The sequence below is a fragment of the Silvimonas terrae genome (genome assembly GCF_014202765.1).
GTDB classification, from domain to species: domain Bacteria; phylum Pseudomonadota; class Gammaproteobacteria; order Burkholderiales; family Chitinibacteraceae; genus Silvimonas; species Silvimonas terrae.
Map to the genome: position 1 here is coordinate 90,194 of NZ_JACHHN010000007.1, position 115,343 is coordinate 205,536.

Annotated in this window: 97 protein-coding genes, 4 tRNA genes and 2 pseudogenes (1 of these 103 cut by a window edge); 35 read left to right on the plus strand and 68 right to left on the minus strand. The window is 58.6% G+C overall.

Features of this window, described 5'->3' with window-relative positions:
- Nucleotides 1-571: 571 nt before the first annotated feature.
- From waaF to HNQ50_RS16255, 9 genes are all read left to right on the plus strand, one after another.
- On the plus strand, nucleotides 572-1,594 hold the full coding sequence (gene waaF, locus HNQ50_RS16215) for a lipopolysaccharide heptosyltransferase II (RefSeq protein WP_184102248.1): 1,023 nt from the start codon (nucleotides 572-574) through the stop codon (nucleotides 1,592-1,594).
- A gap of 226 nt (nucleotides 1,595-1,820) precedes the next feature.
- Complete coding sequence (gene flhF, locus HNQ50_RS16220; protein WP_184102249.1) at nucleotides 1,821-3,347, plus strand: flagellar biosynthesis GTPase FlhF; 1,527 nt, start codon at nucleotides 1,821-1,823, stop codon at nucleotides 3,345-3,347.
- Complete coding sequence (locus HNQ50_RS16225) at nucleotides 3,340-4,233, plus strand: MinD/ParA family ATP-binding protein (RefSeq protein WP_184102250.1); 894 nt, start codon at nucleotides 3,340-3,342, stop codon at nucleotides 4,231-4,233. Before flhF ends, HNQ50_RS16225 begins: the two co-directional genes overlap by 8 nt.
- A gap of 15 nt (nucleotides 4,234-4,248) precedes the next feature.
- Nucleotides 4,249-5,355, plus strand: coding sequence for an ABC transporter permease (locus HNQ50_RS16230; protein ID WP_184102251.1), 1,107 nt, complete (start codon nucleotides 4,249-4,251; stop codon nucleotides 5,353-5,355).
- The gene (locus HNQ50_RS16235) at nucleotides 5,356-6,099 is read left to right on the plus strand and encodes an ABC transporter ATP-binding protein (protein WP_184102252.1); all 744 of its coding nucleotides are present in this window, start codon (nucleotides 5,356-5,358) and stop codon (nucleotides 6,097-6,099) included.
- Nucleotides 6,096-7,148, plus strand: coding sequence for an MlaD family protein (locus tag HNQ50_RS16240; protein WP_184102253.1), 1,053 nt, complete (start codon nucleotides 6,096-6,098; stop codon nucleotides 7,146-7,148). Before HNQ50_RS16235 ends, HNQ50_RS16240 begins: the two co-directional genes overlap by 4 nt.
- On the plus strand, nucleotides 7,145-7,756 hold the full coding sequence (locus HNQ50_RS16245; RefSeq protein ID WP_184102254.1) for an ABC-type transport auxiliary lipoprotein family protein: 612 nt from the start codon (nucleotides 7,145-7,147) through the stop codon (nucleotides 7,754-7,756). Before HNQ50_RS16240 ends, HNQ50_RS16245 begins: the two co-directional genes overlap by 4 nt.
- A 173-nt stretch (nucleotides 7,757-7,929) precedes the next feature.
- Nucleotides 7,930-10,128, plus strand: coding sequence for a RelA/SpoT family protein (locus HNQ50_RS16250; protein WP_184102255.1), 2,199 nt, complete (start codon nucleotides 7,930-7,932; stop codon nucleotides 10,126-10,128).
- On the plus strand, nucleotides 10,121-10,714 hold the full coding sequence (locus tag HNQ50_RS16255) for a hypothetical protein (protein WP_184102256.1): 594 nt from the start codon (nucleotides 10,121-10,123) through the stop codon (nucleotides 10,712-10,714). Before HNQ50_RS16250 ends, HNQ50_RS16255 begins: the two co-directional genes overlap by 8 nt.
- 133 nt (nucleotides 10,715-10,847) lie before the next feature.
- Here HNQ50_RS16255 and HNQ50_RS16260 read toward each other — a convergent pair whose 3' ends face one another.
- From HNQ50_RS16260 to HNQ50_RS16275, 4 genes are all read right to left on the minus strand, one after another.
- On the minus strand, nucleotides 10,848-11,912 hold the full coding sequence (locus HNQ50_RS16260) for a nickel/cobalt transporter (RefSeq protein WP_184102257.1): 1,065 nt from the start codon (nucleotides 11,910-11,912) through the stop codon (nucleotides 10,848-10,850).
- Nucleotides 11,912-12,547: a DUF1007 family protein gene (locus tag HNQ50_RS16265; RefSeq protein ID WP_184102258.1), complete on the minus strand. Its 636-nt coding sequence runs from the start codon at nucleotides 12,545-12,547 to the stop codon at nucleotides 11,912-11,914. The genes HNQ50_RS16260 and HNQ50_RS16265 overlap by 1 nt, the downstream gene beginning before the upstream one ends.
- A 118-nt stretch (nucleotides 12,548-12,665) precedes the next feature.
- The gene (gene pyk / locus HNQ50_RS16270; protein ID WP_184102259.1) at nucleotides 12,666-14,105 is read right to left on the minus strand and encodes a pyruvate kinase; all 1,440 of its coding nucleotides are present in this window, start codon (nucleotides 14,103-14,105) and stop codon (nucleotides 12,666-12,668) included.
- A 199-nt stretch (nucleotides 14,106-14,304) separates the two neighbouring features.
- Nucleotides 14,305-14,379: transfer RNA gene (locus HNQ50_RS16275), tRNA-Arg, on the minus strand.
- A 524-nt stretch (nucleotides 14,380-14,903) separates the two neighbouring features.
- Between HNQ50_RS16275 and HNQ50_RS22600 the strand changes: the two are divergent.
- The 4 genes and pseudogenes from HNQ50_RS22600 to HNQ50_RS22380 all read left to right on the plus strand — a co-directional run.
- A pseudogene (locus tag HNQ50_RS22600) lies at nucleotides 14,904-15,620 on the plus strand (DUF4369 domain-containing protein); the annotation flags it as partial.
- Between the two features lie 894 nt (nucleotides 15,621-16,514).
- A complete protein-coding gene (locus HNQ50_RS16285; protein ID WP_184102261.1) occupies nucleotides 16,515-18,695 on the plus strand; it encodes a prolyl oligopeptidase family serine peptidase in 2,181 nt (726 codons plus the stop codon).
- A gap of 68 nt (nucleotides 18,696-18,763) precedes the next feature.
- Nucleotides 18,764-19,195, plus strand: a complete 432-nt coding sequence (gene arsC / locus HNQ50_RS16290; RefSeq protein WP_184102262.1) for an arsenate reductase (glutaredoxin) — start codon at nucleotides 18,764-18,766, stop codon at nucleotides 19,193-19,195.
- Entirely contained in the window at nucleotides 19,185-19,724 is a 540-nt protein-coding gene (locus tag HNQ50_RS22380) for a methylated-DNA--[protein]-cysteine S-methyltransferase (RefSeq protein ID WP_184102263.1), read from the plus strand. The genes arsC and HNQ50_RS22380 overlap by 11 nt, the downstream gene beginning before the upstream one ends.
- Here HNQ50_RS22380 and HNQ50_RS16300 read toward each other — a convergent pair whose 3' ends face one another.
- Nucleotides 19,725-20,585 carry a DMT family transporter gene (locus HNQ50_RS16300; RefSeq protein ID WP_184102264.1) on the minus strand — a complete coding sequence of 287 codons (861 nt, stop codon included), beginning with the start codon at nucleotides 20,583-20,585 and terminating at the stop codon, nucleotides 19,725-19,727.
- Nucleotides 20,586-21,064: 479 nt separating this feature from the next.
- Here HNQ50_RS16300 and HNQ50_RS16305 point away from each other — a divergent pair, with 479 nt between their 5' ends.
- The 6 genes from HNQ50_RS16305 (at nucleotide 21,065) to HNQ50_RS16330 (ending at nucleotide 30,803) form a co-directional block, all read left to right on the plus strand.
- Nucleotides 21,065-22,465 carry a NarK family nitrate/nitrite MFS transporter gene (locus HNQ50_RS16305; protein WP_184102265.1) on the plus strand — a complete coding sequence of 467 codons (1,401 nt, stop codon included), beginning with the start codon at nucleotides 21,065-21,067 and terminating at the stop codon, nucleotides 22,463-22,465.
- A gap of 159 nt (nucleotides 22,466-22,624) precedes the next feature.
- Nucleotides 22,625-26,377, plus strand: a complete 3,753-nt coding sequence (locus tag HNQ50_RS16310) for a nitrate reductase subunit alpha (RefSeq protein ID WP_184102266.1) — start codon at nucleotides 22,625-22,627, stop codon at nucleotides 26,375-26,377.
- A 758-nt stretch (nucleotides 26,378-27,135) separates the two neighbouring features.
- Nucleotides 27,136-28,695 carry a nitrate reductase subunit beta gene (narH, locus tag HNQ50_RS16315; protein WP_184102267.1) on the plus strand — a complete coding sequence of 520 codons (1,560 nt, stop codon included), beginning with the start codon at nucleotides 27,136-27,138 and terminating at the stop codon, nucleotides 28,693-28,695.
- Nucleotides 28,685-29,380: a nitrate reductase molybdenum cofactor assembly chaperone gene (gene narJ, locus HNQ50_RS16320; protein ID WP_246428758.1), complete on the plus strand. Its 696-nt coding sequence runs from the start codon at nucleotides 28,685-28,687 to the stop codon at nucleotides 29,378-29,380. Before narH ends, narJ begins: the two co-directional genes overlap by 11 nt.
- Nucleotides 29,377-30,081, plus strand: coding sequence for a respiratory nitrate reductase subunit gamma (narI, locus tag HNQ50_RS16325; protein ID WP_184102269.1), 705 nt, complete (start codon nucleotides 29,377-29,379; stop codon nucleotides 30,079-30,081). Before narJ ends, narI begins: the two co-directional genes overlap by 4 nt.
- Nucleotides 30,082-30,083: 2 nt before the next feature.
- Complete coding sequence (locus HNQ50_RS16330) at nucleotides 30,084-30,803, plus strand: peptidylprolyl isomerase (protein ID WP_184102270.1); 720 nt, start codon at nucleotides 30,084-30,086, stop codon at nucleotides 30,801-30,803.
- Between the two features lie 679 nt (nucleotides 30,804-31,482).
- Here the strand turns inward: HNQ50_RS16330 and HNQ50_RS16335 are convergent.
- Complete coding sequence (locus HNQ50_RS16335; RefSeq protein WP_184102271.1) at nucleotides 31,483-34,662, minus strand: bifunctional diguanylate cyclase/phosphodiesterase; 3,180 nt, start codon at nucleotides 34,660-34,662, stop codon at nucleotides 31,483-31,485.
- A 161-nt stretch (nucleotides 34,663-34,823) separates the two neighbouring features.
- On the minus strand, nucleotides 34,824-35,459 hold the full coding sequence (locus tag HNQ50_RS16340; RefSeq protein WP_184102272.1) for an MliC family protein: 636 nt from the start codon (nucleotides 35,457-35,459) through the stop codon (nucleotides 34,824-34,826).
- Nucleotides 35,460-35,611: 152 nt separating this feature from the next.
- Here HNQ50_RS16340 and HNQ50_RS16345 point away from each other — a divergent pair, with 152 nt between their 5' ends.
- Together HNQ50_RS16345 and HNQ50_RS16350 are read left to right on the plus strand one after the other, a co-directional pair.
- Nucleotides 35,612-36,208, plus strand: coding sequence for an NAD(P)H-dependent oxidoreductase (locus HNQ50_RS16345; RefSeq protein WP_184102273.1), 597 nt, complete (start codon nucleotides 35,612-35,614; stop codon nucleotides 36,206-36,208).
- A 30-nt stretch (nucleotides 36,209-36,238) separates the two neighbouring features.
- A complete protein-coding gene (locus HNQ50_RS16350) occupies nucleotides 36,239-36,547 on the plus strand; it encodes a putative quinol monooxygenase (RefSeq protein WP_184102274.1) in 309 nt (102 codons plus the stop codon).
- A 28-nt stretch (nucleotides 36,548-36,575) separates the two neighbouring features.
- Here the strand turns inward: HNQ50_RS16350 and HNQ50_RS16355 are convergent, their stop codons facing one another.
- Nucleotides 36,576-37,244, minus strand: a complete 669-nt coding sequence (locus HNQ50_RS16355) for an HAD-IA family hydrolase (protein ID WP_184102275.1) — start codon at nucleotides 37,242-37,244, stop codon at nucleotides 36,576-36,578.
- 256 nt (nucleotides 37,245-37,500) lie between these two features.
- Nucleotides 37,501-38,544, minus strand: a complete 1,044-nt coding sequence (locus tag HNQ50_RS16360; protein ID WP_184102276.1) for a BamA/TamA family outer membrane protein — start codon at nucleotides 38,542-38,544, stop codon at nucleotides 37,501-37,503.
- Between the two features lie 275 nt (nucleotides 38,545-38,819).
- On the opposite strand from HNQ50_RS16360, the gene HNQ50_RS16365 reads away from it, so the two are divergent.
- Nucleotides 38,820-39,035 carry a hypothetical protein gene (locus tag HNQ50_RS16365; RefSeq protein ID WP_184102277.1) on the plus strand — a complete coding sequence of 72 codons (216 nt, stop codon included), beginning with the start codon at nucleotides 38,820-38,822 and terminating at the stop codon, nucleotides 39,033-39,035.
- A gap of 186 nt (nucleotides 39,036-39,221) precedes the next feature.
- Nucleotides 39,222-40,820: a response regulator gene (locus HNQ50_RS16370; RefSeq protein ID WP_184102278.1), complete on the plus strand. Its 1,599-nt coding sequence runs from the start codon at nucleotides 39,222-39,224 to the stop codon at nucleotides 40,818-40,820.
- 69 nt (nucleotides 40,821-40,889) lie between these two features.
- Here the strand turns inward: HNQ50_RS16370 and HNQ50_RS16375 are convergent, their stop codons facing one another.
- The 5 genes from HNQ50_RS16375 to xylA all read right to left on the minus strand — a co-directional run bounded on the left by HNQ50_RS16375 (nucleotide 40,890) and on the right by xylA (nucleotide 48,429).
- Nucleotides 40,890-42,092 carry a sugar ABC transporter permease gene (locus tag HNQ50_RS16375; protein WP_184102279.1) on the minus strand — a complete coding sequence of 401 codons (1,203 nt, stop codon included), beginning with the start codon at nucleotides 42,090-42,092 and terminating at the stop codon, nucleotides 40,890-40,892.
- Nucleotides 42,093-42,240: 148 nt separating this feature from the next.
- Entirely contained in the window at nucleotides 42,241-43,788 is a 1,548-nt protein-coding gene (xylG, locus tag HNQ50_RS16380; protein ID WP_184102280.1) for a D-xylose ABC transporter ATP-binding protein, read from the minus strand.
- Nucleotides 43,789-44,021: 233 nt separating this feature from the next.
- Nucleotides 44,022-45,041, minus strand: coding sequence for a D-xylose ABC transporter substrate-binding protein (xylF, locus tag HNQ50_RS16385; RefSeq protein WP_184102281.1), 1,020 nt, complete (start codon nucleotides 45,039-45,041; stop codon nucleotides 44,022-44,024).
- A gap of 116 nt (nucleotides 45,042-45,157) precedes the next feature.
- Complete coding sequence (gene xylB, locus HNQ50_RS16390) at nucleotides 45,158-46,624, minus strand: xylulokinase (protein WP_184102282.1); 1,467 nt, start codon at nucleotides 46,622-46,624, stop codon at nucleotides 45,158-45,160.
- Between the two features lie 485 nt (nucleotides 46,625-47,109).
- Nucleotides 47,110-48,429 (minus strand): xylose isomerase, encoded by a 1,320-nt coding sequence (gene xylA / locus HNQ50_RS16395; protein WP_184102283.1) that lies wholly within the window; start codon nucleotides 48,427-48,429, stop codon nucleotides 47,110-47,112.
- Nucleotides 48,430-48,651: 222 nt separating this feature from the next.
- On the opposite strand from xylA, the gene HNQ50_RS16400 reads away from it, so the two are divergent.
- The 3 genes from HNQ50_RS16400 (at nucleotide 48,652) to HNQ50_RS22385 (ending at nucleotide 52,851) form a co-directional block, all read left to right on the plus strand.
- The gene (locus HNQ50_RS16400; RefSeq protein WP_184102284.1) at nucleotides 48,652-49,872 is read left to right on the plus strand and encodes a XylR family transcriptional regulator; all 1,221 of its coding nucleotides are present in this window, start codon (nucleotides 48,652-48,654) and stop codon (nucleotides 49,870-49,872) included.
- Between the two features lie 88 nt (nucleotides 49,873-49,960).
- On the plus strand, nucleotides 49,961-50,989 hold the full coding sequence (locus tag HNQ50_RS16405; protein ID WP_184102285.1) for an aldose epimerase family protein: 1,029 nt from the start codon (nucleotides 49,961-49,963) through the stop codon (nucleotides 50,987-50,989).
- Between the two features lie 539 nt (nucleotides 50,990-51,528).
- Complete coding sequence (locus HNQ50_RS22385; protein WP_184102286.1) at nucleotides 51,529-52,851, plus strand: methyl-accepting chemotaxis protein; 1,323 nt, start codon at nucleotides 51,529-51,531, stop codon at nucleotides 52,849-52,851.
- 59 nt (nucleotides 52,852-52,910) lie between these two features.
- Here HNQ50_RS22385 and HNQ50_RS16415 read toward each other — a convergent pair whose 3' ends face one another.
- The 16 genes and pseudogenes from HNQ50_RS16415 to HNQ50_RS16485 all read right to left on the minus strand — a co-directional run bounded on the left by HNQ50_RS16415 (nucleotide 52,911) and on the right by HNQ50_RS16485 (nucleotide 66,714).
- Complete coding sequence (locus tag HNQ50_RS16415) at nucleotides 52,911-54,296, minus strand: hypothetical protein (protein WP_184102287.1); 1,386 nt, start codon at nucleotides 54,294-54,296, stop codon at nucleotides 52,911-52,913.
- Nucleotides 54,297-54,389: 93 nt separating this feature from the next.
- Nucleotides 54,390-54,980: a TetR family transcriptional regulator gene (locus HNQ50_RS16420; protein ID WP_184102288.1), complete on the minus strand. Its 591-nt coding sequence runs from the start codon at nucleotides 54,978-54,980 to the stop codon at nucleotides 54,390-54,392.
- 149 nt (nucleotides 54,981-55,129) lie between these two features.
- On the minus strand, nucleotides 55,130-56,131 hold the full coding sequence (locus HNQ50_RS16425; protein WP_184102289.1) for a hypothetical protein: 1,002 nt from the start codon (nucleotides 56,129-56,131) through the stop codon (nucleotides 55,130-55,132).
- A complete protein-coding gene (locus HNQ50_RS16430; protein WP_308419175.1) occupies nucleotides 56,132-57,073 on the minus strand; it encodes an AAA family ATPase in 942 nt (313 codons plus the stop codon).
- Nucleotides 57,074-57,088: 15 nt separating this feature from the next.
- Nucleotides 57,089-57,238 (minus strand): annotated as a pseudogene (locus HNQ50_RS22560) (AAA family ATPase); the annotation flags it as partial.
- On the minus strand, nucleotides 57,235-58,434 hold the full coding sequence (locus tag HNQ50_RS16435) for a DUF262 domain-containing protein (RefSeq protein ID WP_184102291.1): 1,200 nt from the start codon (nucleotides 58,432-58,434) through the stop codon (nucleotides 57,235-57,237). The gene HNQ50_RS16435 and the pseudogene HNQ50_RS22560, both read right to left, overlap by 4 nt.
- A 329-nt stretch (nucleotides 58,435-58,763) precedes the next feature.
- Nucleotides 58,764-58,840: transfer RNA gene (locus HNQ50_RS16440), tRNA-Pro, on the minus strand.
- 49 nt (nucleotides 58,841-58,889) lie between these two features.
- On the minus strand, nucleotides 58,890-59,276 hold the full coding sequence (locus HNQ50_RS16445) for a MerR family transcriptional regulator (protein ID WP_184102292.1): 387 nt from the start codon (nucleotides 59,274-59,276) through the stop codon (nucleotides 58,890-58,892).
- Nucleotides 59,242-59,559 (minus strand): integration host factor subunit alpha, encoded by a 318-nt coding sequence (locus HNQ50_RS16450; RefSeq protein ID WP_184102293.1) that lies wholly within the window; start codon nucleotides 59,557-59,559, stop codon nucleotides 59,242-59,244. Before HNQ50_RS16450 ends, HNQ50_RS16445 begins: the two co-directional genes overlap by 35 nt.
- 63 nt (nucleotides 59,560-59,622) lie before the next feature.
- Nucleotides 59,623-61,977, minus strand: coding sequence for a phenylalanine--tRNA ligase subunit beta (gene pheT, locus HNQ50_RS16455; RefSeq protein WP_184102294.1), 2,355 nt, complete (start codon nucleotides 61,975-61,977; stop codon nucleotides 59,623-59,625).
- A 15-nt stretch (nucleotides 61,978-61,992) separates the two neighbouring features.
- Nucleotides 61,993-62,988, minus strand: a complete 996-nt coding sequence (gene pheS, locus HNQ50_RS16460) for a phenylalanine--tRNA ligase subunit alpha (protein WP_184102386.1) — start codon at nucleotides 62,986-62,988, stop codon at nucleotides 61,993-61,995.
- Between the two features lie 167 nt (nucleotides 62,989-63,155).
- A complete protein-coding gene (gene rplT, locus HNQ50_RS16465) occupies nucleotides 63,156-63,515 on the minus strand; it encodes a 50S ribosomal protein L20 (protein ID WP_184102295.1) in 360 nt (119 codons plus the stop codon).
- Between the two features lie 16 nt (nucleotides 63,516-63,531).
- Nucleotides 63,532-63,729, minus strand: coding sequence for a 50S ribosomal protein L35 (gene rpmI / locus HNQ50_RS16470; RefSeq protein WP_184102296.1), 198 nt, complete (start codon nucleotides 63,727-63,729; stop codon nucleotides 63,532-63,534).
- Between the two features lie 184 nt (nucleotides 63,730-63,913).
- Nucleotides 63,914-64,435: a translation initiation factor IF-3 gene (gene infC / locus HNQ50_RS16475; RefSeq protein ID WP_184102387.1), complete on the minus strand. Its 522-nt coding sequence runs from the start codon at nucleotides 64,433-64,435 to the stop codon at nucleotides 63,914-63,916.
- A 96-nt stretch (nucleotides 64,436-64,531) separates the two neighbouring features.
- Entirely contained in the window at nucleotides 64,532-66,430 is a 1,899-nt protein-coding gene (thrS, locus tag HNQ50_RS16480) for a threonine--tRNA ligase (RefSeq protein WP_184102297.1), read from the minus strand.
- A 207-nt stretch (nucleotides 66,431-66,637) separates the two neighbouring features.
- Nucleotides 66,638-66,714, minus strand: a tRNA-Val gene (locus HNQ50_RS16485).
- A 217-nt stretch (nucleotides 66,715-66,931) separates the two neighbouring features.
- Between HNQ50_RS16485 and HNQ50_RS16490 the strand changes: the two genes are divergently transcribed.
- The gene (locus HNQ50_RS16490) at nucleotides 66,932-67,705 is read left to right on the plus strand and encodes a hypothetical protein (RefSeq protein ID WP_184102298.1); all 774 of its coding nucleotides are present in this window, start codon (nucleotides 66,932-66,934) and stop codon (nucleotides 67,703-67,705) included.
- A 43-nt stretch (nucleotides 67,706-67,748) separates the two neighbouring features.
- Here HNQ50_RS16490 and HNQ50_RS16495 read toward each other — a convergent pair whose 3' ends face one another.
- The 18 genes from HNQ50_RS16495 to tpiA all read right to left on the minus strand — a co-directional run bounded on the left by HNQ50_RS16495 (nucleotide 67,749) and on the right by tpiA (nucleotide 84,091).
- On the minus strand, nucleotides 67,749-68,048 hold the full coding sequence (locus tag HNQ50_RS16495; RefSeq protein ID WP_184102299.1) for a DUF2818 family protein: 300 nt from the start codon (nucleotides 68,046-68,048) through the stop codon (nucleotides 67,749-67,751).
- 6 nt (nucleotides 68,049-68,054) lie between these two features.
- The gene (nuoN, locus tag HNQ50_RS16500) at nucleotides 68,055-69,509 is read right to left on the minus strand and encodes an NADH-quinone oxidoreductase subunit NuoN (protein WP_184102300.1); all 1,455 of its coding nucleotides are present in this window, start codon (nucleotides 69,507-69,509) and stop codon (nucleotides 68,055-68,057) included.
- A 44-nt stretch (nucleotides 69,510-69,553) separates the two neighbouring features.
- The gene (locus tag HNQ50_RS16505) at nucleotides 69,554-71,071 is read right to left on the minus strand and encodes an NADH-quinone oxidoreductase subunit M (RefSeq protein WP_184102301.1); all 1,518 of its coding nucleotides are present in this window, start codon (nucleotides 71,069-71,071) and stop codon (nucleotides 69,554-69,556) included.
- Between the two features lie 50 nt (nucleotides 71,072-71,121).
- Nucleotides 71,122-73,167 carry an NADH-quinone oxidoreductase subunit L gene (nuoL, locus tag HNQ50_RS16510; protein ID WP_184102302.1) on the minus strand — a complete coding sequence of 682 codons (2,046 nt, stop codon included), beginning with the start codon at nucleotides 73,165-73,167 and terminating at the stop codon, nucleotides 71,122-71,124.
- Nucleotides 73,168-73,194: 27 nt separating this feature from the next.
- Nucleotides 73,195-73,500, minus strand: a complete 306-nt coding sequence (gene nuoK / locus HNQ50_RS16515; protein WP_184102303.1) for an NADH-quinone oxidoreductase subunit NuoK — start codon at nucleotides 73,498-73,500, stop codon at nucleotides 73,195-73,197.
- A 13-nt stretch (nucleotides 73,501-73,513) separates the two neighbouring features.
- The gene (locus HNQ50_RS16520; protein WP_184102304.1) at nucleotides 73,514-74,158 is read right to left on the minus strand and encodes an NADH-quinone oxidoreductase subunit J; all 645 of its coding nucleotides are present in this window, start codon (nucleotides 74,156-74,158) and stop codon (nucleotides 73,514-73,516) included.
- A 30-nt stretch (nucleotides 74,159-74,188) separates the two neighbouring features.
- A complete protein-coding gene (nuoI, locus tag HNQ50_RS16525) occupies nucleotides 74,189-74,668 on the minus strand; it encodes an NADH-quinone oxidoreductase subunit NuoI (RefSeq protein ID WP_444544603.1) in 480 nt (159 codons plus the stop codon).
- A 24-nt stretch (nucleotides 74,669-74,692) separates the two neighbouring features.
- A complete protein-coding gene (gene nuoH, locus HNQ50_RS16530; RefSeq protein ID WP_184102306.1) occupies nucleotides 74,693-75,742 on the minus strand; it encodes an NADH-quinone oxidoreductase subunit NuoH in 1,050 nt (349 codons plus the stop codon).
- Between the two features lie 14 nt (nucleotides 75,743-75,756).
- Nucleotides 75,757-78,060 carry an NADH-quinone oxidoreductase subunit NuoG gene (gene nuoG / locus HNQ50_RS16535; RefSeq protein ID WP_184102307.1) on the minus strand — a complete coding sequence of 768 codons (2,304 nt, stop codon included), beginning with the start codon at nucleotides 78,058-78,060 and terminating at the stop codon, nucleotides 75,757-75,759.
- Nucleotides 78,061-78,121: 61 nt separating this feature from the next.
- On the minus strand, nucleotides 78,122-79,411 hold the full coding sequence (gene nuoF / locus HNQ50_RS16540; protein WP_184102308.1) for an NADH-quinone oxidoreductase subunit NuoF: 1,290 nt from the start codon (nucleotides 79,409-79,411) through the stop codon (nucleotides 78,122-78,124).
- Nucleotides 79,412-79,885, minus strand: a complete 474-nt coding sequence (gene nuoE / locus HNQ50_RS16545) for an NADH-quinone oxidoreductase subunit NuoE (protein ID WP_184102309.1) — start codon at nucleotides 79,883-79,885, stop codon at nucleotides 79,412-79,414.
- Entirely contained in the window at nucleotides 79,885-81,141 is a 1,257-nt protein-coding gene (locus HNQ50_RS16550; protein ID WP_184102310.1) for an NADH-quinone oxidoreductase subunit D, read from the minus strand. The genes nuoE and HNQ50_RS16550 overlap by 1 nt, the downstream gene beginning before the upstream one ends.
- Entirely contained in the window at nucleotides 81,131-81,730 is a 600-nt protein-coding gene (locus HNQ50_RS16555; RefSeq protein ID WP_184102311.1) for an NADH-quinone oxidoreductase subunit C, read from the minus strand. The genes HNQ50_RS16550 and HNQ50_RS16555 overlap by 11 nt, the downstream gene beginning before the upstream one ends.
- Nucleotides 81,731-81,738: 8 nt before the next feature.
- Entirely contained in the window at nucleotides 81,739-82,248 is a 510-nt protein-coding gene (locus tag HNQ50_RS16560; protein ID WP_184102312.1) for a NuoB/complex I 20 kDa subunit family protein, read from the minus strand.
- A gap of 4 nt (nucleotides 82,249-82,252) precedes the next feature.
- Nucleotides 82,253-82,621, minus strand: coding sequence for an NADH-quinone oxidoreductase subunit A (locus HNQ50_RS16565; protein WP_184102313.1), 369 nt, complete (start codon nucleotides 82,619-82,621; stop codon nucleotides 82,253-82,255).
- A gap of 206 nt (nucleotides 82,622-82,827) precedes the next feature.
- Nucleotides 82,828-82,912 (minus strand) — tRNA-Leu (locus HNQ50_RS16570).
- 34 nt (nucleotides 82,913-82,946) lie between these two features.
- Entirely contained in the window at nucleotides 82,947-83,285 is a 339-nt protein-coding gene (secG, locus tag HNQ50_RS16575) for a preprotein translocase subunit SecG (protein ID WP_184102314.1), read from the minus strand.
- A gap of 95 nt (nucleotides 83,286-83,380) precedes the next feature.
- Nucleotides 83,381-84,091, minus strand: coding sequence for a triose-phosphate isomerase (tpiA, locus tag HNQ50_RS16580; protein WP_184102315.1), 711 nt, complete (start codon nucleotides 84,089-84,091; stop codon nucleotides 83,381-83,383).
- Between the two features lie 433 nt (nucleotides 84,092-84,524).
- On the opposite strand from tpiA, the gene pstS reads away from it, so the two are divergent.
- The 4 genes from pstS (at nucleotide 84,525) to pstB (ending at nucleotide 88,363) form a co-directional block, all read left to right on the plus strand.
- Nucleotides 84,525-85,565 carry a phosphate ABC transporter substrate-binding protein PstS gene (gene pstS, locus HNQ50_RS16585; protein WP_184102316.1) on the plus strand — a complete coding sequence of 347 codons (1,041 nt, stop codon included), beginning with the start codon at nucleotides 84,525-84,527 and terminating at the stop codon, nucleotides 85,563-85,565.
- A gap of 178 nt (nucleotides 85,566-85,743) precedes the next feature.
- Nucleotides 85,744-86,694: a phosphate ABC transporter permease subunit PstC gene (gene pstC / locus HNQ50_RS16590; RefSeq protein WP_184102317.1), complete on the plus strand. Its 951-nt coding sequence runs from the start codon at nucleotides 85,744-85,746 to the stop codon at nucleotides 86,692-86,694.
- Between the two features lie 15 nt (nucleotides 86,695-86,709).
- Entirely contained in the window at nucleotides 86,710-87,549 is an 840-nt protein-coding gene (gene pstA / locus HNQ50_RS16595; protein WP_184102318.1) for a phosphate ABC transporter permease PstA, read from the plus strand.
- Between the two features lie 43 nt (nucleotides 87,550-87,592).
- Nucleotides 87,593-88,363 (plus strand): phosphate ABC transporter ATP-binding protein PstB, encoded by a 771-nt coding sequence (gene pstB / locus HNQ50_RS16600; RefSeq protein WP_184102319.1) that lies wholly within the window; start codon nucleotides 87,593-87,595, stop codon nucleotides 88,361-88,363.
- A 66-nt stretch (nucleotides 88,364-88,429) separates the two neighbouring features.
- Here the strand turns inward: pstB and glmM are convergent, their stop codons facing one another.
- The 4 genes from glmM to rlmE all read right to left on the minus strand — a co-directional run bounded on the left by glmM (nucleotide 88,430) and on the right by rlmE (nucleotide 93,391).
- Entirely contained in the window at nucleotides 88,430-89,791 is a 1,362-nt protein-coding gene (glmM, locus tag HNQ50_RS16605; RefSeq protein ID WP_184102320.1) for a phosphoglucosamine mutase, read from the minus strand.
- Nucleotides 89,792-89,835: 44 nt separating this feature from the next.
- Nucleotides 89,836-90,660, minus strand: a complete 825-nt coding sequence (gene folP / locus HNQ50_RS16610; protein WP_184102321.1) for a dihydropteroate synthase — start codon at nucleotides 90,658-90,660, stop codon at nucleotides 89,836-89,838.
- 97 nt (nucleotides 90,661-90,757) lie between these two features.
- A complete protein-coding gene (gene ftsH / locus HNQ50_RS16615) occupies nucleotides 90,758-92,668 on the minus strand; it encodes an ATP-dependent zinc metalloprotease FtsH (RefSeq protein WP_184102322.1) in 1,911 nt (636 codons plus the stop codon).
- 102 nt (nucleotides 92,669-92,770) lie between these two features.
- The gene (gene rlmE, locus HNQ50_RS16620; protein WP_184102323.1) at nucleotides 92,771-93,391 is read right to left on the minus strand and encodes a 23S rRNA (uridine(2552)-2'-O)-methyltransferase RlmE; all 621 of its coding nucleotides are present in this window, start codon (nucleotides 93,389-93,391) and stop codon (nucleotides 92,771-92,773) included.
- A 43-nt stretch (nucleotides 93,392-93,434) separates the two neighbouring features.
- Here rlmE and yhbY point away from each other — a divergent pair, with 43 nt between their 5' ends.
- Complete coding sequence (yhbY, locus tag HNQ50_RS16625; protein ID WP_184102324.1) at nucleotides 93,435-93,755, plus strand: ribosome assembly RNA-binding protein YhbY; 321 nt, start codon at nucleotides 93,435-93,437, stop codon at nucleotides 93,753-93,755.
- A gap of 87 nt (nucleotides 93,756-93,842) precedes the next feature.
- On the opposite strand, the gene HNQ50_RS16630 is transcribed toward yhbY, so the two are convergent.
- The 5 genes from HNQ50_RS16630 to HNQ50_RS16650 all read right to left on the minus strand — a co-directional run bounded on the left by HNQ50_RS16630 (nucleotide 93,843) and on the right by HNQ50_RS16650 (nucleotide 100,279).
- Nucleotides 93,843-94,286 (minus strand): DUF4149 domain-containing protein, encoded by a 444-nt coding sequence (locus HNQ50_RS16630; protein ID WP_184102325.1) that lies wholly within the window; start codon nucleotides 94,284-94,286, stop codon nucleotides 93,843-93,845.
- Nucleotides 94,287-94,383: 97 nt separating this feature from the next.
- The gene (gene greA / locus HNQ50_RS16635) at nucleotides 94,384-94,866 is read right to left on the minus strand and encodes a transcription elongation factor GreA (RefSeq protein WP_184102326.1); all 483 of its coding nucleotides are present in this window, start codon (nucleotides 94,864-94,866) and stop codon (nucleotides 94,384-94,386) included.
- Between the two features lie 161 nt (nucleotides 94,867-95,027).
- Nucleotides 95,028-98,249 carry a carbamoyl-phosphate synthase large subunit gene (gene carB, locus HNQ50_RS16640; RefSeq protein WP_184102327.1) on the minus strand — a complete coding sequence of 1,074 codons (3,222 nt, stop codon included), beginning with the start codon at nucleotides 98,247-98,249 and terminating at the stop codon, nucleotides 95,028-95,030.
- Nucleotides 98,250-98,372: 123 nt separating this feature from the next.
- A complete protein-coding gene (carA, locus tag HNQ50_RS16645; protein ID WP_184102328.1) occupies nucleotides 98,373-99,497 on the minus strand; it encodes a glutamine-hydrolyzing carbamoyl-phosphate synthase small subunit in 1,125 nt (374 codons plus the stop codon).
- Between the two features lie 299 nt (nucleotides 99,498-99,796).
- Complete coding sequence (locus tag HNQ50_RS16650) at nucleotides 99,797-100,279, minus strand: glutathione peroxidase (RefSeq protein ID WP_184102329.1); 483 nt, start codon at nucleotides 100,277-100,279, stop codon at nucleotides 99,797-99,799.
- A gap of 108 nt (nucleotides 100,280-100,387) precedes the next feature.
- On the opposite strand from HNQ50_RS16650, the gene HNQ50_RS16655 reads away from it, so the two are divergent.
- The gene (locus HNQ50_RS16655; protein WP_184102330.1) at nucleotides 100,388-100,831 is read left to right on the plus strand and encodes a DUF1841 family protein; all 444 of its coding nucleotides are present in this window, start codon (nucleotides 100,388-100,390) and stop codon (nucleotides 100,829-100,831) included.
- Between the two features lie 29 nt (nucleotides 100,832-100,860).
- On the opposite strand, the gene HNQ50_RS16660 is transcribed toward HNQ50_RS16655, so the two are convergent.
- Together HNQ50_RS16660 and cyaY are read right to left on the minus strand one after the other, a co-directional pair.
- Nucleotides 100,861-102,324, minus strand: a complete 1,464-nt coding sequence (locus HNQ50_RS16660) for a M48 family metalloprotease (protein ID WP_184102331.1) — start codon at nucleotides 102,322-102,324, stop codon at nucleotides 100,861-100,863.
- 52 nt (nucleotides 102,325-102,376) lie between these two features.
- A complete protein-coding gene (cyaY, locus tag HNQ50_RS16665; RefSeq protein WP_184102332.1) occupies nucleotides 102,377-102,694 on the minus strand; it encodes an iron donor protein CyaY in 318 nt (105 codons plus the stop codon).
- 52 nt (nucleotides 102,695-102,746) lie between these two features.
- On the opposite strand from cyaY, the gene lptM reads away from it, so the two are divergent.
- Nucleotides 102,747-102,950 carry an LPS translocon maturation chaperone LptM gene (gene lptM, locus HNQ50_RS16670; RefSeq protein ID WP_221303225.1) on the plus strand — a complete coding sequence of 68 codons (204 nt, stop codon included), beginning with the start codon at nucleotides 102,747-102,749 and terminating at the stop codon, nucleotides 102,948-102,950.
- A gap of 25 nt (nucleotides 102,951-102,975) precedes the next feature.
- Here the strand turns inward: lptM and hpnC are convergent, their stop codons facing one another.
- Nucleotides 102,976-103,809, minus strand: coding sequence for a squalene synthase HpnC (hpnC, locus tag HNQ50_RS16675; RefSeq protein WP_184102334.1), 834 nt, complete (start codon nucleotides 103,807-103,809; stop codon nucleotides 102,976-102,978).
- Between the two features lie 129 nt (nucleotides 103,810-103,938).
- On the opposite strand from hpnC, the gene HNQ50_RS22390 reads away from it, so the two are divergent.
- The gene (locus HNQ50_RS22390) at nucleotides 103,939-104,301 is read left to right on the plus strand and encodes a ComEA family DNA-binding protein (protein WP_184102335.1); all 363 of its coding nucleotides are present in this window, start codon (nucleotides 103,939-103,941) and stop codon (nucleotides 104,299-104,301) included.
- Nucleotides 104,302-104,497: 196 nt separating this feature from the next.
- Here HNQ50_RS22390 and HNQ50_RS16685 read toward each other — a convergent pair whose 3' ends face one another.
- The 8 genes from HNQ50_RS16685 to HNQ50_RS16720 all read right to left on the minus strand — a co-directional run.
- Complete coding sequence (locus tag HNQ50_RS16685) at nucleotides 104,498-105,130, minus strand: response regulator transcription factor (protein ID WP_184102336.1); 633 nt, start codon at nucleotides 105,128-105,130, stop codon at nucleotides 104,498-104,500.
- Nucleotides 105,130-107,427, minus strand: a complete 2,298-nt coding sequence (locus HNQ50_RS16690) for a PAS domain S-box protein (protein WP_184102337.1) — start codon at nucleotides 107,425-107,427, stop codon at nucleotides 105,130-105,132. The genes HNQ50_RS16685 and HNQ50_RS16690 overlap by 1 nt, the downstream gene beginning before the upstream one ends.
- Nucleotides 107,428-107,544: 117 nt before the next feature.
- Nucleotides 107,545-108,225 carry a Bax inhibitor-1/YccA family protein gene (locus tag HNQ50_RS16695; RefSeq protein ID WP_184102338.1) on the minus strand — a complete coding sequence of 227 codons (681 nt, stop codon included), beginning with the start codon at nucleotides 108,223-108,225 and terminating at the stop codon, nucleotides 107,545-107,547.
- 161 nt (nucleotides 108,226-108,386) lie between these two features.
- Complete coding sequence (locus tag HNQ50_RS16700) at nucleotides 108,387-109,457, minus strand: enoyl-CoA hydratase/isomerase family protein (RefSeq protein ID WP_184102339.1); 1,071 nt, start codon at nucleotides 109,455-109,457, stop codon at nucleotides 108,387-108,389.
- Nucleotides 109,458-109,622: 165 nt separating this feature from the next.
- Nucleotides 109,623-111,092: an amino acid permease gene (locus tag HNQ50_RS16705; RefSeq protein WP_184102340.1), complete on the minus strand. Its 1,470-nt coding sequence runs from the start codon at nucleotides 111,090-111,092 to the stop codon at nucleotides 109,623-109,625.
- Between the two features lie 133 nt (nucleotides 111,093-111,225).
- Nucleotides 111,226-112,665 carry a metalloprotease TldD gene (tldD, locus tag HNQ50_RS16710; RefSeq protein ID WP_184102341.1) on the minus strand — a complete coding sequence of 480 codons (1,440 nt, stop codon included), beginning with the start codon at nucleotides 112,663-112,665 and terminating at the stop codon, nucleotides 111,226-111,228.
- Nucleotides 112,666-112,749: 84 nt separating this feature from the next.
- Nucleotides 112,750-113,553 carry a carbon-nitrogen hydrolase family protein gene (locus HNQ50_RS16715; RefSeq protein WP_184102342.1) on the minus strand — a complete coding sequence of 268 codons (804 nt, stop codon included), beginning with the start codon at nucleotides 113,551-113,553 and terminating at the stop codon, nucleotides 112,750-112,752.
- Between the two features lie 14 nt (nucleotides 113,554-113,567).
- Nucleotides 113,568-115,343: the 3' end of a YhdP family protein gene (locus tag HNQ50_RS16720; RefSeq protein WP_184102343.1), read on the minus strand. Its footprint extends 2,079 nt past the window's final position; the window shows 1,776 of its 3,855 coding nt (coding positions 2,080-3,855); its start codon lies off the right edge, out of view — the gene reads right to left on this strand; the stop codon is at nucleotides 113,568-113,570.

Here is a 115,343-nt window from a genome sequence, read left to right on the forward strand (position 1 = left end):
AAGACCCGCGCCGCAAGGCGCTAACACCAACAACAATATGAACCAGGTCCACTACCCCGGATTCCCGGCCTGAAGGCCTCCATCCGGGCTACGTAGCTTTGGTTACTTTCTTTGGCGAAGCAAAGAAAGTAACGTGGGCCCGGCACCCCGGATATCAAACGCTTTTCAAGACCCGCGCCGCAAGGCGCTAACACCAACAACAATATGAACCAGGTCCACTACCCCGGATTCCCGGCCTGAAGGCCTCCATCCGGGCTACGTAGCTGAGGGCAGCCCGGAGAGCCGCCCGGCTGGGGTCGCCTTTCTTTGGTTACTTTCTTTGGGCCCGGCACCCCGGGCATCAAAATGCTTTTCAACCCCGCGCCCTCAGGCGCCAAGACCGACAACAATATGAACCAGGCCAGCCACCCCGGATTCCCGCTATCACTTTATCCGGGCTACGTAGTGGCCGTCACCAGCAAAGGAGAACAACTCCCTTTGCAAACCGCCCCAATGACATGCAAACTTCCGCGCCGCAAGGCGTTAACATAAACAGCATCCCGACCCAACCAGAAGCACCACCATACATCGCATGAAAAAAATCCTGATCGTGGCCCCGGCCTGGGTAGGCGACGCCATCATGGCGCAACCTCTGTACCGTCGCCTCTCCGAGCGCTGGCCTGGCGTACAGATCGACGTCCTCGCGCCACCCTGGACACGCCCCGTTCACGCCCGCATGCCGGAAATCAGCGAAACCATCGACAACCCGTTTGGTCATGGCTCGCTGCGACTGATGCAGCGCCTCAAGCTGGGCCGCCAGTTGCGCAAGCGTGGTTACGATCAGGTCATCGTACTGCCCAACTCGCTCAAGTCCGCGTTGATTCCGTGGTTTGCCAACATCCCCAAACGCACGGGTTGGGTGGGAGAGGCGCGCTTCATTTTGATGAACGACACCCGTACGCTGGACCCCATCGCCCTGCCCCAAATGGTGGAGCGCTTCGCCGCACTGGCTGATGACGCCGGCACACCGCTGGCCCGGCCGGTGCCGCATCCGCGTTTACAAATCAACGCAGCCGCGCGGGACGCCGCGCTGGCCAAGCTGGGTTTGTCGGCTGACAAACCGATTGTGGCTTGTTGTCCGGGTGCCGAATACGGCCCGGCCAAACGGTGGCCAGCCAATCATTTTGCCGATCTGGCCAACCATCGCATGGCGCTGGGTGAACAAGTCTGGTTGTTTGGCTCGAACAAGGATGAAGAGATTGCCGGCGAGATCGCCGCACTGGCACCTGGCGCAGTCAACCTGTGCGGCCGCACCAGTCTCGCGGAGGCCATCGACCTGATGTCGCTGGCACAGGTGGTGGTGGCGAATGACTCTGGCCTGATGCACGTGGCCGCCGGGCTGGATCGCCCACTGGTGGCTATTTATGGCTCCAGCTCCCCCGAGTTCACCCCGCCGCTGTCCAACCGGGCCGAGATCGTCACGCTGGATCTGGAATGCAGCCCCTGTTTTGAGCGGGTGTGTCCGCTGGGCCACATGAATTGTCTGAACCAGCTGGAGGCCGGGCGCGCCAATCGCGCCATCAACAAATTGTTGTTGCTGGGCGCACATACCTGATCGGCGTTGATAAAACCAGGTTCGACGGGGCCTGTGCGCCCTGGTCGGCCCGAAACCAGCCATGACACCACCGGCCAGACCGGCCGGATGCAAATTGTATCTGCCGCAAGCCCGGCCAACAGAATGGCATCCGTAAGGGCTGTCTGTTGCGCCGACTTGGCTGAATGACCCAGGGCCCGCATAATGAGCAACATTACAAGTCACTTTAAGAAGCACTGCCACTGCGATGGTTGTTAAAAAATTCTACGGCGCCACCACCCGGGACGCGCTCCGGCAGGTGCGGGACGAACTGGGCCCGGACGCCCTGATTTTGTCCAACCGCCAGGTGTCTGGCGGCGGCGTGGAAATCATGGCAGTGGCCGATTCTGATGTGGCCTCGCTCACTGGCGTGCCCAGCCCGAACAATTCGTCGCGCACACCTTCCCGGGCCAACGGTGCGCGCTTGATGCGCTCCATCCATGCCGAGCCGCCAAACTCCCCGGCCACCCGCGCGCTGGAACGCTCTTACGCCATTCCGGACGAAGAACACGAGGATGACGACAGCGAACCGTCGCTAGCCGATATCACGCCATCGGCACCCGCCTATGAGCCGCCCGCGCCGGCCCCCGGCTATGTCAGCTTGCTGGATGAACCCATGCCGCGTGCCCCGCAACCGGCGCCCGCACCTTCGCTGGGTCTGAAGCCGGTTGCGCCATCGCCGCGCCGTGAAGAACCGCTACATACCGCGACGCACTTCCGTTACGAAGACGACCTGGGTCAGCCACGCAAAGAAACGCCGGCCAACAAAGAAGTCATGGAAGACATCGCACGGGAAATCCGCCTGCTGCGTGGGTTGATGGAAAGCCAGATTGCCGGCATGGCCTGGGGTGAACTCTCGCGCCACAAGCCGGAAAAACTGGAAGTCTTGCGCCAGTTGCTGGCCGGCGGGTTCTCCCCGGCCCTGAGCCGCCAACTGGTCGAAAAAATGCCGGACCTGGCGCTGGATGCCGGCCTGCGCTGGATCAAGGCCGCGCTGGTGCATAACCTGCCCGCCAGCGCGGGCGACCTGATTGAGCGCGGTGGCACCTATGCGTTGATTGGTCCCACCGGCGTGGGCAAAACCACCACCGTTGCCAAGCTGGCTGCGCGTTGCGCCTTGCTGCATGGCCCGGATTCGGTGGCCTTGCTGACCACCGACAGCTACCGGATCGGCGCGCAGGATCAGTTGCGTATCTATGGCCGCATCATCGGGATTCCGGTCCATGACGTCAAAGATCAGACCGATCTGGAACTGACGCTGGCCGACCTTTCTGACCGCCATCTGGTGCTGATCGATACCGTAGGGATGGGCCAGCGTGATCAACGTATCAGTGAGCAACTGGCGCTATTTGGCCGTGACCGGGTGGAAACCATTCTGCTGCTGGCTGCCAATGCCGCACCGGCCACGCTGGACGATGTAGCCCGCCGCTACAAGAACCCGACACTGGCCGGTTGCATTCTGACCAAGCTGGATGAAGCCATGAGCCAGGGCGGCTGCCTGGATGTGGCCATTCGCCACCGGCTGGCCCTGCAGTTTGTCACCAATGGCCAGCGCGTGCCGGAAGACCTGCACCGCGCCAATGTCGACTATCTGATTGACCGCGCCTTCCGCAATGCGGTGGGCGACAACCCGGTGTACCAGTTGCGCCAGGACGAATACCCGCTTTATATGGGTTCGCAAAATACCGCGAGCGAAATCCCGCTGGATCTGTCGGTGAGAGATCGTCGTGGCTAACCACGGCCGGCTGGATCAGGCCGCCGGCTTGCGCGCCCTGCTCAGCCCCACGCCGTGCCGCAGTATCAGCCTGAATGGTGGGCGCGGCGGTACCGGCGCCACCGCACTGGCCATCAACCTTGCCGCCGCCCTGGCCGAACGGCAGCGTGAAGTGTTGCTGCTGGATGAGTTTGATGGCTTGTCCAATTCGCTGCATCGCTTGCGGCGCAACCAGACCTGGCATTTTGAAGCCGTCTTGCGCCGCGAAGTCACCCTGGCCGATGCGCTGGTGCCCACGGACGCGGGTTTTTCCATTTTGCCTGTATCCGCCCGCGCCACCATGCTGGCCAATTTGAACGAGCGGGAACAAACCTGGCTGGCGCAGGAATTTGAAACCCTGGTAGCCAGTACGGACTTCTTGCTGCTCGATACCCGCCCGACCACGCTGGCCGGCGTACCCAGCCTCTCTCTGGCGGCAGATGACGTCCTCATCATTGTGACCCACAATGCCGAGTCCATCACCGACGCCTACGCCACCATCAAGGTATTACACAACGAGTATGCCCGGCGCGAGTTCCGCATCCTGGTGAACCGCGCCGCCAGTCTGGCGGATGCCCAGCTTTTGTTTGAACGCATCCGCAGTGTGGCTGTGCAGTATCTGGGCACCCAAATCCAGTTGCGACTGGTGGGTTATGTGCCGGAAGACGATAAACTCAAGCGCGCCACCCGCCTTGGCCGTACCGTGCTTGAGGCATTTCCGGATGCAGAAGCCAGTCATGCCTTCCGCCAACTTGCGGATGCCATGCTACGCTGGAAGCGGTCCAGTCAATCTCATGAGACACCGGGCCACTTTGTCTACCGGCTGGTGGAATCCAGCCGTATCCTCACCGACCGACTGCAAAGCTGAGCCGATCCGCGACCCATGGCCCCTACCGAGCCGACCAACACTGCCATTGCACAAATCCGCCAGGATGCAGGCGGCGACTATCTGTATCTGGCTGGCCGGCTGGATGCCGAAGGCACCGCCGTCATCTGGACTCAGGCCAGGCAACTGGCGCGGCCGCAGCTGCGGGTTGAAGCCGCCGCAGTCGAATACTGCGATGGCGCCGGCCTGGCACTGATCTACGCGCTGATCCAGCAAGGCGCGCACGTCGAAAATCTGCCGCAGCGCTACGGCGCGCTGCTTAATGAACTCAACCCCAATGAGCCACTGCAAAGCACTCCGCCAGAGGCGCGTGCGCCGTTCCTGATCCGGCTGGGTGCCCGCGCCGCCACCATCTGGAACGCCTTCTACGATCTGATGGAATTTACCGGCGAGCTGACCGCTGCCTGGGGTGTCTGGCTCAGAAAACCCGGCATCATGCGCTGGGGCGATATGCTGGAGCAATGCCTCAAATCCGGCGTCAACGCGCTGCCGATTGTGTTGCTGGTGGCGTTTTTGTTCGGCGTGATCCTGGCGTTCCAGTCCGCGGTGCCCATGCGGCAGTTTGGCGCAGAACTGTTTGTTGCCAACCTGGTGGGTTTATCTTTGGTGCGGGAACTGGCGCCGCTGATGACGGCCGTGTTACTGGCCGGCCGTACCGGTGCGGCATTTGCCGCTGAAATTGGCACCATGAAGGTCAATGAGGAAATCAACGCGCTGATTACGCTGGGTCTGGAACCCGTGCGTTTTCTGGTGTTGCCACGCATTCTGGCCGTGACGCTGATGGCGCCCCTGCTGACCGTACTGGCCGAGATCATCGGCATTCTGGGCGCGGGGCTGGTGTTGCTGACGTTTAATATTCCGCTGCAAACCACGGTAGCGCAGGTGATGGATTCGGTGGGTTTTGCCGATTATGTGGGTGGTCTGGCCAAAGCAACCGTGTACGGGTTTGGCATTGCAGTCATTGGTTGCCGGCGCGGCTTGAATACCGGTGCAGGCGCCAGCGCCGTGGGGGCGAGCACCACGCAGGCCGTGGTCAGCAGCATTGTCATGCTGGTGGTGGCAGACGGGCTGTTTGCCGTCGCCTTTTACTATCTGGGGTGGTAGATGGACGTCATCCAGGTAGATAACGTGACCTGCGCCTACGGCCGCAATGTGGTGCTCAAAGATATCAATCTGACCGTCACCGAGGGCGAGATACTGACCATTCTGGGCGGCTCGGGCTGCGGTAAATCCACCTTGCTCAAGCATATGATCGGGCTGGAAACGCCGCGCAAAGGTCACGTACTGATCAAGGGCGAAAACCTGACCCGCGCTACCGGGGATGAGCGTCGGCGCATTTTGTCGCAATTTGGGGTGGCGTATCAGTCTGGCGCGCTGTTTGGCTCCATGAGCGTGCTGGAAAACGTCATGTTGCCGTTGCAGTCTTACACACATCTCACGCCGGATGCGCAAGAGCTGGTGGCCCGGCTCAAGCTACGGCAAGTGGGGCTGGAACAATTTGCCGATTACCTGCCGTCGGCCTTGTCGGGCGGCATGCAAAAGCGCGCGGCCATTGCCCGGGCCCTGGCGCTGGACCCTGCCATTCTGTTTCTGGATGAACCCTCGGCCGGGCTGGACCCGATCACCTCGGCCGAACTCGACGCCCTGATCATTCGCCTTGCGCGCGTGCTGGGGCTGACCTTTGTGGTGGTGACGCACGAGCTGGCCAGCATCTTTGCCATTGCCGATCGCGCCATCATGCTGGATAAAAAGAACAAGGGCATCATTGCCGAGGGCACGCCCGCCGATTTGCGCGACCATCATCCGGATGAACGTGTAACCCGGTTTTTCCGCCGTGGAGCCGTATGACGACTCACAACCGACATTATTTTCGCCTGGGGCTGTTTGTGGTGATCGCCGTGGTCGCCGCATCGCTCTTGTTTGTGGCCTTTGGTGCCAACCGCTGGCTGGGCAAGCGCGTCACCATGGAGACCTATTTTGACGAATCCGTGCAGGGGCTGGATGTGGGCTCCAAGGTGCGTTATCGCGGCGTGACAGTGGGCGAGGTCAGCAAGATTTCGTTTACCTACACCAAGTACCAGCAGGATGAATCGCCATCGGAGCGCTTGCAGTATGTGCTGGTCGAGATGCGTTTCCGGCCAGAGGCTTTTGGCGGGCGCACCATGCAGATTCCCAGTCAGGACAACCTGCAGCGGGAAATCGACCGGGGCCTGCGGGTACGGTTAACGCCGCAGGGCCTGACCGGCACCAGCTATCTGGAAATCGACTATTTCAACCCCTATGCCAATAAACCGCTGGTCATCAACTGGAAGCCGCAAGATCTGTACATCCCCTCGGCCCACAGTGCGGTGTCGCAATTGATGAACGCCACCCAGGATGTGATCACCCGGATGCAGAAGCTGGATATCGAAACCACGGTAGACCGCCTCAATCATCTGCTGGCAACCACCGATAACACGCTCAGTGCGCTGCCGGTGGAACGCATTGCGCGCTCCATCGATAGCCTGGCGGCCAAGCTCGATAAAATCCAGGTCGGCCGGCTGGCCGACGACACCAGTGCCATGGTGAACGAGGTTCGCGCTACCTCGGCCAGCCTGCACAGTTTGCTGAATGCACCCGGCATGGCCAGCGCCCCGGCCAATCTGGCCGCCAGTACCGAGAAACTGCGCGCCTTGCTCGATAGCCCGCAACTGGCCGATTCGCTCAAACACCTGGATCAAACCATGGCGCGGCTGGATCAAATCACGGCGGGTAACGAGGGCGAGCTTTCCGAAACGCTGTCGAACCTGCATGCGGCCAGTGACGATTTGCGTCGCCTGACCGACCGTGCCAACAACAACCCCGGTAGCCTGCTGTTTGGCAGCGAGCCTACCCCCTACCCGCTGCCCACGCCATGACCCGAGTCCGGTATCTGCTGATCGCCCCCTTGCTGGCCCTGCTGGCCGCCTGCTCGTCCACGCCGCCGGCAGAGTCCCGTTATCAACTGGACGCCACCCGACCTGAGCAGGCCAGTAGCGCACCCCGCTTTGCCGATACGCTCAAGATCATGCTGCCCAACGCGCCGGCAGAACTGGGCGGAACCCGGTTTATCTATCGCGAGACCAGCCAGCGCTATGCCCGTGATCCATATCGGGGTTATACCGCGCCGATTCCGCTGTTTGTGGCGGACCAGTTAAGCGACTGGCTGACGCGCAGCAAGCTCTTTGCCAACGTGATCCCCGGTCGCTCGCCGTGGGGTACACGTTATGTGCTGGAAAGCGATATCCGCGCGTTCTACATTGACCTGCGCCCGGATCAACCACACACCGCACAAGTGCGGTTGGGGCTGCGCCTGCGTGACACCGTCAACAACACCTTTGTTTACACCGGTGAAGTCACCGGCAGCGCGCCCGTCGCCAACCCGGCCAGCGGTGACAACTTTGCGGCGGCACAATCCCAGGCACTGTCAGCGGCACTGGCGCAACTGGAAAGCGCACTGCAAAACGCGCCCGCACCCGCGCCATAAACTGTTTCATACCTTGTTTGTTCCGGGCTGGACCGGCGTTTATGCGTCTGTCCAGTCAGCATTGCCGCCCGCAACGCACTTTCTTTTCTTAAAATAACCCTGATTTGACTTGTATCTACCAGCAAGCTTGTGCTGGATAAGGCAAAATCAGTACTGCGTATTTCGAGAAAGATATGGTCGCCGTTACCCGCCCGCTTGCCCAGTCCATTGCTGAAGCCGCCGATCCGGCGCGCTGGCTGTCTGCGCTCTCCAGCCGCTATCCGGCTGAGCATGTCCGCCGCCTGGAACAGGCGCTGGACTGGTCTGCCTCGCTCTATCAAGGCAAGACTCACCCCGACACCAACGAGCCGCTGTTTCCGCACGCGGTCGCGGCGGCCTCAATTGTGGCTGACCTGCACCTGGATGCCGACGCGGTCATTGCAACCCTGTTGTTTGCCGTGCCCGACAGTCTGGCCGATGCCACCGCCGCCATCGAAACCCATTTTGGCAAAGCCGTCGCCACGCTGGTCGAAGGCGTCTGGCGCGTTCGCAAAATCCGCTCTTTGGCCCAGGGACGTACACGGGGCGCAGACCATGCCGAGCAGATAGAAGCCCTGCGCAAGATGTTGCTGGCCATGGTTGAAGACATGCGCGTGGTGCTGATCAATCTGGCCTGGCGCACGCAAACCATGCACACGCTGGGGGGCATGCCCGACGAAGACCGTCGCCGCATCGCGCGGGAGACGCTGGATATCTACGCCCCGCTGGCCAACCGGCTGGGCGTCTGGCAGATCAAGTGGGAGCTGGAAGACCTGGGTTTCCGCTATATGGAGCCGGAAACCTACAAAAAGATTGCCAAGCTGCTGGACGAGCGCCGCGTTGACCGCGAGAGTTTCATCAACGACGTGCTCGCCACCTTGCGCACGGAACTGGCCGCCGCCGGCGTAACCCATGTCGATCTGATGGGCCGGCCCAAGCACATTTTCAGCATCTGGAAAAAGATGCAGAAAAAGAAGCTGGATTTCTCTGAACTCTACGACATCCGCGCCGTGCGCGTGCTGGTCGATGACGTCAAAGATTGCTACACCGTGCTGGGGATCATCCACAATCTGTGGCAGCCCATTCCCGGCGAGTTTGACGACTACATTGCCAACCCCAAGGGCAACTTCTACCGCAGTTTGCACACGGCCGTCATCGGCCCCAGCGATAAGGCGGTAGAGGTCCAGATCCGCACCTTTGACATGCACGAACACGCCGAATTTGGCGTGGCCGCGCACTGGCGCTACAAGGAAGGCGGCAAGGGCGACAGCAAGTATGAAGAGAAAATCGCCTGGCTGCGCCAGTTGCTGGACTGGCGCGAAGACATGGCCCAGGAAGCGCATCTGGCCGACGCCTTCAAGGCTGAACTGTTTGATGACACCATTTACGTCTTGACCCCGGCCGGCCGCGTGATCGCCTTGCCCAAGGGCTCTACGCCGGTGGATTTTGCCTATCACTTGCACAGTGATCTGGGCCACCGCTGCCGCGGCGCCAAGGTCAATGGGCAGATCGTGCCGCTGAACACCGCGCTGGAAAACGGCCAGCGCGTGGAAATCCTCGCGGCCAAAGAAGGCGGCCCCAGCCTGGACTGGCTGCATCAGGGTTATGTCAAAAGCCACCGCGCAGCGCAGAAAATCCGCTATTGGGTCCGCCAGCAAAACCTGGATGTGGTGGTGGCAGAAGGCAAATCCTTGTACGACAAGGAAGCCGCCCGCGCTGGTGCTACCCAGGCCAATCAGGATGAAGTCGCCCAGCGTCTCGGTTACAAAACGGTCAACGAGTTGTATGTGGCGCTGGGGCATGACGATGTGTCGCTGCGGCAACTGGCCGATGCTTTTGTCACCAGCCCGCCGCCTGTGGAAGAACACATTGCGCCGGAGGACGTGGTCAAGCGCGCCCGCGCTGACCAGCATGGCGAAGGCATTCTGATTGAGGGCGTGGATCAGTTGATGACCATGCTGGCCAAGTGCTGCAAGCCAGTGCCGCCGGATTCGGTAGTCGGCTTTGTGACCAAAGGCCGTGGTATCTCCATCCACCGCTCGGACTGCATTACGCTCAAGCGGCTGGCGGCGGCATCACCCGAGCGCCTGATCAAGGCCGATTGGGGCAAGCAGACTGGCAATGTCTTTGCCACCGACATCCTGGTGGAGGCCCATGACCGCCCCAGCCTGTTGCGCGACCTCTCGGACGTGATGTCGCGGGAGAAAATCAACGTCACTGGCGTCAATACGCTCTCTAAAAACACCTTGGCCCGCATGCGCTTCACGGTGGAAATCCGCGGCGTTGCCGACCTGCCGCGTATTTTTGTGCGGCTATCGGACGTGCCCGGTGTACTGAAGGTGGAACGTGTCTAAAAAACCGGGCTTCTTGCCATTGCTGGCCCTGCTCCTGCCCGCCATCGCTGGCGCGGCAGATGTGGCATCGGGGGGCAGCGCCGCCGCACCCAGCCCGGCGCAGCAGCTGGCGGCAGCCGGGGCACTGACACCAACCCGCTTTCGGGATAACTGGAACGGGATCGTCAGCAAGATTGCCGCCATGGGCACGGCCGAGCGGGGCCGCGCATTAAGCGAGAGCCTGATGCTGGGCGAAATGACACCTGTGGCAGACAGCGCCTGGCTGGCGCGTTGCGGCGATGGCGACCGCGTGACGCTTGCCGCAGCCACGCTAACATCACCACTTACCCAGGTGATGATCGAGACCCCCATCAACGCAGCGCAACTGGGCCCCGGCCGCGTCGCCCCAGCGGTGATGTGGACCATTGGTTTCTTCCACCCGGAACGCAACAGTGACGACATCCAGAACATGGCGGTGCAATTGATGCGGGGCATGGCTAGCCAGCAAGTCAGCACTCTCCAGGATGGCACCGATGAATACCGCCTGAGCGCCCTGCCCGACGGCGCACTGCGGTTTGAAGCACGCCGTTTCGCTGCTGCAAAATAATCTTGATTTTGTAACCCGGATGGAGGCGTAGCCGGGAATCCGGGGTTGCGCTATTGACCAGGGTAGAGGGTGTGCTTGCGTTCCTTCTTGCCGGCCCCCCCGGATTCTCGCTTCGCTCCATCCGGGCTACGAATCAGCCCAGCGTCGGGCTAATGATCCCGGTGATCAACAGCACCGTCTGCAACACCCCAAACAATGCAATCGCCCCCGCCCCCGCCCAGGACAAGCCGCGTTGCCAGCCACTACGCCGACCGTGCGCGGGCGTGAGCCGGTTGACACCCATCGCGCCCAGACTGATCAGCGAGACGGTGATGGCCACGCCTGCGGCCATGGCAAAGGTAGAGAGCACACCAGTCAGGAAAATCCCGTTGGCCAGGCAAAAGATCAACACCAGAATCGCCCCGGTACACGGGCGTAAACCTACCGCCGCGCCGGCCAGCGCCATTTGGCGCCAGTTACGGGCCGCACGGTCTGACCCGGCTGCACGATAAGTGATCTTGCCCGTGCCCTTGCCCGCCGTCTTACGCCGCAACGGCGCATGCATCGCCCCGGCTTTGGGCGCTTGCGCCTGGTCAGGCTCGCAACCGCAGGTATCCAGCCCGCGCGCCAACCGCCATAACATCAACACACCCATGCCGCCCAGGATGGCGTAACTGACCGTTTCCAGCGTGGCCGCGTGGTTAAGGATGCTCAGCGAGCTATTGCCCAGCAATGCCGCCAGGCCCCCCACCAGCACAATGGCGCACAAGGCTTGTACCGTCGCCGCCCAGGCACTCAAGGCCACGCCATGCAACACACGTGCGCGCTGGGTCAGAAAATAACTACCAATCACCACCTTGCCATGTCCTGGCCCGGCGGCATGCAGCACGCCATACACGAAGGACACCAGCACAATCAGCCACAGGGCTGTGGAACTGCCATTCTGCCGGCTCTGCTGCAATGCCTCGCGCAGAACGGCGTTGAGCTTGCTTTGCCACACCACCAACTGGCCAATCACCGCGCGAACCGGCGCGGGCAAAGTGGAGAGTGCCGGTTGCGCAGTGGCGGTTGGTGCAACCGCGCTGGCCGCGGGCGCAGAGGCCGTTTGTACGACAGCACGGCCAAAGTAATCCACCGCCATGGCCGGTTGCGCCACGGCGATCGCCACCAGCGCCAGCAACAGGGCGATGAACCAGCGGGGTGATGCAAGCAGCGACATCAGCAATTCACCTTCCAGACCAGCGGGTTGACCGAGCCATAAAAGATCGGATGCGCATGGTCTTCAAACGAGTTGAGTTTGCAGCTCCCGATGCCATCGCCCGTCACGGTCACGGACGTGGCGTTGGTGGGCTCGTAATCCACAAAATAAGACTCATCATAAAACCCCAGCGTCACCCGCCCCTGATGCGGATCGACCGGCCGCTCCAGCGGCAGGGTGAACTCGTACACCATTTTGTTGCCTTCCAGCTTTGCCACAAAGTCGGTAGGCGATTTGACGTTGATCTGGGTTTTTTCGATAAACACGTGCTGAAAGTAACCGTAGTTCTGCAAATTATCGAACCCGCCTTTTTTGACTTTGGCGGCCTCGGCTTTCGTCAGCGGTTTGCCTGGTTTGTGATCTTTGGCGACATCACCCAACACCGCCGTGGTGAAGTCTTCATCAAACACCCAGCGCTCTTTGAGCGCTTCAATCTTGCCCTGTTTGAACTGGACGGCCACATCGTAAGTAACCCAAACGTGCGGATGGGCCTGCGCCAGCGCAGGGAGCAACACAATGGCCAGCGGCCAGCAACGGAACACGCGCAACATGAGATCAACCAGAAGAACATCAACAAAGCCGCAAGCGGTGGGCATTTAACGGCCAGGCGCGCCGGACGATGACACGCGTGGCGCGCCAGTATGGCGCCATGCAGCGGGACCCAATAAAAAAGCGGCCAGAAGGCCGCTTTTTTGGGAATGCCGTTCGTTCGCCTTAGCGCGTACGACGCTCACCCACTTTCACGATCTTCAGGCTGTTGGTGCTGCCACCCAGGCCAACCACGTCGCCGTAAGTGAACACCACCAGATCACCCTGCTGGACCACACCGCGCTGGATCAGTTCCAGTTCGGCACGGATCAACAACGCTTCCTGATTGGCGTTTTCGTAAGACATGATGAACGGGTAGACGTCGCGGAACAGTGCCAGACGGGCGTAGGTGTCGGCTTCCGGCGTCAGGGCGTAAACCGGTACGCCACTGATAAAGCGCGACAGCCACAATGCCGAAGCACCAGACTGCGTCAGCGCAGCAATCGCCTTGACCTTCAGGTGACCGGCAGCGAACAGTGCCGCCATGGCCACAGATTGGTCGATACGGGTGAAGTCGCCTTGTTTGAGCACTTCGTCGCTGATGCGGCTGTCTTGCGACTTTTCCGCTTCCAGACAGATCCGTGCCATGGCTTCCACGGTTTCGACCGGGAACTTGCCGCTGGCAGACTCGGCCGACAACATGACGGCATCGGTACCGTCCAGCACGGCGTTGGCCACGTCGGAGACTTCCGCACGGGTCGGCACCGGGCTGGAAATCATGGACTCCATCATCTGCGTGGCAGTAATGGTCAGCTTGTTCTTGCGGCGTGCCGCCTTGATCATCTTCTTTTGCAAGGCCGGCACAGCAGCGTCGCCCACTTCAACCGCCAGATCGCCACGGGCAACCATGATGCCATCAGACGCATCCAGAATTTCTTCCAGATTGGTAATGGCTTCAGTGCGTTCGATCTTGGCGATCAGCAATGCCTTGCTGCCAGCAGCGCGCAACAGCGTGCGGGCCATGTACATATCGGCGCCACTCTTGGGGAAAGACACAGCCACATAGTCCGCCTTGATGACGGCAGCGGTCTTGATGTCTTCCATGTCTTTGGCAGTCAGCGCCGGTGCGGTCAAACCACCGCCTTGCTGATTGATACCCTTGTTGTTGGACAGCACGCCACCCACTTTGACGCGGGTATGGACTTCGCTACCCAGCACTTCGGTGACTTCCAGCACAATGCGACCGTCATCGAGCAGCAGGATGGCGCCCGGCGACACATCGTTCGGCAGCTCTTTGTAATCCAGACCCACGCGATGCACGTTACCGAGGCCATCGTACGCAGCATCCAGAATGAAGCTTTCGCCGTTGACGAGGTCAACCTTGTTGTCTTCAAACTTGCGCACGCGGATTTTGGGGCCTTGCAAGTCCACCAGGATTGCCAGCGGCTGGTTGGCCTTGGTGGCTTCCTGGCGCACCAGGTCGGCACGATCCATATGGTCTTGCGCCGTGCCGTGAGAGAAATTGAGGCGGACCATGTTCACGCCGGCGTTGACAAGACGGCCCAGTGTGGCGGCATCGTTGGAAGCCGGGCCCAGCGTGGCTACGATTTTTGTGCTGCGTTGCATGCAATTCACTCCTGTCTCTGATCGAGAGATCACTGTTGTTCTGCTGCTGTTGCAATCGGGTAGTCAGGCTAGCCGGCGCGGCAGGATTGGCACCCCTGCCCGGCACGGCTAGTCAATACGAAGCTGACGGGGTATGCAATACCCATATTGATTTATGTCGCTGGGCACGCACCGCATAGCGGCGCGATCAATGGTCAGGTGGTGTCCCCAGCAGGAATCGAACCTGCAACTAGCCCTTAGGAGGGGCTTGTTATATCCATTTAACTATGGAGACATGCCAGACAACCAAAACCCGCTATCTCCATGAAACGCTTGCAAAAAGCCGGTTTAACGGGGTTGTGCGCGCGGGCGCCTGGTGGTGTATTCCCGCTTTTATGGTCGTTTCCCTCAAGCCGGGCGCTGTAAATTGGCAGCAAAGCCACTTTGCCGCGTACCCGGCGATGTGGCCCGCATTATACCGGCTTGCCCAGCAAGACGCGCAAGTCCAGCCAGTAAAGAGCGCAGAAACTGATTTCGGGCAGATTCGGGCATGTCTATTGGCGGATTTGCGCAAAATACCAGACGGATCAGACTGGCCTGTCCCGCAATGTGCGCCACCCTCTCCCTACAGTATTGCGCAAAAGCCGCAGTTTTTTCGTGCGGCATGCGCTTTCGTAAGCAAATGATAAAATCGGATCAAAATTTGCCCGTTACAAATAAAGATCCATTACAGATTCAGACATAAAATCAACGGCATTTTCTTGAAACCCAATAAATATCGAAAACACGAAGAAATCCCAGGGAAAGGATTGACCATAAATGACGCGAAATAAAATCAGCTTGCTCGCGCTGGTATTGAGCACGGCCCTCCTGGGCGCGTGCGGCAGCAGCTCAGACAACAGCACATCGGCTCCGGTTGGCACCACACCAACGCCCACGCCAGTCACGCCAACGCCGACACCGGCAGTGGTCACCTATACGGTCAGCGGTACCCTCACCGGGTTGGCCAATGCGGCCGTCTTGACGCTGCAAAACAATGGTGGCGATACATTGACTGTGCAGGCCAATGGCACCTTCAAGTTTGCTACGCCACTGGCAGCCGCCAGCAGTTATGGCGTCACCATCAAGGGCCAACCGGCAGGCTTCCAGGCCTGTGTCGTGACCCAGGGCAGTGGCACCGTGAACGCCAATGTGGGCAGTGTGCTGGTGAACTGTGCGGCGGGTCGTGGCCAGACCAGCGTGGTTGCGGGTGTTGCCGGCATTGCCAGTTTGCATAACGGTGCGGGCACAACGGCATTCTTCCACGGCCCGGATGCGCTGGCTGAGGATAGCCAGGGCAACCTGTATGTGGCGGATCAATGGAATAACGCAATCCGCAAGGTGGTATTCAATACCGATGGCACAACCACCGTCTCCACCGTCGCCGGTGGTACGCAGGGTTCCGCAGACGGTACCGGGGCGGCTGCGCAATTCAATCTGCCTTCCGGCCTGGCGCTGGATGGCAATGGCAATCTGTATGTGGCGGACTCCAGCAACAACATGATCCGCAAGATCGTGCTGGCGACCGGGGTCGTTACCACCGTGGCTGGCAGCACCAGCGCCGGCAGTGCAGATGGCAGCAACACGGTTGCCCGCTTCAGCATCCCCTACGGCGTGGCGATTGATGCCAGTGGCGCGCTGTACGTGGCAGATGCCAGCAATAACGCCTTGCGCAAAATCGTACTGGGCGCCGGCAATACCGCAACGGTCTCCACCATTGCCAACGGGGTGTCCGGCCTGGTAGCACCCACCGCAATCGCCCCTGACAGTAGCGGCAATTTCTATATCACCGGTGGCAACCAGATCTTCAAGGTCACGGCCGGCGGTGTCGTGACCAGCATTGCCGGGTCGGCGAGCGCAGGTAGCGCCGATGGCCAGGGCGCGGCGGCCGGGTTTAACGCGCCGTTTGGATTAGCGCTGGATGCGCAGGGTAACCTGCTGGTGGCTGATGCGCAGAACAACGAAATCCGCATGGTCAAACAGGATGGTACGGTCAGCACGCTGGCGGGCACGACCACGGCCAGCAGTGTGAACGGTACGGGTAGTGCTGCCGGTTTCTACTTGCCACGCGGTCTTGTGCTTGACCCCAGCGGCACCTTGTTCGTTGCGGAATGGGGCAATCAGCTTATTCGCAAGGTCACACCGGTTCAGTAAAACGTGAATGCACCCGCCCTGTTGCCGCCGGTGCGGCGCAGCCAACAAAAGCCCGTGTTTCACGGGCTTTTGTTTTGCCAGCTGTGGGACAAAACGTTGCATAAACATCGCCAGGCTGGATATATCCGGTCCTCTGGCGCTACGCTCGTCATCCAGGCCGCGACCCGGCCGTTAATGGCATACCGCAAGTACTGCTTCATCCCCCAATACGGACACCCCGTCACACAGGAGCACAACATGGCAAGTCAAGGCTGGCAGCGTAGAGACGTTCTTAAAATTCTGGGCGCGATGCCCTTGCTGACCAGTTTGCCCTCGTGGGCGGCGATAGCGCGGCCCCCTGCAGCGCCCCTGAAGCCCGTAACCGAGACGCTGTGGGACATCAAGGTGACGGATCCGTATCGCTGGATGGAAAATACCGATTCGCCGCAGTGGCAACAGTGGCTCAAGGGCCAGGCGCAATATGCACGGCAGGTGCTGGATGCCATTCCGGGCCGGGCGGCGCTGGCCAAACGGTTGTCCGAGCTGTCTGCCGGGGCGGAATCCCCCAATGCCATCATTCCGGCACCGGGGCGGGTGTTTTATTCCAAGCGCCCCAAAAATGGCGACAATTTCAAACTGTTCATGCGCAATGATGGCGATGCCACCGAGCATTTGCTGCTTGACCCGACCGCCATCCAGATTGAAGGCTCCCATGTCGCGCTGGACTGGTGGTTGCCTTCGCCGGACGGCAAGTATGTGGTCTACGGCATGTCCAAAGCCGGCTCCGAGAACTCGGTGTTGCGCGTGCTCAATGTCGATACCAACACCAATTTGCCGGAAGAAATCGACCGCACTCCGCAAGCGGGCCCGACCTGGCTACCCGACAGCAGCGGTTTCTTCTACAACCGCTATGCACCAGGGCGCAAACCGACTGATCTGAACTACCAGCAAAACAGTGTGAACTGGCTGCACAAGCTGGGCACGCCAGTGAGTGATGACCAGCGCATGCTGGCCGCCAACCAGTGGCCGGGTGTGGTGGTAGACCCGCTGGAGTTTCCGTTTATCCAGACCGATCCGTCATCGGACTACGTGCTGGCGGTATCGATGGGTGGCGTGCGTCTGGCTAACCCGTGGTACAGCGCCAAACTGGCGGATGTACTGGCCGGCAAGCCGGACTGGCGCAAGGTGTGCGATATCACCGATGACGTCAACAACGTGATCCAGCGCGGTGATCAGTTGTATCTGCTGAGCACCCACGGCGCGGCGCAAAACGGCCAGATTCTGCGCACCAGCGCGGCGATGCCCGATCTCCAATCAGCGCAAGTGGTGCGCCCGGCCGGCGACGTGGTGATCAGTGCCATGACGCTGGCGCGGGATGGTCTGTATCTGCAATTGATGGATGGCGGCTACAACACCCTGAGTCGCATTGATGACGCCGGCAAAAATCTGGACGTCAAACTGCCCTACGAGGGTTCCATTGACGGCCTGGGCACGCTATCGACCATTGATGGCATCTGGTTTACCGGTTCCAGCTGGCTGGTGCCGTTCACCATCTTCCGCTTTGATCCGGCCACAGGCCAGGCGACCGACACCGGCCTGTGCGCACAACCGGATGTCGATCTCTCTCTTTACGAAGCCCACCGCACCTTTGCCATTGCCCGTGACGGTACGCGCGTGCCGCTGTCCATCGTCGCCAAAAAAGGCCTCAAGCGTGACGGCAAGAACCCGACGCTGGTGCAGGCGTATGGTTCATATCAGATTGTCAGTTCACCGTATTTCTCCACCCGGTTTATTTCTTTCCTGGAACAAGGCGGCGTAATGGCGACCGCACATGTCCGTGGCGGTGGCGAGTATGGCAAGCGCTGGTGGCAAGCCGGCAAAGGCCCCAACAAGCACAACACCTGGGGCGATCTGATTGATTGCTGCAAGAGCCTGATCAAGGACGGCTGGACCGATAATCACCACCTGGCCATCGAAGGTGGTTCTGCCGGTGGCATTACCGTCGGCCGCGCCATGACCGAAGCGCCGGAATTGTTTGCCGTGGTGGTGTCAGATGTCGGCGCATCCAACACCGTGCGCATGGAGTTCTCGCCCAACGGGCCGGACAATATCGACGAGTTTGGCAGCATCAAAAACAAACAGGGCTTCAAGGATTTGCTGGCGATGGATTCCACCCAGCACGTCAAGAACGGGACCCGTTATCCGGCCGTGTTGTTGACCACGGGCGTGAACGATCCGCGCGTGGCGCCGTGGGAAGTCGGCAAGATGACCGCGCGCCTGCAAAAAGCCACCACCTCGGGCAAGCCCGTCATTCTGAGTGTGGATTACGATGCCGGCCACGGCATGGGCTCATCACGCAAGCAGATTGACGAGCATCTGGCCGACGAATACGCCTTCATTTTCTGGCAGACCGGCGTCAAGGCATTTCAGCCACGCTAAGGCTTGAGGTAGCATCACCCACGCCCGCCTCGCTGGCGGGCGTTTTTCATTGTTATCGGGCCATCAGCATGACCGTCACTATTTATCACAACCCCTCCTGCGGCACTTCTCGCAACACGCTGGCGCTGATCCGCAATGCCGGTATCGAGCCGCAGGTTATCCAGTACCTGCAAACCCCGCCAGACCGCGCCCAACTGACCGCGCTGCTGGCCGCCATGAGCATGTCGCCACGTGCCCTGCTGCGCAAAAAGGGCGACGTGTATGCCTCGCTAAGGCTGGATAACCCGGCGCTGACAGACGATCAATTGATCGACGCCATGCTGGCCCACCCCATCCTGATTGAGCGCCCGATTGTGATCACGCCGTTGGGCACGCGTTTGTGCCGGCCATCTGAACTGGTGCTCGATATCCTGCCCGCACCGCAGCAAGGCCCGTTTAGCAAAGAAGACGGCGAAGTGGTGATTGACGCCAACGGCCAGCGCGTCGCCCATGAGCGATAGCGGGCCCATCGCGCGCCACGACTTTGATACGGTGCTGGGGCGCATGATTGCTTGCGCCACCGACCGTGGTCTGTGTTTGCTGGAGTTTGCCGAGCGCCCGATCCTGGAGAAGGAATTCGCTGACCTGACGCGCCTGCTGCGCGCCCCGATCGTGGACACGGCGCATGAGTACACGCAAGAAACAGAGCGCCAGATCAACGCCTGGTTTGCTGGCGAGCGACTTACGTTTGATCTGCCATTGCATATGCCCGGCACGGCGTTTCAGCAGCAGGTCTGGCAAGCACTGCTGGCCCTGCCCTATGGCGCGACAGCCAGTTACCAGCAACAGGCAGCGCGCATCGGCCGGCCCGATGCAGTGCGGGCGGTGGGTGCGGCCAACGGCCAGAACCGGCTGGCGGTGATCGTGCCTTGCCACCGGGTGTTTGCCAAAAATGGCGCTCTGACCGGTTACGGTGGCGGCATTGAGCGCAAGCGCTGGTTGCTGGCGCACGAGGCAGCATGCCTTGCGCGCCAGCAGTCTCAAGCTTGATCAGGCTGCTGGTTTTTTGACGCGGAACACCACCAGCAAGCCGGCGATGATAATGCCCATGCCCAGCATGGCCCAGCCGGTCAGCGCGTTACCCAGCACCAGATAATCCAGCAAGGCCGTGACCACCGGCACCAGATAAAACAGGCTGGTCACGTTGACCAGATTGCCGCTGGCCATCATGCGGTACAGCAGCATTTGTGCCCCCACTGACACCACCAGCCCCAGCCACAGCACCGAAACCAGCACCGTGCCGTTCCACTCCACCTGCATGGGCTGGAATGCACCCAGAATCAGGCATACCCCAAGGCTCATGGCGCATTGCAATGGCAACACGGCACCGGGAGATTGCTTGACCCGGCTTTGCACCAGCGCGCCCGTGGTCATGCAGGCCAGAGCCCCCAGCGAGAACAGCACGCCAGTGCCGCTCAGCCGGGCCACGATCAGGCTTTGCCAGACTACGAGCGCCAGCCCGCACAAGGCCAGCAGCAAGCCGGCCAGCCGCGCCGGGGCAAAGCGGCGTTCCGTCGCCAGCAGGGTTAACACCGGTTGCGTGCCCAGCACGGTCGCCAGCACGCCAGGCGTCATGCCGTGGGCCATGGCCTGGAAATAACATACCGAGTAGCAACTCATCATCAGCAAACCTGCGCCAGCTACCCGCCAGCGCGTGCCCGGCGCGGGTAGCCAGGCGCGCTCACGCCAACCCAGGATCAGCAATGCCGCCAGCGCTGCAGCAAAACGCAATGCCAGCAAGGCCATCACCGAGGCATGGTTCAGGCCCCAACGGGTAAACAGCGGTGCACTGCTCCAGAGCAGCACAAAAAACGTCATGGGCGCGGCCCAGGACAAAGTACGGATATTCATGGGAAAACTCGTCTGCAAAAGTCATGAAGGCCCTGACCACGCAGCAATCACCGCGAGAGCAAACCAGAACAGTCAGGGACTAAAGCGGGCGCGAATCAGCGCACTGCAACGACACGGGGAGGTGCCAGTGCAAGCACTGCGGCCACTGCAACAACCGCAGACGGCGGGGGCATGTTTGCGCACGCGTGCATACGCTCCGGCAGCGGGGCCGGGGTGGATGCCAGGTGATGAGCTAAGGCAAACATGGTGGATAGAAGCCTGATGGAAATGGCGTTAAATCAGCGCACTTATGCTACCAGAATACCCGCGCGCCCTGTCAATACGCGGCAAAGCGGGCGTCGGCGTATTCCCGCAATCGGTTGAGCTGGCAGCGGCTTGCAATCGCCAACACAGCATCGTTCATAAGCTTGCATTCATGGTAATGGAGGCTATTGTTAGAAACGCTTTGGGCGACATTGACACTTCTGACAGGGGGCGTTGTGGCTAACAGGATCACGAAGTGGGAACCGGATAACCAGGCCTTCTGGGCCGCCGGTGGTGAGCGGATCGCCAAGCGCAATTTATGGATTTCCATCCCCTGTCTGTTGCTGGCTTTTTCCACCTGGGTGATCTGGAGCGTGGTGGTACTGAAGATGCCGCAGGTGGGGTTTCAGTACACCAAAAACCAGCTTTTCATGCTGACCGCCTTGCCCAGCCTGTCTGGCGCCACCTTGCGGATTTTCTACAGTTTCATGCCCTCGCTGATAGGCGGGCGCAAATGGACCACCATTTCAACCGCCAGTTTGCTGATCCCCTCGCTCTGGCTGGGCTTTGCCTTGCAAGACCCCACGACACCGTTCTCCGTCATGCTGATCATTGCGCTGTTGTGCGGCTTTGGTGGCGGCAATTTCTCCAGCTCCATGGCCAACATTGCGTGGTTCTTTCCCAAAGCCCGCAAGGGCTGGGCCAACGGCATGAACGCCGGTCTGGGTAACCTGGGCGTGTCGGTCATGCAGTTTCTGGTGCCGATTGTGATCACCATGAGCGTGTTTGGCGCGCTGGGTGGGCAGCCCCAAATCTATACGCAAAATGGTGCTGAACATCAGATGTGGCTGCAAAACGCCGGCTTTATCTGGGTGCCGTTTGTCATCGCCGCCACGCTGGCGGCCTGGTTTGGCATGAACGATCTGGCCACGGCCGAGGCCACGGTGGCAGAACAGGCCGTCATCTTCAAACGGCTGGATAACTGGCTGATGTGCTGGCTCTATCTGGGCACATTCGGCAGTTTTATCGGCTTTTCTGCCGGCTTTGCCTTGCTGACCAAAACCCAGTTTCCGGATATCCAGGTCACGGATTACGCCTTTATCGGCCCGTTGATCGGAGCGATTATCCGGCCGGTGGGCGGCACCGTATCAGACAAACTGGGGGGCGGTGCGCGCGTCACCATGTGGGTGTTTGTGCTCATGACCCTGGCCATTTTTGGCGTGCTGTTTTTTCTGCCGCACACCGGTGCAGATGGCAACCCGGTCGGCGGTAGTTTCTGGGGCTTTTTCCTGATGTTCCAGGCGCTGTTTTTGCTGTCGGGCATTGGCAATGGCTCTACCTACAAAATGATCCCGGTGATTTTCCCGCGCCTGGCCAAAAAAGAGGCTGAAGGCAAAGGTGAGGCGGCGCAGCAGAAAGCCGTGCTGGATGGCGCGGTAGAAGCGGCGGCGGCAGGCGGTTTTATTAGCGCTATCGGGGCGTACGGCGGGTATTTCATTCCGCAAAGCTTTGGCATTTCGATGAATGCCACGGGCTCTGCCGAGGCGGCGCTGTATGCCTTTATCGTGTTCTACATCACCTGTGTCTTGTTGTGCTGGTGGCGTTATGCCCGCAAGGGCGCAGCCATGCCCTGCTGAGCTGCGTATTGGCCCCGCAGGCGCGATAAATAGCAATGCTCCGGTTCCGTAGGGTGGATTCGGAGTGCAGCGACAATCCACCGCAGCAACGGCGGATTGCTACGCGAATCCACCCTACGACTGGTACCAGACCTGACCATTCACTTGCCGGGGCAAGTCATGAGCCATTTTCTTGATCGACTGACCTTCTTCACCCAGAAACGCGAGCCGTTTTCCAACGGTCATGGCGAGATGCGGGCCGAAGACCGGCAATGGGAAGACGCCTACCGCCTGCGCTGGCAGCACGACAAAATCGTGCGCTCTACGCATGGCGTGAACTGTACGGGTTCCTGTTCCTGGAAAATCTACGTCAAGGGCGGCATTGTGACGTGGGAAACCCAGCAAACCGACTACCCGCGTACGCGCCCGGACATGCCCAATCACGAGCCGCGCGGATGTTCGCGCGGGGCGTCCTATAGCTGGTATCTGTACAGCGCCAACCGCATCAAATACCCCATGATCCGCGGCCGACTGGTGCGGCTGTGGCGTGAGGCCCGCAAGACGCTGGCCCCGGTTGAGGCGTGGAAATCCATCGTCGAAGACCCGGCCAAAACGCAGCAATACAAAGAGATTCGCGGCCGGGGCGGCTTTGTGCGCGCCACGTGGGAAGAAGCCAACGAGATCGTTGCCGCCGCCAATATCTACACCATCAAGACTCACGGCCCGGACCGGATCATTGGTTTCTCGCCCATTCCGGCCATGAGCATGGTCAGTTACGCCGCCGGCGGCCGTTATCTGAGTTTGCTGGGCGGCACGCTGATGTCGTTTTACGACTGGTACTGCGACTTGCCGCCTTCCAGCCCGCAAACCTGGGGCGAACAGACCGACGTGCCCGAATCAGCCGATTGGTACAACTCGGCCTTCATCATTGCCTGGGGCTCCAACGTGCCGCAGACGCGCACGCCAGACGCCCATTTCTTTGTTGAGGCCCGTTACAACGGCACCAAGATCGTGGCGGTAACGCCCGATTACTCGGAAGTCGCCAAGCTCTCTGATATCTGGCTGCATCCCAAACAAGGCACCGACGCCGCGCTAGGCATGGCTATGGGCCACGTGATCCTCAACGAGTTTCACGTCAAACGCACCGTCCCCTATTTTGATGACTACTGCCGCCGCCTGACCGATTTGCCCTTGCTGGTGCAACTGAAGAAACACGGTGAGCACTGGGTTGCTGACCGTTTTTTGCGTGCGTCCGACTTTGCCGATCACCTGAACCAGGCCAATAACCCCGAGTGGAAAACCGTCGGTTTTGACGAAACCAGCCAGCGCTTTGTAGCGCCCCAGGGTTCGATTGGCTACCGCTGGGGTCAGCAGGTAGAAGGTGATCTGGGCAAGTGGAACCTGGAACAGAAAGACGGCGCGGGTAGTGAGGTGAAACTGGCGCTCAGCCTGCTCGAAGCCAAAGAGGATGTGGTGGGCGTCGCCTTCCCCTATTTCGGGGCAGAGGAACACGAACACTTTGCCCACAACGATCAGGGCGGCGATGTGCTGGTGCGCAATGTGCCGGTGAAACATGTGGGCGAGACACTGGTGACCACCGTGTTTGACCTGATGTGCGCCAATTACGGTATCGAGCGCGGCCTGGGCGGTCAGGCGGCACAGAGTTACGACGATGACATTGCCTACACACCCAAGTGGCAAGAAAAGATCACCGGCGTGCCGCCCGACAAGGTGATTGAAATTGCCCGCCAGTTTGCGCAGTCGGCCGAGAAAACCGAAGGCCGCAGCATGGTGATCATCGGCGCTGCCATGAATCACTGGTATCACCAGGACATGAACTACCGCGCCGCCATCAACATGCTGATGTTGTGTGGTTGCATTGGCAAAAGCGGTGGTGGCTGGGCGCATTACGTGGGCCAGGAAAAACTGCGTCCGCAAACCGGCTGGACCGCACTGGCCTTTGCGCTGGACTGGTCCCGTCCGCCACGCCATATGAACAGCACGTCGTTCTTTTATGCGCATACCGATCAATGGCGTTACGAATCGCTCACCACGGCGGAAGTGCTCTCGCCCCTGGCCGACACCAGCCGTTATGGCAAAACGCTGATCGACTGCAATGTGCGCGCCGAGCGCATGGGCTGGCTGCCTTCTTCACCGCAGATCAACGTCAACCCGCTGAGCGTGGCTGGCAAAGCGGCGGCGGCGGGGGTTGAACCCAAAGACTGGCTAGTGCAGCAACTGAAATCCGGCCAGACCCGCATGGCCTGCGAAGACCCGGACGCGCCGGAGAATTTTCCGCGCAATCTGTTTGTGTGGCGCTCTAACCTGTTTGGCTCATCCGGCAAGGGGCATGAGTATTTCCTCAAGCATTTTGTCGGCGCGCAGCATGGCATTCAGCAAGGCGATATGGGCGAAACCGGCGGTGAGAAGCCGGAAGAAGTGGTGTGGCATGACAAGGCGCCGGAAGGAAAGCTGGACCTGATCACCACGCTGGATTTCCGCATGAGCACGACTTGTCTGTATTCAGACATTGTGCTGCCCACGGCCACCTGGTATGAAAAGAACGACCTTAATACCAGCGATATGCATCCGTTTATTCACCCGCTGTCTGCCGCCGTCGACCCCATCTGGCAAAGCCGCAGCGACTGGGAAATCTACAAAGGGTTTGCGAAGAAATTCTCCGAACTCGTCCCCGGCTATCTGGGCGTGGAAAAAGACATGGTGCTGGTGCCGCTGCAACACGACACCCCCGGGGAACTCTCCCAGCCATTCAATGTGGAAGACTGGAAAAAAGGCGAGTGCGAGCTGATCCCCGGCAAGACCGCGCCCAATATGGTGATGGTGGAGCGGGACTACCCCAACGTGTACAAGCGCTTTACCGCACTCGGCCCGTTGATGAAAAAACTGGGGAACGGCGGCAAGGGCATCAACTGGAACACCGAACACGAGGTGGATGGGCTAGGCAAACTGAACCGGCTGGTGACGGAAGAAGGCGTCAGCAAGGGCTTGCCGCGCATCGAAACCGACATTGATGCCGCCGAAACCATCATGCAACTGGCGCCGGAAACCAATGGCGAAGTGGCGGTGAAAGCCTGGCAAGCGCTGGAGAAATTCACCGGCCGCCAGCACAGCCATCTGGCCGATGTGCGCGAAGACGAGAAGATTCGCTATCGGGATATCCAGGCCCAGCCGCGCAAGATCATCAGTTCCCCCACCTGGTCTGGTATTGAGAGCGAGCACGTCAGCTACACCGCCGGGTATACCAATGTGCATGAACTGATCCCCTGGCGCACCATCACCGGCCGCCAGCAGTTCTACCAGGACCACCGCTGGATGATCGACTTTGGTGAAGGTCTGGTGAGCTATCGCCCGCCGATTGACACCCGCACCGTCACGCAACTGCTGGGCAAGCAAGCCAACGGCTTTCCGGAAATCACCCTCAACTTCATTACGCCACACCAGAAATGGGGCATTCACTCTACCTATACCGACAACCTGATCATGCTGACCCTGAGCCGGGGCGGCCCGATTGTGTGGCTATCTGAAGTGGACGCGCAAAAGGTGGGGATTGAAGACAACGACTGGATCGAACTCTTCAACGTCAACGGCGCCATCGCCGCCCGCGCCGTGGTCAGCCAGCGGGTGAAAGAAGGCATGTGCATGATGTACCACGCGCAGGAAAAGATTGTGAATGTGCCGGTGTCTGAGGTCACCAAACACCGTGGCGGCATTCATAACTCGGTCACCCGCGCGGTGCTTAAACCCACGCACATGATTGGCGGCTATGCCCAGCTTTCCTACGGGTTTAACTACTACGGGACGGTGGGTTCCAACCGGGATGAGTTTGTGATTGTGCGCAAGATGAACCGGGTGAACTGGGCGGATGCGGCGGAGGATCATGTGGCGGCGCTGGATGTGGATAGGGCGACGTGAGGTGTGGGGTGTGGGGTGTGGGGTGTACAGATTGTGCGTATCACTTCTGCCTGCACGCCAAGGCCTCGTCATTCCGGCCTTGAGCCGGAATCCGGCTGCGATGCAGGCATGCTCTACGGGGAAAATTCGGAGTAGTGAGGATGATCCACCGCAAGCAGCCCGCTGGGCTGCGTACTGGATTCCCGCCTCCGCGGGAATGACGAGGTGGTGGGCGAAGTGAAACATTCTTGCGGGCAGATGGTTTACGGGGTTGGGTTGCTTTTGATGTTGAAGTTGCTTTTGACGTACCTCCCCTTCGGCAGCGCCGAGCATCGCAGAAAGGTGCGGGGTTTCGGCGTAAGGGTGTTTGAGGCCAAAGGCCGAGTTCCCTGGAGCCAGCCGCGCCTTGCGAGAAGCGCAGGGAATCCGCAAAGCGGGCGCTGTCGCCGGGGTCGCCTTTCTTTTGGTTACTTTTCTTGGGGCCGCCGAGGCTGGCGACCCAAAAGAAAGTGCCTTGCTGTCGGGCAACCCCCGACATCCAAAACACCGCGCCGCAAGGCGCTAACAGCGTTTCAAGATTTTGCAGCAGTACCCAAACCGGCATTGCCGCTGGATTCCGGCTCAAGGCCGGAATGACGAGTCAGTGGGAAAGGATAGAAGTCATTAGCTAAAGCAAATATCGCCGCTGGATTCCCGCCTCCGCGGGAATGACGAAGTAGAAAAGCAGCCGCACGCAAGTGCAACCAGCGCCCCACAACGGCGCAATGGAGAACACGCAAATGAAAATCCGCGCCCAAATCGCCATGGTGTTGAACCTGGACAAATGCATCGGCTGCCACACCTGTTCGGTCACCTGTAAAAACGTGTGGACCAGCCGGTTGGGCGTGGAGTACGCCTGGTTTAACAACGTCGAGACCAAACCTGGCGTCGGTTATCCCAAAGACTGGGAAAACCAGGAGCACTGGAAAGGCGGGTGGGAGCGCAAGACCAACGGCAAGCTCAAGCTCAAACAGGGTAGCCGGCTGCAAATCCTGTTCAATCTGTTCGGCAACCCCAACCTGCCAGAGATTGACGACTACTACGAGCCGTTCACCTTCGATTACGAGTACCTGCAAACCGCGCCGGAGATGAAAACCCAGCCGGTGGCGCGGCCGATTTCCATCCTCACCGGCAAGCGGATGGAGAAGATCGAATGGGGCCCGAACTGGGAAGAAATCCTGGGCGGAGAGTTCTCCAAACGCAGCCAGGACTACAACTTTGAGTCGGTCCAGAAAGAGATTTACGGCGAGTTTGAAAACACTTTCATGATGTATTTGCCGCGCCTGTGCGAGCACTGCCTGAACCCGGCGTGCGTGGCGTCCTGTCCGTCCGGGTCGATCTACAAGCGGGAGGAAGACGGCATTGTGCTGATAGATCAGGACAAATGCCGTGGCTGGCGCATGTGCGTGTCCGGCTGCCCGTACAAGAAAATCTATTACAACTGGTCGTCCGGCAAGGCAGAGAAATGCATCTTCTGCTACCCGCGCATTGAGGCCGGCCAGCCGACGGTGTGCTCGGAAACCTGCGTGGGCCGCATCCGCTATCTGGGCGTGTTGCTGTATGACGCAGACCGCATCGAAGAAGCTGCCAGCGCAGAAAACCCGCAAACGCTGTACGAGGAACAACTGGGCATCTTCCTGGACCCGTATTCCGAAGCCGTGCGTGAGCAAGCCCGCAAGGATGGCATCCCGGAAAACTGGCTGGACGCCGCCCGGCAGTCCCCGGCCTACAAGATGGCGGTGGAATGGAAGATTGCCTTCCCGTTGCACCCGGAATACCGCACCTTGCCCATGGTCTGGTACGTGCCGCCGCTCTCCCCCATCCAGGCGCGCGCCAATGCCGGCGAAGTGGGCGTGAACGGGCATATTCCGGACGTCAACAGCCTGCGGATTCCCGTGCGCTATCTGGCCAATTTGTTGACAGCCGGGGCAGAGGCACCGGTGGTCTCCGCGCTGGAACGCATGCTGGCCATGCGCGCGTTCTTCCGCCAGCGCCAGCTTGAGGGCACAGATGACCTGGCCTTGCTCGATCAAGTGGGCATGAGCCTCAATCAGGTGGAAGACATGCACCGCTATCTGGCGATTGCCAATTACGAAGACCGTTTTGTCATCCCGTCCACGCACCGGGAGTACGCCGAAAACGCCTACCAATTGCGCGGCGAGTGCGGGTTCTCGTTTGGCAACGGGTGTTCTGATGGCACCACAGAGACCAGTCTGTTTGGCGGCAAGATGGGGACCAAGAAGGTGTTCCCGCTCAAGACCATCGCCGGGAATTCGCCGGAGAAAACCGTTGACTACTGAACCCGGCAGTCACGCTTTACCGCTGCGGGCGCTGGCCGCCTTGCTGACCTACCCCACGCCGGAGATGGTCGCCGCGCTGGCGGAAATCCACGCCGTGCTGATGGAGAGCCGCTTGCTGAACCAGCCGCTGAAAGAACGGCTCACGCCGCTGTGCACGCGGCTGGCCACCACAGAGCAGCTTGAACTGGAAGAAACCTGGGTGGGCCAGTTTGATCGGGGCCGGCGTACCTCGCTGCATCTGTTTGAGCATCTGCATGGCGAGTCACGCGATCGCGGCTCGGCCATGGTTGATCTGTTGCAAACCTATGAAACCGCCGGGCTGTATCTGAAAGATGGCGAGTTGCCCGATTACCTGCCGGCGCTGCTGGAGTTCTGCAGCTGTGTGGATGCCAAAACGGCACACACATTCATTGCCGATTGCGCCCATCTGTTACGCCCGCTTGGGGACACCCTGGTCGCCAAAGGCAGCGACTATGCCGCCGTGCTGGAAGCCATCCTGCAACTGGGCCGGCAGGCCGGGCTGGACTGGACCAACGCCGCCCCGCCGCCCGAGCCCGAAGATATCGACAAAGAGTGGCAAGAAGAACCCGCCTTCGGCCACACCCGCTGCGGGAATGAGCCCGTAACGCAAACCATCCAGTTCATGTCGCAACCGGCCTTGCGCCGTTCAGGAGCCTCATCATGACCGATCCCTGGTGGCATCAGTTTCTGTTCGGTTTCTACCCCTATATTGCGCTCGCCATGTTTTTTGTCGGCAGCCTGGTGCGCTTTGACCGCGAGCAATACACGTGGGAGAGCGATTCATCCCAACTCTTGCGCAAACGCCAGTTACGGCTGGGTTCCACACTGTTTCATCTGGGCGTGCTGGTGGTGTTCTTTGGGCATCTGGTCGGTTTTTTGATGCCCGAACCCATCGTGCTGGCGCTGATGAGCCCGCATATGCATGAAATGATGGCGATGGTGGCCGGCGGTGTGGCCGGCGTGTTTGCCCTGATCGGCATCACCGTGCTGGCTTACCGGCGTTTCACCGACCCGCGCATCTGGTCCAACACGCGCACCTCTGACGTGCTGGTGCTGGTCATTTTGTGGCTGCAACTGGCGCTGGGCCTGTTGACGGTGGTGTTCTCGCTCAACCATCTGCCCGGTTACAGCTTTGAAGTGCTGGTGCAGTACGTGCAAGGCATCGTCACCTTCCGCCCGGGTAACGCCGACCTGCTGATCGGTGTGCCGTGGGTCTATCAGGTGCATATTTTTCTGGGGCTGACCATTTTCCTGGTGTTCCCGTTTACCCGGCTGGTGCATATCTGGAGCGGATTTGCCTCTGTGCTGTATCTGATCCGGCCGTACCAGATCGTCCGCACCCGTCGCCGCAGCCTGGAGCGCTGAGCATGCCCTTTGCCACCATCAATGACACCCGGATCGAAGCCGACGATGACGCCGCGCTGCCCACTGCGGCCGTGCAAGAACTCTTGCGCCAGCGCGCGTTACACCTGGGTCTGCTGGAAGCCGAGGCTGACGAAACCCATCTGAGCGGCGCACTGGAACAACTCCTGGCGCAGGAGGTTCATGTCCCCCAGCCCGAGCCAGAGGAACTGGCGCGCTACTATCACGCGCACATCGGCCGCTACACCGCAGGCGAACTGGTCTTTGCCTCGCACATTCTGTTGCAGATGACACCGGGTATGCCGGTACAGGCGCTGCTGGGCCGGGCGGAAGCCATTTTGCACCACGTGCAATCTCACCCTGAAGACTTTGAAGCCGCCGCGCGGGAGAACTCCAACTGCCCTTCTGGCGAAGTCGGGGGCAGTTTGGGGCAACTGCAGCGCGGGGATACGGTGCCTGAATTTGAACAAACCCTGTTTGCCGATCAGTCTGTCGGGCTCTGGCCACAACTGGTCCGCACCCGTTTTGGCTTTCACATTGTGCGCATTGACCGGCGAGAACCGGGCAAGGTGTTGCCACTGGAGCTGATTACGGAGCGCGTGCAGAAAGACCTGCAACGCCAGGCGCTGGACAAGGCGCTACGGCAATACGTGAGCGTGCTGGCGGGTGCGGCGAAGATTGAAGGGGTGATGCTGGAACAGGCGACTTCGCCGTTGATGAATTGATCACTCGAAGGTGCGTGGGCAGCGCCCGCGCGATGCCTCTGGCCTTGCTGGCATAGCGACATCTGGCGTATTCAATGCGCGGAAGGCATTGCTGGATTCCCGCCTGCGCGGGAATGACGAGTCAGCGGGATGCGTGGGGTTGGGGTTGATTTTGCCGTTGCCGTTGCCGTTGCCGTTGCCGTTGCCGTTGCCGTTGCCGTTGCCGTTGCCGTTGCCGTTGCCGTTGCCGTGGATTTTGACTTTCCCTCCCCGTTAAAGCCAAGCGCCGAAGAAGGGAGAGAGACCTTAGGCTCCCGACCGACTGAGGGCAGCCCGGAGGGCCGCCAGGCTGGGGTCGCCTTTCTTTGGTTCCTTTCTTTGGCGAAGCAAAGAAAGGGACGTGCTCCGGCCACCGCCGGTATCAAATGTTTTTCAACCCCGCGCCGCGAGGCGCTAACAACGGCTCAGGTTTTAACGAAGCCAAGGTGGATTGTCGCTACCGCTCCGAATCCACCCTACGAGTTTGCCACCAGGCCACCTGCAGCAGCTAGCCCTCGGCAGCCCCCTGGATTCCGGCTCAAGGCCGGAATGACGAATCAGTGGAAAGCCAGCAAATCATGCCTGCCAATCCGGCATTAAACATCGCGCCGCAGCGCGTAAACAGGGATTCCAGGCTTTCCGGCTGCAGCCGGCAAACCACTCACTTCACCTCAAACTCCCCCGCCGGCACCGCCTTCCCCCAGTGATACCCCTGCCCCATATCGCACCCAATCGCCTTAAGCCACCCGGCCTGTTCGGCGGTCTCTACCCCTTCAGCCACCACCGTCATCCCCATGCCATGCGCCATGGCGATGATGGATTGCACCAGCACCGCGCTGGAAGGCTTGTGGATTACATCCTTGATAAAGGAGCTATCGATCTTGAGCGTGGTAATCGGGAAATGCGTCAGGTAACTGAGCGCAGAGTAGCCCGTGCCAAAATCATCCACCGCAATGTTCACGCCCATGGCGTAAATGGTTTCCAGCGTGGTGCGGGTGGCGGCGTGGTCTTTGAGCAGCAGGCTTTCGGTCATTTCCAGTTCCAGCCAGCGTGGGGCGCAGCCGGTTTCTGCCAGCACCTTGCGGACGGTCGCGCCCATATCGCTTTGCTGCACCTGACGCGGCGAAATATTCACCGCCACATGCAGATCACGCTGGTGGATGCGGTTCCATTCCAGCGCCACGCGGCAGGCATCGCGCAGCACGTATTCGCCAATTTCCACAATCAGGCCGGTGTCTTCGGCAATGCCGATAAAACTGTCTGGTGCCACCCAGCCACGCTCGGGATGATGCCAGCGTAGCAGGGCCTCCGCGCCGACCACCTCGCCATGCATGAAATCGAACTTGGGCTGGTAGTACACCATCAACTCACCGCGAATCAGACTGCGGCGCAAATCGGCCTCCAGCCCCAGCCGTTCATGGTCGCGCTGGCTGATTTCCTGCGAGTAAAACTGGAAGTTGTTGCGGCCTTTGGCTTTGGCGTCATACAGCGCCCCATCCGCGTTTTTGACCAGCGTTTCGGCCAGTGCCCCATCCTGCGGAAAGACGGAGATACCGATACTGCCGGTGACTACCAGCTCGCGGCCATCCAGCGTCATCGGCGTGGCCAGGCGGCCCAGAATATGGCTTGCCAGCGTACTTAAGCGGGTTTCTTCGCGGATGCCCGGCAAGACCAGAATGAATTCGTCGCCACCCAGCCGCGCCACGGTATCCGAGGCACGTACGCAGCTTTTGAGCCGCGTTGCGGTTTCACACAGCAAATCGTCCCCGGCGGAGTGACCCAGAGTGTCATTGATGGTCTTGAAGCGGTCCAGGTCCAGCATCATCACGCCGACCTTGTCGTTGTTACGCTGTGCGTTCACAAGGGCCTGGGCGATACGGTCATTGAAGAGTGCGCGGTTGGGCAAGCCGGTGAGGACGTCGTAAAACGCCAGCGAGTGGATTTTCTGGCGATACGCCAGCAATTCCGTGATATCCCGGCCCACCGCCAGCACAGAGACCACATTACCCTGCGGGTCGAACTCCGGGTTCAGACGCATCTGCCAGGTTTTCAGCGGTTTGCCGAACTCTACATCCACCGTATCGGCCAACCCGCTTTGCAAGACGTTTGCCAGGGCGGCATTGAAGGCAGCCGGGTTTTTCAGTACCGAGCCCTCAGTGACCGGTTTATCCAGCACATCACTGAGCAACTGGCCGGTGGCGTCGGCAAAGGCCTGGTTGGCGTAGAGCCGGCGCGTGTCGTGGTCATAGCGCACGATCAAGTCGGGCGAGTTTTCCGCCAGCGTGCGGAAATCCTGCTCGCGGGCGATCAGTTGGGTCTGGACCCGTTTGAAATCGGTGATATCGCGTCCGATGGTCAGTGCGCCACCGACCGAGCCATCGGCATCGTGTTCAGCCACCAGCAACACGTGATAGGTCCGCATGACCTCACCGGGGGGCTGGATGGTCAGTTCGACCTCGTTATCCTGCCCGGTGGCAATCACCTGGCGGAGCACCTTGAGAAACCGCCGCTGGCTTTGATCAGGGAAACGCTCCGGAGAAATGCGTTCCTTCGGGTCATTGGTGGTTTTGCCCAGGATCTGGTGCAGATGCGAATTCATGTAGAGAATTTCCGCATCCCGCCCATAACGGCATACGGCATCCGGTGAGTTCTCTGCCAGGGCCCGGAACTCTCGCTCACGGTCGGCCAGCAAGCGTTCTACCCGCATGCGCTCCGTAATGTCGGCCACCAGTTCTGCATTGGCGTGCTTGAGCGCGGCGGTGCGTTTTTCGACAAGACGGCGGACTTCCACCGCCTGCAAGGCCTGACGCAGCAACCAGGCGGAGGCCAGCACGCTGAGCAGTACGCCGCCCAGCAGAGCCATCAGCGAGCCCACGTGATTGACCAGAAACGGCACCGGCGCATATGCCACCACGTACCAGTTCTGCCCGGCCACGTTAAAGCTGCGGGTCACAATCTCCGTGTTGTGCGGGGTAAGCCAGTCCGGCCACCAGCTACGCGCCGCAGCGGCCGGCGGCTGACCGCCGGTACGGAATGCCAGGTTGTGCTCATCTTGCCGGGTGCCGGCGTAAATGCTCAGCCCGATACTGGATTTGGGATCAAATTCACCCACGCTATCGAGCAGGGTTTTAAATAGACCATCCGTACGGAACACGGCGGCTGTATCGCCAATGGCCGGGGTGCCTGGCGGGGCATTGCGCGGGTACACCGGCATCAGCATCACAAAACCACGGCGCGAGGCGTCTCCCGCATGACCCTGCGCCAGTTGCAGCAAGCCGGTGCTGGCCGGTTTGCCGGTGGCCAGGGCATTGGCCAGCGCGTCACGTTCGCCCAGATTGCGGGTGACATCCAGCCCCAACGCCGGCTCGTTGCCGGCCAGGGGTTCAAGATAATCCACCACGGTATAAATGGGCCGGCGCGGGCTGGGATACACCTTGCCGTCTTTAAGCATGGTGATGCCAAAACCGGGGTACAACGCCCGCATGCGTGCTTCATACGCCGGACGATCTTCATCCAGGATAATCCGGTGGAAATTGAACGCCTGCACGTACGGATAGCGGGCCAGCAAGGGCTGGGTAAAGATATGGAACTGCTCCCGCGTGACGGGGGTGTCTACCGTGACAAACAAGCGGTTGAGCACCACCAGCACCTGGGCGGAGTCGTCCAGACCATCACGGATGGCAAAGACGCGCTCGTCGGCCTGCTGGCGGAAATCCAGCAATACCCGATCGTACTCAAGCTGCCCTACGCCCAGAAACAACAGCGCCGTAGCAGACAGCCCGGCCAGCAGGGCAAACAAGGCTGCAAAAGGAAACGCAGACAAACCGCGGGATCTGAACAAGTCAGCCGTCCTCTCTTACCCGCATACAGGGCAAAGCCATGCCATTGCCTCCAGTTGTTTGTCATTATTCCGGTAAACGCGAATCTAGCGCATGGGCCGGTTTACGGCTACGTTCACCGCGCGGGTGATGCACAGGTGGAACAAACTGGTGCATCGATGCGTCAGGTTCTGGTGTTGATACTGCATTGGGCATCAGGTTGACCCGGTTGTTGCAGCAGTACGGTGGCGCCTTTGTCCCAGAGCGAAAACACCCCTTCGTCCGTCCCCAACTGATAATGCGCGCCAGACGCGGCCACCACTTGCGTGAGCACCCGCGCGCCCCCAGGCAAGCCGGCATAAGCATAGCCCGCCCCGACTTGCACAAACGTAGTCTGGATCGGTGTCTCTACACCCGGGCAGTGCATCACAAACGGCCCGGTGCTGGTGCTCGCCCCGCTGTTGCGGCGCGCCCCCGGGAAATCCTGGCGCAGTTCGTCGATGCGCGTGACATAGCTGGCAGTCACGCAGGCGTCCAGGTCATCGGCTTTCCAGCAATCATTGCGCCCCTTGATCCAGCCGCGCTGCAAGGCTTTGAGGTTGCTGCGGGCGGGCGCGGCAGCTGTTTTATCCGCGCTGGCCAGTTTGTACAGCCGGCTGGTTTCTCTATCCAGCGCGGCCAGATCGTCGTCGCCGCAGATGGCTTTTTCTACGGTGGTCGTGGCTTTGCTGCAATTGAATGCGGGTTTGGCGGCCAGGGCGCTGGTGCTGACAAACAAGGCAGCGCCAGCGCTGAGGAGATACATGGCGACAAATTTCATGGGTTGTCCTGAAAGAGAAGAATGACCGTTTTGTCATTCAAGCACGGTTTGTCCTTGACTGCCGGTCAAGAGTTTCTTTCGACTCAGGCGGTTTTTCCAGGCGCGCTACAGCGATAGTCTGAGGGCCTTCTCTTAAAACACAACGAACCATCATGACCCGTTTCCTGATCATTAATGGCGGCAAGGCGTTTGGCCATTCTGCTGGCGAACTCAACCGCACCCTGGCAGACTTTGCCGCCAGTACCCTCAAGGACTTCCAGTTTGAAGTTGAAACCACCTTTGTCGATGGCGGTTACGATGTGGAGGCCGAAGTTGAAAAATACCTGCGCGCCGATGTGGTGATCTACCAGATGCCCGGCTGGTGGATGGGGGCGCCATGGACACTGAAAAAATACATGGATGAAGTCTTCACCGCCGGACATGGTCGCCTGTATGCCAGCGATGGCCGTAGCCGCAGCGATTCCAACCTCAAGTATGGTTCTGGCGGGCTGATCCAGGGCAAGCAGTACATGCTCTCCTTGACCTGGAATGCGCCAATGGAGGCATTCACCGATCCGGCTCAGTTCTTTGAAGGCGTGGGCGTGGATGGCGTTTACCTGCCCTTTCACAAGGCCAACCAGTTTCTGGGCATGTCACCGTTGCCGACGTTTATCTGCAATGATGTGATCAAAGCGCCCGCTGTTGCAGCGGATATCGACCGTTACTACGCGCATCTGGCCACGCAGTTTGCCCCGGCCAGACACGCCTGAATTTCTGATGATCTCTTTGTGGAGCACCCCATGCTGACCGTTATTGCCATCATCAAGGCCCGCCCGGGCCAGCGCGACAACCTGGTGGCCCAGTTTGCCCAAATCACCCCTGCCGTGCTGCAAGAAGAAGGCTGCATGGCCTACGCGCCACTGGTCGATGCGGTGACGCAAGCCGCCTTCCAGACAACCTCGCCCGACACGGTTTTCATGTTGGAGCAATGGGCCAGCGTGGAACACCTGCAAGCGCATATGCACGCGCCGCATATGCTGACCTACCGGGAAGCCACCAAAGACATGGTGGAAAGCGCATCCATCCATATCCTGAACCCGGCGCTATAACCACGCCGGCCCCCGGCGGCGCAGTGGTTTAGTCCTGGCTGAGCAGGCTCAAGCTGCCATCGGCCGCGACGGCCACGCTCAGACCTTCATAGCCCGGTACTTTGGTATTGGTGGTATCCATGGGGTGGCTGTGCGTGGCCGTAATCACCACCACCGTCGCCCCCGCCGCCTCTGCCCCGGCAATCCCGGCCGGCGCATCTTCAAACACCACACAATCTGCCGCATTCACACCCAGCTTGCGCGCGCCCAGCAAAAAGCAATCGGGCGCAGGCTTGCCGTGTGCGACGTCTTCACCACACACCATCAAGGGCGGCATGGGCAGGCCCGCAGCGGCAATCCGTTTCTCTGCCAGTTCTCGCGTAGCAGAAGTCACCACCGCCCAACGGTCCCGGGGCAATGCGGCCAGGAACTTTGCCACGCCGGCAATCGGCTCAATGCCTTCCAGATAGTCGATCTCGCCTTGCAGGATTTTTGCGGCTTCCACCTCTTCATCAATACCCGGCAACTGCTGCTTTCTGATGGTTTCGATCGCGCGCACGCCATGGATGGTCGGCAGGAAAGCGGCCACGTCCAGACCATGTTCCAGCGCCCAGTCGCCCCAGACTTTTTCAGCGGCGGCGATTGAACTGAGGATGGTGCCATCCATATCGAACAGGAAGGCGGAGAAGGTGCGGGGGAACAGTGCTTGCGTAGACATGAGGGCTCGTCAGGGAAGTGGCACAAGGACGGCGCGCGGGGTCTGGGTTTGTTGCGCTGCCGCAGGGGAGATTATGGCATAGGGAGGGGTGAGGTGTTTCGGGGTAGTTGCGTGCAAGTTTCGTTTGCGTGGGGTGTTAGCACCCTCAGGCACTAACACCCCCACAACAATATTAACCAGGCCCGCCACCCCGGACTCCCGCCTCCGGCTCCATCCGGGCTACGAGTAGAACCTGCTTCCATCAAAACCGGCACACCTACCGCCATGCACTCCCCACCTGGATATACCATGCATTCTGATCCCGGCTATGCGCCACATCGATCCCCATCCCCAAGCCCAGCTTGCGCGCTATCAGGTAGCGGAACCCCACCCCTACGCCGACCGGCGTTTCTGCCTCATCCCAACTGTGCCAGCGCCCCCAGGCCCGCCCGCCGCCGACAAAGCCCAGCGCGGCCCAGCGCTCGGTGACGTTCCAGCGCAGTTCAGTTTCCAGTGCGATGGTGTTCTTGTCCTGAAACCGTCCTTTTTGCACGCCGCGCTGGTCCACATAGGGCTGGGCATAAAACGGTACGTCCCCGCTGGTGGCCTGGAGCTGGCCGCGCAGGCCCAGTACCCAGGTTTTATCGAACGGAATCCACCTGTAGATGCGGGCGTCGTAGGTATCAAAATCGGCTGAACTGCCGTAGGCGCTACGGGCGTACTGGGCTTCCACTTCAGAATAGGTGCCGGAGTTGGGCCAGAAGATATTGTCGCGGGTGTCGTAATCCACCACTGCGCCAAGCTTGCTGATAGTGAGGTCTTTCTGGAATCCTCCCAGTTCGGTCGCCACCTGTCCGGTGAACTGGGTGTTGGCATCCAGCCAGGTGTAGCGCGGGCCGACGAACCAGGGGCTGTCAGCAATCTTGAACAGCACCTGCTGCATCAGGAATGTCCCCTCCAGTTTGTAGGAACGGGCGACATCAAGCGCTCCGAAATAATCGGTTTTCAGGTCAAACCGGGCCAGCGCGCCCAGATAGCGGATACGGTCACCATCCCAGGTATGAAAATGAAACAGGCCGGCGCCCCAGGTGCCGTTTTCCGTACCAACGCCCCCCACCCCGGTGATGTTGGGTGGGGCCATGACCCCGTTTTTTTTGCCTTCCTCGCTGGCCTCTGCCATGGATTTATCAAAAAACAGCAGCGCGCCACCGCCACCGTAGCCGATCGCTGGCTCGGTAATGATGGTTGGCACCGGCAAGAAGCCTTTCTGATTCAGCAGATAGTCACTCACATCCAGCGCGCCATCTTCCGGATCGCGCATACTGCTCCAGTCCAGGGCGCAGGCGTTGGCAGAAGCAAGCAGCAGCGCTGTCGCCAGCCATGACGCCCTGGGCGATAAGCCTGACAAGCAAAAAGTACCGTGTGACTGCACGATGTAGATACCCCATCTGGTCTGGCGGTTTTTTGGGCGCAATGGTTACAGCATAGGCAAATCACGGGCAGTCGACCTACAGCGCTTTCAGCATGTGCCGGGTCGTGAAAAAGCCGGTCCCGGGCTAGATTGCAAATATCGCGTTACCCTGCACGGGGCAAACCATGAATCCATCCCTGAAAACCGTTTCGGTGACCGAAGTGGAAAATGCCATCGCCAACGCGCTGAGCGATCTGCTGGATGGGCACGTGATCGTGGCCGTTCACCATATGCAGTTCAAACCTGAAGGGCTGTTTGATAGCGCCAATCATGCCGATTTCACCGTCTCTGCCAGTTTCAAGCGCTGGCCAGAGCCCGGTGCACCCGAGATCCCGCTCTAGGTCTGGGGAGTGCCAAACCGGCAATTTGCCTTGTCAGGCTGCCTTCCGTCGCCCATTTGTCCTGTTGGGCCCGGCCAGCGCCCGCTATCCGGCAAACGGTCTTGAATTGCTGCAATGCTGCGGGCTAATTTGACAGCTTGCAGACAGCATTCATCAGACCAATCTGCGCCGCGCCGGAGCACCCTCTTGGGCCGTATTCTTATTGCCGATGCCTCGCCATTGTTCCGGCAGGCCATGGTTCAGCTTGTCACACTGGAAGGCCACGATATTGTGGCCCAGGTGGGTGATGGCGAATCCCTGTTCAGCGCCGTACGGGCGCAGCATCCAGACCTGGTGGTGATTGAACTGACGCTGCCCGCGCTGGGTGGCGTCGATGGGCTGCGCTGCATCTGCGCCCTGAGTGCATCCACCCGCATCCTGATGTACACCACGCAACCATCACGCCACTTTGCCCTGCGCTGCGCCCAGGCCGGCGCCAGTGGTTATGTGAGCAAATTTGCCGGGGCGCGGGCCTTGCGTCTGGGTGTGCGCAATGTACTGCAGGGGCGACGTGCTTTTCCGGCTACGCCGCCAGCCGGCGTGGCCGAGGGAGCGGCGCGGCTCGATAGTTTGTCGGGCCTCGATATCGCCATCTTGCAAATGCTGGCAGCCGGGTTCTCTACCGCCGAAATCTGCGAGCAAATGGCGACGGATCGCCAGAACGTGAACCAGAGCAAGCATCGGCTGCTCAACAAGTTTGGTCTGGAAACCCTGGCCGGATTGATCGACCTGACCCAGACCCATGGGCTGGATCTGGGCAGCAGCTTGCGCTGCGACGACAGCAGCATGGCGGGTATGGAAAACCTGCATCTGTTGCGGGCGATGATTGAATCCTCCCCCAACGGCATGTTTCTGCGAGACAAAGAAGGCCGCCTGGCACTGTGCAACCCGCGTTTTATGGACCTGTATGCCGCCGCGCTGGCCGATCCGGATTACGCCCTGCCTGATGAAGCCACCTGGTTCGACCCGGCGCTGCAAGCGCATGTTGCCGCGCATTTTCAGTTATTGATCCAGACTGGCCGCACCATTGCACTGGATACGCATGTGCACGTCAATGGCGTATTGCGTTCCTTGCATGTGTGGTGCATGCCGGTACGCGACAGCTCAGGCCAGATTCAGGGTGCCATTGGCGGCATGATCGATTTTACCGACCGGGCCAACAGCGTGAAGCGCCTGCGTGACGCCCGTACTTCGCCCGCCGGAAACGAAAGCACCCAAGCGTCTGAATTGGCCGCCGAAGCGTCGCAAACCCGTGTGGTCAATCTGGTAGAAGCCAGCTCCCGGCTCTATCGCACGGTGCTGGAACTGGGTGAACTGATCCGCATGGGCGCCGCGCCCACCACGGTGCCCGAGCAGGCGCTCTCATTACATGCTGTGATTGAACGCTGGCAACGACAGCATCAGCACACGCCTTCCGCCGCCATACTGGATCTGCGGCGGGTTGCGGTGGATGAAGTCTGGCTGGATGAAAAACGGCTGGAGCAATTGCTGGATAAACTGGCGCAAGTGGCCGCACACCCGGTGCATTTAACCTTGAGCAGCCTGCCGCAACCGGGCAGGTCCGCGCGCGTGACCATTGGGGCCAAAGCCGGGCTGACCACGCACGTGGGCGGCGATATAGCGGTCACGCTGGCACTGATCCAGGCGCTGGCGCAGGCGCTGGGGGGCAGTTTGCTGATGGATCGCAACGGCCATCTGGCAGTCAGCCTTGCCGCCAGCGTGGTCCGCCCGGCGCGGGCAGCCTGAAGCAGGCCACGCCAACAAAAAAGCCGGCGCGTACCGCCCCGGCTTTTTTGTTGGCTGTGTCAGCACTGATCAACGACTGCTACCGCGCGAGACCACATCAATCCAGACCGCCAGCAACAGGATCGTGCCTTTGACGATCATCTGCCAGAACGAATCCACATCCAGCATGGACATCCCGTTATCCAGGCTGGCCATGACCAGCGCGCCGATCAACGCACCGTGTACGGTCCCTACCCCGCCGCGCATGGACGTGCCGCCAATAAAACACGCCGCAATGGCATCCAGTTCACCCATCGAGCCGGCCGAAGGCGAGCCCGCCGCCAGCCGCGCGGTATTGACCACGCCGGCAAAGGCGCACATCAACCCCATCAGCGCAAAGATGGCCAGTTTGACGCCGCGCACGTTCACGCCGGATAAACGCGTGGCCTCCATATTGCTGCCCACCGCATAGATACGACGACCAAACACGGTTTGCGTGGCCATATAGGTAAACAGCGCCAGCAGCACCATCAACAACAGCACGGGGATGGGAATACCGTCATAGGCGTTGAGCACGCGCACAAAACCCAGAATCACCAGCCCCGCCACCACCACGCGGGTGATATCCCGCCACAACGGTGCCACGGGCAGACCATAGCGGACATTGGAAAGACGGCTGCGCCAGGTCACCACGCCCGCAATCGCAAAGATGATCACGCCCATCAGATCGCCCAGCAGCGTGGGCAGATACCCCTGGCCCAGGTACACCAGTTGGTCCGACACTGGCGCAATGGTAGACCCGCCGGTCACGCCCAGCAGCACGCCACGAAACGCCAGCATGCCCGCCAAACCCACAATAAACGAGGGCACGCGCAAATAAGCTGCCCAGTATCCGTTGAACAGCCCGACCAGCAAACCCAGGCCACACACAATGGCCAGGTTGGCCGCCAGCGGCATGTGGTAATGCACATCGAGCACCGCCGCCACACCGCCCAGCAAGCCCAGTAGCGAGCCAACCGAGAGGTCAATCTCGCCAGAGATAATGACAAACACCATGGCGCTGGCCAGCATGCCGGTGATGGACATCTGCCGCAGCAGGTTGGAGATATTGCGCGGCGTCAGATAGCCGCCTTCGGTTTTCCAGGCAAAAAATGCCCAGATCAACGCAATGGCGATCAGCAAGGCCAGAATCTTGTTCTGGCTGAACAACTGCTTCACGCCGGGAAACCCATGCGCGGGTTTGTCCTGACCCGGCAGACTGGTAGTTGCGGCGACTGCGCCGGTCTTGATCATCTTGAACTCCTCGTTCTTTCTTTATCTTTCATGAAGCGCTGATGCGCGCAGGGTCAGCCATGCGAAACGCAGCGAAAAGCGGTGTTGACCGGCGGTCAATGCGCATTTTGAGCTTCGTTTCAACGCCCCGAGTGCAGTAGAGCGTGCCTTATGCCGCCTCAGGCAACACCTGATCCAGCGGCTTGAGCGCGGCAGCCAGAACCTGTTCTTGTGTCAGGCCTTCGTTATTGAACTCGCCGCGCAACTCGCCTTCGCCCATCACCAGCACCCGGTCACTCACGCCCAGCACTTCGGCCAGTTCGCTGGACACCATGATGATGCTGATACCCTGGCGGGCAAGGTCAAACATGAGCTTGTAGATTTCATACTTGGCGCCCACATCCACGCCGCGGGTAGGTTCATCCAGGATCAGGATGTCCGGCTTGGGTTGCAGCATCTTGGCCAGCACCACTTTTTGCTGATTGCCGCCCGACAAACCGGTGATCTGCAAATGCGGGCTGGCGGTTTTGATGCGCAGCCGGCCAATCTCATGCATGACGTTTTTCAGCTCGGCGCTTTTATCAATGCGCCCCAGATGCGTGTACTGGCCCAGTACCGGTAAGGAGATATTCCAGCCCACGCTAAACTCCGGCACGATGCCGTGGTGTTTGCGGTCTTCCGGCACCATGCAGATGCCATGCCGAATAGCCTTTTGCGGCGTGGATACATCCACCACCTTGCCATTGATGCTGACCGTGCCTGCGGACTTGCCACGCCACGCCCCGAACAGTGCACTCACCAATTCCGTACGGCCCGCGCCGACCAGACCGGCAATCCCCAGAATCTCGCCCTTCCTGAGGCTGAACGACACATTCTTGACCTTGCGCCGTTGCGGGTTGCTCACGTCGTAGCAGGTGATGTTCTGGGCCTCCAGCACCACCTCTCCGATCGGATGCGGCTCACGCGGGTAGAGGTTGGCAATATCGCGCCCCACCATCATGGAGATAATCCGGTCTACCGACATGCTGCTCATCGGCTGTGTGCCAATGTGCGTACCGTCACGGATCACGGTAATGGTGTCGCCAATCTCCGCCACTTCATCAAGCTTGTGAGAGATATACACACAGGCCACGCCACGTGCTTTCAGGCCTTTGATGATGTTCAGCAGCACGCGGATTTCTGCGGTGGTGAGCGAGGATGAGGGCTCATCCAGAATCAGCAGTTTGGCCTTTTTGTTGAGCGCCTTGGCGATCTCAACCAATTGTTGTTGTCCGCCGCCGTAAACCGATACCGGCAGCGCCACATTGACATCCGGCATTTCCAGTTCATTCATCAGCGCCTGGGCGCGCTGGTGCATGGCGGCGTAATTGAGGCGGCCGCCCGGCAAGGTGATTTCATTACCCAGGAAAATGTTCTCGGTCACCGAGAGCTCAGGCACCAGCATCAGTTCCTGGTGGATGATGACAATGCCCGCATCTTCGGTTTCGCGAATGGTGTGTGCAGCCAGGGGCTGACCTTGCCAGAGAATCTCGCCCTCCCACGTGCCGTGCGGATACACGGCGGAGAGCACTTTCATCAGTGTGGATTTGCCGGCCCCGTTCTCGCCACACAAGCCCACACATTCGCCGGCCCGCACCCGCAAATCAATCCCGTCGAGCGCTTTCACGCCAGCGAAGGATTTACGGATATTGCGCATTTCCAGCAAGTATTCAGACATACCCGTTTCCCGATCACTCAAACCTGTTCAACAAGCAGGGCAAACCAGGAAGACTGCCGCCTTCGGGTTTGCCCTGGCCGATCAGACCCACCACACGCTCCCCGGCAAGACAGACCGGCAAAGCGTCCAGCGGGTGGGCAAGGGCCCAGTGGCAAGGCATGTTCGCGCAGACAGTACACATTCGTACCGCAAGCGGACATCACGCAGCCAATGGGCCCTTGCCGGCCCGCGGCTTACTGCGCGGCCAACTGAGCTTGAGTGTAGAAGTTGTCCTTCACCAGGATGTCCGCTGCGTTGTCTTTGGTCAGCATGGTCGGCTTCAGAAGGATGGTGTTGACCTTCTTCTTGCCGTTATCCAGTTGGGTGTCAAACTTCACCGGCTTGTCTTGCACCAGGTTCACGGTCAGTTGTGCGGCCTCGGTGGCGATCAGCTTGAGCGGCTTGTACACGGTCATGGCTTGCGTACCGCCAATCACGCGCTTCACGGCGGCCAGATCAGCATCCTGCCCCGATACCGGCACCTTGCCAGCCAGCTTTTGTGCAGCCAGGGCCTGAATCGCACCACCGGCAGTACCGTCGTTGGAGGCCACAATGGCGTCAATCTTGTTCTGATTGGCGGTCAGTGCGTCTTCAACAATGTTCAGGGCCTTTTGCGGGCTCCACTCATCCACCCATTGCTGGCCGACAATCTTGATGTCGCCCTTGTCAATGTACGGCTTGAGCACCTTCAACTGACCGTCGCGCAACATGCGGGCGTTGTTGTCGGTCGGTGCGCCACCCAACAGATAGAAGTTGCCCTTGTTCTTGAACTTGAGCACGCCTTCAGCCTGCATCTCACCCACTTTGGTGTTGTCGAAGGTGATGTAAGCGTCGATGTCGGCATCGTTGATCAGGCGGTCATAAGCCACAACCTTGATCCCCGCCTTCTTGGCTTCAGCGATGGTGTTGGTCAGTACCTTGCCATTGAACGGCACAATCACGATGGCATCTACACCACGCGAAATCAGGTTTTCAATTTGCGAAATCTGGCGTTGCTCGCTGGCATCGGCCGATTGCACAAAGACCTTGGCGCCCATCTTTTCTGCAGCGGCCACGAAGAAATCGCGGTCACGCGCCCAACGTTCCACGCGCAAATCGTCAATCGAGAAACCGATAACGGGCTTGTCCTTGCTGGCCTGAGCGGCCGGTGCGGCAAACAGCAGCACCGAGGTCAGCGTGCTGGCAAGCAGGGTCGTAATCAATCTGGCTTTCATGGTGACTCCTCGTTTCATTTAGTTGTGGGCAAAACATTTCCTGATATGACGCTGCGGGTGCAGACGCCGTGGTGCTGCAGTACTTCCTCCTGCCGCTCTGGCCTGGTCCGCCAGGTTCAGAACAGCGGTTCGACAGCCCGATACAAGGTGGCAAAGCGTGCGCGGCGCGGCGATAGCCAGGTCGTGCGTTTTGCATCGGGCGTAAATCGGCCGGTCACCGGGGGCACCGGGCACACTGTGGCAATGTCTGCGGCAGGGTCGATGGCCAGGTGGGCCAGCCGTGCAGCGCCCAAGGCCGGGCCCACTTCGCCACCTTCCCGGCAGACCAGTTCCCGGCCCAGCACATCGGCCAGCAGCTGCACCCAGTAAGCGCTCCGCGAACCGCCGCCAATAACGGTGACTTCTTCCGGCACCACCCCGGTGGCTTCCAGCGCGTCCACGCCGTCGGCCAGACCAAAGGCAACGCCCTCCAGCGTGGCATTGGCCAGATCAGCCGGGGCGGTCCCGGCGGTCAGGCCAAAAAACGCCCCTTGCGCGGCCGGGTTGTTGTGCGGGGTACGCTCACCGGTCAGGTACGGCAAAAACAGCGGAGTGCGCGCATCCAGACCTTTGCGTTCTGCGGCCTGCAGCATGGTGGGCACGTCAGCAAAACCGGCCAGTTGCGCGGTGAAATCCAGGCAGGATGCGGCAGAGAGCATCACCGACATCAAATGCCAGGTCCCCGGCAGCGCATGGCAAAAGCTGTGTACGGCGCGTTGCGGGTTAGCGCGGAAACCATCCGAGGCAGCAAAGTACACGCCGGAGGTCCCCAGCGAGAGCATGGCCTGCCCCGGCGCGACAATACCCGCGCCAATGGCGCCGGCGGCGTTATCGCTGGCGCCAGCCACAATCGGGATGCTGCGCAGCCCCCAGCGGGCTGCCAGTTCCGGCTTGAGCTGACCGGTAATCTGATTGCCTTCAAACAGCTTGGGCATGTGATCGCGAGTGAGACCGGTCGCGGCCAGAATCTCGTCACTCCAGTCCCGTTTGCCCACATCCAGCCACAAGGTGCCAGCGGCGTCGGACAGATCCGTCGCAAAGTTGCCGCTCAGGCAATAACGCAGATAATCCTTGGGCAAGAGGACCGTGGCCACCTGCTTGAAGAGGTCTGGTTCGTGTTCGGCCACCCACAACAATTTGGGCGCGGTGAAGCCGGGCATCATCAGGTTGCCGGTGATCTGGCGCGATTGCGGCACGCGTTTTTCCAGTGCGGCGCATTGGGCAAAGGCGCGGCCATCGTTCCACAGCATGGCCGGGCGCAAGACCTTGCCGGCTGCGTCCAGCAGCGTGGCGCCATGCATCTGGCCGGTCAGGCCAATGGCTTCGATATCGCTGGCGACAATGCCCTCTTTGGCACCCAGCGCCAGCACGGCGGGAATAGCAGATTCGCAAGCGGCCCACCAGTCGGCCGGGCTTTGTTCAGACCACAAGGGTTGCGGGCGCGATACCGTCAATGGCGCACTGGCGCTGGCGCGCACGGTGCCGGCGCGGTCCAGCAAAATGGCTTTCAGGCTGGAAGTACCCAGATCAATACCAATAAACATCGTGACTCCTGCACCAGACAGGTGCAATCCATACATGACAATCGGGTGGACACAGGTTCTGCTTGTAGTCAGTTTCGGACAATTACAAAATCTGCCGAAACGGATGACGTTTTTTCAGCAGAAAATCCCGTTTGAAATCAAACACAAGATCACAAGGCAAAAGAAAGGCGCCACGGAATGGTCCGTAGCGCCAGAGCTGCCGCGCCGTTGTTGCCATGGCACCAAACAGCAAGCGAGGAAGGCCGTCATCGGCCCAATCTGCACACCCCGCGAGCATGGGGTCAGGCGGGAGGTGCGAAATACATATCCTGACTCGGCACACCACTCACTCGTCATTCCGGCGAACGCCGGAATCCAGTTCTAAACAACCGCGTCGAAGACGCTGACCACGGTTGTTCCAATCCGCAAAGGCCACCTTCGGCGCCCCACTGGATTCCGGCTCAAGGCCGGAATGACGATGTTTTGGTATGCGCAGCCCGGTTCAATCAACCGTAGATGTACCGGTTAACGATGTTCTCCAGGTGCTCCTGGCGACCGCTGACATGCTTGGGCGCAATATTGTTCGAGATCGCCCACTGCGCCACGTCTTCCAGCGATTGCTGGCCGGCCAGCACCTGTTTGCCAAACTCGCCATTCCAGCCGGCGTAGCGCTTGTCTTTCAGTTCGGCCAGGGTGTCTTTCTCGATCATTTTTGCGGCGCGCTTGAGGGCCAGCGCCAGCACATCAATCGCCCCGATGTGGCCAAGAAACAGGTCCTCCAGGTCCGAGCTTTGGCGCCGTACTTTGGAGTCAAAGTTAAAGCCGCCTGTGGTGAAGCCGCCGCCCTTGAGAATCTCATACGTTGCCAGCGTCATTTCTTCCACGCTGTTGGGGAACTGGTCGGTATCCCAACCGTTTTGCGGATCGCCGCGGTTGGCATCGATCGAGCCCAGAATACCCAGCGACACCGCCGTGGCAATTTCATGCTGGAACGAGTGCCCCGCCAGCGTGGCGTGGTTGGCTTCGATGTTGACCTTGATTTCTTTTTCCAGGCCAAAGTCTTTGAGAAAGCCGTACACCGTGGCGCTGTCATAGTCGTACTGGTGCTTGGTCGGCTCTTGCGGCTTGGGTTCGATCAGGATCGTGCCCTTGAAACCCAGCTTGTGCTTGTGTTCCACCACCATTTGCATAAAGCGGCCCAGTTGGGCGCGTTCACGCTTCAGATCGGTATTCAGGAGGGTTTCATAGCCTTCACGGCCGCCCCACAGCACATAGTTGGCACCACCCAGACGATGGGTCGCGCCCATGGCGTTGAACACCTGCGTGGCCGCATAGGCAAAGACTTCCGGGTTCGGGTTGGTGGCAGCGCCAGCGGCATAACGCGGATTGCTGAAGACATTGGCGGTACCCCACAACAGTTTCACGCCGGTTTCGGCCTGCTTCTGTTCCAGGTAGTCCGTCATGCGTGCGAAGTTTTCTACGTATTCGCCAATGGAATGGCCTTCCGAAACCACATCGCAATCGTGAAAGGTGTAAAACGGGACGGAGAGCTTGGAGAAAAACTCGAACGCGGCATCGGCCTTGCCCTTGGCGACACTGATGGCGTCGCCACTTTTGAACCAGGGCCGCTCGAATACACCCGGACCGAACACGTCAGAGCCAGGCCAGCAGAAGGTATGCCAGTAACACACAGCCAGTCGCAAATGCTCGGCCATGGTTTTGCCCAGCACCACCTCATCTGGGTTGTAGTGCCGGAAAGCAAACAGGTTGTCGGATTGCGGACCTTCAAAACGGACCTTGCCGACGTTGGCAAAGACTTCAGCCATATGCGTAACTCCACGGATAACGGATTGGAAAACCACTGAACGAGGCAAATCGTAGGACTTGTAGTCGCCTTGCCACAATTACGAAATCGGCCAGCGACATTGCCGTTTTTTGGCAAGGGGGTGCGCCCCGAAGCGGCGCAATTTACAATCCATCTCATACCTTGAAACCGTTTCCGGACCCTGATTTGCACCAGTTTGGCGCAATCACCCAAGGACACACGAATGAGCCACCCCAGCCAGGCAGACCGTAGCGGCAAAGTGCCGCACCGTATTGCCCTTCTGTTCAATGCCAACAAGATTTACGACCGTGAGGTGATTACCGGTATTGGCGAGTACCTGCGCTCTACCCGCGTGGCCTGGGATCTGTTTCTGGAAGAAGACTTTCGCTGTCGCCTCAATGGCCTGGAACACTGGCAAGGTGACGGCATCATTGCCGACTTCGATGACCCCGCCGTGGCCGAGATCCTCAGCCGCAGCCCGTTGCCTGTGGTGGCTGTGGGCAGTTCTTATCAGGATGAGGCGGACTATCCGGGCGGCGTGCCCTACGTGGCCACCGACAATTTCAAGCTGGTGCGGCTGGCGCACGATCACTTGATTGATGTGGGGCTGGAACGCTTTGCCATGTACAGCCTGCCGGAATCTACGGTGAACCGCTGGGCGCAAGAGCGTGAGAAAGCGTTTATCAAGCTGGCCGGTGCGGATGCCCCCATTAACCGGGGTCTGGCCACCTCTCCGGATGGCTGGAACAGCGCCAGCGAGCGCCTGGTCAGTTGGTTGAACGCCCTGCCCAAACCGGTGGGCATCATTGCCGTGACCGACGCACGTGCGCGCCACCTGTTGCAGGCTTGCCTGACGGCGGGTATTGCCGTGCCGGAAGAAGTCGCCATCATCGGCATCGATAACGATCCACTCACCCGCAATCTCAACCGTATTCCGTTAAGTTCAGTCGCCCAGGGGTGTGAAGAAATGGGCCGTACCGCCGCGCACATGCTGCACCAGATGCTCAATGGGGCGCGGCTGGGCAACACGCGCATTCTGGTGCCACCGGTGGGCATCAATGTGCTGGCCTCCAGCCAGTATCAACCGCTCTCCAGCCCCTATGTGATGCGGGCGCGGCATTACATCCGCCAGTACGCCTGCCAGGGCATCAAGACCGAACAGGTGGCGGATTACGTCGGCGTGTCGCGTTCCTCACTGGAAAGCTATTTCCGCCGCGAACTTGGTTACACCGTGCACCAGGAAATCCTCCTGTTCAAACTGGAAAAAGCCCGCGAAATGCTGCTGCAGGGCGAGCTTTCTACCGGCGACATTGCCGTGCGTTGCGGATTTACCTCGCTGCAATACCTGCACGCGGTGTTCAAGCGCGAACTGGGTTGTACCCCGCGTGAATTCTACGACCGCAGCAAAGACGCGCGCGGCGTGCCGCCGACAGTCACGCAATAAATCCCAACACAAGAAAACAGGGCCGGCAAACGTCTGGCCTGCCAATCAAAACAGAAACGCGGCTTTACGCTTTATCCCCGGAGATTGAATGTCCATTTTGCCCATCCAGACCACGGCCTGGGATCACGGCGCCAGCCTGTTTACCCTGCGCAACTCTCACGACATGCGCGTGGTGGTGACCGACATCGGTGCCTCGCTGGTCTCCTGGTATGCCCCGGACCGGGCTGGTCGCATGGCCGACGTATTGCTGGGATATCCGGACGCGGCCGGCTACCTGGAAGGCAGCGGTTTTTTTGGCAGTGTGGCCGGACGCTGGGCCAACCGCATCAAAGGTGCCCGTTTCAATATCGACGGCCAGGAATTCAGCCCGGATGCCAATGAGGGCGCCAACCATCTGCATGGCGGCTTTGCCGGCTTTCATAACCAGCGCTGGCAGGCGCATGTGTCACTGGATTCATTGCGTCTGTCTTTGATCTCGCCCGATGGCGCCGGCGGTTTTCCCGGCAACTTGCGGGTCGAAGTGGACTACCGGCTGGATGATACTGGCACGCTGACCATTGCCTACGCGGCGGCCACCGACGCCCCTACCCCGCTCAATCTGACCAGCCACGCCTATTTCAACCTGTCTGGCGGCGATTCGGATGTGCGCGACCACCTGTTATCAATTAACGCCGATGACTATCTGGCCATTGATGACGAGTCCATCCCCATCGCCACTGTCCCGGTGGCGGGTTCCGCCTTTGATTTCCGGGCCGCTGCCCCTGTGGGCTCCCGGCTGGACTGGCCGGACTCCCAACTGGCCCTGGCCAGCGGCTTTGATCATTGCTACGTACTCAATGGCGAACCTGGCACCTTGCGTGACGTCGCCACCCTGTACGATCCGGCCAGTGGTCGGGAGCTAGTGACGGCCACCACTGAGCGTGGTCTGCAACTGTATACCGGCAATTTTCTGGACGGCATGAAAGGTCGCCGTGCCTGGCAAGCACGCGACGGCTTGTGCCTGGAGGCGCAGCGCTTTCCCAACCAGATCAACTCGGAAGACGCGGAACTGGTGATCTTGCGACCAGGCAAAATCTACCGCCAGGTCACCACTTACCGCTTGGGCGTGCGCAACTGACCCAAGGGTTATATCAGGAACAAAAACGCCGCCATGCTCGCGGCGTTTTTTTCTGCCTGATGTAACCCGATCAGGCTATTTGTTTTTAAAAGACGTCCTGCCGTTTTGCCAAAACGCCCCCTGACAATGCCAGGAAAATCCTGCTAAATCAATTCAGCTACCTATATCACTCCAATTACTTAAAACACACCAGCATACCGATTGGCCGATAAAAAAATCGTGCTGGAAGACGGGTTCAATGTATTAAGCGCAATATGGCTGAAACACCGCCGACACAAATCGCCCGGACGCCCCGTTACGACCGCCGGCGTGTTCATTTTTACCGTTCATCAAAAAACATACACTTTCGTATATTAAAGTTTGCTTAAGTTGTCTTTCTGCCAGAATCCCACCTAGTATTTTTAATTGCCACTGATTCCAGAATGGCAGCACTTTCACGTGCGCAATAAACGTACCCGTATTTTTATTGCAGACCGCGCGCACCGCGTGGATTTTCGCTATGCAAAAGCAAAACCAATAAAGCAAGGAAAATGCAGATCATGTTCAATAGCCAATTAAAAAGCAGACTCAAAACACTGGAGCAAACACTCCAGCAAGAACAGGCCTGGAAGAGCGCACTAGACCGCTCTACCGCAGTGATTGAGTTTGCCCCTGATGGCACGATTCTGGACGCCAACGAAAACTTCACCCGCACCACGGGTTATCGCCGCGATGAATTGGTCGGTAAACACCACCGTATGCTGTGCGACACCCAATATGCCAATTCAGCCGAATACGCAGATTTCTGGCGACGCCTGGCACAGGGCGAATACTTTAACGGCAACTACAAGCGCCTGGGTAAAAGTGGTCAGCGCCTTTGGCTGGAGGCGACCTATAACCCGATCTTTGATGAGCACCGCCGCGTGATCAAGGTCATCAAATTTGCGCACGATATTACCCGCCAGATCGAAGACAGCCTGGCACAGCACAATATGCTTGAAGCGCTGGATCGTTCCATGGCGGTGATTGAATTCAATATGGATGGCACCATTCTCACCGCCAACGAAAATTTTCTGAAAACCACGGGTTACCGGCTGGATGAAATCAAGGGCAAACATCACCGGATTTTTTGCGAGCCGGAATACCGCGATAGCGTGGCTTACGCTGATTTCTGGCGTGCCCTGAACCGGGGCCAGTTCATGTCCGGCCAGTTCAAGCGCGTTGCACGCAATGGTTCTGCGCTGTGGATGGAAGCCACCTACAACCCTATTTTCAATAGCGATAACCAGCCCTACAAAGTCATCAAGTTTGCCAACGACATTACAGAACGGATGGTGCAGCAGGAGGCTGATGCGCAGAACGCCCGCCGCGCCTACGCCATTTCTGAAGAGACCGATGTGGTCTCGGAAGAAGGCAAACAGGTTATTCACCGCGCCGCACAAGAAATGCACGACATTGCCAGCACCGTGCAATCCGCCTCAAAACTGATTGAAGAGTTGGGCACAAAATCGTCGCAGATCAGCAGCATCGTCAATACCATCAAGGAAATTGCCGATCAGACCAACTTGTTGGCACTGAACGCCGCCATTGAAGCGGCCCGCGCCGGTGAACAAGGCCGGGGATTTGCGGTCGTGGCCGATGAAGTGCGCAAACTCGCGGAACGCACCGGGGTGTCCACCACGGAAATCGCCGGCATGACTGGCAAAATCCAGGAAGGCACCCGCACCGCAATCGAGAGCATGGGCGCGTGCGTCATGCAGGCCAACGATGGTGTTGGTCTGGCCCGGCAAGCGGGCGACGCCATTACCCGCATCAGCGATAGTTCCAAACAGGTGGTACGCGTGATCGGGGAGTTTTCTGCGGTGAAATCAGCGACGGTGTAGGCAAACGTCTGCAGCAAAAAGGGCGCCCCTGGCGCCCTTTTTCATTCACTGCACCTGCCTTATGACGCCTTGCAGCCCAACCCCTCAAACGATGCCTTGCTGCCATAGGTGACCGAAGGCAAATAGGGTCCGATCACGGATTGCTCCTGGCCTGGCACCAGCACGTTTTGTAGCGCGTTGGCGAAGGATGGCTCTGGCAGCATGTTCCGCATGATCAAGAGTCCATCGTTGGGATGGCCATTGCCGTCACCCACATCCGACCACTGGACCCAGCCATAACCGCACGCGGTGGTGGCATTGGCCGGTCGGTCTGCGCTGCGACTGATAGCGATGACGTAATTGCCATTGGCATCTACCGGCACCTGCTCGTCATACATGCAGTCGGTCACCTTCTGCGTGTAAAACTCGTTCATGCAGATGGACCAGTATCGCAACTGCCCGGCCACGTGCGTCAGGCTGTTGTGGAAGGTGGCCGGCACTTGCGGCAACTTGCCGCGCAAGATGGCTACCGTACCGTAATCGCGGCTGATCATGCTCTCCACATAGGCGTTATCCGGATTGCCATACCAGTTTTGTTGATACGCCGGGGTGCCACTACACAGGTAATAAAACAGGCATTGCAGGTTCCAGGTGCGGTTGAACGGGAAATGCCAGTCACCCGGGTTCTGGGCCGGAAAGCTGTCGGGCACGTTGGCCTGATCCCGCAAACTGGCGTACGTGGCCTGCGGCAGAAAATTGGGTGTGCTCAGCGCGCTGGCGGGGTTGAGCTCTGCACAGGCGGCGTCACCGCTGAGCGTGCTGCCATCTGCATTCAAGACCGATACGTCCGGCAAACCCACCGCCCCCGTGTCATCCGCCCCTTGATCGGGTACGTAGACGCGGTACCAGAAGGTCACGGTCGGACCTGGCATGCCGGTGTAGAGCGTATTCGCGGCCGGTGTGGCAGGCGTGCTGCCAGCCACGATCTCTACCTGATAGTTGCGGGCATCGGCATAACGCGGGTTACCGGCAATAAACGGGTTGGTCGCGCCCGTAGCCGGCTGGATATCTTCATCATGCAGTACGTTCACCGGCTGCGCGTTGGTGTCGTAGCTCACGTAGGAGATATACCGTGAGTACGGAAACTGGCCGTTGACGAACAGATGCGCCCCAGCCGGGATGGTCACCGTTGCCGACCAGTAAGCGGCGCCGCTATCCGGATAGGCAAAGTTACCGTTGGGGTTATCCCGGGAGAGCGGCCCCTTCCACAAGCAGGTTTGTGCAGCATGTTGCACGCTGAACGAAGCCGGCAGAGGATTGGTCGGCGCCGGTGTGGGGGTGGCTGGCGTGGGTGCAGCAATGCTACTGGAGCCATCACTGCCGCAAGCGGACAGCAAGAGCGCGGAGATTGCACAGCTCAGGCCGATGGCCAGCGCACGGCGAGGTTTGGAAATGACAGCAGACACGGACTCCTCCTTGGATTTTGGTCGTGTATTACCGGTACTGGTTGTCGTTTTTTGCAGAGTCAAAAGCCGGTGCAACCGGCGCGATCAGCGCGATCAGGGCAACGGGCGGCTGGAAAAACTGATGCCGCCGACGATGTAATCGCGCAGATATCGGTCCAGCCGGTCCCGGCTGGTGGTCTCAAGAGGCCACCAGCGCTCCAGACCGGCGTCGGGAATGACGTTCAGAACGGTATTGAAGGCATAGAGAATCTTGACCCCGGCGGCTTCCTGATCAAGCGCAGGGAGTGCCTGCCGGGCACCTGCTGAAAGCTGGAGGGAGACGGGCCCGAGGCCACGCGCCAGCAGTTCACGTCCGCGCTGGCCGCAATCGCCGGCCATCCGCGCCATCAGTTGCACGCGACCACGGCCTTGCGGCGTGACCACCATGCGCACAATCGGGCGGATCATGGCTTCGGCGATATCCATCAGCGTGAGGGTGGCCCGTTGCGCGGCCAACATGGTTTCAATGTCATGGCTGTACGCGCTGGTGGCTTCAGCCACGGCGGCCTCGACCAGACCCCAGACATTGCCGAAGTGGTAATTCACCGCCGACTGATTCGCCACCCCAGCGAGCTTGTTGATGTTGCGCACGGAGGTTCCGTCCAGACCGCGCTCAGCCACGAGTTCGGTAATCGCCTCGATCATCTAAAACAGACAAGGCCCGCACATTGCGGGCCTTTGCTTTATCTGGGATCGCCTGATCCGTTCTCTACAGTCTGAACCACGCCTTGAATGGCAATCGGGGTGGCGCTTCCCTTTCCTCAAAGAAAACCCAGACCGTCGAACTGTTACCGTTAAGGCAAAGGAAGATGTCGATGGAATATAGCAATGATCACTTTTTCACCAGACTCTGGAACCGGTGGATGAAAGTGCAGTCGATTCTGATGTGGCTTTAATTTGCCATGCCATTCGCAGTAAAGGGTTCTGCCCCCGAGAACTATTTCGCGGGCCTCCCGGCATCTGGTGTCATCATGCACATTCGGCTTTTCGGGTGCGACTTCCAGTGCGAGCCCCATAAACCGTCTTTCGATGATTTGATTTGAGGGGCGTGCCTTTGGGTCTGGGCCATCAGCTTCTCCTCTACTTAGAGCTGGGGGCGGACAGGTAAATGCCCAGTAACCTTGATCGTCGAGAACCCTCAGGTACTTCTGCACAGTTTTACGTTCTGCGTCGTACCCGCCTACAAGTTCGTTTAGCCCACGCCATACATTTGCTTGAAAAAACAAGTCTGGAAAGGCATGAGGTGCCAAGCGCTCCAAGGCTTCCTGGCTATCGCCTTCCAATTCGATGGCGTCACGCCAAAATGCCCGGTGGCTGTTTTCGTCCACAACCCAATGAACCACCGCATGGCCATAAACAGAGTCCGTATCATGCACACCAGATCGCCGAAGCCCAATGCAAGCAACGGGACGGCCATTTCTGACATGATGGTGGGCCCATGCCCAATCTGCATTTTCTGCTTGTTGGGCTTGTCCATCCACACCAATGAGTAGTGCGTCGGCCATCCCGTGGGGCCAATCTGGTTCGTCCAGGTACTTGGAAGCACGCCCCAACCATGCCGCCAATTCTTGCCGGATTTCAGGGGGCACCGAAATCGGAGAATCTGGTGCAACAAGGCTCCAAAGATCAAGGTCTCCCAACATAGAGCGAGTCTGTAAGTCATCGCCAATCCAGATTGTTTCTTTCCGATTCTTGGCAATTTCTACCCGTTCAAGCAGCAAGTCTATGGCAAAGATAATGTCTTCAGATGACCAGCCATTGAAATTCCACTCGCTACCATCAATGACGAAGGACATTTAATTTCTTTTCCGGCGTATCTGCCCAAGCGAGGCAATATCGATCTGGTACTGATCGAAAAATCCCTGCGGCCAGTGTGAAATACTTCCATCGGACAGAAACGACAGTTCATAAGTCGTTGGCAAATTATCCGCATCTGGACCAAAAAAATGCGTAATTGCATTGTCATGCGTCAGATAATGATGTTCTCCAATCGCACGCCTGACACCATTTAAAACATGATCGGAATGTGTCTCGAGAATGACCTGGATGCCACAACCGGCAAGCCAAGCGAGAAATGCCCCCATACGTGACTGGCCCGCTGGGTGCAGGTGAGCTTCAGGATTTTCGACAATCAGGAGACCGTTATCCTGGGCCGTAAGACCAGCCAGAATAATCGGCAGAGCATAAGAAATACCAAACCCCATATTTGGAGCATGAACCCATGCTTCACCGGAGGTTCGAAAGCGCATCGAGTTTACGGTGGTACCTGGATATCGAATAGCATCGATCTCAATCGGCTTGGCAATTTCTCCGATCCATTTCTCCACTTCATACTTCAACAGCGAAGCGCCCCCCATTTCTGCATCCGGGTGCTGCCTTGCGACATTTTGCAGAGGGCTATTACCCATTGTTGCGACCATTTGGGCACAATATTCACCATGGACCCCAATTTCCAGCGTGTCGTCTGGGCAGGGAGATGCCCCTAAAACGCTTCTCGGGCCAAGCCTTTCTGCACATAGATAAGTGAACGCACGAGGGCGCCCTGAGAACGACGAGGGTACAAAGTCTGGTTTATTTTCGATGGTCAAATACAAGGCTTCCTCAGACGAGGCTCCAAAATGCCAGCTACTGATGTCCTCTCCCTCGACCAGTTGCAACTTGATGGCATCATCAGAATCCCAATTACGCACACTTTCGGCGGTTCCTAATTGCAACCCAAAAGGTCCGTTCAGTTGCACTGTATTCCCAGTTCTACCACTGGAAGCCTCCCAGCACAGGAGTAGCGCGTGAATAAGAGATGTTTTCCCCGACCCGTTCAATCCAGTAAGGATGGTTAGAGGGGCCGCTCTGAACGTTTTGTCAGAGAAGCGTTTAAATCCCTCGATGCGTATCTCAGTAATCACTTCATGACCTCTTGCAAAATTTCTTTCGTAGTCATGAGCCGTTTGTTTACAGCAACAGGGTCACCAGTGCTAACGGAAACCACACGGCTATAGTCCTGATCATCAAACGCCGCCCGAAATGCCGCTACAATCTTCTCTTTCTTAGGCAACAGCTCGCTTAACCCATAGTCCGCCAGTGCGATTGATTGAGCTTCGAAAACAGCACGGTTGATCGGGCCTCGCCGCGTTTGCTCCGTAGGCCAACGTCGAAAGGCTGCAGTACCGAGTATTTGGTGCGCGTTTATCATTGCCCTCTCGAAGTCTTCTTTGAGGGCGAAGAGTTCATCATCCGGAATGGCTGGACTGCCGTCCGAGCGACCATCAATCCGGCGGATGAATTCAACCAAGAATGCGTCAAGGCTCGAGTAACTACGATAGTCCGCATCTGTATAGCGGCGGAAAGCGCAAAATCTTAGTACCAGTTCACGATTGGTCATCCGTCCACCATCGCGAACCCGACCCTCCTCCGCATCGCGGTCTTTACGCCAGTATTGCCACTCGGTAGCTTCGTCAAACGAAGGAAATTCAGATAGTTCTTTGATGAATTTTCGTGACTTAGGCTTGCTCATTGCGTGGCGAATCTCTTGAGCCGAAAGCGGACTACCTAATGTATTGACACGACCAAAGATGTCGTACTTCACTTCTGCCGGGGTCTGCGGTTCAATTACGTGCACAACAATTTGCGTACTTCGAAAGCGCCGACTTGCCGCAACATCCAGTTCAGCATAAGTCAGGCCGTCCAAGCTCTGTAGATACTCGAGATCAGCCCCATCAAGCTGATGACGATTGTTCATAAACAATGAGACGGTCGAGAGACGCTGCACCCCATCAACAACTTGATAAGTGCCGTCCACGTCTTGATTGAAATAAAACGCAGGGAGGGGAATACCGAGAAGGATGGACTCAACCAACCTGGTACGCTGACGCTTTTTCCACACAAACTCACGCTGAAAATCTGGCGACAGCTCGATTTCCTTCTCTGTGATCTGGTCAACGATATCTCGAAGTGAAAGATGTTTGGTGGTTATGCGAATCTTGCTCGGATCCCAAGGCTTGGTCCCAGACTCACCATTGCCGGTGTCTTCATCATCCACAGCATCAATTGGCAGGGCTACATCGTCATCGTATTGCAGTGAAGGATCGATCTCGTTTGACATCTAAGACGGCCTTAAAAATTATTGTCTTGGAATAGCTTAGCAGCTTACCTACCTCTACGGCAGACCTCCGGTCTCGAACACTGTCGCGGCTGTTTCCGTTCAACTAGACCGTCCCGACGTGTCATTCTCGCTCCGATCTGGAATTACCTCGCCAATTGATCCGCCCATCATGCTTCTAACAAGCGAGAGCCTGTCTCAGAAAAAAACCGGGCAATCGGAAAAACATAACCGATTCCGTTTGTGGGGGCTGGTGTTGGGGTTGGCAGTATCGGCAAGCCAGAAATGCAACAAGGGCCTGTAAACCGAAGTTTACAAGCCCTTGTTTTGTTTGGTCGGAATGGCGGGATTCGAACTCGCGACCCCTTGCACCCCATGCAAGTGCGCTACCAGGCTGCGCTACATTCCGAGGAAGGGCGATTATAGCCGCACCTTGTTAGTCTGCCTACCCCTTTCGCTCAGTTTTGCAGTTGGCCGTTATTTACGGCGCCGATTGGCTCGTTGAGCCAATCCAGCAAAGCCTGAAGCTCCTCCCGGATGGAGGTTGCAGGGTTGGCGGCTTCTTCACCGGCATGAGCAAGCTGGTTGCGTGCGCCGCTGATGGTGAAACCTTGTTCGTAAAGCAGCGAGCGGATACGCCGCACCAGCAGCACTTCGTGGTGCTGGTAGTAGCGGCGATTGCCACGCCGTTTTACCGGCTTGAGTTGGGTGAATTCCTGCTCCCAATAGCGCAAGACGTGCGGCTTGACGCCGCACAAGTCGCTCACTTCACCGATGGTGAAGTAGCGCTTGGCCGGGATGGAGGGCAGTTCACTGGTTGGAATGACGTTGCTGTTGCTTTGCATAGTGCAGTTCAACAAGTCCCTTCAGTTTCTGGCTGGCATGAAACGTCACCACACGACGTGCAGAGATAGGAATCTCTTCGCCGGTCTTGGGGTTGCGACCAGGCCGTTGCGGCTTGTCGCGCAGCTGGAAATTGCCAAAACCGGACAGTTTGACGACGTCCCCTTCTTCAAGGGAGGTACGGATTTCTTCAAAAAACGCCTCGACCATATCTTTGGCTTCGCGTTTGTTCAGGCCAACCTTGTCAAACAGCAAATCGGCGAGGTCTGCTTTGGTAAGCGTCATTGTTGTTATCTCAAAAACTTATGTGAGTCGGCACAGGGCGTGCACATCAAAAAAAGAAACGGGTTACGCGCGCAATGTCGCACCACAAGCGTGCGCGGCAGCAATCAGCGCAGCCACGGCAGCTTCGACTTCCTCGTCGGTCAGAGTCTTCTGAGTATCTTGCAACAACACTTTGAATGCAAGGCTCTTTTTCCCTTCCGGGACACCCTTGCCACGGTAGATATCAAAGAGTTCGATACTGGTTACCAAAGGTTGCGCGGCGCTTGCAAAAGCGTTTTGCAGGCTTGCAAGTGACTGGCTTTCATCGACCACCAACGCAAGGTCACGGCGCACCGCTTGCAGGCGGTTTACCGCTTTGGCGCGAACCGGAGTGACTGCCAGTAAAGGCGCAACGTCCAGTTCAAACACTACCGGCGCTTGCACCAGGTCATAGCCTTGAACCCACTGCGGATGCAGTTCACCCACCCAACCGACCACAATGCCATCAACGATGATATCGGCAGAGCGGCCCGGATGCAGGGCGCTGTGGCTGGCACGGCGGAATTCTGCCACGCGCGGTGCAATCAGTGCTTCCACGTGGGCTTTGACGTCAAAGAAATCCACCGTCGCCTTGGGCGTAGCCCATTGCTCTGGATCACGCGTACCCCAGGCAAGACCAGCCACTTTTTCTGGCTGGGCCCGATCCGACACGCCATGGAACACACGGCCCAGTTCAAACAGGCGCACGCGTTCGGCCTTGCGGTTCAGATTGTATTGCAACGCGCTGATCAGACCGCCCAGCAAAGACGAACGCATGACGCTCATCTGGCTGGCGATCGGGTTGATCAGTTTGACGGCGGCATTGTTGCCTGCCAGTTCTTGCTCCCACTTCTCTTCCACAAAGGAATAGGTGATGGCTTCCTGGTAGCCGGCAGCCACCAGAATGCGTTTGAGCGCGAACTTGTCGCGGGCATTGCCGGGCTGCGGCAGCATGGCAATGCGGCTACCCGCCGGGTTTACCGGGATATTGTCGTAACCGTATACACGGGCGACTTCTTCGATCAGGTCTTCTTCGATTTCGATATCGAAACGGAAGCTTGGCGGGGTCACCGTAATGACATCGCCATCAAGTTCGGCAGACAGGCCCAAACGTTGCAGCAGCGAAAGCACATCGGCCGCTGGCAAATCGAGGCCCAGTACGCGTGCCACGCGCGACACGCGCAATGCCACGGGCTTGCGGGCTGGCAGCGTGGTGGTGGTTTCAACCACGGGGCCGACCTGGCCACCGCAGATATCCACCAGCAGGCGGGTGGCACGTTCCAGCGCTTCACGGGCATGGCCAAAGTCCACCCCACGCTCGAACCGGTGGCTAGCATCAGAGGAGAAACCCAGACGGCGAGCCTTGCCAGCGATATCGGCCGGCGCAAAGAACGCGGACTCCAGGAAAATATCGTTGGAGTTGTCGTCGATCTCGGAATTGGCACCACCCATGATGCCAGCCAGCGCCACCGGGCGGACGCCATCGGTGATCACCAGCATGTCGGCGGTCAGTTCCAGCTCTTTGCCATTCAGAAGCGTGAGTTTTTCGCCGTCCCGGGCAAAGCGCACCAGGATGCCGCCTTGCAGCTTGTTGGCATCAAACGCGTGCATCGGCTGGCCTTGTTCGAGCATCACGTAATTGGTGATGTCGACTACAGCAGAGATACTGCGAATGCCGGAGCGCTCCAGGCGTTGCTTCATCCAGTCCGGCGTGGCGACCTGGCGATTGATATTGCGCACAACACGACCGGCGTAACGCGAGCAGGCTGCGCCGGCTTCCAGCTTGATGCTGATGGCATCGTCAATCGTCGGTGCGACCGCAGCAATGGCTATCGGGTGCTGTTCAGCGCCGGTCAGCGCAGCCACTTCACGCGCAATACCACGGATCGACAGACAATCAGCACGGTTCGGCGTGAGCTTGAGCGTGAGCAGCGTGTCGTCCAGATTCAGGTATTCGCGCAGCGACACGCCCACCGGGGCATCGGCTGGCAGAATCAGCAAACCATTGGATTCTTCGCTAATACCCAGTTCTTTGGCCGAACACAGCATGCCGCTGGATTCAACACCCCGGACCTTGGCTTGCTTGATCTTGAAGTCGCCGGGCAGCACGGCGCCGACGCGCGCGCACGGCACGCGAACGCCTGCGGCCACGTTGGGTGCGCCACAAACGATCTGGATCGGCTCGGCTTCACCCACGTTGACGGTACAGACGTTCAGGCGATCGGCGTTTTCATGTTTGGTGACTGTGAGCACTTCGGCCACGATCACTTGCGTAAATGCCGGAGCAGCCGGATCGGCTTCTTCTACTTCCAGCCCGGCCATCGTCAACAGATGCGCCAGCGCTTCGGATTCGAGCTTGGGGTTAACCCAGCTACGCAACCACTGTTCAGAGAATTTCATGGTATTCGCCCTGACTTATTTGAATTGCTGCAGGAAAGCGAGATCGTTCTCGAAGAAAAGCCGCAGATCGTTCACGCCGTAATAGAGCATGGCAAAGCGATCAAGGCCAAAACCAAAGGCAAAACCGGTGTAGGTCTCGGGGTCGATGCCTACGTTGCGCAGCACATTCGGGTGCACCATGCCGCAACCGCCGATTTCCAGCCAGCCGCGTTCGCCCAGCACGTCGACTTCGGCCGACGGTTCGGTAAACGGGAAGAACGAGGGACGGAACCGCACTTGCAGATCGTCACGCTCAAAGAAATTGCGCAGCCAATCGGTAATCACCGCTTTCAGATCGGCAAACGACACGCCCTCTTCCACCCACAGGCCTTCCATCTGGTGGAACATGGGGGAGTGAGTGGCATCCGAATCCACGCGGTACACGCGACCTGGCGCGACGATCTTGATCGGCGGCTTGTTATCGAGCATGTAGCGCACTTGGATGGGCGAGGTGTGCGTGCGCAGGACCAGCGGCTCGGCAGCGGTCGAACCTTCTACGTAGAAGGTGTCCTGCATGGCGCGGGCCGGGTGGTCTTTGGGAATATTGAGTGCTTCAAAATTGTGGAAATCGTTTTCGATTTCCGGGCCATCGGCCACGGCAAAGCCCAGCGAAGCAAACAGGGTTTCCATGCGATGCTGCACCAGGGTCACAGGGTGCAGGCCGCCCTGACCGTGTGCACGGCCGGGCAAAGTGATGTCGAGCGCTTCCGATGCCAGCTGGCGGGCCAGCTTTTCCTGGGCAAGCGCTTCACGACGGGAATTCAGGGTGGCTTCAAACGCCTGGCGGGCTTGGTTGACGGTGGCACCGAAGGTTTTTTTCTCTTCCGGCGGCAGCGTGGCCAGTTGTTTGAGCAGCGCGGTGATCGCGCCTTCTTTGCCTACATATTTGGCTTTTACGTTTTCCAGTGCGGCGGCTTCACTGGTTGCATTCAGTTCGGCGAGGCCTTGCGCAAGAAGGGCTTGTACGTCCATATCGAATGTCGCGCGTATCGCGCGCTCCTGCCTGGAAATCAACAATTCTTCGGTCGTGTCCTGATGACTCAAGACCCGGAAACCAATAAAAAAGGGAGGCCGGGAAGCCTCCCTGATCTTGCTCACTGCGTTGATACGCCGCCGTTATTGCACGGCGCTCATTGCAATCAGGCTGCGAGGCTAGCCTTGGCGGTTTCAACAAACTTGGCAAAAGCCGGCTTGTCGAACACAGCCAGATCGGCCAGAACCTTGCGGTCAACTTCAATACCGGCCTTCTTCAGACCGTTCATGAACTTGCTGTAAGCCAGACCCAGTTCACGGGATGCAGCGTTGATACGCGCAATCCACAACTGACGGAACTGACGCTTCTTCTGACGGCGGTCACGGTAGGCGTATTGGCCGGCCTTCATTACCGCTTGCTTGGCAATGCGGTATACGTTCTTGCGACGGCCGCGATAGCCCTTCGCCAGATTCAGGATTTTCTTGTGACGAGCACGGGCGGTTACACCACGTTTAACGCGAGGCATGGTTCTTCTCCTTTAGTTACGCGTAGGGCAACATCGCACGTACGTGACCCATGTTGGTCGAATCGACCATGCAGGTGCCGCGCAGTTGACGCTTGTTCTTGGTGGTTTTCTTGGTCAGGATGTGACGCTTGAACGCTTTAGAGCGCTTCACGCCACCGCCACCAAGGACTTTCAGGCGCTTGGCAGCGCCGCTTTTGGTTTTCATCTTGGGCATTTGTATGCTCTCCAAGTATGTTTAGATCCGGTGAAAGGCGCCCTCTTGCAAGGGACTTTGAGCCCGCCACCACGCTTTTATTGCGGCTGCTTGTTCTGGCCTTTGGTTGCCCATTGCCCAGAACATCAGCGGGGGCAGCCGCACCCCCGCTTGAAACTATCTCACCGATACCAGCCGACGAAGCTTATTTCTTCTTCGGGGCCAGCATCATGACCATCTGGCGACCTTCCAGGCGGGGGAATTGTTCTACCACCGCCAATTCCACCAGATCGGCTTCAAGGCGCTTTAACTGCGCCATACCGATTTCCTGGTGAGCCATTTCACGGCCACGGAAACGCAATGTAATCTTGGCCTTGTCGCCTTCGTTCAAGAAACGCACCAGGCTCTTGAGCTTGACCTGGTAGTCGTTCTCGTCCGTACCGGGACGCAGCTTGATTTCCTTGACCTGGATCTGCTTCTGCTTGAGTTTGGCCGCGTGATCTTTCTTGGACTTCTCGTACTTGTACTTGCCGTAGTCCATGATGCGGCAAACCGGCGGCGTCGCATTGGGCGCAATTTCAACCAGGTCCAGTTCCGCTTCTTCAGCCTTGGCCAGAGCGTCGTACAAACTGATCACGCCCAGTTGTTCACCCTGGGCATCCTGCAAACGCACTTCGCGCGCGGTAATCTCGCCGTTGATCCGCGGCTCCTTATCTTGAGCAGCTATCTTGAATTCTCCAAATCATCCAAAAACAAAACCGTGCGAACGGTCATGGGTGTTGCCTCATGCAATCTGACCGGGTCAAGTTGACCCGATTCAGGATTACAACAATTCGGTTTTGAGGCGCTCTACCAGCGCATCAACCGTCATTTGTCCGAGGTCTTCACCACTGCGACTACGCACGGCCACCAAGCCACCAGCTTTTTCCTTGTCGCCAACAATCAGTTGATACGGCAAGCGCTGCAAGCTATGTTCGCGAATTTTATAGGTTATTTTCTCGTTTCTCAAGTCCGCCTGTACACGGAAACCTGCTTGAGTGAGCTTTTGGACCACTTCAGCCGCATAATCGGCCTGGTGTTCCGAGATATTCATGACGACCAACTGCGTCGGGGCCAGCCACAAGGGGAAGGAACCGGCGAAGTTTTCGATCAGAATACCGAGGAAACGCTCCATCGAACCGACGATGGCACGGTGCAGCATGATCGGCTTTTGCCGGCTGTTATCTTCCGCAACGTATTCCGGACCCAGGCGCTCTGGCAGGACAAAGTCCAGCTGCAGCGTACCGCATTGCCAGGAACGACCAATGGCATCCTTGATGTGGTATTCGATCTTCGGGCCATAGAACGCGCCCTCTCCGGGCAACTCTTCCCATTCCACACCGCAGGCGCGCAGTGCTTCACGCATGCCTTGCTCGGCCTTGTCCCAGCCCTCTTCGCTACCTGCGCGCTTTTCGGGGCGCAGCGCAAGCTTGATGGAGACGTCGTTAAAGCCCATGTCTTCGTACACGCTCATGGCGAGCGCGTGGAACGACTTGGCTTCTTCAATGTACTGACCTTCGGTACAGAAGATGTGCGCATCATCTTGCGTGAAGCCACGCACGCGCATCAGGCCATGCAGCGAGCCGGAAGGCTCGTTGCGGTGACAGGCACCGAACTCGGCCAGACGCAATGGCAGATCACGATAGGAGCGCAGATCGCTATTGAAAATCTGTACGTGGCCTGGGCAGTTCATCGGCTTCACAGCGTAGGTACGCTTTTCCGATTCCGTAATAAACATGTTTTCCTGGTAGTTTTCCCAGTGGCCTGAGCGCTCCCACAAAACACGGTCCATCACTTGCGGCGTGCGCACTTCCTGGTAGCCGGCCTTGATCAGGCGGCGACGCATGTATTGTTCAACCGATTGCCACAGCTGCCAGCCCTTGGGGTGCCAGAACACCATGCCCGGCGCTTCTTCTTGCATGTGAAAGAGGTCCAGCGCCTTGCCGATCTTGCGGTGGTCGCGCTTCTCTGCCTCTTCCAGGCGATGCAGGTAGGCTTCAAGGTCTTCTTTCTTTGCCCAGGCCGTGCCGTAAACACGGGTCAGCATCTCGTTCTTCGAGTCGCCACGCCAGTAGGCACCGGCAACCTTCATCAGCTTGAATACCTTCAGCTTGCCCGTGGACGGCACGTGCGGGCCACGGCACAAATCCGTGAAATCGCCTTCGCGGTACAGGCTCAGCGTCTGGTCAGCGGGGATGGATTCAATGATCTCGGCTTTGTATTTCTCGCCAATACCCTTGAAGTAAGCCACTGCGTCATCGCGCGAGAGTTCATAGCGCTCGACCGGGATATCTTGCCTGGCCAGTTCTGCCATTTTCTTTTCAATGGCCGCCAGGTCTTCTGGCGTAAACGGACGGGAGTAACTGAAGTCGTAATAAAAACCGTCTTCAATGACCGGACCGATGGTGACCTGGGCTTCCGGAAACAGCGATTTGACCGCATAGGCCAGCAAGTGGGCCGTGGAGTGGCGGATAACCTCAAGGCCATCTGCGTCTTTGTCGGTGACGATGGCAAGATTCACGTCATGATCGATCACGAAGCTGGTGTCGACGAGTTTGCCGTCCACCTTGCCTGCCAGCGCAGCGCGGGCCAGACCGGCGCCGATACTGCCAGCGACACCGGCAACGGAGACCGGCGCGTCGAATTGTCGTTTGGAACCATCAGGAAGCGTAATCGAGATCATGATCTTGTCGCCTTGAAATCGGGTGTTTCAGTCAATCCGGCGGACTGGATGTGTCCTGCCGAAGGAACCGCTTTGCGAGCGGCAAAAAAAAAGTGCGGGCAGCGCCGCACTTTTTTATAAAACCAAAGCCATAGCACGGCTACCGCGTTTATTTACCGGTAGTCGTGGTAGTTCGAAACATGGCTTGATTTCCTTTACTGAATTCGTTGGTAGGCACGATTGGACTCGAACCAACGACCCCCACCATGTCAAGGTGGTGCTCTAACCAGCTGAGCTACGTGCCTGTCGAAGGAACGCAATAATAGCGACAAGCCAACGGGTCCGCAAGCCCTTTTTGTGAAAAACGGTGCAAATACCCGTAATAAGAAAAACCAGGTTTTACCTGACAAGAATCTGAAGCGCTTGTTTGATCCTGATACAAACCGCCGCTCCGTAATCTTCTGATCATGCCCGTTCAAGCTGACCGCACTTCATCAATAGTCACTCAACGGGTTTACCAACATGAAACAGAACTCATCCCGGAACACCGGCTTACTGGCAACGACCCTTTTCGCACTTCTCCTTGCTGCGTGTGGGGGTGGGGGCGGAAGCGATACAAGCGCTACAACACCGACTTCTCAAACCGCATTTGCCGGCCAGGGCGTTTACAGCGGCACCACCAGCAACGGTGCCCAAAGTTTCATTTCCATCTTCCTCGAAAACGGAGACGCTTGGGGAATCTACACCGGAACAAGTTTCGGTCTCATGCAGGGGCATGGCGCGCAGGCAGACGCAAACGGTACGTTTGTCGTCAGTAACGGGATCGACTTCAACCTGGGGAATCGTGCGCTTCCGTTGCAGAATCTTTCTGCGACATTTATCCCGAAATCTACCGTCAACGGCACTGCGACCTATCAAAACAGCAGCTTGGGCTCTGTCAACTTCAGCGGCGCTTACCAGACCATGTACGACACGCCAGCGACGCTCTCCTCAATCGCGGGCAGTTATCAAGGCGCGGGCGGCACGCTCACCGACTCTGATGAGTTCTCCATTACCGTCGATCCGTCCGGAAAAATCTCTGCAATCGGCCAATATGGCTGTCTGATTCAAGGTTCGATCCAGCCAAGACCGTCTGGAAAAAATATCTTTGATGTTACGGTCAGGTTTGATAGCCGGAGCTGTGGCCGAAGTGACAGCGCCACCGGGATTGCCCTGGTCAATAATGGTGCCTTGATTGTGGCGGCAACAACGCCGGGGAGAACCGACGCACTGGTTGGCGTAGGTCTCAAACGGTAACGCCTTCTGCCAATGACAAAAAAGGCTCCCGAAGGAGCCTTTTTTACAATCCGGGTTTACGCCAGAAATAGCGCCAGACAAACCCTGGCCAGGCCATCACGATAAACAACGCAGCGGTGGCCACATAAAACCACCAGTGCTGCGGTTGTACGCTGGTGACCCGCGCCTCCAGCACCCGGGCGATCAGACCGACCCCCAGATACAGCACTACCAGCTCCAGCAAACGCCAGCCGAAATTCATCTTGAGTGCCGCAGGCGGAATGAAGAACCCTACCCGATCGCTCAGAAATGGCAAATTGGCGGCCAGAACCGCCAATCCGCAAAGGAGGATGATCTCCAGCATCTGTGCTTAGGCCGGCAGCAAGGAATGCGCGACGGCGGCAGAGATAACGTACAGCAGACGATCCGGTGCCAAGCCAATCAAAATCAGCAACAGGCAGTTGAGCGACAGGACGACACGGGTATCAATACCAGCAACGAGCGGGCTCTTGTCTTCGGCATCGTCAAAGTACATGACCTTGACTACACGCAGGTAATAGAAGGCACCAATCACCGACATCAGCACACCGTAGATGGCCAGCCAGGTCAGGCCCATGTTCACCACCGCTTCCAGCACGGCCAGCTTGGCAAAGAAGCCGATGAACACCGGGATACCCGCCATGGAGAACATCACGAACAGCATCATCAGCGCAAACCATGGGCTGCGCTGGTTCAGGCCCTTGAAGTCTTCAATACGATCCGCTTCGAAGCCTTCACGCGACAACAGCATCACCACACCGAAGCCGGCGGCAGTGGTCAGCATATAGGTCACGGCGTAGAAGAAAGCGGCGGCATAACCGACCGGTGTGCCCACCAGGATACCCAGCAACAGGAAACCCATGTGCGAGATGGTGGAGTACGCAAACATCCGCTTGATATTGGTCTGGGCGATGGCGGAAAGGTTACCCACAGCCAGCGAGAGCACGGCCATCAGCACCAGCATGTAGCGCCAGTCTTGCACATAGGCTTCAAGGCCTTGGGCAAGAATGCGGATCACAAAGGCGAAAGCGGCGATCTTCGGCGCGGAGCCAATCAATTGGGCGATCGGCGTCGGTGCACCTTCGTACACGTCCGGCACCCACATATGGAATGGCACGGCACCCAGCTTGAAACCAATACCGGTGACGATAAACACCAGACCGAAGATGACCAGCAGATGATTGACTTCACCACTCATGATGCGCTGGGCAATGATCAGCAGATCAAGGCTGTGCGTGCCGCCGTAGACCATGGACATGCCGTACAGCAGCATGCCGGAAGCCAGCGCGCCCAGAATGAAGTACTTCATGGCGGCTTCAGTGGCGTGCACATTGTCGCGACGCAGACCCACCAACGCATACAGCGACAGCGACAACAGTTCCAGACCGACGTACAGCGTGACGAAGTTGAGCGAGGAGCTCATCACCATCATGCCCAGCAACGCAAACAGCGTCAGGCTGAACAACTCGCCTTTGTAGATACCGCGGGACTCTGCGTAGGTGCGGCCATAAATGAGCACCAGCGCAACACCCAGCACCATACCGATCTTGGCGACGCCCGCGATCGGGTCAGCCACAAACATGCCGCTGAATGCCAGTTGCGAGGGTTGGGCCAGGCTATTGACCAGCAGACAGGCTGTCACAGCCAGTGCCACCAGGGTCAGCAGATAGGTGAAGTGACGTTTGGCGTCGGTGATAAAAAGATCGATCAGCAAAATGACTGACACAGCCACCAGGAGAAAGATCTCCGGTGCGGCAGCCCATGCGTTAAGACTGGTCCAGGTCATGCTCTAAACCCTTATATATTCGTCAGTGCTATTAGTGTGGCTGCTTATTGCGGCAACTGGGGTGTTGGCAGCTTGGACTGCGAAACATGCCAGATCAGGTCGTTCACAGATTGATGCATCAGATCCGTAAACATCTTGGGGTACAGACCCATGCCCAGCACGGTCACGGCCAGAACCACCAGGATCAGCAGTTCACGCTTGTTCACGTCTTTGAGTTCGGCCACATGATGGTTGGCAACATCACCAAAAATCACGCGCTTGTACATCCACAGGGTATAAGCAGCGCCGAAGACCAGTGTGGTGGCGGCGAAGAAGGCGAACCAGAAGTTAACCTGGATTGCACCCAGCACCACAAAGAACTCGCCCACGAAACCGGAGGTTGCCGGCAGGCCAGAGTTGGCCATGGCAAACAACATCATGAAGGCGGCAAAAATCGGCATCTTGTTCACAACACCGCCGTAGTCGGCGATCTTGCGGCTGTGCACACGGTCGTACATCACACCAATGCAGAAGAACATGGCGGCGGATACAAAACCGTGGGAGATCATCTGCACGATGGCACCCTCAACCGCAAACTGGTTGAGTTGCGTGCCGCCAGCGAACATGAAGAAGCCCAGGGTCACAAAACCCATGTGCGAGATGGACGAATACGCCACCAGCTTTTTCATGTCGGTCTGCACCAGCGCAACCATACCGATGTAGACCACGGCGATCAGCGAGAACAGCACGAACACCCAGGCGTATTCGCGGCAGGCATCCGGCAGGATCGGCAGGGCAAACCGCAGGAAACCGTAGGCACCCAACTTCAGGGTAATGGCCGCCAACACCATGGAACCACCCGTCGGCGCTTCCACGTGGGCATCCGGCAACCAGGTGTGTACCGGCCACATCGGCACCTTCACCGCAAACGCGAAGAAGAAGGCGATCAGCAGCAGGGTTTGCGCGGTCATGGTCAGCGGAACGCGCGCAAAGTCTGCAATGGCAAAGGAGCCTTGGGTCTGACCGTACAGGTAGATAAAGGCCACCAGTGTCAGCAGCGAGCCGAGCAAGGTGTAGAGGAAGAACTTGATCGACGCGTACACGCGGTTCGGACCACCCCAGATCCCGATGATCAGGTACATCGGGATCAGCATGGCTTCGAAGAACACGTAGAACAGGATGGCGTCTTGCGCAGCAAACGCGCCATTGATCAGGCCGGACATGATCAGGAACGCGGCCATGTACTGGGCCACGCGCTTCTCAATGACCTGCCAGCCCGCCAGCACCACCATCAGGGTGGTGAACGAGTTCAGGATCACGAACCATACGGACAGGCCATCGACGCCCAGCGCATAGTTGATGTTGAACGTTGCAATCCAGGGTTTGAACTCGGTGAATTGCATGCCACCGTTGTACGTGTCGAAACCGGTGTAAAGCGGAATCGAAACTGCAAACCCCAGCAGCGCGCCGATCAGGGCCAGCCAGCGCGCGGCTGGTGCCTTGTCATCGCCCCCGGTTGCCAGCACCACCACGCCCGCCAGAATCGGCAGCCAGATCGTGAGGCTCAGAAGATTACCCGTCATAGTCTACCTGCTTGTTTTAATTACTCTGAACTACTCGTATATCAACCGGATCAGTGAGCCAGCGCCTGTAGCGGCAGGGTCAGCCAGATCGTGATCAACACCAGTGCGCCAATAATCATGGCAAACGCATAGTGGTAGATGTAACCGGTCTGAACCCGGCGAACCAGGAATGCAAACCAGCCAGTGACCTTCGCCAGACCGTTGACCACAAGGCCATCGATCAAGAGCGCGTCACCCACCTTCCACAGCAGCGTGCCAATGGCACGGCCAGCAGCGGCAAAGACGTTGATGAACAGGAAATCCATGTAGTACTTGTTTTCGAGCAGCTTGTTCACGCCGATCGAAGTGAAGAACTTTTCGCAAGCGGCGGGCAGTTCCGGCTTGACCATGTAGAACACGTAAGACAGCACCACACCGGCAATCGCCAGCCACACCGGCAAGCCAGCAAAGGCATGCACTGCCATGGCAGCCCAGCCGTGGAACTCGTGCGTCAGCTCTTCCATGGCCGGGTGTGCTTCGGTATTCACAAACAGCACGCCCTTGAAGAAGTCACCGAACAGCATCGGTTCGATGGCGATGGCACCGATGATCACCGACGGAATCGCCAGCAGGATCAGCGGCAAAGTCACCACCCACGGGGACTCGTGCGGCTTGTCGTTCGGACCCAGACCATGGTGTTCGCCATGATCATCGTGATCGTCATGATGGTCGTGGCCGTGCCCCTTCTGCATCCAGCGTTCCTTGCCGTGGAAGACGAGGAAGTACATGCGGAAGGAGTAGAACGCGGTTACAAACACACCAGCCACCACAGCGAAGTAGGCAAAACCAGCGCCCGGCAGGTGGGAGGCCTTCACGGCATCAATGATCGAATCTTTGGAGTAGAAACCGGCGAAGAACGGCGTGCCAATCAAAGCCAGCGAACCAATCAGCGAGGTAATCCAGGTGATCGGCATGTACTTGCGCAGGCCACCCATGTTGCGGATGTCCTGGTCGTGGTGCATGCCCATGATCACGGAACCAGCGCCAAGGAACAGCAGCGCCTTGAAGAACGCATGGGTCATCAGGTGGAACAGGGCCACGGAGTAAGCCGATGCGCCCAGCGCAACGGTCATGTAACCCAGTTGCGACAGCGTGGAGTACGCCACCACGCGCTTGATGTCGTTCTGGATGATGCCGAGGAAACCCATGAACAGCGCGGTAATCGCACCGATCACCATCACAAAGTTCAGCGCGGTATCCGACAGCTCAAACAGCGGGGACATGCGGCTGACCATGAAGATACCAGCCGTCACCATCGTCGCAGCGTGGATCAGGGCGGAGATCGGGGTCGGGCCTTCCATGGAATCCGGCAGCCAGACATGCAGCGGGAACTGAGCCGACTTACCCATGGCACCGATGAACAGCAAGATGCAGGTGAGGGTCATCAGCGACCAGGTATGGCCGGAGATGATGCTGACCGTTTCATTCTGCAGCGACGGCGCTTTGGCAAACACGGCGGCGTAGTCCAGCGAGCCGAAGTGGAACAGCACCAGACCGATCCCCAGGAGGAAACCAAAGTCACCCACACGGTTCACCAGGAACGCTTTCAGGTTGGCGAAAATGGCGGTAGGACGCTTGAACCAGAAACCGATCAGCAGGTACGAGACCAGACCCACTGCTTCCCAGCCAAAGAACAGCTGGACGAAGTTGTTGCTCATCACGAGCATCAGCATCGAGAAGGTAAACAGCGAGATGTAGCTGAAGAAGCGGTTGTAACCTGGGTCTTCTTCCATGTAGCCAATGGTGTACACGTGCACCATCAGCGATACGAAGGTCACCACGCACATCATCATGGCGGTGAGTTTGTCCACCAGGAAACCGACGTTGAAGTCGATGCCGTTGATGGTCATCCAGGTGTAAACGGTACCGTTGAAGCTTTCGCCACCGTTGATGAGGTTATTGAGCGTCCAGGCAGAGAGCGCAAACGCCACGGCTACACCCGCGATGGTGACGGTATGCGCCACCTTGCGGCTGATCGCCCAGCCAAACAGGCCTGCCACCAGAGCACCGAACAGCGGCGCCAGTGGAATCAGCAGGTAAATTGTTTTGATATCCATTGTTTGAAATCCGGGTTCGCTTGTTCGTTAGCCCTTCAGGCTGCCAAGGTCTTCAACATTGATCGAGCGCAGGTTACGGAACAGCACGACCAGAATGGCGAGGCCGATTGCCGATTCGGCAGCCGCCACCGTGAGGATGAAGAACACAAAAACCTGACCGGAAGCGTCACCCAGAAACTGGGAGAACGCGACAAAGTTCATGTTCACGGCCAGGAGCATCAGCTCGATGGCCATCAACAGCACAATCAGGTTCTTGCGGTTCATGAAGATGCCGAACACGGAGACCGAAAACAGGATCGCCGAGAGCACAAGGTAATGAGTCAGTGTCAGCACGTTGCGCTCTCCATCAAGCGTTTGGTTGTTGTTCGTCAACCGCAGGCTGCTCACCCACAGTCGGACGTGCTTCAGCGTTCATCTTGACGATGCGGACGCGATCATCACGCTTGACCGCAATCTGGTCAGCCGGATTGATGTACTTGGTGTTCTTGCGCTTGCGCAGGGTCAGTGCAATGGCAGCAATCATACCGACCAGCAACAGGGCAGCAGCCAGCTGGAACGGCAGGAAATACTGGGTATAAATCAGGTTACCCAGCACGCGGGCATTGTTATAACCCGCGGCCGGCTCCGGCATGCGCGCGTTTGGCAGGTCAGCCGCTTTGTGCGTGAGGATGGTGACCATCTCGAACACCATGATCACGGCCACAATCACCGCCAGCGGTACGTGCTTCCAGAAGCCCTTGCGCAACTCTTCGAAGTTGACATCCAGCATCATCACCACAAAGAGGAACAGCACCATCACCGCGCCGACATAAACCAGCACCAGTGACACAGCAAGGAACTCGGCCTTCATCAGCATCCACAGCATGGCGCCGCTAAAGAACGAAAGCATGAGGTACAGCGCAGCGTGTACCGGGTTCTTGGCCGTGATGGTTGCCAGACTGGCAAGCAGCAGGACGGCCGCGAAGATGTAGAAAATAACGACAGAAGTCATGACGTTGTTGTATCCCTTGTCTCGATCCGCTTAGCGGTAACGGGCGTCGGCCGCCTTGTTGGCCGCGATCTGGGCTTCATACTTGTCACCCACCGCCAGCAGCATCGGCTTGGTGTAATACAGATCGCCACGTTTTTCGCCGTGGTATTCCAGAATGTGGGTTTCCACAATGGCGTCTACCGGACAGGCTTCTTCGCAGAAACCGCAGAAGATGCACTTGGTCAGATCGATGTCATAACGCGTGGTACGGCGGGTGCCATCATCTCGCTTGTCCGATTCGATCGTGATGGCCATGGCCGGGCAGACTGCTTCACACAGTTTGCAGGCGATGCAGCGTTCTTCGCCGTTGGCGTAGCGACGCTGGGCATGCAGACCACGAAAACGCGGGCTGATCGGGGTTTTTTCTTCCGGAAACTGCACGGTGATCTTGCGCTGGAAGAAATAACGCCCGGTGAGCATCAGACCCTTGACCAGCTCTACGAGCAGGAAGGTCTTGAAAAAATTGGAAATTCTATCCATGTCTGTATCCTCGCCCTACTTCCACAGCGACAGCGGTGTTTGCATCCACGCGCCGACAACGACAATCCACACCAGCGTGACCGGAATGAACACTTTCCAGCCCAGACGCATCAACTGGTCATAGCGGTAACGCGGGAAAGTAGCCCGGGCCCACAGGAAGAAGAACAGCATCAGCGCACACTTGAGGAACCACCAGATAAAGCTCGGGGCGCCCAGGAATGGCACACTGGACGGGAACGGCGACAGCCACCCACCCAGGAACATGACCGTGGCCATGGCCGAGATCAAAATCATGTTCATGTATTCGGCCAGGAAGAACAGCGCGAAGCTCATGCCCGAGTATTCGATCATGTGGCCGGCCACGATTTCCGATTCGCCTTCGGTCACGTCAAACGGGGCGCGGTTGGTTTCAGCCAGACCCGAGATGAAGTAGACGACGAACAGCGGCAGCAGCGGCAACCAGTTCCAGGAGAAGACCGAACCGCCCGCAGCACCGTGCGCTTGCTGGTTGACGATTTCGGTCACGTTCAGGCTACCCGAAACCATCATCACGCCGATCAGCGCAAAACCCATGGCCAGCTCGTACGACACCATCTGCGCTGCGGCGCGCATGGCACCCAGGAACGCATACTTGGAGTTGGACGCCCAGCCGGCAATGATCACGCCATACACGCCCAGCGAGGTGATCGCCATGACGTACAGCAGACCAATGTTCACGTCAGCCAGCACCAGACCCGGGAAGAACGGAATCACGGCCCAGCCAGCCAGCGCTGGCATCAGCACCAGAATCGGGGCGATGAAAAACAGGCCCTTGCTGGCGGCGGACGGTGCAATGATTTCCTTCAACAGCAGCTTGAGCACGTCAGCAAACGGCTGCAGCAGACCCAGCGGGCCCACGCGGTTCGGGCCCACGCGGATCTGCATGTAGCCGATCACCTTGCGCTCGGCATAGGTCATGTAGGCCACGCTCAGGATCAGCGGCACGGCAATGGCCACGATCTTGAGCAATGTCCAGATCACAAAACCGATCTGAGTATCAAAGAGGAAGTGTTTCAACAGTTCCATTATTGTTATCGCCCTTATGCTTTGACGACTTGCAGCGCTGCTGCAGCATCAAGATGACGGGTCAGCGGGTGTGCCGCAGCGATACGCACAACCTCGTTCAGCAACGCATCATCCTGCGCCACCACGAGTTCTGCTTCACCGCCCTGCACCACTTTGGCCTTGTCGCCGGCAACCAGACCCAATTGGGCCAGCGTCGCAGCATTGGCACGCAGTGTTGCGGCGTCCTGTGCATCGACGGTTGCTTGCAGGCTCGGTGCACGACGGGTCAGTGCATCGATCTGGTACAGCGGCACTTCGGCCAGACGGGCCAGACCGGATGCGGCCACAGCCTTCACGTTGACCGCCTTGGCCGGCGCGTTGTTCAGCTTGCCTTCAATACCGGCGGCGAGTGCTTCGTCACGGACTTCTTCGGACGAGGCAAATTCGAAACCTTGCAGGCCCAGCAGATTACCCAACACGCGGAACACCTTCCAGGCCGGACGGGTTTCGCCCAGCGGACGCACCACGCCGTTGAAGCTTTGCGGGCGACTTTCCAGATTGATGAACGTGCCAGAAGTCTCAGAGAACGGCGACACCGGCAGGATCACGTCGGCATAGTCGTAAGCGCAGGACTGGAATGGCGAGAGCACCACAACCATATCTGCTTGTTCAACTGCGGCCAGGGCCTTGGGTGCGCTGGCGGTGTCAAAGTCAACCTCGGCACCCAGCACCACGTAGGCTTTCTTCGGCTGGGCGAATGCGTCAGCCAGGGTATTAAAGCCGATCAACTGCGCGCCAACACTATTGGCACCGCTATTCAGAATGCCCAGCTTGGCGCCAGCCAGTTCGGCGATCGCGGCCACAACAGCGTGCAGTTCACCCGCGCGGGTACCTTCAGCAGCCAGGCTGCCCAGCAACACGCCCACTTTCTCGCTGGCCACCAATGTGGTTGCGATCAGTTTGGCTTGTTCAGACACCGTGATGCCGGACGCATCGATGTGCGCCGGTACAGCAACGCCCTTCTGCTCTGCCACCGAGACCAGCACTTCCAGCGCACCTTCGACCAGTTGGTCCGGGCGGGTGACGACATTGCCGTGCACCTTGGTCAACAGGTCGTCATTGTGCGGGTTCACCACAGACAACTTCATGCCGTGCTTGACCGATTGACGAAGACGTTGAGCCAGCAGCGGTTGTTCTTTGCGCAGCGTAGAACCAACAACCAGCACGGCGTCGTTGTCGGCCAGTTCGACAATACTTTGGCCCAGCCACTGCACGCCGGCGGTGGCAAACGCGGCATCTTGCTGGCGCAGGTTGGCGGCCGTGTTCTTGATACCCAGCGCACCAGTCAGCTTCTTCAGCAGGAACAATTCTTCCAGGGTAGAAGACGGCGAAGCCAGAGCGGCCACGCTATCGGCACCGTGCTCTTCGATCACGGACTTCAGGCCGTTGGCGACGTATTCCAGCGCCACGGTCCAGTCTACTTCCTGCCATGCACCGCCTTGCTTGATCAGCGGCTTTTGCAGACGCTCATTGCTGCCCAGCGCTTCGTAAGAGAAGCGATCGCGGTCAGACAACCAGCATTCGTTAATACTTTCGTTTTCCAGCGGCAGTACGCGCTTGACCTTGTGGTCCTTGACCTGAACGATCAGGTTGGAACCCAGACCATCGTGCGCACCTACCGACTTGCGACGGGAGAGTTCCCACGTACGGGCCGAGAAGCGGAACGGCTTGGAGGTCAACGCGCCCACCGGGCACAGGTCAATCACGTTGCCGGAGATTTCCGAGTTCACGGTCTTGCCGATGAAGGTCATCACCTCGGTGTGTTCACCGCGGCCCGGCATGCCCAGTTCCTGGAAGCCGGCGATTTCTTCGGTGAAACGCACACAACGGCTGCAGTGAATGCAACGGGTCATGTCGGTCGAGATCAGCGGGCCCAGGTTCTTGTTGGTGACCGAGCGCTTTTCTTCTTCATAGCGGGAACCGGACTGACCGTAACCCACGGCCAGATCCTGCAGTTGACACTCGCCACCCTGATCGCAAATCGGGCAATCAAGCGGGTGGTTGATCAGCAGGAATTCCATCACGCCCTTCTGGGCTTTGACGGCGGCGTCCGAGTGCGTCCAGACCTTCATGCCGTCAGTGACGGGGGTCGCACAGGCGGGCAGCGGCTTGGGCGCTTTCTCAACCTGTACCAGACACATCCGGCAGTTAGCGGCGATAGACAGCTTCTTGTGGTAGCAGAAGTGCGGGATGTAAACGCCGACCGAAGTCGCGGCGTCCATCACGGTGCTGCCACCGGGCACTGTCAGTTTGTTACCGTCGATTTCAACTTCCAGCATATCGAGCGATCCAGTTTATATCTTGAAAAAACTTCAACAGGGCCAGGCTTGATCAGGTAGATCAGTAACCAGGAGCAATGCAGCGCTTGTTTTCGATGTGATATTCGAATTCGCCGCGGAAGTGCTTGAGCATGCCCTGCACCGGCATCACGGCGGCGTCACCCAGCGCACAAATGGTGCGGCCGGCAATGTTGCCACCCACGGACAACAAGAGGTCCAGATCTTCCGGACGGCCCTGGCCGTGTTCGATGCGGTGAATCACGCGGTACAGCCAGCCAGTGCCTTCACGGCACGGCGTACATTGACCGCATGACTCTTCAAAGTAGAAATACGACAGACGTTCCAGCGCCTTGACCATGCAGGTGTCTTCGTCCATGACGATCACGGCACCCGAACCCAGCATGGAACCGGCCTTGGCAATCGCATCGAAATCCATGGTGGTATTCATCATGATTTCGGCCGGCAGCACCGGGGCGGACGAACCACCCGGGATGACGGCTTTGAGCTTCTTGCCATTGCGCATGCCGCCAGCCAGTTCCAGCAGTTCAGAGAACGGCATACCCAGCGGCACTTCATAGTTGCCAGGACGGTTCACGTGACCGGAAATGGAGAACAGCTTGGTGCCGCCGTTGTTGGGCTTGCCCAGTTCCAGGAACTTCTGGCCGCCGTTGCGAACGATGTACGGCACCGAGGCGTAAGTCTCGGTGTTGTTGATGGTGGTCGGCTTGCCATACAAACCAAAGCTGGCCGGGAATGGCGGCTTGAAGCGCGGCTGGCCTTTTTTGCCTTCCAGCGACTCCAGCAATGCCGTTTCTTCACCGCAAATGTAAGCGCCGTAGCCATGGTGCGCGTGCAGTTCGAAGTCAAAACCGCCACCCAGGATGTTCTTGCCCAGGAAGCCGGCCTTGCGGGCTTCTTCCAGCGCTTCTTCAAAGCGCAGATAGGCTTCAAACACTTCACCGTGGATGTAGTTGTAACCAACGGTGGCGCCCATGGTAAACCCGCCGATGATCATGCCTTCGATCAGCGCATGCGGGTTGTACTTGATGATGTCCAGGTCTTTGAAAGTACCCGGTTCGCCTTCATCGGTATTACAGACCAGGTACTTTTGACCCGGGAAGCTGCGCGGCATGAAGGACCACTTCAGACCGGTCGGGAAGCCTGCGCCGCCACGGCCACGCAGGGCCGAGGTTTTCATTTCGGCGATGACGGCGTCTTGCGTCATCTTCTCGTTCACGATCTTTTGCAGGGCTGCGTAGCCGCCACGCTTTACGTATTCTTCGAGACGCCAGCTATCCGGGTTCTCGAACTCGACGCCTTCAAACACGACGCCTTTGACGAAAGTTGCCATTTATTCGAGCTCCGCCAGTTTCTTGTCGATTGCTTCAGGCGTCATGTGCTGGCACATGCTGTGGTTGTTGTAGAGCAACACCGGGGCGTAACCACACGCACCCATGCACTCCCCTTCCATCAGCGTGAATTTGCCGTCAGCGGTGGTGTCGCCATAACCAATACCCAACTTTTGTTGCAGGTATTTGCCGGCGTCAGCGCCACCCGACAGCGCACAGGGCAGATTGGTACACACGGTGATCTTGTGTTTACCAATCGGCTTGAGCTGGAACATGTTGTAGAACGTGGCCACTTCATACGCTGCGACTGGCGGTTGCTCCAGATATTCAGCAATAAATTCGATGGTCTCGTTGGACAACCAGCCTTTTTCGAGCTGGGCAATACGCAGCGCGGACATGAGCGCCGAACGCTTTCTGTCGGCCGGATACTTGGTCAGTTCACGGTCGATCTGCGCGAGGGATTCCGGGGACAACATCAGCGATCCACCTCACCAAATACGATATCTTGCGTGCCGATAATGGCCACGACGTCAGACAGCATGTGCCCGCGCGACATTTCGTCAAGCGCAGACAAATGCACATAACCCGGCGCACGAATCTTCAACCGGTAAGGCTTGTTGGCACCATCGGACACCAGATAGATACCAAACTCACCCTTCGGATGCTCCACGGCGGCATAGGCCTCACCGGCCGGGACGTGCATGCCTTCGGTAAACAGTTTGAAGTGGTGAATCAGCTCTTCCATGTTGGTCTTCATCCCAACACGTGAAGGCGGCGCCACCTTGAAGTTCTCGGTAATGACCGGGCCCGGATTGGCACGCAGCCAGGCAATACACTGTTTGATAATGCGGTTGGACTGGCGCATTTCTTCCACGCGCACCAGGTAACGGTCGTAACAGTCGCCGTTCTTGCCCACCGGAATATCAAAGTCCATCTTGTCGTAGACTTCGTAGGGCTGCTTTTTACGCAGATCCCATTCCACGCCCGAGCCGCGCAGCATGGCGCCCGTCAGACCCAGCGCCATGGCGCGTTCTGGCGAGACCACACCGATACCGACGGTACGCTGCTTCCAGATACGGTTGTCGGTCAGCAGGGTTTCGTATTCGTCGACATAGGTCGGGAAACGGTTGGTGAAGTCTTCGATGAAATCAAGCATCGAACCTTCGCGATTCTCGTTCAGACGCTTGATCGCCGAGGCGTTACGCACCTTGGATGCCTGATATTTGGGCATCTCTTCCGGCAGATCGCGGTAAACACCGCCCGGACGATAGTACGCAGCATGCATACGGGCACCAGACACAGCCTCGTAGCAATCCATCAAGTCTTCGCGTTCGCGGAAGGCGTACAGGAAGATGGTCATGGCGCCACAATCCAGACCGTGCGCACCAATCCACATCAGGTGATTCAGAATCCGGGTGATTTCATCAAACATCACGCGGATGTATTGCGCACGCAGCGGCACTTCGATGCCCGCCAGGCGCTCAATCGCCATGCAATAGGCGTGCTCGTTGGCCATCATGGACACATAGTCCAGACGATCCATATACGGCAGCGACTGGATGAAGGTCTTGGATTCAGCCAGCTTTTCGGTACCGCGGTGCAAGAGGCCAATGTGCGGATCAGCACGTTCGACCACTTCACCGTCCAGCTCCAGCACCAGACGCAGCACGCCGTGCGCGGCCGGGTGTTGCGGACCGAAGTTCAGGGTGTAATTACGGATTTCAGACGCCACCGTAGTTCTCCTCGCGAATGATGCGCGGTACGGTTTCGCGCGGCTCGATAGTGACCGGTTGGTAGATCACGCGGGATTGTTCCGGGTCGTAACGCATTTCAACGTAACCAGACAACGGGAAGTCTTTGCGGAACGGATGACCGACAAAGCCGTAGTCAGTCAGCAAGCGACGCAAATCCGGGTGGCCCTGGTAGATGATGCCGTACAGGTCGAACGACTCACGCTCAAACCAGTTCACGGTCGGCCAGATGTCGATCAGCGACGCCAGCACCGGAAAATCATCATCCACACAGAATGCGCGCAAGCGCAGGCGGACATTGTGCGTGTAAGACAACAGGTGCACCACGGAAGCGAAGCGCAGACCAGACCACTGGCCATCACCGTAAGCGCTGTAATCCATACCGCACAAGTCGACACAGGCTTCAAAGCGCAGGTCTGCGTGATCACGCAGCAAGGTGGCCGCTTCAATCAGCTTGGCCGCCGGCACTTCCAGGGTAACTTCATCAAGGGCCAGGCTCAGTGCGCTGATGCGCTCGCCACCCAGCACGCGCTTGATGTCATCAATCAATTGATTCAGTGTTTTCGCCACGACTCACCTCAACCGTTCACCTGCTCGAGCTGACGCGCCCGGGCAATGGTGTTGGTCCGCTTGATCTTGTTCTGCATCTGGATCAGACCGTAGACCAGCGCTTCGGCGGTCGGCGGGCAGCCCGGCACATAGATATCGACCGGTACGATGCGGTCACAGCCGCGTACGACGGAATAAGAATAGTGGTAATAGCCACCGCCGTTGGCACAGGAGCCCATGGAAAGCACCCAGCGCGGTTCCGGCATCTGGTCGTACACCTTGCGCAAGGCCGGTGCCATCTTGTTGCACAGCGTGCCGGCAACAATCATCAGATCAGACTGGCGCGGTGACGGACGGAACACAATGCCGAAACGGTCGAGGTCATAGCGTGCCGCACCGGCATGCATCATCTCGACCGCACAACAGGCCAGACCAAACGTCATCGGCCACAAGGAGCCGGTACGTGCCCAATTCATCACGGCATCAACGGAGGTCGTGACAAACCCTTTTTCAAGACTTTGCGAAGCAGCTGCAGTCATTGTGTTACTCCCACTCCAGCGCGCCCTTCATCCATTCGTAGGCGAAGCCGACAACGAGAATGGCCAGGAAGATCAACATGGAAAAGAAACCGAAAGAGCCAATTTCCTTGAGGACAAGCGCCCAGGGAACAAGGAAGGCCACTTCCAGATCGAACAGAATAAAGAGGATGGCCACGAGGTAGTAGCGCACATCGAACTGCATGCGTGCGTCTTCAAAGGCCTCAAAACCACATTCATAAGGAGAGAGTTTCTGTGGGTCCGGCTTGTAGGTTCCAAGCAGTCGGCTAAACACCCCACCCAGGGCCATCAACCCGCCACCAATCGCGGTACCCACGATGATGAAGAGCAATATGGGGAAGTAATTCTGTAGCATGTCGATCCCCGTCAAGATCAATTACAAAGGGCAAAAAAGGAAATGAACCGGTTGCGACTATTGTTCTACTGACACTGTATTACTAATACTGCATGCGGGCCTGGCCGGAGCTGCAACAAGCCCTTTTACTTGATCAACGCAAACAAGCGCTGATTTTCTATATGGAAAAACGCCGGGATTGATGCCCCGGCGTTTTTCCGAATCTATGGTGCCGACAGAGAGACTCGAACTCTCACGGCCGCAGCCACTACCCCCTCAAGATAGCGTGTCTACCAATTCCACCATGTCGGCCTTCAACCACACCTGAACAATCACCGGGCAGGGATTACTCAGGGATCTTGCTCTGGGCGGGCACGGAGGCCGCAGCCGCAGGCGCTGAAGCAACAGCCTTGACATCACTCATCACGCCCAGATCCGTACCACGACCGGGGGTAGTCAGCAAAACAAGACCCAGACAGCTCGCGAAAAAGACAGTTGCGCACGCCGCAGTGCTGCGGCTCAGGAAGTTGGCCGAACCGGAGGAGCCAAACAGGCTGCCTGCAGAGCCACTACCAAAGGCAGCGCCCATATCGGCACCTTTGCCGTGCTGCATCAGAACGAGAACGATTGTCACCAGTGCGGACAACACATTCACAATCAAAACGAGGCTTTTAAGAAGTTCCATCTTTTCTCATCAACGCGGCGCGAATCATAGCGCCGAAGTGGTATTTTTGCAATCTGCGACAGGGGTCTTGACCCTGCTCAAAGATTACATTCGCATTAATGTGCAGCGCGGCAAATCCGCAAAAATTCGGTCGCCGAAAGCGCCGCACCCCCAACCAGAACCCCGTCCACACCATCGACTGCCATGATGTGCGCGGCGTTGTTTCCCTTTACGCTTCCGCCATATAGCACACAGGTGTGCTGGCTCAGCGTCTGCTTGATGAACGCGTGCATCTCAGAGATTTGCTCTGGTGCTGCGGTCACCCCCGTACCTACGGCCCACATCGGTTCGTACGCAACTGCATACAAACTTGTCGGCACGCCGGACAATACTTTCAGTTCATCCGCGATGACATCACGGGCCACACCCGCATCGCGCTGCTCCTGCGTCTCGCCCACACAATAAATCGGCAAGAGGCCGGCATCGAGCGCGGCGCGCACCTTGCGGGCGGCGGTTTCACTGGTCTCGCCAAAGTAACGGCGGCGTTCCGAATGACCAATGATCACCAGCTCGCAACCCACATCCGCCAACATGGCCGCAGACACCTCGCCGGTGTATGCGCCAATGTGAAACTCGCACAAATCCTGTGCACCCAACTGTACCGGTGTATCGACCAGCAAGGACTTCGCCAGTGACAGATACGGGTACGGCATACAGATAGAGACATTAGAGCCCAACTCTGCACGCGCCAGTTCCGGCACCACAGAGCGAACCTGCCCTACGCTGCCGTGCATTTTCCAGTTACCAACAACAAGTTGCCTGGCCATTGCGTCCAACCAAAGTGGTTTACACAAAAGAACGCGATTGTAGGCCGCAGCCCGTGAGTGCGTCAAACCGGCAAGACTCTGGAAACGCTTTGATAACAGGCATTTTGCAACACTTTGCGCGGGCCTGCCCTGGTGAGCCGGGTCAGCGGCGCACCACACGGCGTGGTCAGGTGCGGGGTACTGTCACATTTGGCTGTCACAATGACCGCCCGCACCGGTTTTTGCGCAGATTATCGCCCGGGACCGGCCGCGGGAAGCTGCACCGCTTTTGTGCGCAACTATTAATTAATTCAATATAAACAGCATAGTACGCGTCGCAACAACAACGACGGCGGAATGTGACACCGACTTGTAATATTTCGGAAACACTTCCCGTCTACGATGCGGCCGAGTCGGGACTGTACCCGGCATTGCTCAACCGGAGAAAAACATCATGACATATGGGCGCAAAGTGCTCGTATCGCTGGGCCTTACCGCGGGCCTGTTTACTGCTCAAGCCATGGCTGCCGATATTACCGGCGCTGGTTCCACCTTTATTTACCCGCTGGCTGCCAAGTGGGCCGAAGCCTACAAGGCCAAGACCGGCGTGGGTCTGAACTATCAATCGATCGGTTCGGGCGGCGGTATCAAGCAAATCCAGGCCAAGACAGTAGACTTCGGTGCCTCCGACAAGCCGCTCAAGCAAGAAGAGCTGGACAAGTCTGGTCTGGTGCAATTTCCGGTTGCAATGGGTGGCGTGGTTCCGGTTGCCAACCTGGTTGGCGTGAAGGGCGGCGAACTGAAGCTGACCGGCACCGTGCTGGCTGACATTTTCCTGGGCAAGATCAAGAAGTGGAATGACCCGGCCATCGCCAAGCTGAACCCGGCTGCCAAGCTGCCGGACGCTGCGATCACTGTTGTGCACCGTGCAGATGGTTCTGGCACCACCTTCATTTTCACCAACTACCTGTCCAAGGTCAGCACTGACTGGAAAGCCAAGGTGGGTGAAGACGCTACCGTGCAATGGCCGAATGGCGTGGGTGGCAAGGGTAACGAAGGTGTAGCTCAGTACGTTCAGCGCATCAAGGGCGCCATTGGTTACGTGGAATACGCGTACGCCAAGCAGAACAAGATGAACTACATCGACATGCAGAACAAGGCGGGTGCTTTTGTTGCGCCGACCGAAGAATCCTTCAAGGCCGCTGCTGCTGGCGCCGACTGGAAGAGCGCACCTGGCTTTTACGTGATCCTGACCGACCAGGCTGGCAAGACCGCATGGCCGATCACCGGTGCCACGTTTGCACTGCTGCAAAAGAAGCAAGACAAGCCGGAACAAGGCAAGGAAGTCCTGAAGTTCTTCGACTGGGGCTATGCCAACGGCGACAAGACCGCGTCTGATCTGGACTACGTGCCGATGCCGAACGATGTGAAGGACGTGATCCGCGCTTCGTGGAAGCAGATCACCGACAACAGCAACGCGCCGGTCTGGAAGTAAAACGGCAACTTAGCCCTGACCGTGGACGGACAGATGTCAATCCGCCCCGTCCGCAGTCAGGGCAAAACAAGTGTGAACAGGCCCCAGCATGAACGATAAAATGCAGCCCGAGTACACGCCGAAGACGACAGGAGCCAGGGTGGCTCCTGTTGTTGTTAAGCCGGCCCCGGAGACGCTGATGAATTCACAAGAAAAACGGATGCGCCAACAGGTGCTGCAAGACCGTATTTTCCGCGGGACCACCCGCTTTTTCGCCTTTTTTGTGCTTGCCTTGTTGGCTGGCATTCTGATTTCGCTGCTGATCGGCGCCTGGCCGGCTATTCAGCAATTTGGCCTCGGCTTTATCGTGGGCACCGAATGGAACCCGGTGACGGGCCAGTTTGGTGGCTGGAACTCGATCCGCGGCACCTTGCTCTCTTCTTTCATTGCCTTGCTGATTGGCGTACCGGTCAGCTTTGGTATTGCGATTTTCCTGACCGAACTCTCGCCGGTCTGGCTGCGCCGCCCCTTGGGTATTGCCATTGAATTGCTGGCTGGCGTGCCTTCCATCATTTACGGCATGTGGGGTCTGTTTGTGTTCGCGCCGTGGTTTGCCGACAACGTGCAACCGTGGCTGACCGAGCATACCGCTGGCGTTCCGATCCTTGGCGGCCTGTTTGACGGCCCGCCCATGGGCATCGGCATGTTGACTGCCGGTCTGATTTTGTCGGTGATGGTGATTCCGTATGTCTCTTCCGTGATGCGCGATGTGTTTGAGGTGGTTCCGGCCATGCTCAAAGAATCCGCCTACGGTCTGGGCGGCACCACCTGGGAAGTGGTCTGGCGCGTGGTACTGCCTTACACCCGCAGCGGTGTGATGGGTGGCGTGATGCTGGGTCTGGGCCGTGCACTGGGTGAAACCATGGCGATTACCTTTGTGATCGGTAATGCACAGCAGCCCATCCATAGCTTGTTTGATCCGTCGACCTCGATTTCCGCCACGCTGGCCAACGAGTTCACCGAAGCCACGACCGCACTGCATACCGGCAGCCTGATTTATCTGGGTCTGCTGCTGTTCTTCATCACCTTTGTGGTGTTGACCTTGTCCAAACTGATGCTTCTGCGCATGCAACGCGCAGAAGGCAATTAAGCGAGGCGCTCAAACATGTTGTCTATTTATGCGCGCCGGCGCTTTGTTAACTTCATTAGCCTCTCGCTGTCCGTGGCGGCCATGCTGTTTGGTCTGTTCTGGCTGGCGTGGATTCTGTACACCTTGTTCAAAAACGGTTTTGGTAGTCTGAACCTGGTGTTGTTCACCCAGACCACCCCGGCACCGGGCAGTGCGGGCGGTTTGTCCAACGCCATTCTGGGCAGCTTGATGATGTCTTTGGTTGGCACCCTGGTGGGAACGCCGATTGGCATTCTGGCCGGCACCTATCTGGCCGAGTTTGGCGATCGTGGCTGGCTGGCCCCGGTCACCCGCTTTATCAACGACATTCTGCTGTCGGCACCGTCGATCGTGATTGGTCTGTTCATGTACGAAGTGTACGTGGTGCATACCGGGCACTTCTCCGGCTGGGCCGGTGCGCTGGCGCTGGCGATCCTGGTGATCCCGGTTGTGGTTCGCACCACCGAGAGCATGTTGCGCCTGGTTCCGCACAGCATGCGTGAAGCCGCCTACGCGCTGGGCGCACCGCAGTGGAAAATGACCCTGCAAGTGACCTTGCGGGCCGCCAAGGCTGGCGTGGTGACGGGTGTCATCCTGGCGGTAGCACGTATCGTGGGCGAAACTGCACCGCTCTTGTTTACGTCGCTGAACAACCAGTTCTACAGCAACATGAATCAACCCATGGCCAACTTGCCGGTGGTGATTTTCCAGTTTGCCATGAGCCCGTATGAAGACTGGCATAACCTGGCCTGGGCCGGCAGTCTGCTTATCGGCCTGTTTGTGCTGGTGATGAACATTCTCGCCCGTACGCTGATCAAACCGCAGCAACAACACTAAGCCGCAAGCAAGGACCATAAAAATGCGACTTCAGGACTCCAGCATGACCGCAGAAACTACCCAAGCCAAACTGACCGTAAAGAATCTGAATTTCTTTTACGGCAATTTCCATGCGCTCAAGAACATTAATCTGAACATCCGCGAAGGCAAGGTCACCGCTTTCATCGGCCCGTCTGGCTGCGGTAAATCAACGCTGTTGCGCACCTTCAACCGCATGTATGAGCTCTACCCCAAGCTGCGTGCCGAGGGTGAGATTCTCATGAACGGCAACAACATCCTGGATAAGGGTGTCGACCTGAACATGCTGCGCGCCAAGGTGGGCATGGTGTTCCAGAAGCCGACCCCGTTCCCGATGTCGATCTATGACAACATCGCGTTCGGCGTGAAGTTGTACGAAAGTCTGTCCAAGTCCGAAATGGATGACCGCGTGGAATGGGCACTGTCCAAGGCTGCGCTGTGGAACGAAGCCAAAGACAAGCTGCGTCAGTCTGGTCTGGGCCTGTCTGGCGGTCAGCAACAGCGTCTGTGTATCGCGCGCGCCATTGCGGTGAAGCCGGAAGTCCTGCTGCTGGACGAACCGACCTCTGCGCTGGACCCGATCTCCACTGCGCACATTGAAGAGCTGGTGCATGAACTCAAGCGCGACTACACCATCGCCATCGTGACGCACAACATGCAACAGGCCGCACGTGTGTCTGACTACACCGCCTATATGTACCTGGGCGAGCTGGTCGAAGTGGGCGAAACCGATACCATCTTCACCACACCGACCAAGAAGGCGACGGAAGACTACATCACCGGCAAGTTCGGCTAAGCGCCCTGCCCCGCCAAACAAAAAGCCCACGAGAATCGTGGGCTTTTTGTTTGAACGGACTGCCGATTACTCAGCGCTGGCCTCAGAAATCACCACCGCCGCAATCGACTCGGCCCACTTCTCTGCGGCCGCCGGGTCTACATGCTCAACCATCACCCGCACCAGCGGCTCGGTCCCCGAAGGGCGTAACAGTACGCGCCCGTGCGTGCCCATGGCGCTTTCAGCCTGCTTGACGGCCTCGGCAATCGAGGGCGAGCTACTGATGCTGAACCCTTTGCTGATACGGACGTTCTTGAGCACCTGAGTGGATAACTGCAGTTCATCACGGAAGGCCGATAGCGGCTTGCCCTGCTCAATCAACGCTTCCAGCACCTGCAGCGCGGAAACAATGCCGTCGCCGGTCGTGTGGCGATCCAGACTCAGGATGTGCCCAGAGCCTTCCCCCCCCAGCAGCCAGCCGTTTTCCTGCAGACGTTCGAGTACATAGCGATCGCCCACCTTGGCGCGCTCAAACGCAATGCCTGCTGCTTTCAGGCCATTCTCGACGCCCAGGTTGGTCATCAAGGTGCCCACCACGCCGCCGCGCAGCGTGCCACGATCCGCACGATACCGCGCCAGCACGTAGATCAGCAGGTCGCCATCAATAACCGAGCCATCGCCATCAACCATGATCAGCCGGTCGCCATCACCGTCGAGCGCAATACCGTAGTCTGCACCTTCGGCCAGCACCGTCTTGCGCAGCAGGTCAACGTGCGTGGCGCCGCAATTTTCATTGATGTTGAAGCCATTGGGTTTATCGCCAATGGTGACGACTTCCGCGCCCAGTTCATGAAATACATGCGGAGCGACCTGGTAGGTGGCTCCGTGCGCGCAATCAATCACCAGACGCAAACCACGCAGATCCAGTTCATTGGGGAAGGTGGACTTGCAGAACTCAATGTAGCGACCCGAGGCATCGCCCACACGCCAGGCCCGGCCCATCGTCTTGGAGCCCACGCAGGGCTGTGCATCATCAATGGCCTCTTCGATGGCTTGCTCCACCTCATCGGGCAGCTTCTTGCCACCAGCGCCAAAGAACTTGATGCCATTGTCGTAATATGGATTATGGGAGGCCGAAATCACCACACCGGCCGAGAGGCGCAGCGCACGGGTCAGATAGGCCACACCTGGTGTCGGCAGCGGACCGGTCACGTGGACATCGACACCGGCGGCGTTCAGACCCGCTTGCAACGCGGCTTCGAGCATATACCCGGAAATACGCGTGTCTTTGCCAATCAGCACGGACGCATGTTCGCCATGTTGACGACGCTCTGAAGCGGCCAGCACGCGACCCGCGGCATAACCCAGCTTCATGGCAAATTCAGGGGTAATCGGATGCTCACCGACCAGCCCGCGTACACCATCCGTTCCGAAGTACTTGCGTCCCATTGATCAATCCCGAAAGTAAAACAAAATCGTATTCAAATGTGCCGTTATTGTAGGGCGTGCAGGATTTTCAATGCATCCACAGTTTCCCGCACATCATGCACACGCACGATGGCCGCCCCTTTTTGCGCTGCCAGCATGGCCGCTGCCACACTGGCCGTAGCACGCTCGCCCACCAGGCGACCCGTAATCTGCCCCAGCATGGATTTGCGTGACACGCCCACAAGGAAAGGACAGCCCAGGTCTTCAATCATGCGCGACATGGCATGAAACAGTGCGGTGTTATGGTCCAGATTCTTGCCAAAACCAAAACCCGGGTCCAGCAAGATGCGGTTACGCGCAATACCCGCGCGCTCTGCTTCATCGCGACGCGCTGCCAGGTATTGCGTCACCTCGCCCACGACATCGGCGTAATCCGGCGCAGTCTGCATGGTGCGCGGCTCGCCCTTCATGTGCATCAGACACACTGCCACCTGGTTGCGCGTGGCAATGTGCAGCGCGCCCTCGCCTTCCAGTGCCGCAATATCGTTGATCAGGTCCACGCCGGCTTCCAGCGCGGCCTGCATGACAGCAGGGCGGCGAGTATCAATAGAGAGCGGCACATTCAGCGACTTGAGCGCAGCAATGACGGGCACCACCCGGGCAATTTCGTCCTCGATACTGACCGCCTCTGCGCCAGGCCGGGTCGATTCGCCGCCGATATCGATAATGTCTGCGCCATCTTTGACCATCGCTTCAGCATGTGCCACCGCTTTGGAGGCCGTATCAAAGTTGCCGCCATCCGAAAACGAATCCGGCGTGACATTGAGAATACCCATCACGAGAGGCCGGGTAAGGCTCAGGCTAAAACGGCCGCATTGCAAGGTATCCATGGGTACTCCGGTCTGGCTTGCGCGTATCGCTACGCAGGGGAAACAGAAAGAAAAAGGCGGCCACTCACATGGCCGCCCTGGTATAGCGTTACTGGTATCAGGCTTCGGTGGCCGGCGTCGTCGTGGCCGCCGGGGCATCCCCACTCGGGCGATCACCGGAAGGCGACGCCGGTTTGGACGGCGGGGTCTTCGGCGGGCGCGGATCACGGCCATCCATGATGTCGTTGATCTGGTCCATATCGATGGTTTCCCAATCCAGCAGCGCCTTGGTCATGGCTTCAACCTTGTCGCGGTTGGTTTCCAGCAGATTACGCGCCAGAGCGTACTGCTCATCGATAATGCGACGGATTTCCGCATCGACCTGCTGCATGGTGCTCTCGGACACGCTCTTGTGCGTGGTGACCGAACGCCCCAGGAACACTTCGCCTTCGTTTTCGCCGTAGACCATCGGGCCCAGCTTGTCGCTCATGCCGTAACGGGTCACCATGTCGCGCGCCATTTGCGTGGCGCGCTCAAAGTCATTGGAAGCACCGGTAGTCATCTGATCCATGAACACCTCTTCTGCGATCCGGCCACCAAACAGGATGGCGATACGGTTCAGCAGATATTGGCGGTCATAAGCGTAGCGGTCTTCTTCCGGCAACTGCATGGTCACACCCAGCGCACGGCCACGCGGAATGATGGTGACCTTGTGCACCGGATCAGACTTGGGCAACAGCTTGGCGACCACAGCGTGACCGGATTCGTGGTACGCGGTGTTCTTCTTTTCTTCTTCCGACATCACCATGGTGCGGCGTTCTGCACCCATCATGATCTTGTCTTTGGCGGACTCGAAGTCTTCCATATCCACCAGACGCTTGTTACGGCGCGCAGCAAACAGAGCGGCTTCGTTCACCAGGTTGGCAAGGTCAGCACCCGAGAAACCCGGTGTACCGCGTGCCAGGACATTCGGCTCGACGTCGTTGGAGATCGGGACTTTGCGCATGTGCACGCCCAGAATCTGTTCGCGACCACGGATATCCGGCAGCGAGACCACCACCTGACGGTCAAACCGGCCCGGACGCAACAGCGCGGGGTCCAGCACGTCCGGACGGTTGGTGGCGGCAATCACGATCACGCCGGAATTGCCTTCAAAACCATCCATCTCAACCAGCATCTGGTTGAGGGTTTGTTCGCGCTCATCGTTGCCACCGCCCATACCGGCGCCACGCTGGCGGCCGACGGCGTCGATTTCATCGATGAAGATAATGCAAGGGGCGTTCTTCTTGGCGTTCTCGAACATGTCGCGCACGCGGGCGGCACCGACACCGACGAACATTTCTACAAAGTCCGAACCAGAGATCGAGAAGAACGGCACCTTGGCTTCGCCCGCAATGGCCTTGGCCAGCAGGGTCTTACCGGTACCTGGAGAGCCCACCATCAAGATACCGCGCGGCATACGGCCGCCCAGGCTCTGATATTTGGTCGGGTCACGCAGGTAGTCGACGATTTCGGCCACTTCTTCTTTGGCTTCGTCACAACCGGCCACGTCCGCAAACGTCACCGAGTTGTTGGATTCATCCAGCATGCGAGCGCGCGATTTGCCGAAGCTGAACGCGCCACCCTTGCCACCGCCCTGCATCTGTCGCATGAAGAAAACCCATACGCCAATCAGGAGCAGCATCGGGAACCAGGAAATGAACAACTGGGTCAGGAAACCCTGTTCTTCTTCCGCCTTGGCCGAGAATTTGACGTTGTGCTTGATCAGGGTATCGACCAGGCGGAAGTCAAATGGCGCGTAGGTGGAGAAAGCGGAGCCGTCGTTCAGTTTGCCGCGCAGCCATTGGCCACGCAGCATGTTGCCTTCGATTTCCACCGAGGCAACGCGGTCCGCTTCAACATTCGCCATGAATTGTGAGTACGGCACCTGGCCGACCGTGTCCTGGCGTTTGGTGAACTGATTGAAAACCGTCATCAGAACCAGACCGATAATCAGCCAGATGGCGATGTTCTTACCGAGATTATTCATTTCCCAAGCCCTTTAACCGGGTAGTACAACGGGGTCAACACAAGTGCGCATATCTTGCTCCCGCTGCATAAATGCTTGATGCACAGCGTCAATTCTAACTGCTCAAACCTTTTTTTGCTTGCCAAGCAGATACATTTCCGCGCTACGGTCGCGCGAAGCTTTCGGTTTACGCGTGGTCACTGTGGCAAAAGTGTCACGCATGGCCGTCATGTACTCGTTATAGCCATAACCCTGGAATACCTTGACCAGGAAATGGCCGCCAGGTTTCAAATGATTTTGAGCAAATTCCAAAGCCAGTTCACACAAATACATGGAACGGGCCTGATCCGTGACGGCATTCCCAGTGATATTGGGCGCCATATCGCAAATCACAAGGTCTACTTCACGCCCTTCCAGTAAATCTGTGTAGGTTTTCAGTACGGATTCTTCGCGAAAATCGCCCTGAATGAAATCCACACCAGCAATAAATGGCATTTCCAGGATATCCAGGGCAAACACACGCCCCTTCTCACCGACGAGTTTTGCAGCCACTTGCGACCAGCTACCGGGCGCCGCACCCAGGTCAGCAACCCACATACCGTGCTTGATCAACTGGTCTTTTTCGTTTATTTCCAGCAACTTGTATGCTGCGCGCGCGCGATAGCCATCTTTTTGTGCCATATGAACATAATGATCGTTCACATGTTCCTGCAACCACGCGTTGCTGGTTTTAGAGCGTGCCATCCGGTACAATCGCCTGTTTATTCAAGGTATTAAAGTCAAAAATATGGAACTTACTGCGGATCAGCGCCGTCACCTGCGCGGCCTTGCCCATCATCTTAATCCGGTCGTGATGATCGGCAACAACGGCCTGACCGATGCCGTGATCCGTGAAATTGCCGTGAACCTGGATGCGCATGAGCTCATCAAGATTCGTGTTCTGGGCGACGATCGCGAAGCACGCATCCAGTATCTGGAACAAATCTGCGCCGAACTCTCTGCCCAACCAGTACAACACCTGGGCAAGTTGCTGATCATCTATCGCCAGGGCGATGCCGAGCGTTCGCGCATCGACCTGCCCAAGGCTAAAAAAGGCGGCAAGGCTTAAGTCCTGGTCTGCCAGCACAAAGGCCCGCGTTCAACGCGGGCCTTTTGTTTTTCCTGGGTCTGCCGGCAGGATTTCTGGTAGTGACGCTTATTTGCCATCCAGATGCCAAACGTACAAGAGACCGAACAGCGCCTGCAAGGCATAGATGGCAGTGGAAATGGTATGCCAGTTGGCAAAGCCGCCACCAAACACCCCTACCGCGCTCTCGCTGAGCGTTGATTTCACGCCTGCCAGGATCGGGAAAATCGCAAACTGGTTCACCAGCGTGCAGACCACCATACCGATCAACAACCAGAACGCACCGGTCTGAAAAGCCCGCAGACCTTCAAACCAGACGCGGTACACCAGCAAGTACAGGCCGGCCACAATACCCAGCCAACCCATGGCATGCAGGATTTTGGCCGAGAGCACCGCAGCCAGCCCGTGGTTGTTGTCCAGCGACAAAAACAGCACGGGCAGCACGAGCAAGCCAACAATCCACAGACCACCAATCCACAAAACCGTCAGAACGTTCTTGAGTCCGTTGCCCATTGATATGTGAGGTGTGAGGAGTTAGGGGTGAGGAGAAAACCATGTAAAGCGTGCTGACGCTGGAGTGAGTGAATCCCCACTCCCCGCGCCCTGGTGCTTACAGGTATTTCACATCCAGCACTTCGTATTCGCGAATGCCACCCGGCGCGACCACTTCGGCCACGTCACCGGCATATTTGCCGATCAGCGCGCGGGCAATCGGGCTGGAGACCGAAATCTTGCCGTCTTTCAGGTTGGCCTCATCGTCACCGACGATCTGATAGGTCACCTGGCTACCGGCTTCCAGATCTTCCAGTTCGACGGTCGCACCAAAGACGACGCGGCCTTCGGCGGTCACGCCCAGCGAGGCCGGGTCGATCACTTGCGCGTTGGACAATTTGCCTTCGAGTTCGGCAATGCGCCCTTCCACGAAGGATTGTTTTTCTTTGGCGGCATCGTATTCAGCGTTTTCCGACAAATCGCCGTGCGAACGGGCTTCAGCAATCGCGGCAATCACTTCGGGGCGGACTACGCTTTTCAGTTGCTGTAGTTCCACCTTGAGCTTTTCCGCACCGACAACGGTCAGCGGGATCTTGATCATTTCTTGTTCTCCTGCGGGCCCGGCGTGTTCCCCTGGCCGGACAAGACATCAACAATCCCGCCTGTTATGCGGCTACGCTACACAACAGGCGGGAGACAATAAAAGCACAACCGCCGCCCCAATGAAGGGCGGCGGTTGTTGGTGTTTCAACCGCTAAGGTATCAGGCTTTAAGTTGACGATGCAAGCCCTGCAGGTCGTAAACCTTGAGTTCACCCAGATCACGGATACCGATGCAGGCGGCGCGGGCACCCGCTACCGTGGTGTACACGGGCAGCTTGGCCTTGAGCGCTTCATGACGGATCGAGTAGCTATCCTGGATGGCCTGGCGACGCTCCTCCACGGTGTTGACCACCATGGCGATTTCGCCGTTCACAATCATGTCGACAATGTGCGGGCGGCCTTCTGTGACCTTGTTCACCTGTGTCACCGCTACGCCGGCTTCTTCCAGCGCAGTGGCCGTGCCCTTGGTCGCGACGATCTTGAAGCCCAGATCAACCAGCACGCGTGCGCACTCGATGGCGACAGTCTTGTCACCGTCCTTGACCGAGATAAACACGTTGCCCGACTGGGGCAGCACGATGCTGGCCGCCAGTTGCGACTTCACGAATGCCTCGGCAAAGGTCTCGCCCACGCCCATGACTTCACCGGTCGACTTCATTTCCGGGCCCAGAATGGTATCCACCCCCGGGAACTTCACGAACGGGAACACAGCCTCTTTCACCGAGTAGTACGGCGGAATCACTTCTTCCGTCACCCCCTGGCTCTTGAGGGACTGGCCTACCATACAACGGGCAGCAATCTTGGCCAGCGGCAAGCTGGTGGCCTTGGAGACGTACGGCACGGTGCGCGAACCACGCGGGTTCACCTCCAACACGAACACCTTGGCCTCGTCACCCTTGCCCTGAATGGCAAACTGTACGTTCATCAGGCCCACCACGTTCAGTGCCCGGGCCATTGCCACGGTCTGACGACGCAGTTCGTCCTGCAACTCTTTGGAGAGCGAGTACGGCGGCAGCGAACACGCGGAGTCACCGGAGTGCACACCGGCTTGTTCGATGTGTTCCATGATGCCGCCGATCAGCACATCTTCACCGTCCGACAGCGCGTCCACATCCACTTCGATGGCGTCATTGAGGAAGCGATCCAGCAGTACCGGGCTGTCGTTGGACACCTTCACCGCTTCACGCATGTAGCGGGTCAGGTCATCTTCCGAATGCACGATCTGCATGGCGCGGCCACCCAGCACGTAAGACGGACGCACCACCAGCGGATAACCGAGGTTGGCGGCCAGTACCAGCGCGTCTTTCTCGTTGCGGGCGGTGGCGTTGGGCGGCTGACGCAGACCCAAGTCTTGCAGCAGCTTCTGGAAGCGCTCACGGTCTTCCGCTGCGTCAATCATGTCCGGGCTGGTACCGACGATAGGCACACCGTTAGCTTCCAGCGCGCGCGCCAGTTTCAGCGGGGTTTGACCACCGTACTGCACGATCACGCCGTAGGGTTTTTCGACTGCCACGATTTCCAGCACGTCTTCCAGCGTCAGCGGCTCGAAGTACAAGCGATCAGAGGTATCGTAATCGGTCGAGACGGTTTCCGGGTTGCAGTTGACCATGATGGTTTCATAACCATCTTCGCGCAGCGCCAGCGCGGCGTGTACGCAACAGTAGTCAAACTCGATACCCTGGCCGATCCGGTTCGGGCCACCGCCCAGCACCATGACTTTCTTGTTGTTGGTCGGCGCGGCTTCGCATTCCTCGTCATAGCTGGAATACATATACGCGGTGTTGGTCGAGAACTCGGCCGCGCAGGTATCCACACGCTTGTACACGGGACGCACGCCTGCAGCGTGACGCGCACGGCGCACGGCGTTCTGGTCGGTCCCCAACAGCGTGCCAATACGGCGATCAGAGAAACCCTTGCGCTTGAGTTTGCGCAGGTCTGCCGCGGTCAGGCTTTCCAGCGTGCGGGTCTTGAGTGCCGCTTCGTCCTTGAGCAGGTCTTCGATCTGAACGAGGAACCACGGATCGATTTTGCTGAGGTTGTGAACTTCATCCAGGCTCATGCCGACGCGGAAGGCATCGGCCACGTACCAGAGGCGTTCCGGGCCCGGCGAGGCAATTTCAGATTCGATCTTCGCGCGGTCGGTAGTGATCTCGTCAAAGCCGGACATGCCGGTTTCGAGGCCACGCAGGGCCTTTTGCAGTGATTCTTGCTGGGTGCGGCCAATGGCCATCACTTCACCCACCGACTTCATCTGCGTGGTCAGGCGATCATTGGCCTGCGGGAATTTTTCAAACGCAAAACGCGGAATCTTGGTGACCACGTAGTCAATGGACGGCTCGAACGAGGCCGGGGTCTTGCCACCGGTGATTTCATTCTTCAGTTCGTCCAGCGTGTAGCCCACGGCCAGTTTGGCGGCGATCTTGGCGATCGGGAAACCGGTTGCCTTGGAAGCCAGCGCGGAGGAACGTGATACCCGCGGGTTCATCTCAATGACAATCAGACGGCCATCGGCCGGATTGACCGAGAACTGCACGTTAGAACCGCCGGTATCCACACCGATCTCACGCAATACCGCGATCGATGCGTTACGCATGATCTGGTATTCCTTGTCGGTGAGGGTCTGGGCCGGGGCAACGGTGATGGAGTCGCCGGTGTGCACGCCCATCGGGTCCAGGTTTTCAATGGAACAGACGATAATGCAGTTGTCGGCGCGGTCACGCACCACTTCCATTTCGTACTCTTTCCAACCCAGCAGAGATTCTTCAATCAGCAATTCGTTGGTCGGGGACAGATCCAGACCACGGGTACAGATTTCAATGAATTCCTGAATGTTGTAGGCAATACCGCCACCCGAGCCGCCCATGGTGAAGGACGGACGAATAATCGCCGGGAAGCCCAGATTGGCTTGTGCGGCCAGCGCCTCTTCCAGGGTGTGGGCAATGGCCGACTTGGCCGAACCCAGACCGATCTTGTCCATGGCCGCTTTGAATTTCTGGCGATCTTCGGCCTTGTCGATGGCTTCTGGCGTGGCACCGATCAGTTCCACCTTGAACTTGTCCAGCACGCCATTGCGCCAGAGGTCCAGCGCGCAATTCAGCGCAGTCTGGCCACCCATGGTCGGCAGGATCGCATCCGGGCGTTCCTTGTCGATGATTTTCTCGACCACTTGCCAGGTAATGGGCTCGATATACGTCACATCGGCCATATTGGGGTCGGTCATGATCGTGGCCGGGTTGCTGTTGACCAGGATGACCTTGTAACCCTCTTCGCGCAGCGCCTTGCATGCTTGCGCGCCGGAATAATCGAACTCGCAAGCCTGACCGATGATGATCGGGCCAGCGCCGATGATGAGAATGCTTTTAATGTCTGTACGTTTGGGCATGGGCTTTGCCTGTGAGGCGTGAGGTGCGAGGCAGAAACCACCCGCACATCACTTCATTCAAATTTTATCGGGCAAGAAAACACGGGCACGCGGGAGAGGCACAAGGCCACTCCCCCGCATACCTCACTTCTCGCTCATCAGCGCAATAAAGCGGTCGAACAGGTACGCCACGTCGTGCGGGCCGGGGCTGGCTTCCGGGTGACCCTGGAAGCTGAAGGCCGGACGATCCGTCAGCGCAATCCCTTGCACCGTGCCGTCAAACAGCGAACGGTGGGTGACGCGCACATTGGCCGGCAAGCTGGTTTCATCCACCTGGAAACCGTGGTTCTGGCTGGTGATCATCACGTGACCGCTATCCAGATCCTGTACCGGGTGATTGGCGCCATGGTGACCAAATTTCATCTTGCTGGTTTTGCCACCGGTGGCCAGACCCAGCAACTGATGACCCAGGCAGATCCCGAACGTTGGAACACGTTTTTCCAGGAACACCTGGATGGCTTCGACGGCGTAATCACACGGTTCCGGATCACCCGGGCCATTGGAGAGGAACACGCCGTCCGGGTTCAGGGCCAGCACGTCGGCGGCCGGGGTTTGGGCCGGCACCACGGTCAGCTCACAGCCACGCTCTGCCAGCATGCGCAGAATGTTGTGCTTCACGCCGAAATCGTAGGCGACAACCTTGAATTTGGGGTTGGATTGCACGGTGTAACCCACGCCCAGTTTCCACTCGGCGGTCGTCCACTCGTAGCGCTCGGTGGCGCTGACCACTTTCGCCAGGTCCTGACCTGCCATCGAACCGAAGGACCTGGCCTTTTCAACCGCTGCCGCAGCATCGATGTTGTCACCAGAGACGATACAGCCCGGCTGCGCGCCCTTCTCCCGCAGGATACGGGTCAGCTTGCGGGTATCGATATCGGCAATGGCGACGACGTTGTGCTTGACCAGATAATCGCCAAGGCTCATCGACGCGCGGAAATTGGAATGCAACAGAGGCAGATCGCGAATGATCAGACCCGCCGCGAACACGCCACGGCTTTCGGCGTCTTCCGGGTTCACACCGTAGTTGCCGATGTGCGGATAGGTCAGGGTAACGATCTGGCGGCAGTAAGACGGATCGGTCAGGATTTCCTGGTAACCGGTCATCGCGGTATTGAAAACCACCTCGCCGATGGTTTCACCATCAGCACCGATGGAAGTACCGTGAAACAGGGTGCCGTCGGCAAGCGCAAGTAAAGCAGGTTTGGACACTGGCGGCTCCTGGGCGTTGCGCCCGCAATTGAGGGGAATCGGTACGGGGACAAAAATGCCGCCGCACCCTGCCAGTAGGGGCGGGGTTCACGGGCACTTTTCAGGCTCCCCGGACGTAGAAAAACGGGACAGGTTGCCCTGGCCCGTTTTCTGTACAAAATTTGACGGATTCTACCCTGGTTTGCTTTTTGCTTCAACAGATCAATGCGTTAGGTCTGACCCCAGACCCCATCCGCATGAACAATCACAATACCCCTAAAGCCTTTACGATCAATGACATCCGCCGCAAAGCGCTTGTGTTACAGCAATTTTTCAATGTCGTTTGCCAGGGACTCTGGCGTGGAGGTTGGCGCGTAGCGTTCCACCACATTGCCATCCCGATCGGCCAGGAACTTGGTGAAATTCCACTTGATCGACTCCGTGCCCAGCAACCCCGGATGGGCCGACTTGAGGAACTGGTACAGCGGATGGGCCGCCGAGCCGTTCACATCAATCTTGGCAAAGAGCGGGAACTGCACGCCAAAGCTGGTGGTACAAAAATCCTGGATTTCGGTCGCGGACCCCGGCTCTTGCGCGCCGAACTGATTACATGGAAACCCCAGAATCTCAAGCCCGCGGCCCGCGTAGCGCTGGTAAAGCGCCTGCAAGCCCTCATATTGAGGGGTAAACCCGCATCGGCTGGCCACATTGACAATCAAAAGCACCTTGCCGCGATAGCGCTCCATGGCGACATCATTGCCCAGAATGTCGGTGACATGCGTTTCATAAAGACTGCGGGTCATACTGTTACTCCGTACTGTTCGCCGGATATCACTTTGCGCCTGCGCCCAGCCAGGCGACAATCCGGTCTGTATTTTTGAAAACTGCAAAAAGCAAAAGCCTGAATCCTGATGCTGTTTAATCCCTCACGCGATGAAGCGCGCCACTTTCTGATCGAATCCTGGCGTAAACATGGTGCACATGGCTCCGAGCCCATGACCGATCTGGAGAAGATGACGGCAGCGGTGTTGCTGCGCCATCCCGAATATCACCAGTTCCTCACCCCTGAATACCTTGATCGGGACTGGCCGGTGGAGTACGGCGAGACCAATCCGTTCTTGCATGTCAGCATGCATCTGGCCATTGAAGAACAGTTGTCTATCGACCAGCCCATCGGCATTCGTGCGTTGTACGGCGAATTGTGCAAGGTGGCGGGTAACGAACATGACGCCCAGCACCTGGTGATGGAAGGGCTGAGCGAGATGCTCTGGCAGGCGCAGCGTTACAACTTGCCGCCGGACCCGGCCATCTACCTTGATATATTGCGCAAAAAGCTGCCGAAACAAGCCACCTGAACATTCAGACCCATCCAGGCCCAAACCCCTCAGGGCGTTTTGATGTCCTTTTGGTCGCTGAGTACGCGCTGGAGTTCCTTCAGCCGGGCATCAATGCCGGAGAGTTGATAGAAATCGTCTCCCGGCTGACGCTGGGCGATTTCCAGTTGCTGGATGGCCGCAGTGTACTCCAGCAAACGGGCGTAATACTCGCCTTGCGCGACATGCTGGGCTTGCGCCTTGCCCTGGCTTTCATAAATTTGCGCCTGTCGCTGGTAGAACGTGGCGTCGGACGGATATGCAAGCGCCGCACGCTGCGCCACCGCAAGCGCATCGTCATCACGGCGCGCCTGCATCAGGGTGTCAATCTCGCCATAAATGAGCGTCCGGCTGGATGGAAAATGCGCCTGGGCATCCCGAAACAGCTTGAGCGCCTCGTCATAGCGCCCCTGGGCCAGCCGGATAGACCCCGCCAGATACTCCAGTGACGGATGCGAATCCACTTCACCAAAGTCTTGCCTGGCCTTTTGCAGACTTTGCCAGGCCCCTGACAAATCCCGTGCCTGATACTGGGCCAGCGCCAGGCCATACTGATGTGCTGCCAGGTTGCTGTAACGCTTGTCTGCCAGCGTCGAGCGATAGCGCAGCACCGTGCTCTTAAGGTCTTTGGACTGCAGTACGATGGCCCGCTCACGCATGAACAGATAGTCTGCCGAATCCGGAATCTGCTTGAACTGGACGTTGATCAGCCGTTCTTCCGCATCGGAAATCCGCTTGTATGTCACCGGGTGCGTTCGCAGAAACTCGGGTGCGTTGCCTTCCATCAAGCGATTGGCTTTTTGCAGACGGCCAAAAAAGATGGGCATGGCATACGGGTCGAATCCCGACGCAATCAGCGTGCGCATCCCTACCCGATCCGCCTCTTGTTCATAGGCGTAGGTGAAATCCAGTTGCCGCTGAATAAAATAGCCTGACGTCGCCGCCGCTGCGGCCATGCCAATATCGCCATTGCCGCCGTGCGCCGCCAGAATCGCCAGCCCCAGCGCCGCCATGGTCACCCAGGGCGCCATGCGCTGAGCGTCAATCATGCGGGCCAGGTGATGCTGGGTGACGTGCGAGATTTCGTGCGCCATCACGGCTGCCAGTTCGGACTCGTGCTGGGTTGTCGCAATCAAACCGCTATATACCCCAACAAAGCCGCCCGGCAGTGCAAAGGCGTTGACTTCACCATCCCGGATCACAAAAAAGGTAAACGGGATGGCTGTGCCGTTGGCCTGCACCAGCCGCCCGCCTAACTGGTTGATATAACCCACCAGCTCGGGGTCTTGCAGCATGTCGCCGCTGCGGCGGATTTCCAGCATGGCCGACTCGCCCACCTGGTGCTCCTGCGCAGGCGTCATCGCCTGGCGAGAGTCTTCGCCCAGGTTGGGAAGATCGTCGTTGTCGGCATGCGCGGGTAGCGCCAGCGCTGCGCCCAGCAACAGCGCCAGCAGACGATTGCGAAGTATGATCATGCGGACAAGGCTAGCAGGGCGCGCAGCGCGGCAAAAGCCGCTTTTTTACGGATTAGCCGGCAAACTGGAATGGCTCGCCACCGTGCAGGGTGATGGCGTGCGCCAGATCGGCAAAGAACTCACCCTCTTCCCGGGTGCTGCGCCATTGACCGTCTTGCAGGCGATAGTGGAAACCGCCGTGTTTGGCGGCAATCCACAGCTCCTGGTTGGCGGCATGCCGGTTCACGATGATCTTGCTGCCGTCTTCAAACTCCAGTTCCAGCACATTGCCCTGGCGGTGCGGGTCAATGTCGGCAGAGGCATCGTCACACGCGGCTTCAATGCGCTCCAGGATGGCATCGGACACATTCAGAAATTCGGTTTCGGTCATGGTGTTCTTCGAGCATGGTAATATCGCGATTTTGCCACCAAAGCCCCTTCTCATGCGCGCACTGTTAGCATGTCTTGCGCTGGTTTCCTTGGCCGCCTGCGGCTTCAAGGGTCCGCTGTACCTGCCCAAAAAACCCCAAAGCACGCCCCGCGCGGCCACCGCCAGCAAACCGGCGACGGCAAGTGCTACCGCCAGCGCCCCCAAAGCGGATGACGCCAGCGACCCTATCACCCTGGATAATCTGATCGACGAATAAGCCCGCCGCCCGCGCGGCGGTTGGCTTATTTTTTGCGCAAGGCCCGCCACAAGAGGCGCGGCCAGTCTGCCGGCCCCAGCTTGGGCCGGTGCGCAAACATGTCGTACTCCACCTGCTTGAGCTTTTCCAGAATGGCGTCGCCGCCCAGTACGGTCAGGCGCAATTCAAGACCAATACGCCCCGGCAAAGTCACTGCCAGTGGTGCGCCGCCCTTGAGCATGCGCTGGGTACGATCCACCTGAAACGCCATCAGGCGCTTGAAGGCGGCATTCACCTGGCCCTGGGCAATGGCGGACTCGCTCACGCCAAAGCGTTCCAGATCGGCCTGCGGAATGTAGACCCGGTCTTTTTGCCAGTCCACGGCCACGTCTTGCCAGAAATTGATCAGTTGCAGCGCAGTGCAAATGCCATCCGACTGGGCCAGATTGACGTCAGTCGCCGCGCCAAAGATATGCAATAAAATGCGTCCGACCGGGTTGGCAGAATGCCGGCAGTACTGCACCACTTCACCAAAATCGGCATAGCGGGTTTTGACCACGTCTTGCTCAAACGCCGTCAACAAATCGCCACACAAGGAAAGCGGCACCCCGTATTGGCGAACCGTGTGTGCCAGTGCCTGATAGCGTGCGGTCAGCGGTGCCTGGCCGGCCTCAATGCGCGCCAGCTCTTCGCGGCACGCGGCCAGCGCGGCCAGGCGTTCGGCCGGCGTGGCATCACCTTCATCGGCAATATCGTCAGCGTGGCGCGCAAAGTGGTAGATGCTGGCAACCGCCTTGCGGTAACGCCGGGGCAGCAGGATCGATCCCACCGGAAAATTTTCGTAGTGCTCTACGGACTGGTTTGGTGTTAAATCAAACATAACCCTGCTTGAGGCTGACAAGTGACTAACGGTTCATGCAGCATACGGTCAGCATGTTGCGCCACCATGTGCTAAAACTTGGACGGTAACCAGTTCTTCTCTCCGTCATCAACCATAAGGAGTGTTCCAATGAAAAAATGGTTAGTCGCACTACTGAGCCTGTTCTTGATCATGGGTTCCGCCCTCGCTGCGGTAAACATCAATACCGCCACGCTGGAACAACTGGAAACCATCAAGGGAATTGGTCCTTCCAAGGCCAAGGCCATCATTGATTACCGGACCCAAAACGGTCCATTCAAGACCCCGGAAGATATCATGAAAGTCGCCGGGATCAAGGAAGGCACCTACAACAAGATCAAGGGTGATATCGCAATCAGCGGCGCCACCATGACCCCGACGCCTGTCCCGGTTGGCGCCAAAGCGCCGGCGGGTTCCGAAAAACCGCCGACCACCAAGCCGACCAAGCCACCCAAGACCAAGGCTTCTTCCTGATCAAGCTCGACCCGATCAAAAAAAAGACCTGCAAATTGCAGGTCTTTTTTTGGGTGCTCCCACCGCCACGTTGTAGCCCGGATGAAGCAACAGGCGGGAATCCGGGGTGGCGATGCCGGAAAAGAACCCGGCCCTGGCACACATTGTCACCCCGGATGCCCGCTCCGCTTCATTCAGGCTACGGCCCGAGAATACCTCAGTGCGCGGAGGGCTCTCTGCCGCTAATGGCTGTCAGCGGCACATCCTTCAACAGCGCAGCCAGTTCCACGGCAGAGCGCACATGCAGCTTGGTGTAGATGCGGGCGCGGTGCACTTCCACCGTCTTGATACTGATGGCCAGGGCGTCAGCAATCTGTTTGTTGAGCTTGCCCGCCAGCAGTTCGCGCAGCACTTCCCGTTCACGCGGGGTCAGGGCGTCAAGCTGGTCAGACAGTGACTGGCGCGCTTCCCATTCGCCGCGCAAGGTTTCGTCCTGTTCCAGATAGGCCTGGATTTTGCTGACCAGCACGCGGTTGTCGCAGGGCTTTTCCAGGAAATCGGTCGCGCCTTCCTTGACGGCGGCCACGGCCATGGCCACGTCGCCGTGACCGGTCAGGAAAATCACCGGCGGCAGGTATTCTGCGGTTTTGATCTTGTTGAAGAGTTCCAGCCCGCTCATACCCGTCATGCGGACATCCAGCACCATGCAACTGAAATCGGCAGGGCCGGCTTCAGAGAGAAAGCTCTCGGCGGACTCAAATGCAATGGCAGGCCAGCTGCGGGTTTCAAACAGCAGGGTCAACGCATCTCTTACGGCGATATCGTCGTCGATGATGGCAATCGGTCGCATTATTCGGTTTCCTCGGTCACTGCGGTACTGATGGTGAGCGGCAGGCGGCAGATAAAGCGGGTGCCACCGCCCGGATTGGCCTCGGCCAGCAACTGGCCACGGTGTTGTTCGATCACGGAGCGGCAGATATTGAGACCAATACCCAGGCCGTCCGGCTTGGTGCTGTAAAACGGCTGGAACAGCGCTTCTGGTGCGGCCAGGCCCGGCCCGCGGTCTGCGACGATGATTTCCAGACCGGTGTCAGAGGCGCTGGCAGAGACCGTGATCTCTCGCGGGGCCTCCAGCTCTGCCGCTGCCATCGCCTCAATGCCGTTCTTTAACAGGTTGAACAATACCTGTTCCAGCATGACGCTGTCGCCTTGAAAGATGGGCAGGTTATCCGGCAGCTCGACAATCACTCTGGACTGCGTCTTGCGCACCACAGGCTCTAGCAACTGGATGGGCACGGACAGCAAATCCGCCAGATCACAGTTCTCGCGCCGGGGCGCGCGCTTGGCGGCAAAATCGCGGATACCACGAATAATCTGTCCGGCGCGGCGCGCCTGTCCGCCAATGCGGGCGAGCACGTCGGCCGCTTTTTCCAGCATGGGTGTGGGCGCGTTGAGCATGTCTTCGGCGGCAGCGGAATAACTGCTGATGGCCGCCAGCGGCTGATTGAGTTCATGCGCCAGGCTGGAGGCCAGTTCACCCATACTGATCAACCGTGCGGTGTGTTGCAGTTTTTCAGACTGCAAGCGCATGTCTTCGGCGTATTGGCGCACCTCGGTCACATCGGCCACGATATCCAGCCAGACCTGACGACGATCCACCCACTCGATGCGCCGGCGCTGTACGTGATACCAGCGCCCCGTTACCGGATCGCGGGTTTCCACGGCCAGGGTGTGGTGTTCAATCAGTGGCACCAGGCAGCATGGGGCTTCGTCCCGCAGCGGGAATAGATCATCGTGATGGCGGTTGCGATAAAGCAACTGACCGCTTTGCTCGTCCGTCACTGACACAGCGGCTTCCAGCCCTTCCAGCACCGTCAGCAATTGTTTGCGCGAGGCCGCCAGCGCTTCCCGCTCCTTGCGGATTTCGGTGACGTCGTAGAGCGAGGCCATCCAGCCGCGATATTCACCGCGCCCATCGACAAGGCGGGATGAATACAAGCGCACGTCAAAGCGTTCACCATTGCGCCGCATAAAGCGCAGTTGATAGCCATTCTGCGGGGTCTGCCCTTCCAGAATGGCGCGGTAAGCGGCGGCACAGTTTTCCAGTTCTTCCGGCGGCCAGTATGGCAAGGGCGGAATATGGCCCAGCAACTCGGACGCACTCCAGCCCACCATCTGGCAAAACGCAGGATTCACATAAATGATGCGGCCATCCCGATCCATGGCGCGCAAACCCGTGGTAAGCGAGTCTTCCATGGCCGAGCGAAAACCCATTTCATCCCGCAGGGCTACTTCTGCCGCCTGGCGTTCCAGCATGCGCCGGCGCAGCATGGCCAGCATCCACCACAACAGGGTCAGCAGCAGGAACACCGCACCCAGAAGCCAGGTCTGGCTACTGGCTTTGGGGTTGTCGCGCACACTGGCGCGCAATTTGAGTTCATGACCCAACGGGTCTACCCCAACGGTACGCGTCAGTTGCGAACCGGGCATGACCGTGGCATCAAGCGGCGCGACCACATGACCTTGATCATCCAGCAGTGCCAGGTCATAGCGCTGGATCATCCACCAGGGAATCCGCAAGCGTAACAGTTCCGGCAAGGAATACGCCGCCAGCACAATCCCGCCATACACAGAGGCGTGGTAGTACGGCACCGCCAGCACAATCACCGGGGCCTCGCGAATGATTACATTGCTGTAAACGGCGTAGCCCAGCGTGGCGGCACCATCAATGGCTTCTTGCACTTGCGGGTCATCCAGCGGCACAAGACTGCTGGGGCGCGAGCTATAGACGGGCAGACCGCCCATGCGGTGGCCGGTGGCGTCCAGGAACTCCAGCGACTGCATTTCCGGATTGTCTTTCATCAGCGCGTCGGCGCGCGCGTTGAAATCGGTATCGTCAATGGCATTGGCCGCCAGGCTGTAGGCCAGGTTTTCCATGACGTTCTGATTGGTCTGCAAATGCAGACGCAAACCCTGCTCTTGCCAGAGCAAATCCTGCGCCATGGTCATATCGCGCGCGGTTTCCGTCTGGCGTTGATCCAGCCAGGTATAACCAGCCAGCGCCACCAGCACCAGACCAATGGCAAGGTGAGCCACCAGCCACGGCAGCATGGCATGCCAGGGAAGAAGAAATCGGGGTAAACGCATGTGCGAAGGATACCAGGTATTCTCAGTTTTGCCTTATAAAGACTTTTCCTCTGCGGCGCGGACAAAACAAAAACGCCACCTTGCGGTGGCGTTTTTGTATACCTGCCGGTCGCCGCGTTAGTTGCGGTTATTGCCGGACAGTGCCATCAGAATGTTCAACAGGCTGATGAAGATGTTGTACACGTTCAGGTACAACTGCAGCGTGGCGGTGACGTAGTTGGTTTCACCACCGTTCACGATGCGGCTCACATCCATCAGGATGTAGGCCGAGAAAATCATGATGGCGATGGCAGATACGGCCAGCGAAATGGCCGGAATCTGGAAGAACAGATTAGCCAGCGAAGCCAGAATCAGCACAACCAGACCCACGAACAGGAACTTGCCCATGAACGAAAAGTCTTTTTTCGTCACGGTGGCGATCCCTGCCAGCGTAAAGAAGATGGCAGCCGTACCAATTGCGGCCGTGCCAATCATGGCCGGGCCATTGGCAAAGCGCAGGGCTACTTGCAGGATTTGTGACAGCCACAGACCCATGAAGCCGGTATAGGCCAGCAACAGCACAACGCCCATGGCGCTGTTCTTGGTTTTTTCGATGGCAAAGAACATCCCGAAGCTCACGCCCAGGAAGACGATGGCGCCAAACATCGGGCTCATGGCGAACTGCATGGAAATACCCAGCAACGCACCAGCGGCAGTGGGCAGCATGCTCAGGGCCAGCAGGAAATAGGTGTTACGCAACACCTTGTTGCGTTCGACGGCGACTGCCGCGCCGCCGTATTGGGCGGTGGTGTAATCCATAGTGTGCTTCTCCATATTCTGATCGATATTTCAATACGAGCGGTTGACTCGCTGTGATTAAGATGACGGGATACCGTAAAAGTTTCAAGTGACTTGTTACTTTTTGCCCGAATCAACTAATCAAGCCACATCAAACCACGCGCCCTCAGCGCTGGCAAGCTTCAAACCGGATCAAACCAGCGCGCCACACCGCTTTTCAGCGCTTGCGCTACCGAGGCATGCGCCCAGCGCGGCGTATTGTCGCGATCAATCAAACGGGCACGCACCCCCTCACGAAAGTCGCCATGCCGCACACTGTGCCGGGCGGCCAGGATTTCCATCGCTACAATGGCATCGTAATCCATGTCGTGAGCACGCTGGGCGAGCGTCCAGCTCAACACGATGGAGTTGGGCGAGCCCGTCGCCATCTGCTGCTGCGCTTGCTGCAACCAGGCGCTATCCGTCCGGCACGCCGCAATACGCCCAATGATCTGCAGCAAGTCCTCACCCGCCACCAGTGTTTCGACAAGGTCCGCGACGGGCTCCCATTGCGCTGGCGGCAACGGGCACGGCATGGCGCTGGAGAACGCGGACAAAAGTTGGGAGAGCATCTGGGCATCAGTCTGCCCGTGCCCGGTCCAGGGCAACTCATTCAACCCGGCCAGTACCGCATCAAATGCGTCTGCCGGAAGTGCCCAGTCTGCCGCGCCCGCCGCCAGCGCATCCGTGGCATTCAGGCGTGATGCGGTCAAGAACAGAAAACGCCCCACGTGCTGCTTGAGCCGGCCGAGCCAGTCACTGGCGCCCACATCGGGGAACAAGCCAATACCGATCTCCGGCATCGCCAACAGGCTGGTTTCTGTCACCACGCGATGACTGGAACCGGCCAGCAGCCCCCAGCCACCGCCCATGATCACGCCGTTGCCCCACGCCAGTACGGGCTTGGGGTAGCGATGCAGATCGCGGCACAGCGCGTATTCCTCTGCAAAGAAGTCATCCGCTTCGCCAATCCGGCCCGGCTCGGTCATGGCGTAATACAGCGCCTTGATATCACCGCCCGCGCAAAAGGCTTTCTCCCCTACCCCACGCACCAGGACGGCCACCACGGAGGGGTCTTCCCGCCACAGGTCTAACTGCGTTTGCATCTCCCGCACCATGGCAAGGTTCTGGGCGTTGAGCGTACCGGGGGTATCAAGCAGGATTTCGGCAATACGGGTGCCGTTGCGGGTGGGCAGAAACTGGAAACGAACCATGCGGATTCTCGAGCAATACACCATAGGCTGAAGCCCTGAGCTTACCGTCTGCCGGGCGGGTGGTGCATACGGGTTGTCACTCAGCGCCGCGTTTCATGCGGACCGCAGCCAAACAAAACGGCGCTCGAAGCGCCGTTTTTGCTGCATTGCAGAGGTGTTCACGCCTCATTGATCACGCTGCGGGAATTTCATCTCGGCATAGGAAACAAAACGGCTCTTGCGCGCCAGACGGTAACCGCCCCAGATGACAAAGAACACCGGCAGACCAATATACGTGGCGGCCACACCCACCCAGTCAATCTGGTCTTTCAGGAAGGCCTGGTAGTTCTGGCCCAGGGTAATGATCAGGCACAGCACAAAGGCAAACACCGGCCCCCACGGGAAAAACCCGGAGCGATACGGCAGCGCGTTCAGATCACGCCCTTGCGCAACATAACCCTTGCGAAAGCGGTAGTGGCTTAGGGCAATACCCAGCCAGGCAATGAAACCCGTCATGCCGGAGGTGTTGAGTAGCCACAGATAGACTTCTTGCTTGCCGAACATGGAGCTCAGAAAACACAGTGCGCCGACAATGGTGGTGGCATAGAGCGCATTGCGTGGTACGCCATTGGCGGAGAGCTTTGCAAACACCCTCGGTGCTTTGCCTTCGCTGGCCAGGGTGTACAACATGCGGGTAGAGGCATACATGCCAGAGTTACCCGCCGAGAGCACTGCGGTCAGAATCACGGCGTTCATGACCGCAGCGGCAAACGCCAGACCTGCGTGTTTGAACACCAGGGTGAACGGGCTGACCGCGATATCACCCACGTCGTTCTTCAACAACGCCGGATCGGTGTACGGAATCAGCATGCTGACAATGAAAATGGCACACACGTAGAACAGCAAAATGCGCCAGAACACTTGCCGGACCGCGCGGGGAATATTCTTCGCCGGGTCTTCAGACTCTCCGGCGGCGACGCCAATCAGCTCCGTCCCCTGGAAAGAGAACCCGACCACCATCGCCACACCAATCAAGGCAGAGAAGCCGCCGGCAAACGGGCCATCGCCAATGGTGAAGTTATGAAAGCCCGCGGTCTCGCCACCCTTGAGGATGCCAAAGATCATCGCCAGACCCAGCACGATAAAGATGACAATGGTGACCACCTTGATCAGCGAGAACCAGTATTCTGCCTCGCCAAAACCTTTGACCGAGATGTAATTGAGCAAGAACATGACGCCGAGGAACAGCGCGCTCCAGATCCAGCCGGGCGTGCCAGGGAACCAGTACGCCATCACCAGTTGCGAGGCCACCAGGTCGACCGCAATCGTCACGGCCCAGTTGTACCAGTAGTTCCAGCCCAGCGCGAAGCCAAAGCCTTCTTCAACGTAATTGGCGCCATACGTGGCAAACGAGCCGGACACCGGCATATACGCTGCCAGTTCGCCCAGGCTGGTCATCAAAAAGTACACCATCAAGCCGATCAGGGCGTAAGCGAGCAACGCGCCGCCGGGGCCAGCCTGAGAGATGGTCGCGCCGGAAGCGACAAAGAGCCCGGTACCAATAGAACCGCCGATGGCGATCATGGTCAGATGGCGGGCCTTGAGTTTGCGCGCCAGAGTGGGCGCAGCGGCCGGGGTGTCTACCCTGTTATTCATGCCTAGAGTGATTACATATGAAAATACGAAGGGCGGGATTCTATCAAAATCCCGCCCTTCGTGTCGCGTAAATACCTGTTAATACAATGGGTTTACGCCGTAGATTGCCTGCCGTCGGTCAGTCACCGCCCGATCAACCACCCGTACCGCCAACTGTCAGACCGCCATCAATGCGCAAGGTCGGCTGGCCGACACCGACCGGCACGCTCTGCCCTTCCTTGCCACACGTACCGACGCCGGGGTCAAGTGCCATATCGTTGCCGATCATGGAAACGCGGGTCAGCACGTCCGGACCATTGCCAATCAGCGTGGCGCCCTTGACCGGATATTGCAGCTTGCCGTCTTCCACCCACCAGGCTTCCGATGCAGAAAACACAAACTTGCCGCTGGTGATATCCACCTGGCCACCCCCAAAGTTCACGGCATAGAGCCCGCGTTTGACCGAGGCCAGAATCTCTTGCGGGTCTTTGTCGCCGCCCAGCATCAAGGTATTGGTCATGCGCGGCATGGGCAGATGCGCGTAAGACTCGCGGCGGCCATTTCCCGTCAACGGCATATTCATCAGGCGGGCGTTCAAGCTGTCCTGGATGTACCCCTTGAGGATACCGTCTTCGATCAGCATGGTACGGCCGGTCGGGTTGCCTTCGTCATCGACATTGAGCGAACCGCGACGATCGGCAATGGTGCCGTCATCAATCACCGTGACACCCGGCGCGGCGACACGCTCGCCCAGCCGGCCAGAGAATGCAGAGCTACCCTTACGGTTGAAATCGCCTTCCAGGCCATGGCCGATGGCCTCGTGCAGCAAAATGCCTGGCCAGCCATTGCCCAGCACCACCGTCATTTCGCCAGCCGGCGCCGGCCGGGCGGACAGGTTGAGCACGGCTTGTGCCACGGCAATACGGGCGTACTGTTCAACCACGGCGTCCGTGAAATAGCTGTAATCGAAACGACCGCCACCGCCAGCGCTGCCTTGTTCCCGATGACCGTTTTCTTCCACGATCACATTGAGCGAGAGACGCACCAGCGGGCGCACGTCCGCCGCGCGGTGACCATCGTGCCGGGCGATGTAGATCACATCGTATTCAGACGCCAGGCTAGCCATAACCTGCACCACGCGCTTGTCTGCAGCACGGGCGGCGCGTTCCAGTTTTTCCAGCAGTGCCACCTTGGCGCCTTCATCCAGGCTGGCCAGCGGATCAACCGGACGATACAGCGCGTGCCCGGTGCCATTCTTGACCAGCGCCGCTGTACCGGTGCCGCCCTGGCGACCAATGGCGCGGGTGGCTCGGGCGGCCTCAATCAGTGGCGCAAACCCGATTTCATCTGAATACGCAAAGGCGGTTTTCTCGCCGGACACCACCCGCACACCCACGCCCTGGTCGATAGAAAAACTACCGGATTTGACGATGCCTTCATCCAGGCTCCAGCCCTCTGAGCGGGTACTCTGAAAATACAGATCGGCATAATCGAGATCATGCTGCATCAGTTCGGAGAACACGCGATCAAGCTGCTGTTCATCCAGACTGTACGGGGCAAGCAGGGTGGACTGTGCGGTTTGCAGAAGGCTCATGCCGTTTGTGCTCGGTAAATATCGGATTATGGGTGGAACATGCCACCGGGGAGGGGGTTTGACAAGTACAGCGCCAGACCCACCCTACAGGATACGGTGTTGCAGCGCCGGCAGAATCTTGCGCACGCGTTCTTGCTGGCTGGCTTTAAGCTCCGCAACCACCACGCCATTACCGTTTTCCCGCTGGGCCAGAATCTGGCCCCATGGGTCCACAATCATGCTGTGACCGTGCGTCTCCCGGCCGGTCGGGTGCATGCCGCCCTGGCCGGGGGCGATGAAATAACACTGATTTTCAATGGCGCGGGCCCGAATCAATGGCTCCCAATGCGCCTTGCCGGTGGTGGCGGTAAAAGCGGATGGCAAGAACCAGAAATCAACCTCACCCGGGGCACGGAAAAGCTCGGGGAAACGCAGGTCATAGCAGATAGAGAGTCCAACGCGGCCAAACGGCGTGGCAAAGGTGGTGACCTTGTCGCCGGGCTCAATGGTTTCGGCCTCGGCAAAGTGTTCGTCGCCATTGGTAAAGCCAAACAGATGAATCTTGTCGTACCGGGCAACGAGCTTGCCATTGGGGTCGTACACCAGCGTGCTATTGCGCACTTTATCCGGGACGGAGGCCACCAGCGGCGCCGTGCCACCGATCAGCCAGATGCCGTGCCTGGCGGCGGTTTGCGCCAGAAAGTCCTGAATGGGGCCACTACCCGGCTGTTCCCGCACCGCAATCTTGTCACGCGGGTCGTGCCCCATGATGGCAAAGTACTCCGGCACGGCAATCAGCTTTGCGCCTTCGGCTGCGGCCTGTGCAATCAACTGGCCAGCCGTGGCCAGGTTGTCCTTGACCACGGGGGTGGAGATCATCTGTACGGCGGCAGCAACGACGGTTTGCATCAGATTGTCCTGGGTTACGGCGTGGCACGGGCCCGGTGCAGCATGTTGTTTTCCAGCAGCGCAGCTTCTTGCACACGGCGGATTTTGGGGTCACTCATACTACCGGTGATGTCATATTCATAGGCGATCAGCTGCCCCAGCGGGTCTTTGAGTGCCCGTTGCAGCAGAAACGCCGCCACACCCGCGATCGGATTGACGATGGTGGTTGCCACCGCCACCGAGTCCCCGATCACCGGCACGATGCGCACGCGCAGGTCCTGAGTGCCCGCTTCAAAATTGGCGGCACCACGGAACAACACCTGGGCAGATGACCCGGTAATCACCAGGTTATCGGTGCGGGCCACGCCTTTTTCAATAACCGAGTCCCCGTGGATGGCATCAAACTCAAACCCCTGCGAGAACACGTCGCGAAAATCCAGTTGAACGCGGCGGGTTAATGATTGCAGGCTCAGGATCGACAACAACCGCCCTGCCCCCGGATCAATCCGCGCAAACTGGCCGGCATTGACGTCAACATTGATATTGCCCTGCATGGACGGGAAATCCGGCGGGAACGGTTCCCCATCCCATTCGACCTTGCCGGTAACCTTGCCCGGCGCACGCCGCAGGGTATCCGGGTAGCCAATGCGCGCCAGCAGCTTGCCGAAATCGTCACTCGCCAGGCCAAACTGGCCGGATACATGAGACTTGCCATTGGCCTGCCGCCACAAGCCGCTCATGTCAAAGTGACCGTCCGGGTTATCCAGCGTGACCTTGTTAAGCGACCAGGCATCGCCCTGCTGCACGCCTTCGACGTCCAGCTTGCCCAGTTGCAGGCCCTTGTAACGGAAATCATCGACCGTCAGTTCCACCGCCGGCAAGCTGCGCAGTGGCGAGGATTCCACCGGCTGCGCGCCAGAATTGGTCAGCGGCAGATAGACTTTGCCCAAATGCGCAATCAGCTTGCCTTTACCCTGGCCGTTCCAGCCAAAATGACCACTCATTTCCCGGCTGGCCAGATCCCCCTGCCAGTTTTGCGTGCCGCCCTGGCTAGCCTTGAGCTTCAGGTCATTGAGCACCCGCCCCCAGCCACTGGCGCGGTCAAACGACAGGTCTACCTGTGCGATGCCCGGCACGCCGGCGTTAGCACCGGTATCCGGGGCATGCCACTGCTGGTCGATGAAGCGATACCAGTCTTCAAAGTTGACTTCAGGCCAACCGCCGTTGATCACGAAGCCGCTCTTGCTGGCCACCGCCGGACCGACACCCAGCGCCAGATTGCCCGAAGGCGCCCCATTGGCGGGTTGATGCAGGGTGGCTTGCAGGGTGCGCTCCCAGGCCAGATCAGCGTCATAGCCGTTTTTGTCAGCGGCAACGTGCAGGTGCAGCGGTCGAGCCTGGGCCGCCGCTTTGCCCACGGGCGCGGGCATATCCACCACGGCGCCAACCATGGAAGAAGCCAGCGTCAAATCCACCTTGTCGTGCCCGGCCAGCAACTGCCCTTGCCAGGCAATCTGCCCATGCAAGCGGGTGGCGAGCGTGGCATCAAAACGGCTGATGGCGTCGCCCAATTGACCTTTGCCCCCAAATTGCAGGCGCAGCGCGCCGTCTTTGTCGGTATTGCCGCTGATCTGCACCGGCCCGCCCAGCAACTGCCCGTTGACGTCCTTGAACGACATGCCGGTATCCGTAAACGCAATCTGGCCCGATGCCGCCGTAATCACCGGCGCGTTGTGGTCAAAATCCAGCTTGTTGTTGGCAAAGTGGTAAACACCGGCCACTTTGGTGTTGTCCACGTTCTCGATCGGGAT

Coding starts and splice junctions, on each gene's coding strand:
- waaF (WP_184102248.1), top strand. CDS start 572: ATGAAAAAAATCCTGATCGTGGCCCCGGCCTGGGTAGGCGACGCCATC.
- flhF (WP_184102249.1), top strand. CDS start 1,821: ATGGTTGTTAAAAAATTCTACGGCGCCACCACCCGGGACGCGCTCCGG.
- HNQ50_RS16230 (WP_184102251.1), top strand. CDS start 4,249: ATGGCCCCTACCGAGCCGACCAACACTGCCATTGCACAAATCCGCCAG.
- HNQ50_RS16235 (WP_184102252.1), top strand. CDS start 5,356: ATGGACGTCATCCAGGTAGATAACGTGACCTGCGCCTACGGCCGCAAT.
- HNQ50_RS16240 (WP_184102253.1), top strand. CDS start 6,096: ATGACGACTCACAACCGACATTATTTTCGCCTGGGGCTGTTTGTGGTG.
- HNQ50_RS16245 (WP_184102254.1), top strand. CDS start 7,145: ATGACCCGAGTCCGGTATCTGCTGATCGCCCCCTTGCTGGCCCTGCTG.
- HNQ50_RS16250 (WP_184102255.1), top strand. CDS start 7,930: ATGGTCGCCGTTACCCGCCCGCTTGCCCAGTCCATTGCTGAAGCCGCC.
- HNQ50_RS16260 (WP_184102257.1), bottom strand. CDS start 11,912: ATGTCGCTGCTTGCATCACCCCGCTGGTTCATCGCCCTGTTGCTGGCG.
- HNQ50_RS16265 (WP_184102258.1), bottom strand. CDS start 12,547: ATGCCCACCGCTTGCGGCTTTGTTGATGTTCTTCTGGTTGATCTCATG.
- pyk (WP_184102259.1), bottom strand. CDS start 14,105: ATGCAACGCAGCACAAAAATCGTAGCCACGCTGGGCCCGGCTTCCAAC.
- HNQ50_RS16285 (WP_184102261.1), top strand. CDS start 16,515: ATGGCAAGTCAAGGCTGGCAGCGTAGAGACGTTCTTAAAATTCTGGGC.
- arsC (WP_184102262.1), top strand. CDS start 18,764: ATGACCGTCACTATTTATCACAACCCCTCCTGCGGCACTTCTCGCAAC.
- HNQ50_RS22380 (WP_184102263.1), top strand. CDS start 19,185: ATGAGCGATAGCGGGCCCATCGCGCGCCACGACTTTGATACGGTGCTG.
- HNQ50_RS16300 (WP_184102264.1), bottom strand. CDS start 20,585: ATGAATATCCGTACTTTGTCCTGGGCCGCGCCCATGACGTTTTTTGTG.
- HNQ50_RS16310 (WP_184102266.1), top strand. CDS start 22,625: ATGAGCCATTTTCTTGATCGACTGACCTTCTTCACCCAGAAACGCGAG.
- narH (WP_184102267.1), top strand. CDS start 27,136: ATGAAAATCCGCGCCCAAATCGCCATGGTGTTGAACCTGGACAAATGC.
- narI (WP_184102269.1), top strand. CDS start 29,377: ATGACCGATCCCTGGTGGCATCAGTTTCTGTTCGGTTTCTACCCCTAT.
- HNQ50_RS16330 (WP_184102270.1), top strand. CDS start 30,084: ATGCCCTTTGCCACCATCAATGACACCCGGATCGAAGCCGACGATGAC.
- HNQ50_RS16340 (WP_184102272.1), bottom strand. CDS start 35,459: ATGAAATTTGTCGCCATGTATCTCCTCAGCGCTGGCGCTGCCTTGTTT.
- HNQ50_RS16345 (WP_184102273.1), top strand. CDS start 35,612: ATGACCCGTTTCCTGATCATTAATGGCGGCAAGGCGTTTGGCCATTCT.
- HNQ50_RS16350 (WP_184102274.1), top strand. CDS start 36,239: ATGCTGACCGTTATTGCCATCATCAAGGCCCGCCCGGGCCAGCGCGAC.
- HNQ50_RS16355 (WP_184102275.1), bottom strand. CDS start 37,244: ATGTCTACGCAAGCACTGTTCCCCCGCACCTTCTCCGCCTTCCTGTTC.
- HNQ50_RS16360 (WP_184102276.1), bottom strand. CDS start 38,544: ATGCGCGATCCGGAAGATGGCGCGCTGGATGTGAGTGACTATCTGCTG.
- HNQ50_RS16365 (WP_184102277.1), top strand. CDS start 38,820: ATGAATCCATCCCTGAAAACCGTTTCGGTGACCGAAGTGGAAAATGCC.
- HNQ50_RS16375 (WP_184102279.1), bottom strand. CDS start 42,092: ATGATCAAGACCGGCGCAGTCGCCGCAACTACCAGTCTGCCGGGTCAG.
- xylG (WP_184102280.1), bottom strand. CDS start 43,788: ATGTCTGAATACTTGCTGGAAATGCGCAATATCCGTAAATCCTTCGCT.
- xylF (WP_184102281.1), bottom strand. CDS start 45,041: ATGAAAGCCAGATTGATTACGACCCTGCTTGCCAGCACGCTGACCTCG.
- xylB (WP_184102282.1), bottom strand. CDS start 46,624: ATGTTTATTGGTATTGATCTGGGTACTTCCAGCCTGAAAGCCATTTTG.
- xylA (WP_184102283.1), bottom strand. CDS start 48,429: ATGGCTGAAGTCTTTGCCAACGTCGGCAAGGTCCGTTTTGAAGGTCCG.
- HNQ50_RS16400 (WP_184102284.1), top strand. CDS start 48,652: ATGAGCCACCCCAGCCAGGCAGACCGTAGCGGCAAAGTGCCGCACCGT.
- HNQ50_RS16405 (WP_184102285.1), top strand. CDS start 49,961: ATGTCCATTTTGCCCATCCAGACCACGGCCTGGGATCACGGCGCCAGC.
- HNQ50_RS22385 (WP_184102286.1), top strand. CDS start 51,529: ATGTTCAATAGCCAATTAAAAAGCAGACTCAAAACACTGGAGCAAACA.
- HNQ50_RS16420 (WP_184102288.1), bottom strand. CDS start 54,980: ATGATCGAGGCGATTACCGAACTCGTGGCTGAGCGCGGTCTGGACGGA.
- HNQ50_RS16425 (WP_184102289.1), bottom strand. CDS start 56,131: ATGTCCTTCGTCATTGATGGTAGCGAGTGGAATTTCAATGGCTGGTCA.
- HNQ50_RS16435 (WP_184102291.1), bottom strand. CDS start 58,434: ATGTCAAACGAGATCGATCCTTCACTGCAATACGATGACGATGTAGCC.
- HNQ50_RS16445 (WP_184102292.1), bottom strand. CDS start 59,276: ATGCAAAGCAACAGCAACGTCATTCCAACCAGTGAACTGCCCTCCATC.
- HNQ50_RS16450 (WP_184102293.1), bottom strand. CDS start 59,559: ATGACGCTTACCAAAGCAGACCTCGCCGATTTGCTGTTTGACAAGGTT.
- pheT (WP_184102294.1), bottom strand. CDS start 61,977: ATGAAATTCTCTGAACAGTGGTTGCGTAGCTGGGTTAACCCCAAGCTC.
- pheS (WP_184102386.1), bottom strand. CDS start 62,988: ATGGACGTACAAGCCCTTCTTGCGCAAGGCCTCGCCGAACTGAATGCA.
- rplT (WP_184102295.1), bottom strand. CDS start 63,515: ATGCCTCGCGTTAAACGTGGTGTAACCGCCCGTGCTCGTCACAAGAAA.
- rpmI (WP_184102296.1), bottom strand. CDS start 63,729: ATGCCCAAGATGAAAACCAAAAGCGGCGCTGCCAAGCGCCTGAAAGTC.
- thrS (WP_184102297.1), bottom strand. CDS start 66,430: ATGATCTCGATTACGCTTCCTGATGGTTCCAAACGACAATTCGACGCG.
- HNQ50_RS16490 (WP_184102298.1), top strand. CDS start 66,932: ATGAAACAGAACTCATCCCGGAACACCGGCTTACTGGCAACGACCCTT.
- HNQ50_RS16495 (WP_184102299.1), bottom strand. CDS start 68,048: ATGCTGGAGATCATCCTCCTTTGCGGATTGGCGGTTCTGGCCGCCAAT.
- nuoN (WP_184102300.1), bottom strand. CDS start 69,509: ATGACCTGGACCAGTCTTAACGCATGGGCTGCCGCACCGGAGATCTTT.
- HNQ50_RS16505 (WP_184102301.1), bottom strand. CDS start 71,071: ATGACGGGTAATCTTCTGAGCCTCACGATCTGGCTGCCGATTCTGGCG.
- nuoL (WP_184102302.1), bottom strand. CDS start 73,167: ATGGATATCAAAACAATTTACCTGCTGATTCCACTGGCGCCGCTGTTC.
- HNQ50_RS16520 (WP_184102304.1), bottom strand. CDS start 74,158: ATGACTTCTGTCGTTATTTTCTACATCTTCGCGGCCGTCCTGCTGCTT.
- nuoH (WP_184102306.1), bottom strand. CDS start 75,742: ATGGAACTGTTGAAACACTTCCTCTTTGATACTCAGATCGGTTTTGTG.
- nuoG (WP_184102307.1), bottom strand. CDS start 78,060: ATGCTGGAAGTTGAAATCGACGGTAACAAACTGACAGTGCCCGGTGGC.
- nuoF (WP_184102308.1), bottom strand. CDS start 79,411: ATGGCAACTTTCGTCAAAGGCGTCGTGTTTGAAGGCGTCGAGTTCGAG.
- nuoE (WP_184102309.1), bottom strand. CDS start 79,885: ATGTTGTCCCCGGAATCCCTCGCGCAGATCGACCGTGAACTGACCAAG.
- HNQ50_RS16560 (WP_184102312.1), bottom strand. CDS start 82,248: ATGACTGCAGCTGCTTCGCAAAGTCTTGAAAAAGGGTTTGTCACGACC.
- HNQ50_RS16565 (WP_184102313.1), bottom strand. CDS start 82,621: ATGCTACAGAATTACTTCCCCATATTGCTCTTCATCATCGTGGGTACC.
- secG (WP_184102314.1), bottom strand. CDS start 83,285: ATGGAACTTCTTAAAAGCCTCGTTTTGATTGTGAATGTGTTGTCCGCA.
- tpiA (WP_184102315.1), bottom strand. CDS start 84,091: ATGGCCAGGCAACTTGTTGTTGGTAACTGGAAAATGCACGGCAGCGTA.
- pstS (WP_184102316.1), top strand. CDS start 84,525: ATGACATATGGGCGCAAAGTGCTCGTATCGCTGGGCCTTACCGCGGGC.
- pstC (WP_184102317.1), top strand. CDS start 85,744: ATGAATTCACAAGAAAAACGGATGCGCCAACAGGTGCTGCAAGACCGT.
- pstA (WP_184102318.1), top strand. CDS start 86,710: ATGTTGTCTATTTATGCGCGCCGGCGCTTTGTTAACTTCATTAGCCTC.
- pstB (WP_184102319.1), top strand. CDS start 87,593: ATGACCGCAGAAACTACCCAAGCCAAACTGACCGTAAAGAATCTGAAT.
- glmM (WP_184102320.1), bottom strand. CDS start 89,791: ATGGGACGCAAGTACTTCGGAACGGATGGTGTACGCGGGCTGGTCGGT.
- folP (WP_184102321.1), bottom strand. CDS start 90,660: ATGGATACCTTGCAATGCGGCCGTTTTAGCCTGAGCCTTACCCGGCCT.
- ftsH (WP_184102322.1), bottom strand. CDS start 92,668: ATGAATAATCTCGGTAAGAACATCGCCATCTGGCTGATTATCGGTCTG.
- rlmE (WP_184102323.1), bottom strand. CDS start 93,391: ATGGCACGCTCTAAAACCAGCAACGCGTGGTTGCAGGAACATGTGAAC.
- yhbY (WP_184102324.1), top strand. CDS start 93,435: ATGGAACTTACTGCGGATCAGCGCCGTCACCTGCGCGGCCTTGCCCAT.
- HNQ50_RS16630 (WP_184102325.1), bottom strand. CDS start 94,286: ATGGGCAACGGACTCAAGAACGTTCTGACGGTTTTGTGGATTGGTGGT.
- greA (WP_184102326.1), bottom strand. CDS start 94,866: ATGATCAAGATCCCGCTGACCGTTGTCGGTGCGGAAAAGCTCAAGGTG.
- carB (WP_184102327.1), bottom strand. CDS start 98,249: ATGCCCAAACGTACAGACATTAAAAGCATTCTCATCATCGGCGCTGGC.
- HNQ50_RS16650 (WP_184102329.1), bottom strand. CDS start 100,279: ATGACCCGCAGTCTTTATGAAACGCATGTCACCGACATTCTGGGCAAT.
- HNQ50_RS16655 (WP_184102330.1), top strand. CDS start 100,388: ATGCTGTTTAATCCCTCACGCGATGAAGCGCGCCACTTTCTGATCGAA.
- HNQ50_RS16660 (WP_184102331.1), bottom strand. CDS start 102,324: ATGATCATACTTCGCAATCGTCTGCTGGCGCTGTTGCTGGGCGCAGCG.
- cyaY (WP_184102332.1), bottom strand. CDS start 102,694: ATGACCGAAACCGAATTTCTGAATGTGTCCGATGCCATCCTGGAGCGC.
- lptM (WP_221303225.1), top strand. CDS start 102,747: ATGCGCGCACTGTTAGCATGTCTTGCGCTGGTTTCCTTGGCCGCCTGC.
- hpnC (WP_184102334.1), bottom strand. CDS start 103,809: ATGTTTGATTTAACACCAAACCAGTCCGTAGAGCACTACGAAAATTTT.
- HNQ50_RS22390 (WP_184102335.1), top strand. CDS start 103,939: ATGAAAAAATGGTTAGTCGCACTACTGAGCCTGTTCTTGATCATGGGT.
- HNQ50_RS16685 (WP_184102336.1), bottom strand. CDS start 105,130: ATGCGACCGATTGCCATCATCGACGACGATATCGCCGTAAGAGATGCG.
- HNQ50_RS16690 (WP_184102337.1), bottom strand. CDS start 107,427: ATGCGTTTACCCCGATTTCTTCTTCCCTGGCATGCCATGCTGCCGTGG.
- HNQ50_RS16695 (WP_184102338.1), bottom strand. CDS start 108,225: ATGGATTACACCACCGCCCAATACGGCGGCGCGGCAGTCGCCGTCGAA.
- HNQ50_RS16700 (WP_184102339.1), bottom strand. CDS start 109,457: ATGGTTCGTTTCCAGTTTCTGCCCACCCGCAACGGCACCCGTATTGCC.
- HNQ50_RS16705 (WP_184102340.1), bottom strand. CDS start 111,092: ATGAATAACAGGGTAGACACCCCGGCCGCTGCGCCCACTCTGGCGCGC.
- tldD (WP_184102341.1), bottom strand. CDS start 112,665: ATGAGCCTTCTGCAAACCGCACAGTCCACCCTGCTTGCCCCGTACAGT.
- HNQ50_RS16715 (WP_184102342.1), bottom strand. CDS start 113,553: ATGCAAACCGTCGTTGCTGCCGCCGTACAGATGATCTCCACCCCCGTG.